This window comes from Nonomuraea bangladeshensis (assembly GCF_039529455.1).
GTDB classification, from domain to species: domain Bacteria; phylum Actinomycetota; class Actinomycetes; order Streptosporangiales; family Streptosporangiaceae; genus Nonomuraea; species Nonomuraea bangladeshensis.
In genome coordinates this window covers 1-113,788 of record NZ_BAAAMV010000007.1, presented here as the reverse complement: position 1 = coordinate 113,788, position 113,788 = coordinate 1, and the positions used below count along the sequence as shown (strand labels likewise).

Here is a 113,788-nt window from a genome sequence, read left to right as displayed (position 1 = left end):
AACGGCCGGTCCTGAGGAGGATGTCCTGGGCGCTCATACCCCCACTTCATCACAGAAAGTAATTCTCTGTTACACAGGGTGTATGTCTGAGCTTCGTAAAGGTTTGCGTGCGGGTCAGGCCCGCAACCTGGTCCTCGCCTCCTTCGCCTTCGCCGTCACCTTCTGGGCCTGGAACCTCATCGGCCCGCTCGCCGCCACCTACAACCGGCGGCTCGGGCTCACCCCCACGCAGACCTCGCTGCTCGTCGCGATCCCCGTCGTGGTCGGCGCCCTCGGCCGGATCCCGGTCGGGGTGCTGGCCGACCGGTTCGGCGGGCGGCGCATGTTCGCCGCCGTCTGCTTCGTCTCGATCGTCCCCGTCCTGTTCGTCGGCTGGTCCGGCTCGTACGGCTGGCTGCTCTTCTGGGGCTTCCTCCTCGGCATTCCCGGGACGTCGTTCGCCATCGGCATCCCCTTCGTCAACGCCTGGTACGAGCCCGCCCGCCGCGGCTTCGCCACCGGCGTCTTCGGGGCCGGCATGGGCGGGACCGCGCTGTCGGCCTTCTTCACGCCGCGCCTGGCGGAGGCGTTCGGGCGGCCGGGCACGCACGTGCTGATGGCGGCCGTGCTGGCGCTGACCGGGGTGCTCATGCTGGGCGCGAGCCGTGACTCGCCGCTCTGGTCCCCGGCGACCGCGCCCGCGCTGCCGCGCATCCGCGAGGCGCTGAAGGTGAAGGCCACCTGGCAGTGCTCCTTCCTGTACGCGGTGGCGTTCGGCGGGTTCGTGGCCTTCTCGACGTACCTGCCGGCCCTGCTGGAGAACGCCTACCGCTTCGCCCAGACCGAGGCGGGGATGCGCACCGCCGGCTTCTCGATCGCGGCCGTGCTGTCCCGGCCGCTGGGCGGCACGCTGTCCGACCGGCTGGGGGCCGTCCGGGTGCTGATCGTCGCGTTCGGCGGGGTGGTGGTCATGGCGGTCGTCCTCATGTTCCGTCCGCCCGCGGAGGTGCCCGCCGGGGTGAGCTTCGTCCTCATGGCCTTCTTCCTCGGGCTGGGGACGGGCGGCGTGTTCGCGCTGGTCGCCAAGCTGGTCGAGGCGTCGAAGGTGGGGACGGTCACCGGCCTGGTGGGCGCGGCCGGCGGTCTCGGCGGCTACTTCCCGCCTCTCGTCATGGGCGCGGTCTACTCGGCGACCGGCACGTACACGATCGGATATGTCCTGCTGGCCGTCACCGCGGCGGCCGCGCTGCTGTACACGTGGCGGGCGTTCCGCCAGGCGTGAACGCCGATGAAAATGGTTTGCCGTGCGGCCTGACCCTTGTCAAGGTGGTCAGGCTATGCGCTCCCTTCCTGACGCCGATCCCGGCGTGCCCGACCTCCGCAGTCCGCTCCGTTACCTGTGGTGGAACGCCCGGCGGCAGGCCACGGCCCTGCTCGCCGGCATCGGCTACGCCACCCTCTGGTGGCTGGTGCAGGCGCTCATGCCGGCCGTGCTCGGGAAGGGCATCGAAGCGGTCACCGCCAAGGACACCGGCGCGCTGCTCACCTGGTCGGCCATCCTGTTCGGGCTGGGGCTGGTGCAGGCGTTCAGCGGCATCATGCGCCACCGGATGGCCGTCTACAACTGGCTGGCCGCCGCCTACCGCACCGTGCAGCTGACCGCGCGCCACGCCGCCAAGCTGGGTGCGACGCTGCCGAAGCGGCTCTCCACCGGCGAGGTCGTCAGCGTCGGCAACTCCGACATCGCGCACATCGGCAGCTCCATGGACATCCTGCTGCGCGGCACCGGCTCCGTCGTGGCGATCGTCACCGTGACCGTGATCCTCATCTCGACCTCGCTGCCGCTCGGGCTGCTCGTGCTGTTCGGCGTCCCGCTCATGACCGTCGCCGTCGGGCCGCTGCTCAAACCCCTGCACCGGCGGCAGGCCAGGCAGCGCGAGCTGACCGGCGACCTGTCCACCAGGGCCGCCGACATCGTCGCGGGGCTGCGGGTGCTGCGCGGGATCGGCGGCGAGCAGGTGTTCGCCAGGCGCTACCGCGAGGAGTCGCAGCGGGTGCGGCACGCCGGCGTGGGGGTCGCGCGCGTCGAGTCGGTGCTGGAAGGCGCGCAGATCCTGCTGCCCGGCCTGCTCATCGCGATCGTCACCGGCGTCGGCGCCTCCTTCGCGGTCGCCGGCCAGATCCCGACCGGCCAGCTCGTCGCGTTCTACCTGTACGCGGTTTTCCTCATCGGCCCCATGCGCACGCTGACCGAGGCCGCCGACAAGCTCACCAAAGGGCACGTGGCGGCCGGCCGGGTGATCCGGATCCTGTCCATCGAGCCCGAGATCAAAGGCGGCAAGGGCGGCAGCGGGGGCGGGGTGCTGCGCGACTCCTACAGCGGGGTGACCGTCCAGCCCGGCGTCCTGACGGCCGTGGCCGCGAGCTCCCCCGAGGACGCCGTCGCCATCGCCGACCGCCTCGGCCGCTACGCCGACGGCGACGTCACGTTCGGCTCGGCCGATCTCCGCGTGCTGCCTCTGGACGAGGTCCGCCGCCGGATCCTGGTCGCCGACAACAGCGCCCGCCTCTTCACCGGCCGGCTGCGGGACGAGCTGGACGTACGCCCCCGCGACACGGACGCCGCCGGCGACGAGGGGCGGCTGAAGGAGGCGCTGCACGTCGCCTGCGCCGAGGACATCGTCGAGGCGTTGCCCGACGGGCTCGACACCTGGGTGGCCGAGGCCGGCCGGGAGTTCTCCGGCGGGCAGCAGCAGCGGCTGCGGCTCGCCCGCGCGCTGCTGGCCGACCCCGAGGTGCTGATCCTGGTGGAGCCGACCAGCGCGGTCGACGCCCACAGCGAGGCGCGCATCGCCCAGCGGCTGGCGGAGAGCCGGGTCGGGCGGACGACGCTGGTCTGCACGACCAGCCCCCTCGTGCTCGACCGCACCGATCACGTGGTCTACGTCGAGGACGGGCGGGTGCTGGCGGAGGGGACGCATCGGCAGCTGCTCGACACCTCGCCTGCTTACGCGACGACCGTCACCCGCGGGGAGGGCTGACCATGGCCAAGGAGATCCTGCCGATCGCCGACAGGAAGCAGGTGCGGGCCTACGCCCGGCGGCTGACGCTCAAATATCCGCGGCAGCTCCTCACGGCGCTGGCGCTGCACGCGCTGGCCGCCGTGTCGGGGCTCGTGGTGCCCTGGCAGCTCGGCGGGCTGGTGGACGACATCGAGCGGGGCGTCGCGGTGAACGTCGCCGTCGTGGCGGTCGCCATCGGCGCCTTCCTGCTGGTGCAGGGGCTGCTCATGCGCTACGCCGTGCTGGCCTCGGCGAGGCTGGGCGAGAAGGTGCTGGCCGAGCTGCGCGAGGAGTTCGTGGACCGGGTGCTCGCGCTGCCGCTGTCGACCGTCGAGCGGGCCGGGTCCGGCGACCTGATCACCCGCACGTCGAGGGACGTCGACTCGTTGTCGCGCACGGTGCGGCACGCGGTGCCGGAGACGCTGATCGCGGGGGTCACGTTCCTCATCACCATGGGCGCGCTGGTGCTGGTCAGCCCGCTGCTCATGCTGCCGATGCTGCTGGCGGGGCCGGTCATCTACGTGGCGACCCGCTGGTATCTCCGGCGGGCCAGGGACGGCTACCTGCGCGAGAACGCCGCCTACGCGGACATGACGGAAGGGCTCGCCGAGACCGTCGAGGGGGCCAGGGCCGTCGAGGCGCTGGGGCTGCAGGAGCGCCGCCGGGCGCGCACCGACGACGACATCGCCCGCTCCTATGCCGCCGAGCGCTACACCCTCGGGCTGCGGGTCGTCTGGTATCCCGCGGTCGAGCTCGGCTACGTCATCCCCGTGGTGAGCGCGCTGCTGGTCGGCGGGCTCTTCTACACCGAGGGCTGGGTGACGCTCGCCCAGGTCACCGCCGCCGCGCTCTACGCGCAGCAGCTCATCGACCCGCTCGACCGGTTCCTGATGTGGATCGACGAGCTGCAGGTGGGCGGCGCCGCCATGGCCCGGTTGCTCGGCGTGGCGAACGTCCCCGACGACCGGGAGCCCGCCGCCGAGCGCCCGGCGGGCGAGCTGCTGGAGGCCCGCGACGTCCGCTACGCCTACCGCGAGGGCCACGACGTGCTGCACGGCGTGTCCCTGACCGTGCGGCCCGGTGAGCGCCTGGCGATGGTGGGGCCGTCAGGGGCGGGCAAGTCCACGCTGGGACGGCTGCTCGCGGGCATCCACGGGCCGCGCGCCGGGTCGGTGGCGGTGGGCGGGGTGCCGCTCGTGGACCTGCCGCTGGACGAGCTGCGCGGGCACGTCGCCCTGGTCACCCAGGAGCACCACGTGTTCAAGGGCACCGTGCGCGACAACCTGCTCATCGCCCGGCCCGACGCGGGCGACGAGGCCGTGCGCGAGGCGCTGGCGGCCGTGGACGCGCTGGACTGGGTGCTCGACCTGCCGGACGGGCTGGAGACCCAGGTGGGGTCCGGCGGGCAGGCCGTCTCGGCGGCCCGGGCCCAGCAGCTCGCCCTGGCCCGGCTGGTGCTGGCCGACCCGCACACCCTGGTGCTGGACGAGGCCACCTCCCTCATCGACCCGCGGGCCGCCAGGCACCTGGAGCGCTCTCTGGCGGCCGTGCTGGACGGGCGCACGGTCATCGCGATCGCGCACCGGCTGCACACCGCGCACGACGCGGACCGGGTGGCCGTGGTGGAGGACGGGCGGATCACCGAGCTGGGGTCGCACGACGAGCTGGTGGCCGAGGGAGGGTCCTACGCCGCGCTCTGGGCGAGCTGGCACGGCACCCCCGTCCCCCGGCCCGAGGAGGTCAGGAGGTGATGCCCAGCGACTTCTTCAGGAAGTCGACCTGGAGCAGCAGCAGGTTCTCCGCCACCACCTCCTGCGGCGTCATGTGCGTGACCCCCGACAGCGGCAGCACCGTGTGCGGGCGACCGGCGGCCAGCAGCGCCGACGACAGGCGCAGCGTGTGGGCCGCCACCACGTTGTCGTCCGCGAGCCCATGAATGATCATGAGCGGGCGCTCCAGCTTGGCGGCGTCCGCGAGGAGTGAGGAGTTCTCGTACACCTCGGGCTGCTCGTCGGGGTGGCCCAGGTAGCGCTCGGTGTAGCACGTGTCGTACAGCCGCCAGTCGATCACCGGCGCCCCGGCCACGGCCGCGTGGAAGACGTCCGGCCGCCGCAGCACCGCCAGCGCGGCCAGGTAGCCGCCGAACGACCAGCCGCGGATGGCCACCCGTGACAGGTCGAGGTCGTCGCCGTACTGCTCGGCCACGCCCTGCAGGGCGTCGACCTGGTCCTCAAGCGCCGGGGTCGCGAGATCGCCCCGCACCGCCCGCTCGAACGCCGTGCCCCGCCCCGGCGTGCCGCGGCCGTCGGCCACGACCACGGCGAAGCCCTGCTCGGCGAACCACTGGCTCTCCAGGAACGCGCCCCGCCGGTTGAGCACCCGCTGCGCGTGCGGCCCGCCGTACGGGTCCATGAGCACGGGCAGCTTGCCCGAGCCCTGCTCGTACCACGAGGGCAGCACCACGGCGGTGGCCAGCTCGCGCCGCCCGGAACGCCCGATGGACACCCGCAGGTCGAGGCCGGGCCGCTCGGCGAACGACGGGATCGGCACCGCCATGCCGTCGCGCCGCACGACCGTCACCGACACGCCCTCGGTGTCGAGGCTCTGCTCGGCGAGCACGCCGACCCCGCCGGCCATCCGCCCCGAGAACACCCCGGACCTGGTCGAGACCGGCAGCAGCGAGTGACCGTCCCAGGTCCAGAGCTGGATCTCGGTCGGGTCGCCGCTCGCGCTGAACAGCACGCTGTCGTGGTCGACGTCGAGCACCGCCCTGACCTGGAGCGTCGGCGGCGTCACCACGCGGTCGCCGACGTGCAGGCGGTGGCCGCCCTCACCGCCCGCGACCCAGACGAGGGAGCCGTCGTCGAGGTGGGCGGGCACGCCGGAGACGATGTCGACCCAGGCCGGGTCGGTGTCCTCGCGAACGAGCGTGGCGGCCCCGGTGGCCGGGTCGACCGTGAACAGCCGCATGGTCCTCTGGTCGCGGGTCAGGGTCACGATGGACAGCGCGTGGGCGTCCCAGGCGGCCGTGGTGAGGTATTCCTCGTCGTACGGCACCGCGACCCGCGACCCGTCGAGCCCGAGCACGAAGAGCTCGGTGCGGGCGTTGGGCGTGCCGGCGGCCGGATAGCGGTGGGCCACCGGGGTGCGCTCGGGGTTGGCCGGGTCGGCGATGTGCCAGATCCGCACCGGCGCCTCGTCGGCCCGCTCGACCAGCAGCGCGTCACTCGACGGCGCCCACCAGTAGCCGCGCATCCGGTCCATCTCCTCGGCGGCGATGAACTCGGCCAGCCCGTACGTCACCGTCTCCGTCTCCGGCGTGGCGAGCGCGCGGTCCTCGCCCGTGACGAGGTCCTGGACGCGGAGGGCGCCGCCGGTGACGTAGGCGACGTGCCGCCCGTCGGGCGACAGCCGGGGGTCGATGACCGCGCCGGGCGTCTCCAGCCGGCGGGTCTCGCCGGAGGCCAGCTCGACGACGTAGAGGCCGCCGGACAGCGCGAAGGAGGCCCGTGCCACCATCGAGTCGGTGGCGTAGGCCACGATGCCGCCCGCCGCCTCCCGGCTGCGCTCGCGCCTCGCCCGCTCCTCCGGCGGGAGGTTCTCCTCCTCGTCGCCGTGGAGCAGCCGCGGATCGACGACCAGCCGCTCGACGTGGGTGGCGGTGTTGAGCTCCCACAGGCAGGTCACGGCGTCGGTGCCGGTGCGGGTGCGCAGGAAGACCACCCGGCCGCCGTCGGGGGAGATGGTGAAGCCCCTGGGCACCCCGAGGGTGAACCGGCGGGTCCTGGCAGACAGACGCGGGAAGCTCTCACTCATGGGGCCAATCCTGCCAGGAATGCGCCCTTGTTACGCTCGTGGCCATGACGGATCGACGCCTGCTGCTCGTGCACGCCCACCCGGACGACGAGTCGATCGGCACCGGCGCCACCATGGCCAAATACGCGGCAGAAGGCGCCCACGTCACGCTGGTCACCTGCACGCTGGGCGAGGAGGGCGAGGTCATCCCCGCCGAGCTCGCGCACCTGGCCGCCGACGGGGAGGACCGGCTGGGGCCTTACCGGGTCGGCGAGCTCGCCGCGGCCTGCGCGGCGCTCGGCGTCGAGGACCACCGCTTCCTCGGCGGGCCGGGGCGCTGGCGCGACTCGGGCATGATGGGCGCGGCCACCAACGACCACCCGAGGGCGTTCTGGCGCGCCGACCTCGACGAGGCGGCGGGCGAGCTGGTCGAGGTCATCCGCGAGGTACGCCCCCAGGTCCTGGTCACCTACGACGCCAACGGCTTCTACGGCCACCCCGACCACATCCAGGCCCACCGGGTGGCGCGCAGGGCGTTCGAGCTGGCGGCGAAGCCGGACTTCGGCGACGGCGAGCCCTGGCAGATCGCGAAGTTCTACCACACCGCCCTGCCCAGGTCGGTGATGCGGCGCACGGCGGAGGCGCTGCGCGAGGCCGGCACCGGTTTCCTGCTGGAGGACGTGGACGACATGCCCTTCGGCAACCGCGATGACGACATCACGACCGAGATCGACGCCCGGCCGTGGCTCGGCCACAAGGTCGCGGCGATGCGGGCGCACGTCACCCAGATCACCGTCCGCGAGCCGTGGTTCGCGCTGTCGAACAACATCGGCCAGGAGGTGCTGGGCGTCGAGCACTTCGTGCTGGCGTCCGGCGTGCCCGGCCGGCCGGTGCCGGGGCCGCCGGTCGAGGCGGGCGGGCTCGGCGAGCCGCACAACCGCGAGAACGATCTCTTCGCGGGCATCCACTAACCTCAGTCGGCATGGAACATCGCAGCCAGGCCGAGTCGGCCCTGGGTGGAGCGGCGTACGGCATGCTGTTCGTGCTGGGGGTCGTCATGGGGGTCGTGGGCGGCTTCACGCATCCCCTGTGGCCGGTCGGTCCGCTGCCGGGGGCGGCCGTGGTGTGGGTGCTGATGTTGTTCCTGGTGTGCCTGGGGGCGGGCAGGCTGCTGCGGGCGCGGCTGGGCGCGGCGGTGGCCGGGGCCGGGTGGCTGCTGGTGACGATGCCGTTCACGGTGCAGCTGGCGTCGGGCGATCTGGTCATCGCCAGCGGATTGCCGGGATATGTCTACCTGTACGGGGGTCTGGTGGCTCTTGTGGTGGCTTATCTGCTTTCGCCATCATCTAGCAGGGGATCGTGGCTTTTGAGAGGGTACCCACCGAAGAGCCCGAGTTGAGGGCATAAAGTATCTGGGTGCATTCGACAGAGCGGCACGTGGACCCGGATACCTACCGTAAGGTCGTCGGCCGCTTCGCCACCGGGGTCGCGATCGTGACGACCAGGGTGGGCGACCTCGATCACGCCATGACCGTCAACTCGTTCACGTCCGTCTCGCTCGATCCGCTCCTCGTGCTGTTCTGCGCCGAGAAGGTGGCCAGGTTCCACGACGCGGTGCTGGAGGCGGGGGTGTGGGGGGTATCGGTGCTCCCCTCTGTCATGGAGGACACCTCGCGCTTCTTCGCCCATCGCGGCCGGCCGCTGGACGGGCAGCTGGCGCGGTGGCCGCATCGCCGGGGGGACTCCGGGGTGGCGCTGTTCGACGGGGCCATCGCCACGCTGGAGGTCGCCACGAACGCGGTGCACGACGCCGGCGACCACTCGATCGTGGTGGGCGAGGTGACGTCCCTGGGGACGCCGTCGGACGGGCCGCCGCTGCTGTACCACGAGGGCCGCTACAAGAATCTCTAGCGCACCGATGACTTCCCGGCCGCGCCGGGGTCTCAAGCGCATGCGGAAACTCATCGCGACCGTGTTCAACTACTCCCTCGACGGCCTGCTCGCCGACGAGGGCACCGACTTCTGGAAGTTCTGCTTCGGCCTGCCGGAGAACGACCGGCCCGACGACCCGGCCTACCTCGACTTCCTCCGGGGCGCCCACGCGCACGTCATGGGCCGCGCCGCCTACGAGTCCATCTCCCGGGCCATGACGACCGCCACCGACCACCCGTTCGCCGCCATCCTGAACCCCGCGCGCAAGGTCGTCTTCTCCCGGACGCTGAAGACGGCCGACTGGGCCGGCACCACCATCGCCGCCGGCGACACGAGGGAAGAGGTCGACAGGCTCAGGCTGGGCGGTGACGGCCACGTCCTGGTCTGGGGCGGCGTCGGCCTCTGGCGCTCGCTCATGCGGCTCGACCTGCTCGACGAGCTCCGGGTGAGCATGTTCCCCTACATCGCGGGGGAGGGCACCCGGCTGTTCGACGGCGTCCCCAGCTCCTACCGCCTCGACCTGGTCTCCAGCGCCACCTCCGACAACGGGATCCTGGAGCTGAGGTACCGGCGGCACCGCTGAGCCAGCCTGTTCTTGACCACCGCCGGGAACGCGGCATCATCGGCGGTGGGAGGGGTCTCATGGAAAGGCGCTATCGGGTCCGGCGGGCGGCCAACTACGTCAACCTCGCCACGCCGTTCGGACTGCTGATCTCGGTCGTCGGCGGGGCCACCCGCCGGCCCGGCCCCGACGGGCTCATCCTCGCCTTCGGCTACCGCTACCGCTTCCCGATCGCGGGCGCGTTCACGGTCGGGAACGTGGTCCTGACCAGGCGCGACTCGCTCGACGAGCGGCTCATCCTGCACGAGGGGCGGCACGCCACGCAGTGGGCCTGGTGCGTCGGGCTGCCCATGCTGCCGCTCTACCTGCTCGCCATGCTGGCCTCGGTGGTGGTGTGCGGGCACCAGGCGACGTACAACGTGTTCGAGCGGCTGGCCGACCTGGAGGACGGCGGATATCCGCGGGTGCCGCCGCGCTGGCGGCGGCACCCGGGGTGACCCCCCTCGGGTCAGGGGCTCAGCTTCAGCGTGTGCGCGGCCGCCTTGCGCACGGCGTCGGGGCTGGAGCGCATCGGCAGCAGCCCGCCCCTGGCCCAGGTCTCGGCCTGGTCCCAGTAGTTCTCGTGGAAGGCGTGCCCCGAGGCGCCCGTCAGGTTGATCCACTGGGACTTGTCCAGGTCGGACAGGTCCACCACCATCCGCATCGACGGCACCGCGGTCACCGCGTAGCCCTTCTGGGCGTTCCATCCGGTCGCGTTCACCGCGTCCTTGCCGCCCGGCACCGCGATCGGCCCCCGGTTGAACAACGCCTCCACGGGCGCGATGCCGGACGTGCCGAGGGAGCCGTTGACCAGGTCGAGCTGGTGCAGGTCGCCCCACCGCCAGTCGGAGACCTTCTCGCCGAACCGGTCGGCCAGCTCCTGGTACGCCGACGCCATCGCCTGCCGCAGGACGTCGTCGCGCCGCTCGGTGACGTTCTTCGTGGTGACGTCGTCCCAGAAGGGGTCGTCGGGGGTGTCGAGCAGCCGCCTGACGACCTCGTACCAGCGGTCGCCGCCCGCGGGCCGGGCCTGCTCGGGCAGCTCGTCGTGGAAGGTCAGGGCGAGCACCTGCCGCCACACGGCGTTGAAGTACGCGGCCGGCGCCGAGTCGAGCCCCTGTGAGCCGTCCCACGACGTCAGCAGCTCCCTGGCCTGCTTCGCGGGGCCGGCCAGGTCCACCTTCTCCAGCGCGGGCACCAGGGTCACGGCGAAGTTGTTGCGGGTGTCGGCCTGGATGGCGGACATGGTGGCCGCGTCCACCTTGCCCTTGCCGACGGCCTCCTCGACGAGGGTGCGGATGCGTTCGGAGCGGTAGCCGTAGGCCCAGTCCTGGGTCAGCAGCGGCTTGTAGCGCGAGGGGTCGATAACCGCGTTGTTGGCGGTCACCACGAAGCCCTCGGCGGGGTCCTCGACGGACGGGAGCCGTTCGAAGGGGATCGGGCCTGGCTGCCAGTCGTACTCGCCGGTCCAGCCGGGCACCGGCCACCTGCCGTCGCCCTTCGCCCGTACGGGGATGCGGCCGGGCGCCTGGTAGCCGATCTTGCCGGAGGTGTCGGCGTACACGAGGTTCTGGGCGGGCACCTCGAACAGCGCGGCCGCCGAGCGGAACTGCGCCCAGTCGCCCGCCTTGTTCAGCGCGAAGATGGCGCTGGCGGTGTGGCCGGGCGTCAGCGCCGTCCACTGGAGCGCGACCGCGTTCGCCTCCCCGGAGGGCTGGGCGTCGGGCATGACCTCGTTGATCAGCGGGCCGTGCACGGTGCTGCGCACGGTGATCGTGACGGTGGAGCCGCCGGCGACCTTGATCTGCTCCTTACGGCTCTCCAGTTTGCGCCGCTCGCCCCGGTACAGGTACGTGTCGCCGTCCACCTTCTCCAGGAACAGGTCGGCGACGTCGGGCCCCAGGTTGGTGAAGCCCCACGCGATCTTGGCGTTGTGCCCGATGATCACGCCGGGCACGCCGGAGAAGGTGAAGCCGGTCACGTCGTACGGGCACTCCGGGCCCACCTGCCGGCAGTGCAGCCCCGCCTGGTACCACACGGACGGGAGCTGCGGCGACAGGTGCGGGTCGTTGGCGAGCAGCGGCTTGCCGCTCTTGGTGTGCGCGCCGGAGACCACCCACGAGTTGGAGCCGATGCCCTCGCGGTCGGCGGCGCCCATGGTGCTCGGCACGGCGTCGAGGGTCCGGGCCGCCGACTGGAAGACGGCGCCGGTGCCGAGGCGCAGGCGCGGCTCGGCCTCCTGGTCGAAGCGCTCGCGGTCGATGCCGCCCGTGGTGACGATGGGGGAGTGGCGCTCGAACGGGTAGCCGGGGTAGAGCTGCTCGACGCGGTCGCGGGGCAGCTTCGCGGCGATCAGCGCCCGGTCGATCTCGTCCTCCATGTTGGATCGCAGGTCCCAGGCCATGGCCTTGAGCCAGGCGAGGGAGTCGGCGGGGCCCCACGGCTCGGGGTGGTAGTCGCCGTTCTGGATCTTCAGGATGGAGTATTCGAGGCTGCGGTCGGAGGCGTTGGGGTTCGCGCTGAGCCAGGCGTTGACGCCCTTGGCGTACGCGTCCAGATACTCGCGGGTGTCCTCGGACAGCAGGGGCAGCTCCTGCTCGGCGACGCGGCGCCAGCCCATGGTCCGCAGGGCCTTGTCGGTGTCGAGCGTGGACTTGCCGTAGAGCTCCGAGAGGCGTCCGGCGGTCATGTGACGGCGGAAGTCCATCTCGTAGAAGCGGTCCTGGGCGTGGACGTAGCCCTGCGCCATGAAGAGGTCGCCCGGGCTGGAGGCGTAAATGTGTGGGATTCCTGATTTATCGCGATAAATCTCCACGCTCCCGGACAGTCCCGAGAGCCGCACCGACCCGTCCACCTGCGGGAACGACTGCCGCACGATGAGGACGAGCACACCGGCCAGCACCAGCGCCAGCACGAGAAGAACGGTCACCACCCGAGCGAACCACCGCAACGGCCGCGGCAACCACGCATAGGGCCTCACCGACCGACACCTCCAACTTCCCTGGAACTGGCACTAAGTCTGGCAGCCCTTGATCACTACTCCGGACGTGTTCGTCCGTCTTCGTTAACCTTCGCAGCGGATTGGCAGGGTATGCCGGTTCACATCCAGGTCTGACCCGAGGGCAGCGTCGGCGCCTTGCCGATGTCGATCGGCAGGTCGAGCCCGAGCACCTGGTCGACGTGCAGGAACGCCTCCAGCTTCGCCCCGGGGGCCACCGACTCGTCGCGTTCGAGCTCGCGCAGCACGCGCAGCGCCGCCGGGGTGTCGAGGTCGTCGCCGAGCGCCGACTCCACCCGCTCCACGTGCCCGGCCGCCATCGGCGCGCTGGGCGACTCGGCCCACTCGGCGACCCGCGAACGCCAGCGCCGCAGCGTGCCGTCGGCCGCCCGCAGGGTGTCCCAGGTGAGGTCGAGCGGGCGGCGGTAGTGGTGCTCCAGGAACGCCATCCGCACCGCCAGCGGGTCGAGCCCGGCCGCCGTCACGTCAGGAAGCAGCACGACGTTCCCGGCGGACTCGGCCATCTCGCGCCCGTCGAACAGCAGGCGCTCGCCGTGCACCCAGTGCCGCACGACCTCGTGCCCGGTCGCCGCGTCGGACTGCGCCCGCTCGTCCTCGTGGTGGGGGAAACGCCGGTCGATGCCGCCGAGGTGCAGGTCGACGGCCGGGCCGAGGAAACGCAGCGACATGGCCGAGCACGCGACGTGCGGGCCGGGGAACCCGCGCCCCCAGGGCGAGTCCCAGGCCGCCTCGCCGTCGCCGGGCTCCCACAGGGCCCAGCCAGCGGGCCGCGGCTCCTCCAGCTGGGAGAGCTCGCCGTAGGCCGGGAACGTGCTCACGTCGAAGAAGACCGAGCCGTCCGGCGCCGCGTAGGCGTGGCCGCGCTCGACCAGCTTGGCGATCAGCTCGACGATGGGCTCGACGTTCTCGCTGGCCCGCGGCGCGTGCTCGGGCGGCCGGATGTTGAGCGCGGTGGTGTCCGCGCGAAAGGCGTCCACGTAGTCGGTGAGGTGGCCGAGGTCGGTGATGTCCTGGCAGGCCAGCACACGCGCCCGCCGCCGCTCCAGGACCCGCCTCACCAGGTCGGACAGCACGTACGTGCGCAGATCGCCGACATGGGCCCGCCGGTGGACGGCGGGCCCGCAGGTGTAGATCCGCACCAGCCTGCCGAACTGGACCGGGACGACCTGACCGGCGCGCGTGTCGTGGATCCGCAGCATTCTCCCGAGCCTAGCCGGGCGTCATCCGCCCAGGAAAGCGAGGATGTCCCGGTCGCCGCGCTCGCGCAGCCGCCCGAGGATCTCCTCGCGCGTCGCGGTGTCGGGCAGCCCGATCCTGGCCCCGATGAGCCGCAGGCCCTCCATCTCCGAGCTGACCGGAGCGGTGTAGCCGAGCAGGTAGAGGGCCCGGTTGACGGGCGGCATCCCGACCGGAGCGGCCGGCAGGTAGCGGGTCAGCAGCTCGCCGCCGTCGGAGACGGTCAGGAAGACGTGGTCGCCCTCGCTCGCTTTGTACTCCGACAGCACGTTGCGGATCGACCCCATCGTGGGCTGGTTGTGCCAGCTGATCACCACGTCGCCGGACGTCGCCGAGGCCGTGAGCTGCCCGCCGGGCGCCATCCCCAGGTAGGCCGCGAACCCCGTCGGCAGCGGCGAGCCCGACCCGCGCAGGTGCTCGGCGTTGACGTCCACCCGGTGCCACCAGCGCCCGTCGCGGGAGCGGAAGCTGCGCCGGGTCAGCGAGACGTCCTTGCGCGGCTGGTACGGCTCGGCCTCCCCGCTCGGCGAGGTGCCCGCCACCCTGATCCAGCCCCGCTGCGTCCGCTCGAACCCGGGACCGCCGGAGTAGGCGCGCACCGAGCTCTCGCTGACGTCGTAGCGGGAGGTCAGGTTCGTCACGATCGTGGAGACCGACGCCTCGCCGCCGGCCCGCTCGATCTCGCGGGCGATCATCTCCCTGATGCCGAGGTACTCGTCGCCGCCCCAGCGGGTCAGGCCGTACTTGTTGCGGTCGACCCGCAGGAAGCGGTCGTCGGCGGTGAGCTGGTTGCGGATGCCGACCAGGCTGTAGTCCTCGCCGATGCGCTCCTGGATCTCCTCAGGCGACAGCGGCGCGCCGGACACGGCGAGCACCGCCTCGGCCTTCTCGTTGATGCTGCGCGGCCACGGCACCACGTGCTGCCCGAGCACGCGCAGGTGCGGCACGTCCAGGATCCACCGCTCGGCGACGTCCTCGCGCACGCCGAGCCCGGAGACCAGGCCCACGGCCTCGCCGATCGGGCGCGGGCCGTCGGCGAAGAGCTGGCGGGTCTTCTCGCGCAACTCGTCGGCGCCGCCCGCGACCAGCCAGCCGTCGGACTGCTCGTAGCCGGTCAGCAGCGTACGCACGAAACGCCAGGCGGGGATGCCCAGGGAGCGCAGCTCGGTGCGGTGCCAGGGCACGGTGGCCTGGAGGTCGTCGGCGGGGGCCGCGGAGCCGAGCCGGCCGCGCAGCCACGTCACGTGGGCCACGAGCGGCGCGGCGTCCTGGCCGCCCAGCCAGCTCTCGACGTGGTCGCGCAGGTCGCGCTCGATCTGCCTGATGCGCTCGCGCGTCACCGAGAACCGCTGCGCCAGCTCGTCCAGCGTGGCGCGCTGCGCGGCGTACAGGCGGTCGCGGGCGATGGCGCGCTGCCGGTCGTCCAGCGCGGCGAACAGCTCGTCGATCACCTCGGGCAGCGGCCGGTCCGGGCGGACGGGGGCCGGGGCCGGCTCGGGGACGGGTTCGAGCAGCCGCTCGAACACGCCGGCGAACAGCTTCTGCGCCACGTCCTTGCCCAGCGTCTCCGGCGTCCGCTCGGCCTCGGCGGGGTCGGAGAAGCGCAGCAGCGGCAGGATGTCGCCCAGCGGCAGGTGCCCCCAGAAGGCCACGGCGAGGTCGGCCAGGCGGCCGGCCACGGTCTGCGTGCCGACGACGGCGCAGGCACGGTCGAGGGGGAGCGCCTGCCACCAGGCCTCGGGCAGCTGTGGCTCCTCCAGGACAGGCGCGACCTGCCCAGGGGAGGTCCAGCGCACGGGTGGCGCGAGGTCGCTCAGGCTGAGGTTCATTGAGGTCCAACCGGCAATGGGAAGTATCCGCAGTTCAGACTATGTGATCAGAGTGGTAAAAAGGGGCTGCCTCTTCCGTAATGGGAGATATAGAGCATCGCACGGGCCCGGGTGCAGGCGACGAACAGTATGCTCCGTTCGCGCTGCAGAAACCTCGCCCGCGCGCCGGGATCCTCGGGCGGCGGCTCGGGCACCACGCCCTCCGCCACGCCGACGAGCGCCACCCGCTCGAACTCCAGCCCCTTCAGGTTCCTGAAGGTCGCGGCCCGCACGTCCAGGCCCTCCAGCGCCTTCCTGGCCTGCCGCACCAGCCTCGTCGTACGCGCCCCGACCGCGATCTCGCCCGGCGGCACCCCCTCGGCCAGCCACGACTCGACCGTGGCGCGCAGGCCGGCCAGCTCCGCCTCGGCCGACTCGTACGCCCGCACGCGCGGCCGTTCGCCGTTGTGGGTGGCGCGGTAGCCGTACATGTCGGTCGCGCCCCTCGCCAGCCCCGTCGCGAGGCCGCCGCCGCGCAGCCGCACCACGAACGACAACAGCTCCTGCGGCAGCCGGAAGCTGGTCCTCAGCGTGTGCTGCTCGGCCGGGATGCCCACCGCGCCGAGCGACACCCGCGTGTCGGTGACCCGCTGGTGCGGATCGCCCACGACGAACAGGTCGTCGGGCGCGTGCGGCGCGACGGCCCGCAGCAGCCGCCACTGCGCCGGGCTCACGTCCTGCGCCTCGTCCACCACCACGTGCCGGTACGGCTTGCGCCCCGGCTCCACGTCGTCCAGCAGGTCGCCGGTGGACAGCGACATCAGCCGCAGCGCCTCGTCGGTGAGCTGGGCGAGGGTCCGCGCCCCCGGCCCCACCAGCGCCGGGCGGCGGCCCTCCGCGTCGGCCACGATGCGCAGCGCCAGCCGCTCGGGGTTGTCCACCTCGATCCGTTTGCGTACCAGCTCGTCCTCGACGAGCGTGTCGAGGCGCGCGGACAGCTCCTCGGCCAGCCCCTGCGAGAACGTGACCAGCAGGACGGGACCGCTGCCGTGCGCGGCGAGATAGGCGGCGCGGTGCAGGGCCACCACGGTCTTGCCGGTGCCCGCGCCGCCGACGACCAGCACCGGATGGTCGTAGCGGGGCGCCTTGGCCAGCCGGTGCTGCGCCGGATGCAGGAACGTGCACCACTCCGGCGCGCCCAGCACCCGGTCCAGCGCCACCTTGTCCGCCGCGAACGCGGCCTGGTCGGGGGTGCGGAGCAGGGCCGCGTAGAGGTCGTCGGGATCGACCGGCCCCGCGTCGTCGGCGGCCCGCCAGGAGTCCAGCTCGCGCCACGCCTCCGCCAGCGAGCCGCCCCTGGCCAGCACCGCGAGCGGCAGGTGCTGGGTGGGCGGCAGCAGCGGTTCGAGCGCGGCCACGTCGGCCTCGGTCGTGATCAGGCGGAACAGCGGCAGGGCGTGCACGTCCAGGCCGAGCGAGAGCAGGTCGCCGTCGCACACCGGCGCGAACAGCCCGGACGAGCGCGCCGAGCGGCGTAAGGCGGGCTCGACGCGTTCCAGGGCCTCGGCGTCCCACTCCTCGACCACCCCGAGCACGGGGTTGACGCTGTAGCGGTGGCGGCGGGCGTACGACCAGGCCGCGGCGTCCGGCAGCACCGTACGCAGCCAGTAGACGTCCCGGCGGCGCACCACCACCCCCCGGTGCCCGTCGGCCAGCCGGAGCGTGGCGACCCGCGGGTCCCTGGCGCCCCGCACCCGTTCGGGGTGCGGAGCGCCGGCCACGTTGAGCAGAAAGCGGCGCAGCGCGACCACGGCGTCCCTGCGCACCGGCTGGGCCAGTGCGCTGAGCTCCCTGGGAAACTCAGGGCCGATCGCGAGCCGCGGCACGGCTCAGTCCAGCAGGGCGAGCAGGTCGCGGTCCCCGCGCTCGCGGAGCCTGGTGAGCAGGTCCGGCAGGCTGACCGGGCCCGTCAAGCCGATCCTCGTCGCGATCACCCGGGCCGCCTGGTCACGCGTGCCGCCGGGAGCGGTGTAGCCGACCAGGCGCAGCGCCTTGGTGATCTTCTCGGCGCCCTGCGCGGCCGCCGGCAGGTGCCTGGCCCGCAGCACGCCCTCGTCCGACAGCGTGAGGAACAGGTGCCCGCCCTCGCGCGCGCCCACGTCGCCGAGCAGGTGCTCGATGGACTCCAGCACCGGGCGGCCGTGCCAGGTCATGGTCAGCTCGCCCGCGGCGCTCCTGACCGTCCTCGACTCGCCCGGCGACAGCCCCAGGTAGGCCGCGAAGCCCGTCGGCAGCGCGCACTCGCCGCCCGCCATCTGCTCGGCGGTGACGTCCACGCGCAGCCACCACCGGCCGTCCGGCTGGCGGAAGCAGCGCCTGGTCTGCGAGACGTCCTTGAGCGGCTGGTACGGCTTCTGCTCGCCCGAGCCGCCGTTCTGCTCGTGGGCCGTCACCGGCTTGAACGCCTGGAACTGCGGTGGCCCCGGAGGCGGCGGCGGCAGCGGCACCGGCCCGAACGCCGACTGCGGCGGCATGTCCATCGGCGGCTGCCGCGGCGCGTCGAAGTGCAGCACCGGATCGAGCCTCGGGGACGGCGAGGGCGGGGGAGGCGGCAGCTCGACCGGGGGCGGCGGGGCCGCCACGGCGGCCGGCCCGGGTGCCTGCACGGTCAGCACCGCCTGCTTGCCGGGCAGGGTCGCCAGCACGAACTGCCAGGCGGGGACCTCCAGGGCGCGGATCTCGATCTTGTGCCAGTCGGCCGCGCCGATCACCCGCTCCTTGGGAGCCTCCGGGCCGAGCGTGCTGCGCAGCTCGTCCAGATAGGCCCGGTACGGGGCGGCCTCGTCGCTGTCCAGCCACTCGCCGAGCCGGACGCGGAACTGCTTCTCCGTGGCCGTGATCTCCGACGGGGGGACGGCGAACAGCTTGGCGAGCTGGTCCACCGCCGACGGCTCGTCGGTGAAGACCCGGTTCTGGGCCACGGCCCAGCTCTTGTCGTCCAGGCCGGCGAAAGCGGCCTCGATGAGCTCGGGCAGCTCCCGGTCCTCCTGGCCCTCGGGGCTCTCCACCTCGTCGTCCTCGGTGGGGGCGCCGGACGAGGGGCCGTCCGCGTCCAGGGCCTCGGCCTCCGCGGCGGCGGACTCAGGGGCGGGCTCCTCGACGGAGTCGGGCGTGGGCTCGGGACCGTTACCCGCGTCGGCCGCGGGCTCGGCGTCCGCGTCCAGCACCGGCCGCTCGTCCTCCTCCTTCAGGGGGACGACGGCGAAGGCGTGCGCCGGAGCGTCGTTCTCCTCGCCGGCACGCGGGGCGGCGAAGGCGGGGACCTCCTCCAGAGCGGCGAAGGCGTGCGGGGCGCGCTCGTTCGCCGCCGAGCCGGATGCGACGTCTGCGGAGGCTTCGTGCTCCTCGGCGCGGGAGGCTTCGCCCTCCTCGGCGAACCCGTGCGCGCGGGGCTCGGGGCCGGCGGCGCCGGCCACCTGCTTGCCCTCGGCGGCGGCGTCGGCCGCCTGCTTGCCCTCGGCGGGGGCGGCGTCCTCTGACGCCTCCCCGGCGGGGGCCTCGGCGGCGAACTCCCGGACGCGAGGTTCCGGCAGTGGAGCCTCCTCGGCGTGAGCCGCCACGTCCTGCGCGTCCTGGGCCTCCGGCGCGGCGTCCTCCGGCCGTGGGGCTTCCCCGGCGTGAGCCGCCAGGTCCTGCGCAGGCCCGGCCTCCGGCGCGGCGTCCTCGGGCCGTGGGGCTTCCTCGGCGTGAGCCGCCAGGTTTTGCGCGTCCTCGGCTTCCGGCGCGGCGTCCTCGGCCGGAGCCGCCGCGTCCCGCGTGGCCTCGGCGCCGGCCTCCGCCTCCGCCTTCGTGCCGGCCGGCTCCGGGGTCTCGGGAGTCTCGGGGACTGCCGGGGCCTCGGGGGCCGGAAGGCGCAGGTCGTCCTGGGCGGGCTCCGGGTCCGCCGGGGCGGGGACCGCGAGGAGTGGCAGCGCCTCGTCCGCCGTCGCCGGCGCGGCCTCGCTTCGGGGGGCGGGCACCGCGGGGGCGGACCCCGCGCCGGCCGCGCCCGCGTACGGCTGCGCCAGCCGCGTGAACACCGCCCCGAACAACGTGCTCAGCACCGGCCGCGCCCTGATGAACGGCTGGTCGGCCAGCTCCCGCCCGGTCAGCGCGAGCAGCCCCGTCCACGATCCGGCACGGTCCAGCGCGATGGCGACCGGCGGCTCGTCGGCCTCCTCGGGGTCGAGGACGTGCAGCGCGGGCAGCACGTCGCCCACCGCCGCCGCCGGCCAGTGCTCAAGGGCGATCTCCGTGAGCAGCTCGGCCAGCGCCTCGGGGCCGATCGCGGCGAGGACGTGCGGCACGGGCAGAGTGCGCCACCACGCATCCGGCAGATCCGGCTGCCCGGTCAACAGCGTGATCGTCGACGCGTCGCTCCACCTCAACGGTGGAACGAGGTCGCTCAGGCAGAAATTCATCCCGTTCCGTTCACCCCTCACGCCGCCGCGGCGGTGCAGCCGTCATCTCGCCGCCCACGGAACAGACCATAGTCCGGCAAATTAGCCCTACGCATCATGCACTACGCATCAGCGCCGTACGGCGGCGAAGCGTAGACGCACGTAGTCGGCCATCCAGCCAGTCTCCCTGCGAAGCGCGGGCGCCGCCAGTTCGTTGACGCGATGAAGCAGGGGCTCCACGATCTCCGGGGGCAGCCCGGCGAGGGCCGACGAGGCGAACATCCGCACCCAGTCGGCGGCTCCGCCAGGGCATTCGTCGAGCGGGGTCGGCCGGTCGAAGTATTCCAGCAACCGGACGACGAAACCCTCTTTCTCCAGACGGCGGGCGTATTCCGCGGGCGAGGGAAAGTACCACGGCATCTCGGGCTCGCGCAGGCCGTACTCGCGCCAGGCGGTCAGCATCGCGGCGGTCAGCTCGGCGCAGTTGCCGGCCCCGCCCATCTCGGCGACGAAGCGCCCGCCGGGCGTCAGCGACTCGCGCACGTTGGCGATCACGGTGTCGGGGTCGCGGCTCATCCAGTGCAGCGCCGCGTTGGAGAAGACCGCGTCGTACGGGTCCACCACGGAGAAGTCGTGCCCGTCGCCGACGATGAAGTTGATGCCCGGGTATTGTGCCAGCGCCTTCTCGATCATCGCGGACGAGCCGTCGATGCCGAGGACCTCGGCGCCGCGGAAGGCGATCTGCGCGGTGAGCACGCCGGTGCCGCAGCCGAGGTCGAGCACCCGCTCCCCGGGCCGCGGATCCAGCAGGTCGACCAGTGGCGCGCCCTGGGTGGAGACGTAGCCGAAGCTGCTGTCGTAGGCGCGACTGTTCCACCGCTCCAAACTCGGTGTGTCGTATCGCAAGACGATCAGCTCACTTTTCCTCAGACATCGGGCCCCCGTGGCCGTGCTGTCTGTTCACTTTAGAGCCTGATCGTCCCTACGACATATCAAGTCACTACTGACTCATCCCACACTCTTGGCCCATTCCTTACGCAGGTACGCCTTCCCGGCATCCTCCTGCGGGATCGTGAGCAGGATCGGCGGGCCGGGCGCCTTGGGCAGCCTGGCGGCCTGCTCGGCGTCCAGCGTGCCCTTCATGGCCATGGCCTCGCTCCGGGACGGACGGGCCCAGCCCTTCTGCAGCAGGTTCTGGCCCTCGTCGGAGAACAGGAACTCCTGCCACAGCCGGGCGGCGGCCGGATGCGGGGCGGCCTTGTTGATCGCCTGCACGTGGTAGTCGCCGAGCGCCGCGTCCCTCGGGATGACGACCTTCCAGCGGTCGGAGTGCGCGGCGCCGCGGGCGGCGTTGAGGTGGTCCCAGGCCACGATGGTGTTGGCCTTGGCGAGGTCGGTGAGCCGCCCGGCCTGCTTGAGCCTGGCGAACAGGCTCACGCCCTGGTCGGGCCGCGGCACGCCGCCGCGCATGGAGGCCGCCATCACGCCTCCGAAGGCGGAGGCCGAGCGGAGCGGGTCGCCGTCGAGCGCCACCTGGTAGCCGGGGTTGAGCAGGTCGGCGAAGGAGGCCGGGGCCTTGACGGCGCGGGGGTCGTAGCCGATGGACATGTAGCCGCCGTAGGCGGCGTACCAGGCGCCGGACGGGTCCTTGACGCGGTCGGGGACGTCCAGCCAGCCCTGCACCTTGTACGGCGCGAACCTGGCCGCCTCCTTGACCGCCACGTCCAGCGTGAGATCGAACACGTCGGGCTTGAGCGCGGCGGCGGCGTCGATCTGCCGCCTGCTGCTGGCGTTCGGCTCCAGTTCGTTGACCTTGATGCCGTACTTGTCGGCGAAGGCGTCGATCACCTCGCCGTAGTTGACCCATTCGCGCGGCAGCGCGATGACGTTGAGCTGCCCCTCGCGCTTGGCCGCCTCGACCAGGCGGTCCATGCTGGAGAAGCCCGCCTTGAGCGAGCCCGCCTGCACGTTCACCGGCGGCAGGTTCTTGGCCGGGGCGGGGTCGGTGGACGACGCGCCGCATCCGGCGCTGGCGAGGATTGCGGCTGCGGCGGCGCAGGTACGTACGGTCACATGACGAATACTGACCGCTACCGCGCCGCAGGTCGAGGAGGCGCGGCGGGAACGACCCTGGCCGCGACCAGCGTCTCCTCGGAGATCTCCACCAGCGTGCCGTCTTTTTTACGTACGCGCAGAACCCCGTGCTCCCAGGACTCCAGGACGCCCACCGCGTCGCGGAACCCGCCGGGAACCCTGCGCCGCGTGGTGATCCGGGCGCCTATGTCCTGAGTTGTGATCGCGATGACGAGGCGTGCGGCCACGAGTTTGCCACCCTCCGTTTCGGCCAGCTGGCAAGCACGGCAATACTAGGGCGTAGCAAACCGCGGTCAGAAGTCATGCCATGGTGCGGAGAAGAAGGAGCTCGAGGTGACCTACGTCATCGCGCAGCCTTGCGTGGACGTCCTGGACAAGGCGTGCATCGAGGAGTGCCCCGTCGATTGCATCTACGAGGGCGAGCGCATGCTTTACATCCACCCCGACGAGTGCGTGGACTGCGGCGCGTGTGAGCCTGTATGCCCCGTCGAGGCCATTTTCTATGAGGACGACCTTCCCGAGCAGTGGAAGGACTTCTACAAGGCCAACGTCGACTTCTTCGAGGAGCTCGGCTCGCCGGGCGGCGCCTCGAAGGTCGGCAAGATCGACAAGGACCACCCGGTGGTGGCGGCGCTGCCGCCGCAGGGCGAGGATCACTGAGCGGTCCCACGTCGGGCACGGGGGCATCCACGTCTGGATGCGCCCCGTCCGCGTGGCGTGCCCGCGCACGCGCCGTACGGCAGAGCGACACCCTGGAGCACCGTGAACAACCTGCCTGACTTTCCCTGGGACCGGCTGGAGCCGTACAAAGAGCGCGCGCTCGCTCATCCCGACGGCATCGTCGACCTCTCGGTCGGCACGCCGGTCGATCCCGTGCCCGAGATCGTCCGGCAGGCGCTGACCGGGGCCGCCGACAGCCCCGGCTATCCCTTGACGCACGGCACCAAGGCGCTGCGCGAGGCGGCGGCCGGCTGGCTGCGCCGCCGGCACGGCGTCGAGGTCGGCCAGCGTGACGTGCTCCCGCTGATCGGCTCCAAGGAGTTCGTCGCCTGGCTGCCCACCTATCTGGGCGCGCGCAGGGTGGTCTTCCCCGAGCTGGCCTATCCCACCTACGACGTGGGCGCGCGGCTCGCGGGGGCGGAGGGCACGGCCTCCGACAGCACGCTCGCGCTCGGCCCCGAGCGCGTCGACCTCGTCTGGGTCAACTCGCCCGGCAACCCGACGGGCCGGGTGCTGCCCGCCGAGCACCTGCGCAAGGTGGTGGCCTGGGCGCGCGAGCGCGGCGCGGTCGTCGCCTCCGACGAGTGCTACATCGAGCTCGGCTGGGAGGAGGAGCCGATCTCCATCCTCCACCCCGACATCTGCGGCGGCTCCCACGAGGGGCTGCTCGCCGTCCACTCGCTCTCCAAGCGCTCCAACCTGGCGGGCTACCGCGCCGGGTTCGTGACCGGCGACCCCGCCCTGGTCAAGCGGCTGCTGGAGATCCGCAAGCACGCCGGCATGCTCATGCCCGCCCCGGTCCAGGCCGCGATGACGGCCGCCTTCGAGGACGACGCCCACGCCGACGCCCAGCGCGAGCGCTACGCCGCCCGCCGCGCCCTGCTCCGCCCCGCCCTGGAGAAGGCCGGCTGGCACATCGACCATTCGACCGCAGGGCTGTACTTCTGGGCATCCAACGGGCAGAACGCATGGGACCAGGTACGAAAGCTTTCCGAAATAGGGATTTTGGTCGCGCCGGGCGAGTTCTACGGATCGGCAGGTGAGCGGCACATCCGCATCGCCGTCACCGCCACCGACGAACGCATCAGTGCGGCGGTGCGCCGCCTCCAGTAGGATCGCGCGTCAGAGCAAACCGTGAGGTTTGGCACGCATAAATCGATAAGGGCTTATGCCGAGGCAGACCGCGAGTGGAGCGAGCTGATCGATGAGCATGACCTCCATGGTCGTTCTCGGGCTGAGCATCGCCCTCGTCCTGCTCCTGCTCGGAGCCTTCCTGGCGACGTTGCGGCAAGACAGGAGAGGCCGCGCGGGCACGCCGCCGCCGGCGGCCGGGTCCGCGCGCGCGGAGAGCCCGATGCCGGCCCCGACGAGCGGGCCCGTGAGCGCGCCCGTCCCCGCGTCCGCCGCCATGCCCCCGAACGTGCCCTCCAGCGTCCCCCGTCAGGTCGGCGCCGACTACACCGACCCCCGCACCCTCCGGGTGGGCGACAAGATCGACGTCCAGGGCTCGGTCGCGCGAGTGCTCGGCGCCCTGCACATCTCCGGCCAGGGCCAGCAGTGGACGGAGTTCCTGCTGCGCGACAGCGCGCGACGACGGCAGTGGCTGTCGGTCGAGGTCCGCGCCGGCGACCCGCCGCACCTGGTGGTGCTGCTCTGGACCGAGGTGCCCACCCAGGGCATGGTCCCCGCCAAGCACATGCTCATCATGGAGGGCGTGGAGTTCTTCCCCGTCGAGCGGGGCACGGCCGCCTTCCGCAGCGAGGGCGACACGGGCAACCCCGACCGGGGCCTGCTCGACTTCGCCGACTACCGCGCGGGCGACGGCCGGCTGCTCTCCTTCGAGCGCATCCAGGGCCAGTCCTGGACCGCCAGCTACGCCCAGCCCCTCCCGCCCGGCTCCATCTCCGTCATCCGCCGTGCCTCCTGACGCGCCGCAATCTCGCGGGAATTGCGCGCAATCACCGTAGTGGGGCGCGGGTTCAGGACAGCTCGACCTTGCCGGTGCCCGACCCGTCGCCGGTGCGCCATCCCTTGGCCTCCAGGTCGTTCGACCAGGACGCACCCGCGTAGCGCACCCGGCTCAGGCCGTACTTCTCGGCGTGGGCCACCGACCAGGCGGCCACCAGCCACCCCCGCCTGCGCGAGGTGATCGTCGTGCTGCCGAGGGCGCGGGCGAGCTGCTTGCGCGCCTCCTCCGTGCGCGGCGCAGGGGCCGGGGTCCGGCCGCCCGACGGATACCAGCAGTGCACCGACTCGGGCACGCGCCCCGTGAACGCCGCCGCGAGGGCCTTCGCCTGCTCCTCGTGGGGCGCGTAGGCGTAGCCGCCCGCCGAGCGCTGCACCGCCTGCGCCGCCTCCGCCAGCGGGATCTTCCGGTAGTTCTTCACCTTGACCAGCGCGGCGAAGAACCGGTTGGTGGCGTAGACCGGGTCCATGATCTGCTTCTTCGTGCCCCAGCCCTGCGACTCGCGCTGCTGGAACACGCCCACCGAGTCGCGGTCGCCGTAGTCGAGGTTGTAGAGCTTCGACTCCTGGATCGCGGTGGCGTAGGCGATGACCACGGCCCGCTCGGGCAGCTTCCTGCGCGCCGCGACGGCGGCGATCGTGGCGGCGATCTGCGCCTGCTCGGGATCGAGGGCGAGGTCGAACCCCAGAGCGCGCACGCTGCAGTGGGCCGCCACGGGCTCGGCCAGGTGAGGGGTCCTCTTCAGCAGGTGGTAGAGCCCCACGGAGATGCCGACGGCGAGGACGACCACGATGATCACGATGGTGATGACCTCACGGGAGAACCGCATGCGCACCCTGAAGAACCTACCCGTACGGATAAGCTCCGTGCCCATGAGTGACGCGAGCACCTCCTCACCGATAGCCCCGGTCATCGACGAGCTCTGGGAGCGCCGCGCGGAGCTGTCACCGCAGGACGACGAGGCCCGCCACCTGGTGATCGGCGCGGTGGACCTGCTCGACGCCGGGGTGGCCCGCACCGCCCGGCTGGTGGACGGCGAGCTGGAGGTCGACGAGCGGGCCAGGAGGGCGATCCTGCTCGCCTTCAAGCTGCTCGGCATGGCCCGCTCCCAGGTGGGCGACTTCCACCATCAGGACCGCGTCCCGCTGAAGAACTCCTTCGAGGGCGTGCGCGTGGTGCCCGGCGCGATCGCCCGCTGGGGGTCCTACCTGGCGCCCGGGGTGGTGCTGATGCCGTCGTTCACCAACATCGGCGCGTACGTGGACGAGAACACGATGGTCGACACCTGGGCCACCGTCGGCTCCTGCGCCCAGATCGGCAAGAACGTGCACCTGTCCGGCGGGGTGGGCGTCGGCGGCGTGCTGGAGCCGCCCAACGCGGTGCCGGTCGTGGTCGAGGACGACGCGCTCGTGGGCAGCCGCGCGATGCTCGTCGAGGGCGCCAGGGTCGGCAGGGGCGCGGTGGTGGGCGCCGGGGTGATCCTGTCCGCCTCGATCCCCGTGATAGACGTGGAGACCGGCGAGGAGCTGACGCGGGGCCGGATCCCCGACTGGTGCGTGGCCGTGAGCGGCACGCGGCAGCGGGAGTTCCCCGGAGGCACGTTCGGGCTGCCGTGCGTGCTGGTGATCAAGCGGCTGGAGCCGGGGCAGCGGCACGACAAGGCGGCGCTCAACGAGGTGCTGCGGGAACACGGGGTGAACACCTGATGCTGGACCTGACCCAGGACGTACGCGCGCTCACCGCCGCGATCGTGGACATCGAGTCGGTGAGCGGCGCCGAGCGCGCCCTGGCCGACGCCGTCGAGCGGGCGCTGGCCGCGCTGCCGTACCTGAAGGTGGAGCGTTCCGGCGAGACCGTCGTCGCCCGCACCGAGCTCGGCCGCGGCGAGCGCGTGCTGATCGCCGGCCACCTCGACACCGTCCCGGTCGCGGGCAACCTGCCGAGCCGGGTCGAGGGCGACCTGCTGTACGGGTGCGGCACCTCCGACATGAAGGCCGGCGTGGCGGTCGCGCTCCGGCTGGCCGCCACCGTGCCCGCCCCCAACAGGGACGTCACCTACGTCTTCTACGACTGCGAGGAGATCGAGGCCGAGCGCAACGGCCTCACCCGCGTCGCGAGGGAGCACCCCGACTGGCTGCTCGCCGACTTCGCGGTGCTGATGGAGCCGACCGACGGCGTGATCGAGGGCGGCTGCCAGGGCACGCTGCGCGCCGAGGTCGCGGTGACCGGCAAGCGCGCCCACAGCGCGCGCTCGTGGTTCGGGGTCAACGCCATCCACGGGATCGAGCCGGTGCTCGCCCGGCTCAACGCCTACGAGGCCCGCCGGCCGGTGGTCGACGGGCTGGAGTACCACGAGGGGCTCAACGCGGTCGGCGTCACCGGCGGCGTCGCGGGCAACGTCATCCCCGACCGGTGCGTGGTCACCGTCAACTACCGTTTCGCCCCCGACCTGACCGTCGAGCAGGCCGAGCAGCACGTACGCGAGGTGTTCGACGGCTTCGAGGTGACCTTCACCGACGCGGCGCCTGCGGCCCGGCCGGGGCTGACGCATCCGGTGGCGGCGGCGTTCGCCGCGGCCGTGGGCGGCACGCCGCGGGCCAAGCTGGGCTGGACGGACGTCGCCCGCTTCTCCGCGCTCGGCGTCCCCGCCGTGAACTACGGCCCCGGCGATCCCAACCTGGCGCACCAGCAGGGGGAGTACGTGTCGCTGCCGAAGATCGTGGAGGGCGAGCGCGCGATGCGGGACTGGCTCACCAAATGAAAGTGGCCTTCCTCGCCGGCCATTTGGCGGGGAAGACCACTTTCAGTCCCGAGCAGCACCCTCGCCAGTTAGACGCGAGGGAGCCGAAATCCGGTTCCCCGCCTCCAAAGTTTTTTTCGATTCCCGTAACCACCCCGCCACCTGGGCTTTCGCCGTCAGGCCGCGAACCGCGCGGGAGAAGGGCTAGCGTGATCCGCATGGAACAGAACCGTCGGGAGCGCCGTCAGGGCCAGGCCGTCGTCCGCGGCAGCCTGGTGCCCAGCTCCACCCATGACCAGCGGCTGCTGGCCCGCCAGGGCTCCTCCGACTGGGTGCACATGGACCCGTGGCGGGTCATGCGCATCCAGGCCGAGTTCGTGGAGGGCTTCGGCCAGCTCGCCGAGCTGCCGCCCGCCGTCACCGTGTTCGGCTCGGCCCGCACGCCCGGCGACTCCGCCGACTACAGCACGGGCCGGGCGCTCGGCCGGGCGCTGGCCGAGGCCGGCTACGCCGTCATCACCGGCGGCGGACCCGGCGTGATGGAGGCGGCCAACCGCGGGGCGCGCGACGTGGAGGGCGCGATCTCGGTCGGGCTCGGCATCGAGCTGCCGTTCGAGCAGCGCATGAACGACTTCGTGGACCTCGGCATCGAGTTCCGCTACTTCTTCGTGCGCAAGACCATGTTCGTGAAGTACTCCTGCGGCTTCATCGCCCTGCCCGGCGGCTTCGGCACCCTGGACGAGCTGTTCGAGGCGCTGACGCTGGTGCAGACGCACAAGGTCACCTCGTTCCCCGTCGTGCTGGTGGGCAGCGAGTTCTGGGGCGGCCTGCTCGACTGGGTCAAGAGCAGCCTGCTCGGCACCGGCAAGATCGCCTCGAAGGACCTCGACCTCATCACCGTCACCGACGACGTCGACGAGGCCGTACGCATCATCGTGGAGTCCGACCGGGCCCGCAGCAGGCAGCGTCAGGAGGAGATCGAGGCCGCCGCCGGCCACCACGCCGAGCCGCAATAGGCTTCCGCGACGTGAACATCTGCGTCTTCTGCGCCTCCAGCCTGCACATCGACAGGAAATACCTCGACCTGGCCGCCCGCGTCGGCGCCGAGCTCGGCCGGCGCGGCCATACGCTCGTCAGCGGCGGCGGATCGATCTCCTGCATGGGCGCGGTCACCTCGGCGGCCCGCGCGGCCGGCGGGCGCACGGTCGGCGTGATCCCGCAGGTGCTGGTCGACATGGAGGTGGCCGACGAGGAGTCGCACGAGCTGATCGTCACCGGCGACATGCGCGAGCGCAAGGGCGTCATGGACGCCCGCTCCGACGCGTTCCTGGTGCTGCCGGGCGGCATCGGCACGCTGGAGGAGCTGTTCGAGATCTGGACCGCGCGGGTGCTGGGCATGCACGACAAGCCCCTCGTGGTGCTCGACCCCTGGGGCCTTTACGACCCGCTCAAGCGGCTCATGCACCACCTCTACGACGAGGGCTTCACCCGGCCCGAGGTGTTCGACGCGATCTCGTGGACGACGACCGTAGAGGAGGCGTTCGCCCGGCTGGAGGCCCGCCCCCAGCCGGTCCGGCCGAGCGTCGCCGAGCTGGGCGAGGCCACCCCCTGATCGGGCCCCTGATCGGGGCCCGCCCCGCTGACCAGGACGGTCGTGCCCGAAGCGGCACCTGCCGCGGCAAGTGCGGACCTCATGCCCCGATGGTATGAGTACGATGCCAATGTGCTGGTCATACTCGCCATCGCCGCCATCGCCATTCTGGCCTGCGTGGTCGTGGTCTCCCTCGGCCGGGGCGGTGAGCTGACCGAGTTCCCGCCGGACGTGCCTCCGCTCGGCCTGCCCGAGCCGGGACAGCTCACGGCGGTCGACTTCATGGCGCTCCAACTGCCGGTCAACCTGGTCGGCTACCACACGGCGAGCGTCGATGAGGCCCTGCGCCGCGCGGCCACCGCGCTCAGCGAGCGCGACACCAGGATCGCCGTGCTGGAGCAGCGCGTCTCCGAGCTGCTGTCCAGCCGGCTGTACGCGCGCCAGGAGGTCTACGCCTCGCCGGGCGCCGGGCTGCGGACCGAGCACGAGCCCGAGGCGCCGGCCGTGGACAGGGAGCTGCCGGAGTCCGGCGATCCCGTCACGTCGAGCGGCGCGTCGGTGTCGTGGGACGGCGGGGCCGAGCTCCAGCACCCGCCCGAGGACCCCGAGTGGCGGCTGCCCGCCGACGACGAGCCGGGGAACGACGAGCCGGAGAAGGACTTCGCCGAGAAGGACCAGGCGGAGAAGGGCGAGCTGGAGCCGGACGCGCCGGAGAAGGAAGGCGCGGAAGACGGGGAGCCGGCGCGGGCCGCGCGGGTCAAGGACGCCAAGGACGCCGACGGGGACGACCGGAAGTGACCGAGCTGATCCGCTGCACCTGGGCCGGCATGTCCGACCCGATGTACCTCGCCTACCACGACGAGGAGTGGGGCCGCCCGGTGAGGGGCGACGACGCGGTGTTCGAGCGTGTCGCGCTGGAGGCGTTCCAGTCCGGCCTGTCCTGGCTGACCATCCTGCGCAAGCGCGAGAACTTCCGCGCCGCCTTCGACGGCTTCTCCATCCCGAAGGTCGCCGCCTACACCGAGCAGGACGTCGAACGGCTGCTCGGCGACGCCGGCATCGTCCGCAACCGCGCCAAGATCGAGGCGGCCATCAGCAACGCGAGAGCCGCCCAGGACCTCCCCGTCGGCCTGTCGGAGCTGGTGTGGCGGCACGCCGACCCCGACTCGCCGGTGCCGAGGACGATGGCCGACGTCCCCGCCGTCACCCCCGGCTCCAAGGCGCTGGCCAAGGAGCTGAAGCGGCACGGCTTCAGGTTCGTCGGCCCCACCACGGCCTACGCGCTCATGCAGGCGATCGGCCTGGTCAACGACCATCTCGCGGACTGCGTGGCGCGCGTCACTCGCCCGTGAAGGCCGGGCGCTGCTTGGCGAGGAAGGCCCGGGTCGCCTCGCGATGGTCGCGGGTGGCCGCGCACTCGTCCTGAAGGTCGGCCTCCAGGGCGAGCGCGTCCGGCAGCGCGTGCGTGGCGGCGTGGGCGAGGGCCCGCTTGGTGGCCGCGTACGCCACCGTCGGCCCCTGCGCCAGCCGCGCCGCCAGCTCGTACGCGGTCTTCAGCACGTCGTCGGCGGGCACCACCCGCGTGACCAGCCCCAGCTCCAGGGCGCGGGCGGCGTCCAGCGGCTCGCCGAGCAGCAGCAGCTCGGCGGCCCGGCCGAGTCCGACGAGGCGCTGCAGCGTCCACGACGCGCCGGAGTCGGGGGCGAGGCCGATGCCCGTGAAGGCGAGCGCGAACTTCGCCTTCTCCGAGGCCACCCGCAGGTCGCAGGCGAAGGCGAGCGACGCCCCCGCGCCCGCCGCGACCCCGTTGACGGCGGCCACGACCGGCTTCGGCATGGTGGTCAGCAGCTCGACGACCGGGTTGTAGTGGAGGCGTACGGTGTCGTCGAGGCCGCGTCCCGCCTCCAGGTTGCCGGCGTGCTCGCGCAGGTCCTGGCCCGCGCAGAAGGCCCGGCCCGCGCCCGTCAGCAGCACGGCGCGGATCGCGCGGTCGTCCGCGGCGCGCCGCAGCGCGTCGAGCAGCGCCACTTTGAGCTCGGTGGTGAGCGAGTTCATCGCGTCGGGGCGGTCGAGGGTGATGGTGGCGACGGCGTCGGCCACGTCGTAGCGGATCAAGGCAACTCCCTGTCGACGAACGCGGTGGCTGCGGGCAGCAGCCTGGCGGCCTCCTGCTCGAAGTAGGCCCTGGCCTTCTCACCTGGCCAGCCGGCCGGCAGCAGCTCGCCCGGCAGGCCGGGGTCGCGGAACAGGAAGTTCCGCCAGCCGTGGACGAGCCTGCTGCGGGCGGCGAAGACCTGGTCGTCCGGGGCCGACCCGGGCAGCGTGCTGATCAGCGTGACAGCCTCGGCGAGCCATTGCTCGTACGCCTCGCCGATGGCGTCCAGATCCCAGGCCCGCGCCACCAGCTCGCGCGGGTCGCCGTCGAGCGCGGCCTCGAACCGGTCGGCCCGCACGCCCTCGCCCTCCAGCAGGGCGTCCAGCTCGCCGGCGTGGCGTGGACCGATCCAGGTCGTCTCCGACAGAGCGGCGTAGCCGAGGAAGGTGAGGTCGGCCCGCAGCCGCTCCCTGCGCGGGCGTTCCCTGACCGGCTCGAGGACGACGACATGCCAGCGGCCCGCCCAGGGAGGGGTCCCGGCTCGGTAAATTCTCACGGCCGCCTCATCGAGCCGGCGCACGCACTTGGGCGTCAGGCCGTAGCCGGGCCCCTGCGGCAGCCTGACCGGACGCAGCCAGCCCTGGCGCACCATCCGGGAGACCGCCGTGCGGACGGCGGGAGCCGCGATTTCCAGGGGTTTCATGAGCCTGACGAGCGCGGCGACGGACGCCTCTCCGCCTCGCCGGCGCAGGTGGTCCCCGTAGAGATCGAACAGAGCGGCGCGAGCGTGCACGCAGTCCAGTTTGGCCGTCTTCGCACGCCCCGACAACGCATTCTGGGAGGAGATCGTTACCCATGAGCGCTCTCGATGCGGGAGAATAGGACATCACAGAAGACGTGAATGCGCCGACCACCCCTCCTGGGAGGTCGGAAATCGCGGGCCGCGGGAGCCCAAGGCAGGAAGGGATGCACGCATGGCGGCGATGAAGCCGCGGACCGGCGATGGTCCGCTCGAGGTCACCAAGGAAGGGCGCGGCATAGTCATGCGGGTCCCTCTCGAAGGTGGCGGCCGGCTCGTCGTGGAGATCTCCGCCGACGAGGCCAAGGCCCTCGGTGAGGCGTTGAAGAACGTCGTCGGCTGAGCGCTCCCGAGAGACAACCTGTTTCACGACCCTGGCGCGTACCCGGCTGAACCGGCGCCAGGGTCGCTGACGTTTGAGGAGAATTTCCCGTGCCCATTGAGACCACTGCCGCGGTGGTCGCCGAGGTGCCCGCCGACGCCGAGCTGCTGGCGATCCCGTACGCCTCCGACCTCGCTCCCGCGCACGACGTGGAGCTGCACCTGCCCGTACGCGACCTGCTGGCCCACTACGAGGCGAAGGGGGAGGCCGGGGAGATCGTGGAGGTGCCCGTGGCCCGCGCGGGGGGCGTGGGCCGAGTGCTGTTCTACGGCGTCGGCGACGGCAAGCCGGCCGCGCTGCGCAGGGCGGGCGCCGCGCTCGCCCGCCGGGCCAAGGGCAAGGACACCCTGACCGTGGTGCCGCCGGACGGGGAGATCACCGCGTTCGCCGAGGCGGCGCTGCTGGCCGCCTACACCTTCCGCATCGGCGACGCCGGGCGCAGGGCCGTGGCGCGGCTGGTGTTCGCCGGGGCCGACCAGGCGGCACTGGAGCGGGCGGAGGTCACGGCGCGGGCGGTGGCGCTGGCGCGCGACCTCGCCAACACGCCCTCCTCGGTCAAGAACCCCGCCTGGCTCGCCGAGCGGGCCGCCGAGACCGGCCTGCCGGTGCGGGTGTGGGACGAGGAGCAGCTGCGGGCCGAGGGCTTCGGCGGCATCCTCGCCGTCGGGCAGGGCTCGGTCAGCCCGCCGCGCCTCATCCAGCTCTCCTACACCCCCGAGCAGCCCGCGGAGCGGCACGTGGTGCTGGTCGGCAAGGGCATCACGTTCGACTCGGGCGGCCTGTCGCTCAAGCCGACCGAGAACATGAAGACCCAGAAGACCGACATGGCGGGCGGGGCGGTCGTCATCGCGGTGCTGCGCGCCCTCGCCGAGCTGAAGGCCCCGGTGCGGGTCACCGGGTTGGTCGCCGCCGCCGAGAACATGCCCTCCGGCACCGCGCAGCGGCCCACCGACGTCATCACCCACTACGGCGGCCGCACGGTCGAGGTGCTCAACACCGACGCGGAGGGCCGGCTCGTGCTGGCCGACGCCCTCGCCTACGCCGACGCCGAGCTCGACCCCGACGCGGTGGTGGACATCGCCACCCTCACCGGGGCCATCAGCGTGGCGCTCGGCCGCAGCGTCGGCGCCGTCTACGCCTCCGACGACGACCTGGCCGGGCGGCTCGTCGCGGCCGGGCAGGCGAGCGACGACCGGCTGTGGCGGATGCCGCTCATCGACGAGTACGCCCCCGCGCTGGAGTCGTCCGTCGCCGACCTCGCCAACGTCGAGGCGGGCTCGCGCTTCGGGGCGGGCTCGATCACGGCGGCGCTGTTCCTGCGGGAGTTCGCGGGCAAGCGGCCGTGGGCGCACCTCGACATCGCCGGGGTCGGCCGCAGCACCGTGGACGAGGGCACGCTCAGCAAGGGCGCCACCGGGTTCGGCGTCCGCGTCCTGCTGGAGTGGCTCACCCGGGGGTGAGCCGCCGCCCTACGCCGACTCACCCGGGGGTGAGCCGCCGCCCTATGCCGACACCTTGACGGCGGCCAGCAGGCCGTCGCCGAGGGGCATGAGCACCGAGCGCAGCCGTTCGTCCGACTGCACCAGCTTGCCGAGCTCGCGCAGCGCGACCGTGTCGGGGTCGCGCTGCGACGGGTCGGCCACGCGGTTGTGCCACAGCATGTTGTCGAAGGCCACGATGCCGCCCACGCGCAGCAGGCGGACGGCCTCGGCCAGATAGTCGGCGTACTCCTGCTTCGCGCCGTCGGCGAAGACCATGTCGTAGCCGCCGTCGGACAGGCGGGGCAGCACGTCGAGCGCCCGACCGGAGATCAGCCGCACCCGCGCGCCGGAGAACCCGGCCTCCGCGTACGCCTGCCGGGCCAGGCGCTGGTGCTCGGGCTCGACGTCCACGCTGGTCAGCGTGCCGTCGGCGCGCATGCCGCGCAGCAGCCACAGCCCCGAGACGCCGCAGCCCGTGCCGATCTCCACCACCGCCTTGGCGTTGACCGCGGTGGCGAGGAAGCACAGCGCCGCGCCCGCGCCGGGAAGGACGGGCACGGCCCCCATCTCCAGCCCGCGCTGCCGCGCCGCGTGCAGGATCTCATCCTCCTGATGAAACTGCTCCGCATAGGCCAGAGTGGCCTCCACCTGATCGGTCATCGGCCGCCTCCCCCCACTTTCGTGCGATGTGTCCGCGTGATTGGCACCGATCGCAGCCTAGGGGAGACACGCCGGGACGGGAACTCAGGAGGGTCCCGAGGCGTTGCAGGTTTAAACGGGCTTTGCCGGTCCGGAAGGCAGGCAGTGCGCACGAAGGGACGAAACCAGGCACTATGGCGATAGCGGTGGTCCCAGAGAGAGGAGTTCTGGTGGACGAGAGCGACCACCAGACGGATGCTCCCGTGTCGTCTGACTGGACGCCTCCCACATGGGAGGAAGTCGTGCGGACGCACTCCGCGCGCGTGTACCGGCTCGCGTACCGGCTGACCGGCAACGTCCACGACGCCGAGGACCTCACGCAGGAGGTCTTCGTCCGGGTCTTCAGGTCGTTGTCCAGCTACACCCCCGGCACGTTCGAGGGGTGGCTGCACCGGATCACGACCAACCTGTTCCTCGACATGGCGCGGCGCAAGCAGCGCATCAGGTTCGAGGGGCTGGCCGACGACGCCGCCGAGCGGCTGCGCGGCCGGGAGCCGTCGCCGGCGCAGGCGTTCGACGACGCCCATCTGGAGCCCGACATCCAGGCCGCACTCGACGCGCTCGCGCCCGAGTTCCGTGCCGCGATCGTGCTCTGCGACATCGAGGGGCTCTCCTACGAGGAGATCGCCAAAACGCTCGGCGTCAAGCTGGGCACGGTCCGCAGCCGCATCCACCGTGGTCGGGCGCAGTTGCGGGAGGCCCTCGACCACCGGGCCCCCCGTGCCAACCAACTCCCCCCGTCCGTGATCCCTGGGGAGGAAGTCTGATATGGCTCATCTTGGAGAACGCGTTTCCGCGCTGGTCGACGGCGAACTCGGCCACCACGAGCGCGAGCGCGCGCTCGCGCACCTGACCTTCTGCGCCGACTGCAGGGCGGAGGTCGAGTCCGTACGCGCGCTGAAGGCGCGGCTGCGCTCGCTGGAGAGCCCGGCGATGCCGGCCGACCTCACGATGTCCCTGCTCCGCATGGCGGAGCCGGGCGGTCCGCTGCCGCCGAGGGAGCGCCCTTTTCCTACCCGTACCTTCGGGGGTGTGCCCATCCCGGGCCCGCACAGCATCGCCCCGCTGGACAACCGGCCCCGCAGGGACGCCACTGGAGGGGCTTCGGGCCCCGGCCGTGGCGGTAGGCGGCGCTCGGCGTACGTCGCGGTGAGCGTGGTCTCGGCCGCCGTGGCGCTCGGCACCTTCTTCGCCGTCTCCGGCGCGGGTCAGGAGACCCCGACGCCGCCGGTCGAGCTGTACAAGTTGCAGCACTCGCCGACGGGCGCTCCGTCGGTCCACACTCCCTGAGGTTCCGATATGCCGGAGATGGCCGAGGTTGGCGTAGCCGTGCATGGTACGGGCATACGATCTGGGTTCGGGTCCTTATAACCCTCGTATGTCGCAATGGCGACGATTGCGGCGGCCGAGCCAAGGAGTGGTGAGACTTAGATGACCGACGAGACGCCGCGCCCCACCGAAGGACGCACGCCGTCGGACTACCCCGAGTCACAGGGGCGGCCGGAGTTCCTGCCCGCCGACCACCCGGCCGAGTCGCCGGGCGGGCGCGCGGAACCCCCCGCCTCCTTCGGCGGCACCTCCTGGGGCGATCCGTCGGGCCGCGCCGCCGAGCCCGCGGGGGCGCCGCCGTACCAGCCGTCCTACGCGCCCTACGGCGGCTCGCCCGAGTCGTCGGGGGAGCAGCGGGGCGGGAGCGGGCCGTCGTACGCGCCCGGCTTCGGCGCGCCCGGCGGCGGCCAGGACAACGGCACCCGCCAGTACGAGAGCCCCGGCTTCGGGCGGCCCGACGGTGGCCCGCCGTCCGGCGACAACCCCTACGGCGACGGGGCGTCCGATGACCGGCCGCTCGCCGACACCATCAGCGGCCCGTCGTTCGCCGGCCCGTCCTCCTCGGCCCCGTCCTACGGCGGCGCTTCGTTCGAGAGCCCGTCGTCATCGGCGCCGTCGTTCGGCGGTGCGTCGTCCTCGACCCCGCCCTATGGTGGCGCGTCGTTCGAGAGCCCGTCCTCCTCGGCCCCGTCGTTCGGCGGCGCTTCGTTCGAGAGCCCGTCGTCCGGTGGCGCCTCGTTCGGGGGTCCGTCGTTCGAGGGCCCGTACTCCGCGGCCCCGCCGTTCGGCGGCCCGTCGTTCGGCGGTGCGCCGTACGGGCCCGGGACGCCGCCGCCTCCCCGGCAGGCGCTCGGGATGGGCGCGGGCTGGGCCCCGCCGCCCCTGGCCCACGGCGGGCCGGCGGGCGACCGGCGGCGCGGTCCCGGCACCGGCGGGCTGATCGCCATCGCCCTCGCCATCGCGCTGGTGGCCTCCGGCCTCGGCAGCGTCGGCACCTACCTGCTGACCAGGCCCAGCGGCTCGGCCGCCACGGACCCCTCCTACAGCCTCGGCCCCGTGCCCACCGGCGCGGCCAGCCGCGAGCCCGGCTCCATCGCGGGCGTCGCCGCGCGGGTGCTCCCCAGCGTGGTCTCCCTGGAGGTCGGCAACGGCTCCAACACCGAGGGCGCCACCGGCTCCGGCTTCCTGATCAAGAACGGCTACGTGGTGACCAACAACCACGTGGTCGCCCTGGCGGCCAACGGCGGCGAGATCAAGATCCAGTTCAACAACCGCAAGACCACCTCGGCCCGCATCGTCGGCCGCGACCCCGGCTCCGACCTGGCCGTGGTCAAGCCGGAGGAGACGTTCGGCACGCCGGAGATCACCCTCGGCAACTCCGACCAGGTGGTCGTGGGCGACCCGGTCATCGCGATCGGCTCGCCGCTCGGGCTCACGGGCACGGTCACGACGGGCATCGTCAGCTCGCTCAACCGCCCCGTCATCGCCGGCGACGAGACCGGCGGGGGCAGCGAGGAGACCGCGTACATCAGCGCCATCCAGACCGACGCCGCGATCAACCCCGGCAACTCGGGCGGCCCGCTGGTCAACAGCCGCGGCGAGGTCGTCGGCGTCAACTCGGCCATCGCCACGCTCAGCCGGTCGATCGGCGGCCAGAGCGGCAGCATCGGCCTGGGCTTCGCGATCCCGGTCAACCAGACGCGGCGGGTGGCCGAGGAGCTGATCAGCACCGGCCGGGCCAAGCGGCCGAAGATCGGCATCGTGCTGGAGAAGGACTACCGCGGCCAGGGCGTGAAGATCGCCACCGCGAGCGTGGGCGGCCAGCAGCCGGTGACCCCCGGCGGGCCCGCCGACAAGGCCGGGCTCCGGGCCGGTGACGTGATCCTGGAGATGGACGGCCTCGCCCTGCAGGACGGCAACGAGCTGATCGCGCTGATCCGCAGCAAGGCCCCCGGCTCGAAGATCAACATCAAGTACCAGCGCGCCGGGCAGGAACGCACGGCCACGCTGACGGTGGTGGCCGAGGACGGGCCGTCGCCGACGCCGTCCTGACGCCGATCCGAGGCCGTCCCGGGGCTGTCCTGAGCCCGGGCATCGTAGCGGTGCCCGGGAGCCCTTAGTCTGTGGATAGGCCGGGGTTGTCCTCGGAGGCGTTGACTGCGGTAGGAGCTCACGGTGTTCGGACTCGGGTGGGGGGAGATAGCGGCGCTGGTCGTCCTCGCGCTGCTGGTCTTCGGCCCCGACAAGCTGCCCCAGGCCGCCGCGCAGGCCGGCCGGACGCTGCGCAACCTGCGCCGCATGGCCAACAACGCGCGCGACGACCTGCGGGCCGGGCTGGGCCCGGAGTTCCAGAACTTCGACCCGGCCGACCTCAACCCGCGCACGTTCGTCCGCAAGCATCTCCTCGACGACATCGAGGACACCTGGAACGACAAGCCGAAGGAGCTGGACTCCGTCGCGGCCTCCTACTCGCCGGAGCCGGTCGTGGACGAGCTGGGCTACGGCGAGGTCCCGCCGTACGACTCCGAGGCCACCTGATGCCCGTGGAGCCCTCCCTGGCGCCCGGCGTCGAGGAGGGCGCGAAGAAGTCGGGCATCCTGTGGCTCGGCCTGGCCGACGGGCCCCGGCTGGCCTGGCACGTCTGGCACGACGGCGCGATCCATCTCGTGACGGGCGGCGAGGAGCAGAGCCTGCCCGGGCTCGACGCGCTCGACCGGGTCCACGTGACGCTGCGCAGCAAGGACAACGGCGCCAGGCTGGTGGAGTTCGACGCCGCGGTGTCGGCCGTCGACCAGGAGCGGGCCCCCGAGGCGGTGGCCGCGCTCGCCAAGGAGCGGCTCAACGCCCGCGACGCCGAGCACCTCGCCGAGCGGTGGGCCCGCGAGTGCGTCGTCGTCCGGCTCACCCCCGTGAGCTGACCCCGTCCAGGGACGCCAGCCCGGGCTCGCCGGGCTCCTCCGCCGGCCGCGCCGAGGCGGTCGCGGTCTGCGCGAGCAGCGCGCCGGCCAGCACGAGCAGCCCGCCGGTGATCTGGAACACGCCGAGGGTCTCGCCGACCAGCCCCCAGGCCACCAGGGCGCCGCCGATGACCTCAAGCGACGCGACCGTGGCCCCGACGGCGGCCGACAGCCGCCGCACCGCGTTGACGCCCAGGATGTACGCCACCACGGTCGCGACCAGCACCATCCACACGTACGCCCCCAGCACCGGCAGGCTCACCCCGCCCCCGGCCGGTGTGGTGGTGAGGGTGAAAGCGCTCCAGGGGATGTCCCAGGGCCGGGCGAAGGGCACCAGCACCACGGCCGCGCCCGCCATGCCCCAGGCGATGAGCCCGAGCGGGTCCACGTCGTCGCCGAAGCTGTCGCTCATGAGGAAGTAGCCCGCGCAGCAGGCCCCGGCCGCCAGCCCGAGCAGCAGGCCGAGCGCGTCGATCCGCATGCCCTGCCACGCCTCGACCACGATGGCGAGCCCGAGGACGGCCGCCACGGCGCCGACGTAGGCGGCGGGCGCCAGCCTGATCCTGCGCACCAGCCGCACCCAGGCCACGACCATCACCGGCGCCATGAACTCCAGCAGCAGGGCGATGCCCACCGGCAGCCGCGTGATGGCCACGAAGTAGAGCGACTGGACCCCGGCCACGGCCATGATCGCGTACAGGGCGAAGAACGGCATGCGGGAGCGGGGGATGCGCAGCGCCCGTGGCCGTACGATGGCCAGCACGGCGAGCAGCAGCAGCCCCGCGCCCGCCATCCGCGTCCACACCGCTTCGATCGGCGCCAGCCCTGCCGCGATCAGATATTTGGCCATGGGCCCCGAGAACGCGAAACAACACGAGGACACGAACGCGAGCGCCAGCCCCGCATATCTCATCGCAACACCATTCCCGCCTCGTAATTACCGTCAAGCAGGTTTGATCCTGACATGTCGCCCTCACCTGGCGCAATGGGACGGCGCTGTTAGCCTGGCCACGTGAGGATCTTCGTGGCGCGGCTCCCTGGGACCCCGGTCTTCGACCCGGCGGGCGACCAGATCGGCCGCGTCCGCGACCTGGTGGCGGGCCTGCGCCCCGGCCGCCGCCCCAACATCCACGGATTGGTCGTGGAGGTGCAGCCGCGCCGCCGCGTCTTCCTGCCCATCACCCGCGTCCGCCGCATCGAGGCCGGGGCCGTCGTCTTCAGCGGCCGGCTCAACATGCGCAGGTTCGAGCAGCGCGCGAGCGAGACGCTGGTCGTCGGCGAGCTGCTCGACCTGTCCGTACGCGTCGGCGGCGAGCAGGTCACCGTCTACGACGTGGCCATGGAGGAGGTCAAGCCGTCCACCTGGGAGATCACCAAGGTCGCCGTCTACCGGCGCAGGCGGCGCGACCCCCGCGTGGTCGACTGGAACGAGGTCACCGGCTTCGACACCCTCCAGCAGGACCAGGGCGCGGCCGGGCTGATCGCGGCGTTCTCGTCCATGCGGGCCGCCGACGTGGCGAGCGCCCTGCACCACCTGCCGCCCAAGCGGCGCACCGAGATCGCCCGCGCGCTCGACGACGACCGCCTCGCCGACGTGCTGGAGGAGATGCCGCCGGACGACCAGGTCGGCGTCCTCGGCATGCTGGGGCCCGAGCGGGCGGCCCGCGTCCTGGAGGAGATGGGCCCCGACGACGCCGCCGACCTGCTGCACGAGCTGCCCGACGAGCAGGCGTCCGAGCTGCTGGCGCTCATGGAGCCGGGGGAGGCCGCGCCGGTGCGGCGGCTGCTCACCTACCCGGAGAACAGCGCGGGCGGCGTCATGACCAGCGAGCCGGTCATCCTGCCGCCCTCGTCCACGGTGGCCGAGGCGCTGGCGCACATCCGCCAGCAGGACCTCTCGCCCGCCGTCGCGGCCCAGGTGTTCGTGTCCAGGCCGCCGACCGAGACCCCCACCGGCACCTACCTGGGGGTGGCGCACTTCCAGCGCCTGCTGCGCGAGCCGCCCTCCACGCTGCTCGGCGCGGCGCTGGACCCGTCGATCGACCCCATCAAGCCGGAGTTCACGCTGATCGAGGTCACCTCGTACCTCGCCAACTACAACCTCGTCGCGGCGCCCGTCGTGGACGAGCTGGGCCGGCTCGTCGGCGCGGTGACCGTCGACGACGTGCTGGACCACCTGCTGCCCGAGGACTGGCGCGAGAGGGACGACACGTGACCACCGAACGACTCGACCAGCCGCGCGAGCTGCGCCGCACGCTGCGGCCGCACTACGACCCGGAGACCTTCGGACGGCTGTCCGAGCGGATCGCGCGCTTCCTCGGCACCGCCAGGTTCATCGTCTACATGACGGTGTTCGTCGGGGTCTGGGTGATCTGGAACGTGGCCGCGCCGCCCTCGCTCAAGTTCGACCCGTACCCGTTCATCTTCCTGACGCTCATGCTGTCGCTGCAGGCCAGCTACGCCGCGCCGCTCATCCTGCTGGCCCAGAACCGCCAGGACGACCGCGACCGCATCCAGTACGAGCAGGACCGCGAGGCCGCCGAGCGCAACCAGGCCGAGATCGAGTATCTGACGCGGGAGATCGCGGGGCTGCGCCTGGCGATCAACGAGGTCGCCACCCGCGACTACCTGCGCGCCGAGCTGGGCCGGCTGCTGGAGGAGCTCCAGGAGCCCGAGGTCAAAGAGCGCCGCCGCCAGCCGCGCTAGCGGCTGTGCCTGCTCCGGCGCCTGCTCCGGCGCCTGCTCCGGCGCCTGCTTCGGCGCCTGCTTCGGCGCCGTCGAGCCTGCCGAGCATGGCCCTGATCTGGCCGATCTCGCCGCTGCCCAGCATGTCGAGGAACTGCGTCCTGATGCCGCGCAGATAGGTGGGCGTGGCCTCGGCCAGCCGGCCCGCTCCCGCGTCGGTCAGCACCGCGAACAGGCCGCGGGCGTCGTCGGGGCACGCCTCGCGGGTCACCAGGCCGTCGCGCTGCAGCCGGTCGATGAGGCGGGTCAGGCCGCTGCGCGACAGCAGCACGCGATCGGCCAGGTCATTCATGCGCAGCCGCCGCCCGTCCGCCTCGGCGAGCTGCATGAGCACCTCGTACGAGGCCAGGGGCAGATCGTGGGCGACGAGCAGCTCAGCCTCCAGGCGGCGGGTGATGCGGACCTGGGCGCGCTGCAACATTCGCCAGACCGCCAGCTCCTCGGCGGTGAGGCCCTCGTCGCGCAGAAGAGTCACGGAGTAACCTTAGGACGTTGTTGCACAGACATCTAACAGCACGGATTAACTCAGCGGGGCCGCCGGTTCATACCATGGAGGGGCATCCTCGCTGGCGTCCAGCGCCTGTCACACATATACCGACAAAGGAGGGACGGCACTCCCTCGTGCCGAGACTTCGATGGCACCTACCCAGGAACTGGTGACGGCGGCTCTTTCCACCGTCATCGACCCCGAGATCCGCCGTCCGATCACGGACCTCGGCATGGTCAAGAGCATCGATATCGCTCCCGGCGGTGCGGTGCGCGTCGGCGTCTACCTCACCGTGGCGGGTTGTCCCATGCGGGACACCATCACCCGCGACGTCACCACCGCCGTCTCCAAGGTCGAAGGCGTGACCGGCGTCCAGATCGAGCTGGACGTGATGAGCACCGAGCAGCGCAAGGAGCTCCAGACCAAGCTGCGCGGCAACCGCGGGCCGGAGAAGGAGATCCCCTTCAACCAGCCCGGCTCGCTGACCCGCGTGTTCGCCGTGGCGAGCGGCAAGGGCGGCGTCGGCAAGTCGTCGGTGACCGTCAACCTGGCCGCCTCCATGGCCGCGAGCGGCCTCAAGGTGGGCATCGTCGACGCCGACATCTACGGCCACAGCATCCCGCGCATGCTGGGAGCCGCCGAGCGGCCCACCAAGGTCGAAGACATGATCATGCCGCCGGTGGCCCACGACATCAAGGTCATCTCGGTCGGCATGTTCAAGCCCCCGGAGGGCAACACCCCGGTCGTCTGGCGCGGTCCGATGCTCGACCGGGCGCTCCACCAGTTCCTGGCCGACGTCTACTGGGGCGACCTCGACGTCCTGCTGCTCGACCTGCCGCCCGGCACCGGCGACATCGCCATCTCCGTGGCGCAGCGGCTCCCGGGGGCCGAGATCCTGGTCGTGACCACGCCGCAGATGGCCGCCGCCGAGGTGGCCGAGCGCGCCGGCTCCATCGCCGCGCAGACCCACCAGCAGATCGCCGGCGTCATCGAGAACATGTCCTGGCTGCCCTGCCCCCACTGTGACGAGCGCATCTCGGTGTTCGGCGAGGGCGGCGGCCAGACCGTCGCCGACGCGCTGACCCGCATCCTCGGCGCGCGGGTGCCGCTGCTCGGGCAGGTCCCGATCGACATGCGGCTGCGCGAGGGCGGCGACGAGGGCAAGCCGCTGGTCCTCACCGACCCCGACTCGCCCGCCGCGGCCGAGCTGCGCTCGATCGCGGGCGCCCTGAGCAAGCGCTCCTCCAGCCTGAAGGGCCTCCAGCTCGGCCTGGCCCCGCGCCGCTGAGCGAAGACGTACGGGTGGGTGCCGCCACCGGGAGGGGGCGGCGCCACCAGTAGCGTGTGCGCATGCGCTCACGTCGTTCGGTTCTCGCGGTTCCGGGGAGCAACCCGCGCTTCCTGGAGAAGGCCCAGACCCTGCCCGTCGACGAGGTCTTCCTCGACCTGGAGGACTCCGTCGCGCCGGCCGCCAAGGAGGACGCGCGGCGCAACGTCGTCGCCGCGCTGCGCGAGGGCGACTGGTCGGGCAAGACGCGTGTGGTGCGGGTCAACGACCTCGCCACGCAGTGGACCTACCGCGACGTCATCGAGGTCGTCGAGGGCGCCGGGCAGTTCCTCGACTGCGTGATGCTGCCCAAGGTGCAGGACCCGACCGAGGTGGTCTGGCTCGACACGCTGCTCACGCAGATCGAGAAGGCCATGGGCTACGAGCCCGGCAGGATCGGGATCGAGGCGCAGATCGAGAACGCCCGCGGCCTGGTCAACGTCGACATGATCGCCGGCTCGTCGCGGCGGCTGGAGACGCTGGTGTTCGGGCCCGCCGACTTCATGGCCTCGATCAACATGCGCACGCTCGTCGTCGGCGAGCAGCCCCCCGGCTACACCGAGGGCGACGCCTACCACTACATCCTCATGCGCCTGCTCATGGCGGCCCGCAGCCACGACCTGCAGGTCATCGACGGCCCCTACCTCCAGATCAAGGACGTCGACGGCTTCCGCCGGGTCGCCAGGCGGTCGGCGGCGCTGGGCTTCGACGGCAAGTGGGTGCTGCACCCCTCCCAGGTGGACGCGGCCAACGAGGTGTTCTCGCCGGCGCAGGAGGACTACGACCACGCCGAGCTGATCCTGGAGGCGTACGAGTACTACACCACCGTGGAGAAGCGCGGCGCGGTCATGCTGGGCGACGAGATGATCGACGAGGCCTCGCGCAAGATGGCGCTCGTCGTGGCCGCCAAGGGGCGGGCGGCCGGGCTGAGCAGGACCGTCACCTTCACACCTTGATGCCCACGGCCGTGAAGAACCAGAACGCCGAGGTCAGCCAGAGCCCCACCAGCGCGGTGAACGCCAGCCCGCCGAACACCGGCAGCGCCCAGCCCGGCGTGTCCCGCTTGGGCAGGGCCAGCATCTTCGCGGTGAACACGCCGTAGAAGAAGCAGCCGAGCAGGGAGTGCGCGAGCACCCTGGGCACGTCGTACTGGAGGCCGAGCGCGTACAGGCAGTGGAAGGCGACCGGGATCGTCACCAGGAACGCCAGCCGCCCCGACCAGCGGTGCACCCCGGCCGGTATGGCGATCCCGAGCTTGCCCCACATCGACAGGGCCGAGACGACCTGGACGAACGCCAGCACGAGCGCGGCCGTGGTCAGCCACGCCTTCATCGGCAGGGCGGCGGAGAAGCCCGCCACGCCGACGGCGTAGCCGGTGGGGGTGTGCGCGCGGCCGTACACGCCGAGCGCGAGCACCACGAGCCCGCCGATCAGCAGCGGCACCAGCAACGAGGCCAGGCCGCGCGAGGGCGTCCGGTGGATGGCGGTCATGACATCTCCTCGATGAAGCCGTCGACGTCCTTCGGGGTGACCGTGGTGCCGTCCACCGTCAGCGGCGCGGTCGGCTGGTCGGGGTTCAGCGTGGGGACGGGCACCAGGCGGTCGTTCGAGGTGGCGGCGCCGACCGAGGTGTAGCTGCCGTCCGGGTTCTTGATCCGGATCCAGCCGGCGCGGTACTGGGCGCCGCGCACGAGGGCGGTGGCGCGGTACAGGCCCGACGGCTTGCGCACGGACTGGGCGACGAAGCTCCACTTCTTCCCGCCGAGCGACAACTGGCCGGTGGCCTTGCCGGCGCCGAGGTCGGCGGTCACCTTGCCGGTCTTGACCCCCGTCAGGCTGACCGAGTCGCCCGACTGGGTGCCCTTGAACCAGGCTTCCGCGCGGCCGTCGCAGAAGTAGCCGACGGCCTTGCCGTTCCTGATCGAGATGGCGATGAGGCCGCCGTTGCCGGTGACGCGGCCGCCGTAGTCGGCCTTGTCGATCTTCTTGGCCTCCGTGCGCTCGGGGGTGGGCGTCGGCTGCGCCTCCTGCGCCGGCTCCTCAGCCGGCTGTTCAGCCGTCTGTTCCTCGTCGGGAACGGTGTTCTCCACGTTGGGGGCGGCGGTGTTCGCCGCAGGTGTCGCGTTGACGCTGGCGACACCGAGCCCCGCGGCGAGCACGGCTCCCGCCACGAGGGTGATGACAGGTCCCAGCCTTGACATGGACTGCTCCCAGGGTTGAAGTGCCTACCTCTGAGAGCATCCGCCCAAAAGCGCGATCCGTCTGTGAACTATTGCGCATCAGATGGACAGAATGGAGGAATGCAGGAGAACCCTGGTCCGCCGCGCCACCCGTACGGGGCCGCGTACCCGCAGCCGCAATATCCCTATCCGCCCGTGCCGCCGCAGCGGTCCTGGTTCCTGCCGATGCCCTCGGGCGCCCGCTTCGACCATCTGGCGCGGAACGAGGCCACCCGGCCGTGGCGCTCGATCGTCGGCACGCTGGTGATCGCGATCGGGTTCTTCGTCATCGGGTTCGTGGTGATCACCGCGGCCATGCTGTTCGCCGCCGTGTTCGGCCTGCCCTCGCCGGTGGACGTGAACACCGGGCTGCCCGAGGGCACCCCGTTCGGGCTGGGCACGACGCTGATGTCGATCGCGCCCGTGCTGCTCCTCGTGGTGGGCGTGACGGCGCTGGTGCAGCGGCGCAGGCCCGGGACGTTGTCGTCGGTGGCCGGCCGGCTGCGCTGGGGCTGGATGGTCCGGTGCGCGGGGCTGGCGGTGCTGGCGATGGTGCTCGGGCAGGCCGCGCAGTGGCTGATGCTGACCCTGACGGGCGCGGAGGCCGGCATGTTCGGCTGGGTGGGCTGGGAGAGGTTCCTGCCCGTGTTCGTGGTGATCCTGGTGCTGGTGCCGTTCCAGGCCGCCGCCGAGGAGTACGTCTTCCGCGGCTGGTTCCTCCAGGCCGTCGGGGCGCACGTGCGCAACCCCGTGTGGGGCATCGTCGTCGGGGCGGCGCTGTTCGCCTCGCTGCACGGCTACTCGTGGACGGGGCTCGCCGACGTGTTCGCCTTCGGCGTGGTGATGGGCTGGTTGTCGGTGCGTACCGGGGGGCTGGAGGCGGCGATCGCGCTGCACGTGCTCAACAACGTGGTGGCGTTCGGGCTGAGCGCGGCGGCGGGGGAGTTGCAGGAGTCGCTGAACCAGGCGGAGGTGGCGGTGCCGTGGCAGGCGCTGACGGGGACGGCGGTGCAGTTCCTGGTGTTCTCGCTCGGGGTTTTGTACCTGGCCAAAAAGCGGTCAATCGCCACAATTTCGAGATAAATCGGGCTAGTGGTTGGGGGAATCTCACTAGAGAGGTCTCGCCATTCGCGCTCATTCGTGCTGCTCTGGAACCTGTGGGGAGGGCGAGGTCTTCCGGAGGTGATCGTTTCGGTCCGGCGGGGTAGGGGTGGGCGCGTGTGATACTTCGTCGAGTGAGACAGAAAAACTCGAAATAAGCGCATAAGGATGGACATCCTTCCTGGAACGGTCCCGGATGGTGACCGTTCCCGTACGACTAGTTCGACTAGGAGGTACGGCGCGTGGCCTCCGGCCCCAGCGAACCGCCACGGCGACCGCCAGGTGACGACGACCCCCGCTCCGAGGGCGCGTCAGAGCCGCAATCTTCTCCAGAGCCGAGGATCAGCCACTCCCCGCCCGGGCCCACCGACGACCGGGCCCGGGGCTTACCCCTGACGTCCCCGTGGGGCATGCCGCCCTTCGCGGCGCCCGTACCGGACGAGACGCCGCAGGAGCCGCCCAAGGGACGTAGGCCCTACAGCTCGCCGACGGCCGAGCCCGAGGCCGAGCCGCGCCGCCGGCCGCGCCGCGTGGTCAACCGCCCGGACAAACTCGTCGCCTCCGGCCCCCCCAGAAAGCCCCCGACCCCCCAGGGCCCACCGGCCCCCCAGGACACAGCCCCGCAGGATGCGGCGGCCCCCGAGAGCCCGTCGGCTCCCCCTGGTCCATCGGCCTCTCAGGGCGCGGCGGCCTCTTCGCACACGACCCCCGAAGGCGCAGCGGCCCCGCAGGATGCGGCGCCCTCTGGGGCAACGGCCGCTGATGGCACAGCAGCCCCGCATGATCCCGGGGTCCCCCAGGGCGCAGCGCATCGCCCGGCGGGTCCCCATGACACTCCGTCCGCCCAACCCCCCTCTGCCGGCCACGCGCCGCCCGAGCCGCAGGAGGACGCTCAGGAGGCCGTACAGGGGGCTCAGGAGGAGTCGCGGCGCGGGGAGGGCCGGGAGGGCCAGGAGGCCGTCTCCGGGGTGCGGGAGGGCGTGGAGGAGGGGACGCCGCGCAGGGACCCGCGTACGGCCCCGTACCGGCTGGTGGTCCCGGCCGACGGAGCCGCGCCGGCGGAGCCCGGCGGGGAGGACGAGCCCGAGGTGCGGCGCGTCGGCCGCCCGCCGGCCGGCCGGCCGACCAGGCCCGACCTGCTCGTGGCGAGCGGCCCGCCCCGCCCCCAGGGCGCGAGCGGGCGCCACCACAGAGGCCCGGCCCCCGCCGCCGTCCGCAGGTCCAGCCCCGTACGCCGGGGCAGCCGCGCCACCCCCGTCGTCCTCACCGTCGCCGCCGCCCTCCTGGTGGCGACCGGCGTGCTCGTCTGGCAGTGGGCCGGCGACGAGCCCCAGGGCCTCAGCCTGGCCGCCGGGACGGGCCGCTCGGGCGACGAGCTGTTCACCGTCCCCGCCGCCGGCGACGGCGTCAACCAGAAGCTCAACGACATGGCCTCGGTCGGCCGCGCGGTCGTCGCCGTGGGCAGCGACATCACCGATCCCACCCCGCGCCCGCTGTTCCTGTTCTCGCCCGACAGTGGCAAGACGTGGCAGCTCGGCCAGGTCAACGGCGCCTCCGCCCCCACCGTCCAGCGCGTCGTCGGCGGCGGCGGGCGCTGGCTGGCCAGCGGCGAGGACTACGGCACCGGCGAGCGCGGCCTGTGGACCAGCGCCGACGGCTTCAGCTGGGACGCCGTGCCCGCCTCCGCACTGACCGCGTTCCGGGCCGGCGACCGGATCGCCGACATCGCCCGTACGTCGTCGGGGTTCGTCGCGGTCGGCACCACCACGGGCGACGACGGCGCGCCCGGCCCGGCGGCCTGGCGGTCGGCCGACGGCCGCGCCTGGGAGCGGGCCGAGGCGACGGGCCTGCAGATACGCGAGATCAACGCGGTGGTCGCCAAGGGCGACACCGTCGTGGCCATCGGGCGACCCGCGGAAGGCGAGGGTTCGCGGGTCGTCCGGTCGGCCGACGGCGGGCGTACGTGGCAGGTCACGGCGTTCCTGCTCCCCGAGGCGATGCCGCGCGCGGGGACGCTGGCGGTGCTGCCCAAGCGGTTCGTGCTGGTGCCGACGCGGCAGCGGACGATCACGGGCGACGTACGCGTCTACTGCTCGCCGGGCGGCGACGAATGGGCGCAGTGCGGCTCGATCGCGGGGCTCGGCGGCGAGAGCGTCGGCGTGGAGTCGCTGATCTCGTACGAGTCGGGGGCGGCCGCGATCACGCAGGCCGGCCTCGGCCGGTACGCCGTGCTGACCACGTCCGACGGCCGCGGCTGGACCAAGCGGGCCGAGCTCGGCAACCTGCGCAACGCCACGTTGCGCGGCTTCACCATCGCCGAGGGCGGCACCCTGTTCGCGGGCGGCGACCAGGCCGCCTCCGACGTGGACAACCAGCTCGTGCTGATGTCCGCGCCGCCGCGCGGGCAGGCCGCCCGCGTGCCGCTCGGCGACGTCGCGGGGCTGACCCGCATGGCCCGCGAGACGAGCGCCCTGACCAGCTTCGGCGGCCGGTACGTCGCCGTCGGCTCGGCCTCCGGCGACGCCGGCCTGTGGACGATCAGGAACTGGCAGAGCTGGAAGTCCATGAGCCTCGGCGGCTCCGGCCGCCAGCGGCTGGAGGACGTGGCCCACGGCTCCCGTGGCTGGCTCGCGGTCGGCGGCACCGAGACCAACGTCGGCGTCACCGACCCCCTGCTGGTGACCTCGGCCGACGGCGAGAGCTGGAGGCGGGTGAACGTCTCGGGCGACCTGGCCAGGCGCTCCGGCCACGTGGGCCTGGAGCCGCGGGTCGTCGCCGCGGGCAAGAAGGGCTACGTGCTCGCCGGCCAGGACACCGACCAGGCGAACAACGCGGGCGCGGCCATGTGGTTCACCTCCGACCTGCGCAGGTTCACCAGGGCGGCCAAGCTGCCGAACGGCGGCGCCGGCGCGCGCGTGCACGACGTGGCCGCGACGGCGGACGGGTTCGTGGCGGTGGGCGGCGCGGGCCCGGCCGACCGGGAGAGCAGCCTCGTCTGGTACTCCGAGGACGGGCTCAACTGGAGCGCCCGCCCCCGCGTGGCCCCGCCGGACGCCACGTCCGCCGGGCTGCGCAGGATCGTCGAGCACCAGGGCAGGCTGGTGGCGATGGGCACCGCGATCAGCGGCGGCTCCCGCCGCGCCTTCGCGGCGGTCTCCGCCGACGACGGCGAGAGCTGGGAGACCGCGTGGCTGCCCGCCGAGCAGGCGGCCGCGGTCTACGACCTCGCGGCGGCGGCCGAGGGCCTGGTGGCGGTCGGCTGGCACGGCGCGCCCGGCGAGGGCGACAGCGCCGCCTGGACCTCCCAGGACGGCCTGAACTGGAACCGCATGGCGCTCACCAAGGACCGGCTGGCCGGCCCGGGGATGCAGTGGCTCACCGCCGTGGCGGTGTCGGGGTCGGAGGTGGTGGCGCTCGGGCGGTCCACCACGTACGACGCCGACCACCTCATCCTGTGGACCTCCAGCCTGACCTCAAGCCGGTAGGGCTCCCCAGTCGGTGAGCGTCTCCAGCAGGCCCTCGGTGAGCGGCAGCCGGGCGAGGTCGGCCGGCGTGCACCAGCGCAGGTCGGCGGCGTCGTCACCGGCCGCCGCCGCCCCGCCGGTCACGGTGGCGTGGTAGTCGCGGATCACGTACGTGACGCCGCCGGGGCCGGGGCGCTCCACCACGCCGGCCAGCGGGCCCACCTCGACCCGCAGGCCGGTCTCCTCCAGGACCTCGCGCCGCACGCCCGTCTCGTCGTCCTCGCCGGGCTCCAGCCGGCCGCCGGGCACGGACCACAGGCCCACGCCAGGAGGACGCCCCCGCTGGACGAGCAGGATCCGCTGCCCGGCGGCGTCGAGAATGACGGCGCCGACACAATTTACGCGCACATGACCAAGATTACGACGGGATAACGGGGAGCGGCCTTGACGGGGCCGTACCCGAGAAAGCACCGTGGGTAGGTGTGAGAGCGGCTCCAACCTGCCCACGGTGTTTCGGCCCTCTTCACGGGCCGGGCGCCTGGTCAAGCGCGTACCGATGTGACACGCACGGCGACGTCCTGCCGTATCAGCCTCCGTGGCCGCCGACCGGCGAGGCCCTGGACGCGATGCGCAAGAGCTCCGTCGTGCCCGTATGGCTGCCGTGGCCGCTGCCCTCCCGATGGGTGGTGACCGGTTTCGCCGAGGTGGGCGACCAGCGCACCGGCGCCCGCGCCAGCGTCGTCGCGCTCACCGGGCCGTCCCTGGTCGAAGGGCCGGCCGACATGCTGATCATCGCCGAGGAGCCGGGCATCGGGCTCGGCGCGGCGTTCGCCGGGCTGGACGGCCCCGACCCCGGCACGGGGTTCGACGAGGGCCCGCCCAACGCCAAGATCGAGGTGCTCGGGCATCCCGCCCCGCTCTGGTGCGTCGACGGCGAGGACGACCGCGCGGTCTACGCGGGCGAGGCCCTGGGCAACTGGCTGTGGACGATCTGCTGGCCGGCCGACGCCGGATGCATGATCGCGCTCGCCGAGCTGTCCCTGGTCGACGCCCGTGACCACGATCTGGACGTGCCCTTCGGGGCCTTCTCGCCACGGCTCGAGGACTAGGACGCGCTTTCGCGATTCGCGCTGTCAGGCAGACGGGCTAGAGTTCGGAGGCGTGACAGCGCGTATCGAGAGAGTGGTGACCGAGGGCGTGGTCGACCTCGACGGCACCGAGCACAAGGTCGAGAACAACACCTGGGTCATAGGCGACGACGACGAGGTGATCGTCATCGACCCGTCCCGTGACGCCGAGAAGATCATGGAGCAGGTGGGTGAGCGCGAGGTGCTGGCCGTCATCTGCACGGCCGGGCTGCCCGACCACGTCTCCGCGGCCATCGAGGTGGCCAGCAGGGACGAGGCCGTCGTGGCGCTCCACCCCAAGGACAAGCCCCTGTGGCGGGAGACCTGGTCCGAGACCTGGCCCGACATCGACATGGAGGACGACGGCATCTTCGAGGTCGCCGACGTCCAGCTCGACGTCATGGAGACGCCGGGCGTGACCCCCGGCGGCGTGTCGCTCTACTGCGAGGCGCTCGGGGCCGTGTTCACCGGCAAGGCGCTCCAGGCCGACGGCCCCGGCAAGCTGGGCGGCGAATACCCGGCGCTGGCCGACCAGCTCACCTCGATCGGCGGGCGGCTGTTCACGCTGCCGCCGGAGACGCGGGTGCTGCCGATCCACGGCGACGAGGTCACGGTCGGCGACCTGGAGCCGCACTTCGACGACTGGGTGTCCGGCTCGCTGACCAGGGTCGCCACCGAGGGCGAGGAGTCCGAGGGCCCGCTCGCCGACGGCACCAGGATCTCCGGGATCAAGCTCGGTCCGGGCGACGAGTAGGCGGCCGGGTGAGCTCGGTGCAGGGCCAGCTCCCGCTGGAGGACATGCCGCGGCGGCTCTACTCATGCACGCCGTCGCGGTTGAACGCCTGGCTCGACTGCCGGCGCCGCTACCGGTTCAGCTACCTCGACCGGCCCCAGCCGTCCAAGGGGCCCGCCTGGGCGCACAACAGCGTCGGCGCGAGCGTCCACAACGCGCTGGCGGGGTGGTGGCGGGAGCCGTACGAGCGGCGCACGCCGCTGACGGCGGCCGTCCTGCTCACCAACGGGTGGATCGCCGAGGGGTTCAGGGACGCCGAGCAGTCGGGGCGGTGGCTGGCGCGGGCCCGCGACCTCGTGTCCGGATATGTCGCGACTTTAGATCCGGCGGATGAGCCGGTCGGCGTCGAACGCACGGTCGCCACGCGCACCAAGGTCATCGCCCTGTCGGGCCGCATCGACCGGCTCGACCGGCGCGGCGACGAGCTGGTCGTGGTCGACTACAAGACCGGCCGCCGCCCGCTCACCCAGGACGACGCCCGCGGCTCGCTCGCCCTCGCCGCCTACGCCGTGGCCGCCTCCAGCATGCTGCGCACCCCGTGCCACGAGGTCGAGCTGCACCACCTGCCCACCGGCGAGATCGTCCAGTGGCGGCACACCGACGAGTCGCTGGCCCGCCATCTGAGGCGGGCCGAAGAGCTGGCGAGCGAGGCGGCGGAGGCCGACGAGCGCTACCGTGCTGCCGTCGCCGCCCCCGCCAAGGGCCGCACCGCCCCACGCGGCCAGGCGTCCCGCACCTCCGTCCCGTCTCCCGCGGGGGCGTCCGGGCGGCCGTTCGTGGGGCCCGCGGCGGTGCCACCCGAGATCGACGAGCTGTTCGCGCCCAGTCCGGGCCCGATCTGCTCCTGGTGCGACTTCCGCCGCCACTGTCCCGAGGGCCAGGCCGTGGCCCCCGACCGCGACCCCTGGGACGGCCTCGCCGAGTGAGCGTCCCTGGGACGACCGCGCTATATGAGCGCCGCCGCCTCGGCCCTTCCGGGGGTCAGGCGGCGGACGCCGGGTCCGCTGCCCCCTTGGGCCAGCGGCGGGGGTCCGTGAGGCCCTTGAGCCCCTCGCTGACGTCGTAGCCGGCCGCGCCCAGCCGTTCCCTGGTCGCCCGGAGCATCTCGCGGGTGGCCGGCATGAAGGCCCGGTCGTGGACGGGCTCGGGGACGGAGTTCATCGCCAGCCTGAACGCCCGCAGCGCCGCCGTGACCGCCGCGCGGGGCACCTCGGGCAGCACGCCGTACATCCGCCTGGCCCAGTCGGGGAGCGTGTAGTAGCAGAGCGCCCCGAACGGGAAGTAGACCGGCTTGCCCGGCGACAGCATGCGCAGCTCCTCCGGCAGCCGCGGCCACATGAGGAACCGCACGGTCGCGGCGGCCTCCTCGGTGACGCGGAGTGCGGGCCGCACCTGCTTGACGTACGCGTCCAGCTCGGCGCACGTGCCCGGCACGTCCTCGGGGTGCAGCCCGACGTAGGCCGCGGCGGCGCGCTGCTCGGCCAGGTAGCGGTCGGCCTGGCGCTCGCTCAGCCGCAGCCCGCCGCGCCTGGCCGCCTCCAGGTAGGACGACACCTCGGCGCAGTGCACCCACAGCAGCAGCTCGGGGTCGTCCACCCGGTGCCTGCGCCCGGTGTCGGGGTCCTGCACGCGCAGCGTCTTGTGGATCGCCCGCACCCGCCGCCCGGCCTCGGCCGCCTCCTCCGGGCTGCCGAACGTGACCCGCCCCACGAAGTCGGCGGTGCGCCGCAGCCGGCCGAACGGGTCCTGCTGGAAGGTGGAGTTCTGCCAGACGCCGCGCATGGCCAGGGGGTGGAGCGCCTGCAGCATGAGCCCGCGGACGCCGCCCACCCACATCGTGCGGTCGATGTGCACGCGGTAGGTGACGGTGTGCGGCGGCTGGACGACGAGGTCTTCGATGCCGTTCATGGTAAGTACATGATTACAGGCTATTGGAATGGATGTCCAAATAGTGCTTCTCGGCCGCGTTCCAGAACCTGACCAGCGCGGCCGCCGTCGTCTCCGGCGCCTCGACGGCGGGGGAGTGGACGGCGCCCGGCACGACCACGCACTCCGCGCCCAGCCTGGCGGCCATCTCCGACTGCGTCTCAGGAGACCAGCCGTCGTCGTCCTCGCCGTAGAGGACGAGGGTGGGCACCTCGATCTGACGCAGCTCGTCGGTGCGGTCGCGCATGGTGAGCACCTGCTCGGCCATGGACGAAAGGCCGGTCGGCGAGTTGGCCAGCAGCCGCCGGTGCAGGAACGCCACGATGTCGTCGGGGACGTCGGCCGCCAGCGCGTCCGGCTCGAACCTGTGGTGCCACACGTGCTCCAGGCCGTGCTCGGGCACCTCCTCCATGATCTTCCTGCCGTTGCGCGCCCGCCGGCCCTCGATCGCCCCCGGGCCCGAGCCCATGAGCGTGAACGAGGCGAACTTCGTACGCCCGTCGATGACGGCCTCGCGGGCCACCAGGCCGCCGAAGGAGTGGCCCACCAGGTGCATGGGGCCGCCGCCGCCGATCACCTGGGCGAGCGTGTCGAGGTCGGCGCCGAGGGCCGCGCAGGTGTAGGCGGCGGGGTCGTCGGGGCCCGGGGTCTCGTACTGGCCGCGCAGGTCGACCGCCACCACGCGGCGGCCGGACTGCGCGAGCGTCATCAGGACCGCGATGAAGTCCTCCTTGCTGCCGGTCAGGCCGGGGACGAGGAGCGCGGGCCAGCGCTCAACCACACCACTGACCGGAAGGGCCTCCAGGGCCGCGAACGTGCCCTGTGGCGTCTCGATCTTCTGTGGGGTGACGCCAGGAGGCAGGTCGAGGAATCGCGGCGTACTCACGTGGGGCAACAATACCCAGAGGTCAGCGCCTCGACACCGGCATGCCCGTTACGCTGGTGCGACTTTGGGGGAGATGTCGCGAATGCCGGATCTCGCCGTGCGGCCGGCGGGACGCGACGCCGTACGCCCGGCGTACGCGGCTTCAGAGGCACGTGGGCGGGTGTTGGAGCGGGTCGGGCCCACGTGGAGGCGTCGCGGCCGGGTGACGCGCCGTGGGGCCGTACAGCGATCCTGCCGCACATGCCGAAAGGCGCGCACCCCGTAGTGCGGGATGCGCGCCTTTCGCGGTGGTGCCGGGACGTCAGCCGGCGCGGCGGCGGTTGCCGCCGCCGCCTCGGGACTGGCGTCGCTGCTGCTTGCGCTCGCTGGCGGCGGACGGCGCGATGTCATCGTCGTCCGTGGCCAGGTCGGGTGATTGGAAGATCACCGCGAACGGGCTCGGCGGGATGATCCGCTCCGGCTGGCGAACGGGGGCGGGGGGCGGCGGGGCGAGGAAGCTCGGCTCCGGCTCCGCCTGAACCCGCGCCTCCCGACGCTCCGCGACGACCGGCGCCTGCTCGGCCACCGACGCCCGCTTGGCGACGGGCGCCTGCTCGGCCACCGACGCCCGCTTGGCGACGGGCGCCTGCTCGGCGACCGGCGCCTGCTTGGCGGCGGGGGCCTGCTTGGCAACCGGGGCCTGCTCGGCGACCGACGGCCGCTTGGCGGTCGGGGCCTGGTCGGCGATCGGCGGGGCCGGCTCGATGCCCGCGGCGGCCGGTTCGGTCGTCTTGGCGGCGGCGGTGCGGCGGGACCGGGTGGTCCGCGCCGGTGCCTCCACCGGTGCCTCCACCGGCGTCTCCACCGGCGTCTCCACCGGGGACGACTCCGGCAGCGTGTCCGACAACGGCGCCGTGGCGGCAGGGGCGTCGGCGACGACCCGGCGGGAGCGGGCGCTCCGCGTGCTCCGCGCCGGCGCCTCCGCGACCGTACCGTCCGCCGGAGCCCCGGAAGGGGCGCCGGAAGAGGCGAGCGCGGACTCGGGCGCGACGGCGAGCGCCTGCTCGATCGCCGTCGAGGCCGCCCCCCTCCGCGTACGGGCCCGCTTCGGCTGCGCGTTGGCGGCGCCGACCTCGTCGGGGGTGAGGATCGCGGGAGTCTCCTCCGCCTTGGCATCCACGAGCTCGACCTCCGAGGTCTCGACGGGTGCGGTCTCCGCCAGCTCCTTGCCGCCACGGGTGCGGCGGCGCTGGCGCTGCGTACGGGCAGCAGGACGCTCACGGTCACGGTCGCGCTCACGCTCGTCGCGGCGGCGACCGCCACGCCCGCGTGCCCTGCCGGTCTCGCCGAGGTCCTCGAGATGCTCCGCGGAGAGCCCGGCGCGCGAGCGGTTCGCGTGCGGCAGGACGCCCTTGGTGCCCTTGGGGATGTTGAGCTCGGCGTAGACGTGCGGCGAGGTGGAGTAGGTCTCCTCAGGCTCGGCGAAGGCCAGCCCGAGCATGTTGTTGATCATCTTCCACCGGGTCAGCTCCTCCCACTCCACGAAGGTGACCGCGATGCCCGTGCGCCCGGCCCGGCCGGTGCGGCCGATGCGGTGCACGTACGTCTTGTCCTCGGTGGGGCAGTCGTAGTTGACCACGTGCGTGACGTCGTCGATGTCGATGCCGCGCGCGGCCACGTCGGTGGCCACGAGCACGTCGATCTTGCCGTTGCGGAACGCCCGCAGCGCCTGCTCGCGCTGGCCCTGACCGAGGTCGCCGTGCACGGCCGCGACGGCGAAGCCGCGCGTGTCGAGCTGCTCGGCGACCATGTCGCAGGCCCGCTTGGTCTCGCAGAAGACCATGGTGAGCCCTCGGCCCTCGGCCTGGAGCAGCCGCGACAGGATCTCGATCTTGTCCATGCGGTGGGTGCGCCACACGAGCTGGCGCACCTGCGGCGTCGCCTCGCCCTCGCCGCTCTCGTGCTCGGCGCGGATGTGCGTCGGGCGGTTGAGGTATTTGCGCGACAGCGCGACGACCTCGCCCGGCATCGTCGCGGAGAACAGCATCGTCTGCCGCTCCGCCGGGACCAGCTTGAAGATGCGCTCGACGTCGGGCAGGAAGCCCAGGTCGAGCATGCGGTCGGCCTCGTCGAGGACGAGGGAGGTGACCTGGCTCAGGTCGAGGTGCTTCTGCTTGACCAGGTCGAGCAGCCGGCCGGGGGTGCCGACGACGACGTCGACCCCCGCCTTGAGCGCTTCGACCTGGGGCTCGTACGCCCGACCGCCGTAGACGGTCAGCACCCGGGAGCCGAGCTTGCCCGCGGCGGTCACGAGGTCCTCGCTGACCTGGGTGGCCAGCTCTCGGGTCGGTACGACGACCAGCCCGCGGGGCTTCTTGCGGTTCTTGCGCGGCTTGCCGATGCCTTGCAGCATGGCGATGCCGAACGCGTAGGTCTTGCCCGTGCCGGTGCGTGCCTGACCGATGAGGTCCTGGCCGCTCAGCGCGAGCGGGAGCGCCATTTCCTGAATGGGGAACGGCGACACGATGCCCTCGGTCTCGAGGGCGTCGGCGATTTCTGGTGTGACTCCGAGGTCTCGGAAAGTCGTCAGCGTGGCCTGCCTCAGTCTCAAATGAAGGCGGGCCTGCCGGGACCGACGGGTGGATGGACACCCCGTGTCTTGGGTCCTCGCGGTAGAGCCAGCCCTCTCGCGTCATCAGCGACCGCGGCCTCCTGGGAGCGGAGGTATCCGGGAGAAACCCCCGAATTTACACAGTGCGGTCGCACTTTCACAGAGCAGTGTACTCGATAGCACAACGCTGGCCGAGCTCACGTATGTTCCCGAAGATTTCCCGAAGTACGCTGCCACCATGAAGCAGTCTCCAGGAGTCGTCGACCTGCTCGGCGTGCTGGCGTACGCGGAACTCAGCGCCTACGCCCGGATGACCGAGGACGCGGCCACGCTGGCGCCCTCGCTGGCCGACCGCGCGGCGCTGAGTGAGCTGGCGGTCGCCGAGTACGCCCACTTCCGTCTGCTGCGCGACCGCCTCACCGAGCTGGGCGCCGATCCTGACGGGGCGATGGCGCCGTTCGCCGGGGCACTCGACGCCTGGCACGCCCAGACCCGCCCGGCCGACTGGCTGCAGGCGCTGGTCAAGACGTACGTGGGGGACGGCATCGCCAACGACTTCTACCGGGAGGTGGCCAGGCATCTCGACCCGGCGGTCGCCAAGCTGGTGGACGAGGTGCTGGTGGACGAGGGGCGCTCGCAGTTCGCGGTGGAGCGGGTGCGCGCCGGGATCGAGGCGGACCCGACGGCGGGGGCGCGCCTGGCGCTGTGGGCGCGGCGGCTCGTGGGCGAGGCGCTCAGCCAGGCACAGCAGGTGGCGGCGGCGCGGCCGGAGCTGGCGCTGTCGCTGATGGAGGCGAGCGGCGGGCAGGCCGACATCTCCCGGCTCTTCGCCACGCTGACCGAGGAGCACAACAAGCGCATGGCCGCCCTCGGCATCTGAAAGCCCGGGCAGCCGAAAGTCGGCCGGATGGGCGGCGCGGAGCGGCGCAACGGCGGTACCGTTCGAGCATGAGGGCCTTGCGACGCGACGGCGGTTCTTTGACCAGATGCGGGCCTAACCGCTGGACCTCACGGGCCGTGCTGCGGCGGGAGAGCTCGCGCTGCCCGGCCATCGCCCAGCCCCGGCATCCCGTCCCGAGGGCGCACCGCCCGCCACCGGGCTGCCGCCTCGCCGCCCGCCACCTCCCACGCTGACCACGCGGAAAGAAACGCCTCCCACGCGGGCAGGCCGTCCGTGCGGACGCGCCTCCCGCGCCGGACGCGGAAGGACGCCGGGGCACGGCGGTGGTGTGAGCCGTCCCCCGACGCCGGGCGCCGTCAGAAGTTACAGCGTGCCGCCGAAGCCCACCGGCCTGGCCTCGTCCTCGCCGATCTCGATGAACCCGAGCGCGGCCACCGGCACGACCACCCGCCGTCCCTTGACGTCGGTGATGGCGAAGACGCCACGCTCGACGGAGAGCGCGTTCCTGATCTCCTCCTCGACCTGCTCGGCGGACAGGTCGGTCTCGACAACGAGCTCGCGGTGCACGGAACGTACGCCGATCTTGACTTCCATCGTGGCTCCCTCATGGACGGGCTGGCTCTACTCCATCGTGGCCTCTGCCGCACGACGGACACGCGGATGATCGCGCCCAGCGAACGGGTTATGCCGTACGCGGAAAACCGCTGATGCCGCGCCAGGCGAGGCGGGCCATCATCTGCTCGGCCGCGTCCTTGGGGATGGAGCCGTGCGTCGTCACCCAGTAGCGGGCGCTCACCTCGGCCATGCCGACCAGGCCGACGCCCAGCAGATGGGCCTCGTCGCTGGTGCAGCCGGTGTCCTCCTGGATGAGCGCGCTGACCATCTCCGCGCACTCGCGCAGGGACCGCTCCACCCGCTGCCGCACCGGGGCGACGTTGCGCAGGTCGGACTCGAAGACGAGGCGGAAGGCCTCGCCCTGGGTGGAGACGAAGTCGAAGAACGCCTGGAAGGTGGCCTGCACGCGCAGTTTGTTCTCGTTGGTGGAGGCCAGGGCCTCCCTGCAGCGGTTGACCATGTCGTCGACGTGCAGGTCGAGCAGCGCGAGGTAGAGCTCCAGCTTGCCCGGGAAGTGCTGGTAGAGCACGGGCTTGCTGACCCCGGCCCGGTCGGCGATCTCGTCCATGGCGGCCGCGTGGTAGCCGTTCTCGACGAACACTTCCTGCGCCGCGCTCAGGAGCTGCCGGCGGCGGGCGAGTCGGGGCAGCCGGGTGCCCCGGGGCTTGGCGTCCGGGGTTGCGGTCACGCGGGTCTCCATTGGTCTCTCAGCGCTCTCAACGGGTCGTGCGGACATCCTACGGGCGAGTAGTCACGTCGTCCTACGCACGAGTAGGCAGGTCGCCCCGCGCGCGAGCAGGAAGAAGATCGTCCCGCGCGCGGGCAGGCGTCACACCCGGCGGCGGTCGTCACCGGTATTCGTCGTCGTCGAGCTCGACCTCGCGGTCCTGCTCGGCCGCGTCGGCGGGGTTGACGTCCAGCGGCAGCTCGCGGCGCAGCCCGCCGGCCGCCCGATCCGCCTCGCGCTGCTGCTCGGCCACGTCGGCCTCGGGCGCCTCGATCGACAACTCCTCGACCTCCTCGTCGTAGGGCCCCTCGTCCCCGCGAACGTCCATCTCCGACATCTCGTGGTCCCCCTCCAGGTGTGGACGGCTCCAGACTACGCCCGCGCGAAAAGGTCGCCGCGGTTCTCCGCTCTCGCCAGTACGTCCGGCGCGGTGAACACCAGGTCCTCCGGACGTTCACAGCTTTCCACCTCTTTCCACGTAAGAGGCGTCGACACGGTCGGCCGTTCGCGGGCCCGCAGGGAGTAGGGCGCGACGGTGGTCTTCGCGGGGTTGTTCTGGCTCCAGTCGATGAAGACCTTGCCGGGCCGCGCGGCCTTGGCCATGACGCTCACGACCTGCTTCGGGTGCTCCTTCTCCAGGAGCTGGGCCAGCCTCTTGGCGTACGCGGAGGGCTCCTCCCTGCAGTCCCAGTCCGCGTAGAGCTGCATGCCCTTGCTGCCGCTCGTCTTCGGCCGGGCGGTCAGCCCCTCGGCCTTCAGCACCTCGCGCAGCATCAGCGCGACCTCGGCGCACTGGACGATCGTCGCCGGCGCCCCGGGGTCGAGGTCGAAGACGATCATGTCGGGGGGCAGCGCGTTACCGTCGTCGTCCACGCGCCACTGCGGCACGTGCAGCTCCAGCGCGGCGAGGTTGGCGTAGTAGACGATCGTCGGCAGGTCCTCGATCACGGCGAAGTCGATGCTCTCGCGGTTCTTGGTGCTGCCGGGGACGGGCAGGTTGACCCGGCGTACCCAGTCGGGGGTGTGGTCGGGGGCGTTCTTCTCGAAGAAGGACTGGCCGGTCACGCCGTCGGGGTAGCGCTTGACGGTCAGCGGGCGGCCCGCGAGGTGCGGCAGCAGGACGGGGGCGATCCGGCTGTAGTAGTCGATGACCTCGGCCTTGGTGAAGCCGCAGTCCGGATAGAGCACCTTGTCCAGGTTGCTGAGGGTCAGCTCGCGTCCGTCCACCTTGACGGGGACCTTCTTGGCCACGGGGGCACCTCCGTCCGCATGGTGTACGCCACCTCCCCGGATGGATCGCGCCTAACCCACCGATTTCGCCACGGCCACGTATGGCAAGCATTGGTCGTGTCATGCCGGGTATGTGCCTTCTGCCGACGACGACGGAGAGCCTGAGGAGTGAGCCATGCGCAGCATCTGGAAGGGTGCGATCTCCTTCGGGTTGGTCACGATCCCCGTCAAGCTCTACTCCGCGACCGAGCAGAAGGACGTGTCGTTCCATCAGGTGCACCGCGAGGACGGCGGACGCATCCGCTACAAGCGCGTGTGCCAGCTCGACGGCGAGGAGATCCCCTACGCCGACATCGCCAAGGGCTACGAGCTGGCCACGGGCGAGATGGTCGTGCTCACCGACGAGGACTTCGAGGATCTGCCCCTGACCACGTCACGCAGGATCGACGTGCTGCAGTTCACCCCGGCCGAGCAGATCGACCCCATCTACTTCGCGAAGTCGTACTATCTGGAGCCCGACGCGCAGGGGGCCAAGCCGTACGTGCTGCTGCGGGACGCCCTGGAGAGCTCGGGTCAGGTCGCGGTGGTCAAGGTGGCGCTGCGGCAGCGGGAGTCGCTGGCCACGCTGCGCGTCCGCGACGGCGTCTTCGTCCTGGAGACCATGCTCTGGCCGGACGAGATCCGCGCGCCCGACTTCGAGTTCCTGGAGGAGGACATCGAGGTACGCGCCCAGGAGCTCAAGATGGCCGAGTCGCTCATCAGCACGATGGAGTCCGACTTCGACCCGGGCGAGTACCACGACACCTACCGCGAGGCGCTCCAGCACGTCATCGAGGCCAAGGTGGAGGGCAAGGAGGTCGTCCCGGCCGCCGAGGAGGAGGAGGCCGGGCCGGCCGTGGACCTGATGGCGGCGCTGCGGGCCAGCGTCGAGGCGGCCAAACGGGAGCGGGAGGGCGCCCCCGCCAAGCGCGGGAAGGCCGCCTCGGGGAAGGCGAAGGACGCGAAGACGGGCTCCAAGGCCGAGACCGCCAAGGAGGAGAAGGCCTCCGCCAGGCGCAAGACCCGCAAGTCCGCCTGACCTCCTCCTCCCGGCCCGGTCAGTACCCCGTCCCCCGGCCCAACGGGCCGAACGCCTCGTCCGTGACCTGCTCCAGGAGCTGGTTCCGCGGGCCGTAGGCGGTGACCGTCACCGGTGGGGAGTCCAGGACGGTGACGGGGTCGCCGGCCGCGTCCTTCTCGCCGTCGGGGTGGGGGACCGACTTTCCGAGCACCCGGGCGATGAAGAAGCCGCCGGCGATGCGCGCGTCGGTACGCCGCCCGTCCGCCCAGTCGACCTCGACCCGGCGTACGTCCGCCGTGACGCGGCCGACCACGACCCGGAAGGTCTGGTCTCTCGTCTCCTTGTCCCGCCCCTCCTCGTAGCGCGATTGCGAGGTGTAGGCGTCCACCTGGAGCGCGCCGGGGAAGCCCCTCATGTTCCCCGGAGCCTGGAAGCCCCAGTAGGTGAAGACCGCGCGCTCCGAGAGATCCCTCGGCGTGCTCGGGGTGCACAGGACGAAGCCGGACAGGCTGCCGACCAGAGCGGTCGATCCGTCCTCGTCCCGGTACTCCACCAGCATCCGGAAGTCCTCCGCCGAGCCGTGCTCGGGGATGCGCCGGCGACCGTCCATGTTGTGCACCGGGCCTCCCTGGGGCATGCAGGCGCGTACGGCCCGTACCTGCTCGGGGGTGTTGTCCGGCAGGCGGTCCACCTCCGCCGCGGTGATCTGGCCGGGGCCCCCGCCGGTCACGACGGTCACCGCGCTGATGACCGACGCGGCCGCGGCGAGCCCGGCGACCGACCAGGAGAGGCGGCGGCGCCGCGTGGAGCCGGCCCGCGCCCGTGCCGCGTAGGCGAGCGGGTCGACGGGCCTCGCCTCGTCCGCCATCCGCCGCAGCTCGGCGGAGATCCGCTGTTCGTCGAGGGTCATCTCAGGCCTCCAGGGTGATGGTCTCGCCGATCAGCTCGCGCAACCGGGCGACGGCTTGGTGCGTCTGGCTGCGTACGGTCCCCACCGAGCAGCCCATGATCCTGGCGACCTCCGACTCCGGGAGGTCCTCGTAGTAACGGAGCACCAGGACCGCTCTCTTGCGCGGCGGCAGGGTCCGGAGCGCCCGGGCCAGGGTGACGCGGGTCTCGACCTCGTCGGTCCGGTCGCCGGCGGCCCGGTCGGGTGGTGACGTGACCGGCCGTTCGCGTCCCCAGCGCGGGCTTCGCCAGCGGCCGGCCTGTTCGTGGTACATGACCCGGCGCACGTACGCCTCCGGACTGTCGCGGATCCGCCGCCAGTGCCCGGCGGTCTTGGCCAGCGCGGTCTGGAGCAGGTCTTCCGCGGCGTGCTGATCGCCGGTCAGGAGGTACGCGAGCCTGATCAACCGGTCGGAACGGCTGATGACGAACTCGGTGAAGTCACGCTGCTGGTCGGGGTGCAAGGGCTCTCCTCGGGTCTCACCCACCTAGATGCGGGCGGGCCCGCGGATCTATGGTGCGGCGTCCGGGAGAGAGGAATGACCGCCCAAATAGGACATTTCGGATAATTTATGTGGAATCAATGCATAAACGTGTAATACAAGCAATGCCCCTCCTAATGTGTGGCAAAAAGGGACGATTTCTGTTTGTGTGCCACTGGTGTCGGAAATGACTTTTACCGGATGGCTCAACGGCGGTCATCCACAACGTTTTTTCCGGCAATGCCGGAAAGATCGAGTACGGGGCAATCGATCCTTTAGGGGGAAAACGCAATGCCCAAGCTCAGGAGTGTTCTCGCGGGCCTCGCCATCGGCACGGCCATGACCGGTGGCGCGGTCGCCGCGAGCGCCGCCACCTCTGCCGCCAGCGCCGCCACCCAGATCGGCACGGGCACCACCGTCACGACCGGATGGGGCTGTGGCTACCGGAGCCGCTGCGGCTGGGGTGGCTGGGGCGGGTGGGGGCGCCGCCACCACAACCAGAGGACGCATGTGAACGTGCACAACAACAACTTCAACTTCAACCGCACCTTCACGAACCGCCGGGAGCACGACCGCCGGTTCCACCACCACCACCACAACCCGATGTACAACTCGGAGTACGGCGTGACCGGTGGGCTCGCCACCACCAGCGACGCCGACACCGACACCGACTGATCCAGTCGCGTGACGGTGGAAGAAGGAAAGGCCCGCTGAGGGCGAATTCCTTTTCCTCGTCTCCCTGGTGATCCTGTTGAGGGTCTCCCGGCATCCGCCGGGGGACCCTCATTGCATTCCCGGAAGAACGGCCTTCTCGTGTCAGGTTTCCTCGGGCGGGTGATGCGAGGGGCTGTGCGCGAATCTGGGGGCGCCGCCGGCGTCCGGTAGGCCAGGGGATCGGGGGGATCGGTCGGCCTCGGAGACGCCGCTCAGGGCTGTCCGGCCACCAGGGGGCCTTGACGCGGCCGGGGTCTCGATCGGCGTGTTCCCTTGGCGACCCCGGCATAAGGAAGTGCCCGTGTTCACCATGTGAACACGGGCACTCGCGGCTTCATCGGCCGGAGGTTCACCACCTGGAAAGGCTCCCCAGGAGACCTCAGGCTCCGGCCTGGCCGCTAATCCCAGTCGCCGTCGCCGTTGAAGTGGCGGAAGCGGCGGTGCTGGTTGCTGTTGACGTTGGTGTTGTTGTTGACGACGACGACCCTGATGCGGCCGTGGCCCCGGTGGCCCCAGCCGGCCCGGCGCCAGCCCCAGCCGCCCCAACCGCAGCGGCGGCGGGCACCGCAGCCCCATCCGGTCTGGATGCCGGTCTGCGTGCCGATCTGGGTGGCGGCGCTGGCGGCAGAGGTGGCCGCGCTCGCGGCGACCGCGCCTCCGGTCATCGCCGTGCTGAGGGCGAGGCCCGCGACAATACTCTTGAGCTTGGGCATTTTGTCTTCCCCCTAAAGGATCGATTGCCCCGTACCGCCCTTTCCTGAACGGCCTGATTGCTGCCGTCCTGTGTATGGGCGGGGGATGTTCGGAACGAGTCCGTTCATCCGCACTCTTCATATAACCGGCCACCAACCCACACAAACCGGAATTGTCCACTTTTGCCGGTTTGTGACATAGGGAAAAGTCTGCAAAAGCACGACGAGAGCCCCGCCGGCTGTCAGCCGGCGGGGCCCTCGAAGATAATGTGCCGTGGCAGGCGAGGAGAAAAGAGATCTCAGGCCGGTCCGCACGCGCTCGTGCGGACCGACCTGAGACAAGCCATTCATCACGGCGCCGTCATCCGTTTCATGGACGGATTTCCGGCGGTCGTGCGAAACGGCCCCTTACTCCTTGCGCCGTTGCTTCACGGACGCGCCATTACGACACGTTGTTGTCGTCGAAGTTGTGGTTGTGGCGGCGGCGGCGGTCGAACTCGAACTGGTCGTTGATGTTGCGGTTGTGGTTGCGGACCACGACGCAGATCCTGCCTCCGCCGCGACGGCCCCAGCCGCCCCAGCCGCCCCCGCCCCGGCGGTGGCAGCGCTCCCGGCGGTGGCCCCAGCCGCCGCCCCAGTTGTTCCAGTTGCCGCCCCAGTTGTTGCCCAGGTTGGTGCCCAGGCCGTCGACCAGGCCATCGCCCAGGGTGTCGTCGTCGTCCCAGTCGCCGGTGGTGACGGAGACGAGAGAGGTGACCGGGGTGGCGTTGGCGACCGGGGTCCCCATGGCGACCGCGGCGCCGGTCATCGCCGTGCTGAAGGCGAGACCGGTGATAAGGCTCTTGAGCTTGGGCATTGCGTTTTCCCCCTAAAGGATCGAGTGCCCCGTTTCAGACGTTTCCGGGTACCTGAAAAAGGTCTTGGACGGCTGCTTAAGAGTCATCCGCTGCATGTCATTTCCGCAGGGCCGGGCAGGCAAACTGGGATCACCCTATTTTGCTGTGTATTAAGAATCCTATTGCTTGCCTTACATGTCTATCCCATGAAATGAGATGAAATGTCCGATTTGCCGGAGTCGTGAAAAGCGGCAGCACAAAGCGGCGCGACTTCGCGCGGTGAGAATGGCCGCGAACACTCCGGCCGGCCGCCGGACCGGAATGGCCCCCGTGGGCACCCGCCGACGGGCAGCTCATTCGCGGTCATACAATGACGGCGGTCGTCATTTCACACTCAAAGAAATAGACGTACGCCCGGACAATGCTTCCGTGCCGGCCTGTCCCCGCTGAATACGGTCAGTGCCGGACGAGTCACCGTCCGTGGCGCTGCCTGACATGTTTCCGCCGGCGACCCTCACAAACGGCGTCCGTCGGCTTTTTACCGGTCTCTTGGACATGTCGGGACGACTCGCCCCTGCCGAGGCCGGTGGACGATGTGCCGGTAAAGACCGTTCTGACCCTTTTTGGGCCGCTTCTGGACTCGATGGTTATCGTTGGGGGAACGCACCCCCGCGTTCCATGAACGACGAGGAGGACGCATGGTCGCGGAGCCGATCCCGCACTGGCCGGGACGCACGATCGGCTCGTTGCACGTCCGGTCCACCCCCGAGGGCCCGTCAGAACAGGCGGTCTTCGTCCACGGCCTGGCCGGGTCCGCCACCAACTGGACCGACCTCATGGACGAGCTCAAGGACACCGTCAGGGGCCACGCACTCGACCTGCCGGGCGCGGGCTTCTCCCCGGCGCCGCCGGACGGCGACTACACGGTGGCCGGGCACGCCAGGGCCGTGATCGCCCTGCTGGAGCAGACGGGGCCGGCCCACCTGTTCGGCAACTCGCTGGGCGGCGCGGTCTCCGTGCGGGTCGCCGCGAGCCGTCCCGAGCTGGTCCGCTCGCTCACGCTGGTCTCCCCGGCGCTGCCCGACCTGGTCCCGCGCTACGGGCCCGCCCGGGTGGCCGCCGCCGCGATCCCCGTGCTGGGGGAGTGGGTGGCGGGCAAGCTGCAGCTCATCCCCGCCGAGCAGCGCGTCACGGCCTCCATGGCGATGGTCTGGGCCGACATGGGCGCGGTCCACCCCGTCCGGCTGCGCGACGCCATCGACGAGCTGCGCCGCCGCGACGACCTCCCGTACGCGGGCGAGGCCATGATCGCCTCGGCCCGCGGCATCGTGGCCGAGTACTTCCGCCGGGGCGAGGACAACCTCTGGCGCCAGGCCGCCAAGGTCGAGGCGCCCACGCTGATCCTGCACGGCCGGCACGACCGGCTGGTCCGCCCCGCGATGGCGCGCAGGGCGTGGCGGGCCTTCCGCGACGTCAGGATCGTGCTGCTGCCGACCGCCGGCCACGTCGCGATGATGGAGATGCCGCAGGTCGTGGCGGCCGAAGCAGGCCGTCTGATCCGTGAGACTCGATTGGGGAATGCCCCACTGCCCAGCTAGGTTTCACAGTGAGATGAGACCCCGAAAACGGGAGCGTATTGAAGTGTCGTTGCCACCGCTGGTCGAGCCGGCAGACGAGCTGACCGTCGACGAAGTGCGCCGCTACTCGCGCCACCTGATCATCCCCGATGTGGGCATGGCCGGGCAGAAGCGGCTGAAGAACGCCAAGGTGCTGTGCGTCGGCGCCGGGGGCCTGGGCTCGCCCGCGCTGCTGTATCTCGCGGCGGCGGGTGTCGGCACCCTCGGCATCATCGACTTCGACGTGGTCGATGAGTCCAACCTGCAGCGTCAGGTCATCCACGGCCAGTCCGACGTGGGCCGGCCGAAGGCCGAGAGCGCCGCCGCCTCGATCCGCGAGATCAACCCCCTCGTCGAGGTCGTGGTCCACAACGAGGTGCTGACCACCGAGAACGTGATGGAGATCTTCTCCGGCTACGACCTCATCGTCGACGGCACGGACAACTTCGCCACGCGCTACATGGTGAACGACGCCGCGGTGCTGCTCGGCAAGCCGTACGTCTGGGGCTCCATCTACCGTTTCGACGGCCAGGCGAGCGTCTTCTGGGCCGAGCACGGGCCGTGCTACCGCTGCCTCTACCCCGAGCCCCCGCCTCCCGGCATGGTGCCGTCGTGCGCCGAGGGCGGCGTGCTCGGCGTGCTGTGCGCGTCGGTGGGCTCCATCCAGGTCAACGAGGCCATCAAGCTGCTGACCGGCATCGGCGAGCCGCTGGTCGGGCGACTGATGATCTACGACGCCCTGGAGATGAAGTACCGCGACGTCAAGGTCCGCAAGGACCCCGAGTGCGTCCTGTGCGGCAAGAACCCGACGCTCACCCAGCTCCTCGACGACTACGAGGCGTTCTGCGGCGCGATCTCGGACGAGGCCGCCGAGGCCGCGACGGGCTCCACCATCACCGCACTGGAGCTCAAGGGCATGCAGGACCGCGGCGAGGACATCTTCCTCGTGGACGTCCGCGAGCCCAACGAGTACGAGATCGTCTCCATCCCCGGCGCCACGCTGATCCCGAAGGGCGAGTTCCTCAACGGCTCGGCCCTGGAGAAGCTGCCGCAGGACAAGCGCATCGTGCTCCACTGCAAGTCGGGCGCGCGCTCGGCCGAGGCGCTGGCGGTCGTCAAGAACGCCGGTTTCTCCGACGCCGTGCACGTCGGCGGCGGCGTGCTGAGCTGGGTCAAGACGGTGGACCCGAGCCTGCCCAGCTATTAGGCATATCGCGGCATTTTTGCGGGGTGTTCCGGTGACGCCCTGGTTAAGGTCGATGACGTGAACACGTCCCGGCCCTGGCCGACCCTGGTGGCGGCCTCCGCGCTGACCCTGGTCTGCGCGGTGGCCGCCGGGGTCGCCGGCGGTTCGGCGGGCACCGAGCTCACGCGCGGTCCCACGGCCGCCGAGCTGCGCGCCGCCGCCACGCGGGAGGTCGCCGAGCGCTGGCGCACCTGGCCCGCCGGGCGGGTGTTCCCCGCGACGCTGGCCTACTCCGCCGAGCAGGGCGGCGAGGAGCACGCCCGCCGCGTCGGCATCTCGCCCGACACCTCCTGCGCGCACGCCGACCCCGAGGCGGCCGAGGGGCTGCGCCTGGCCGGCTGCCGGGGGCTGTTGCGGGCCACGTACCTCGACGCTCTGCAGGGCGTGCTCGTCACCGTCGGCGTGGCGGCCCTGCCGGACGAGCGGCGCGCCGCCCGCGCGCGTGCCGCCTTCCCCGAGGGCGGCGAGCCCGTGCCCGGCCTGCTCCCGCTGGCCTTTCCCGGCACGGTCGCCGAGCGGTTCACGCCCGCCGTCCGTCAGGCCGGATCGGTCGGGCAGGCGGGGCCGTACCTCGTGCTCACCACGGCGGGCGAGGTGGACGGGCGGCCGGGGAGCGCCGTCGGCGAGCCGCGGCCCGCGGTGTTCGCGTTCGCCGTCGAGATCTCCGAGCGGATCCTCGCCGCGCTCAGCACCCCCGCCATGCCGGACTGCGGCGGCGAGGAATGGCAGTGCTGAGGCGGGGCAGTCACCGAGGCGTGCTGAGAGGCGTGCCGCGGCCGTTGCTCGCCGCAGGGGCGGCGGTGGGGGCGCTGCTGCTGGGCGCGCCGCCCGCCTACCCCGACGACGTACGCAGCGGGCAGCGCCAGGTCATCGAGACGCTGGAGCTCCAGAAGGCGTGGCAGGTGACCAAGGGCGCGGGCGCGACCGTGGCCGTGCTCGACTCCGGCGTGGACCCGGGGCACCGCGACCTGACCGGCTCGGTGCGCACGGGCAAGGACTTCACGGCGGGCGCGAACCCGCCGGGCGTGCCGCCGCGCAGGCTGCACGGCACGTACATGGCCTCGCTGATCGCCGGCCACGGGCACGGGCCGGCTGGAAAACGGGGGATCATCGGCGTCGCGCCCGAAGCGGACGTACTGTCGGTGAGGGTCATCCTCGAGGACGAGGAGCCCGGTTTCCGGGAGTTCAACACCGCCGAGCGTTTCGAGGACGTCGTGGCGCGCGGCATCAGGTACGCGGTCGACGAGGGGGTGGACGTGATCAACCTGTCGATCTCCAAGGAGCTCGCCACCGCGAAGGAGCGCGCCGCCGTCCGCTACGCGATCTCCAAGGGCGTCGTGCTGGTGGCCGCCGCGGGCAACGAGGGCGACAGGAAGCTCATGCGCGACTACGCGCCCTACTCCTACCCGGCGGCCTTCCCCGGCGTGGTCGCGGTGGGGGCGACCGACCGGCGGCTGCGCCGGGCCGCGTTCTCGAACTGGAACCCCTCCGTGCAGGTGGCCGCGCCCGGCGTGGACATCATGGGCGCGGGCCCCGGCGACGAGTACTGGGTGGGGCGGGGCACCTCGCAGGCGACCGCGCTGGTGTCCGGCGTCGTCGCCCTCATCAAGGCGCGGCACCCGCGGATGTCGCCGCCGCTCGTCGCGCAGGCGCTCACCGCCGGCGCGCTCGACCGGCCTCCGGGCGGCTACGACACCTCCACGGGCTTCGGCGTCGTGAGCGCCGCCAGAGCACTCTCGGCGGCCGACCGCCTGGCCGGCCACACGGCGGTCGCCACCGGCGCCGCGGTCCAGGACCCCGGCCGCCCCCTCGCCGGGGGCCGGACGGGCCCGGTCAAGGTCGTCGTACGGGACGACCGGCGGGTGGCCGTCTCCGCGGCCATCGCCACGGCGGCGGGCGCGGGCGCGCTCGCCTCGCTGGGGGTCATATTCACCCTGGTCAGACGGGTACGCCGGGCGCACAGCCCCCATGACGCATGATCTGTCCCCGTAGGGGGACGAACTAGACACAAGACCGAACCGGGAACGAGGCGGTGGTGAAGGCACGTAGGACGACGTCAGGGTTGCCGCGCGCCGGAGAGGAAGCCACGCCGGGTCGGAGGAATCCGCTCGGCGCCGCCACCGGCCGCGGGTCTCGGGTGCGCGCCTGGCCGGCCGGCGACGGCCGCAGGCGGGCGAGCGCCGCGCGGCAGCGCGCGGAGCTGCTGGAGCTCCAGCAGGGCATCCAGTACCGGCGCATCTTCGTGACGCTGCTCGGCGTCATCGTCGCCGTGTCCGCGGCCGTGGTGCTGCTCGGCACGATCGGGCTGCTCAGCGAGACCCGTTCGCGGCCGCTCACCCCCGCCGAGCAGAACCAGTACAAGCAGGAGGAGATCGCCCGGCGCTGGCAGGCGTGGCCGACGACCGGCGTCTTCCCCGACGAGGTCAAGTACCTCGGGCTGGACCGGGCCCAGCAGTACGCCCGCCGGGTCGGCATCGCCCCCGAGACCGAGTGCGCCAAGGGCGTCGACGCCCCCGTGGCCGACGTGCTGCGCAGCCACGGCTGCGTCACGATGCTGCGGGCCACGTACATGGACCAGACGGCGTCGTTCGTCTTCACCGTCGGCGTGGCCGTGCTCAAGGACGAGGAGTCCAGGATGTCGGCCGGCGAGGAGCTCACCCAGGACGACCGCGTGGGCGTGCTGCCCGTGGCCTTCCCCGGCACGGTGAGCGAGCGCTTCGGGCCGGAGCAGCGGCAGCGTACGAGCTGGGTCGGCGCGGGCCCCTACCTCGTCTTCTCCACCGGCGGCTACGCCGACGGGCGCACCAGGGCCGCGATCCCGCCCGAGGAGATCCTGCACCCGGAGCTGTGGCCGGCGGGCAAGTCCATCGGCAACCAGATCGCCTACTTCCTCGCGGACCCGCCCAAGGTCCCGCCCTGCACGCAGGGGAACGTGTGCTGACCGCCGCGCGCGCCGTCGCCGCGGTGCTGCTCGCCCTCACCGGCCAGACCGCCGCCACCCCCGTCAGGGACCAGCAGCAGTGGGTGCTGGACGCGCTCAACGTCGAGCAGGCGTGGAGCGTCACCAAGGGCGCCGGGGTCACCGTCGCCGTCGTGGACAGCGGCGTGGACGACACCGTCAAGGAGCTGAAGGGCCGCGTCACCAAGGGCCCCGACATGACCTCGGGCACCGCCGTGCACGACGTGCCGCCCGGCCGGCACGGCACCGCCATGGCGGCCCTGATCGCCGGCTCCGGGACCGGCGGCGGGCTCATCGGCATCGCGCCCGAGTCGCGCATCCTGTCGCTGCCGATGGCGACCGACGACGAGCCGGTGATCGGCATCCCGCCCGCGCCCGACGCCGAGACCGCCGCGGAGAGCCCGCTCGCGCGCGCCCTGCGGTACGCGGCCAACCACGGGGCGCAGGTCGTCAGCATGTCGATCGGCTCGTACGGGCCGGTCAGGTCCGAGCGGGAGGCGGTGTCGTACGCGCTGGACAAGGGCGTCGTGCTGGTCGCCGCCGTGGGCAACGACGGCCTGACCCAGTACGCCCAGGACAAGGGCACCTCCTACTGGAGCTTCCCCGCGGGCTATCCGGGCGTGATCGGCGTGGCCGCCACCGACAAGCAGGGCAGGCGGGCCTCGTTCAGCAGCGACAACCTGTCGGTGCTGGTGTCCGCGCCGGGCGTCGGCGTGCCGGTGGTCAGGCGCGGGAGCGGCTACGACCTGTCGGAGGGCACCAGCTCGGCCGCCGCGCTGATCTCCGGCGTGGCCGCGCTGATCAAGTCCCGGCATCCCGGCCTGCGGCCCGAGCAGGTGGCGCAGGCCCTCGCGACCGGCGCCCGCGGCCGGCCCGCCGCCGGCTACGACGACCAGATCGGCTTCGGCGTGGTCGACGCCGCCGCCGCGCTCAACGCCGCCGACGCGCTGGCCGGCCGGCCGAGCGGCGTCGTCGACCCGAGCGGCAAGGAGCACTTCGGCAGCGGCGAGGCGCCGGTGCCCCAGAGGCCGGGGCCCGACCCGCTGCGGCTCTGGTTGTACGGAGGGGGCACGCTTGTGGCGCTCATCACGTTCTGTGGTGCGATCGTCGTCCTGAATCAGCGTAGAGAGTCATGAAAGATCCGCTATGGTCCCCCGTCATGGGATACGAGCTGCGAGTGGTACGCGAGTCGCCACTCGCCTTCGCGGACTTGGCGAAGGCCATCGCGCCGGCCGGATTCGAGCTGCGCGGATCTGACGAGATCGTCATCGGTCACGACGGGCGTACGCACCAGGTCGCCCGCTGGACCGGCCTGGTGGTGGGCGAGCCCGGCTCCGACTGGCAGGTGGCCCAGCTCCTGAGGTTGTCGGCCGCGCTCGGCGCCCGGCTCGTGGGCGAGGACGGCGAGGTCTACCGGCTGCGCGACGGCGTCATGGAGGTCGAGAGCGGCGGCAGCGTGGCCGAGCTCGGCAAGTTCGAGGAGATCGTCGACGCCGGACCGGCGGCGTGGACCCCCTGAACCCCTTCGCCGAGCGGGTGCTCGATCTGGTCGAGCGCATCCCTCCCGGCAAGGTGATGGCCTACGGCGACATCGCCGAATATCTCGGCGAGGGCGGCCCCCGCCAGGTCGGCAAGGTGATGTCCACCTGGGGAGGCGGCGTGCCCTGGTGGCGCGTCGTGCACGCGGACGGCAGCGGCGCCGCACCCGACCACCTGCGCGAATGCCTGGCCCACTGGCGCGAGGAGGGCACCCCGCTGCGCGGGGAGCGGGTCGACATGCGCCGCGCCCGCTGGGACGGCCACCCGGCCGACCCTTCAGCGGATTTTCAGTAAGGGTCCTGACCAGCGGATTCCTTGATCGGGCGATTTCGTGACATGTGACGCCCATTACCATGGGCAGAACACTGATGGCGGCCCGAAAGGCGGTGCCTCCCCTATGGCCACCGGCGTCACAGCCCAGAGCCAGGGCGGCGAACCCCTCGCCGACCGCCTCAAGGCTGTCCAGGATCTCTGCGATCGTGGCGAGCCTCTCGAAGCGGTCATGCGAGCGGTCGGCCCCGGCGGACGCGACGCGGCGTTCGACACCGAGGTGCTCAGCGGTCCCCTCGGGGGCCGGATCGAGCTCGCGGTCAAACGCGGTCCCGCGCGGCGGCGCGAGATGCTGGCGCTCGTGCGCCCCTACCTCGCGGCCGTGGACGCGGGCGTCAAACGCGACCTGCCGGTCGCCCGGCGGGTGATCGTCCACCTGATCGAGACCCGTCCCGACGACGAGCTGATCGACGGCGAGACGCTGGTCAAGGTCGTCGAGGCCGCGGCCGAGCCGTCCAGGCGCATCCGCAAGGGCCTGCGCTGGTACGCCGACCTGCCGCTGCAGGACGAGCTGGCGCCCGACCTCTACCGGCTGCGCCGCGCCGACATGGTGCCCGTCACGCACATCGACGACATCGCCTGGGTCGACGGCAAGCTGCGCGTCACCGGCTTCGCCTACCTGGCGGGCCTGTCGGTGCGCAGCAGGCGCGCCAACTGGGCGACCGTGGTGCTGCGCGGGCCGCGCTGGCTGCCGCCGATCCGGATGCGGACGCGGCGGACGTACGAGCCGGAGGCCACCCACGGGGCGCGCGAGCCCGGCTGCAACTACGACTGGTCCGGTTTCTCCGCCGAGCTGAGCCCGTGGCCGCTGCGCTGGCGCGGCGCGGTGCGCAACGTCGTGTCGGCGGTGCGCCGCCGCATGCGGCACCGCCCGTCGGTCCCCGACACCACGACGTGGCGGGCCGAGATCGTGTTCTGGAGCCGCGGCGCCCGCGCCACCGGCCTGCTGCGCGGCTCCTCGCTGGGCCGCCCCGAGCGGCCGGCGGGGCTCAAGCTCAAGCCCGGCTGGTGGGTGCGCCCAGTCTGGACCTCCGACCGCGCGCTCCAGGTCGTGCTCCAGCCCAACCGGGCCGAGCTGACCGGCGTCACCCTCGACGGCGAGCGCCTGGAGCTCAGGATCTCCCTGCCCGGCCGCACCGTCACCAAGGGCCACGCCCGGCTGGGCGGCCACCGCATCGCGGCCGAGTTCACGCCGGTCACCGGCGGCACCGAGGTCGTCGTCGGGCTGGCCGTGCCCGCCCTGCTCCAGGAGAAGGACGGGCGGCGGCTCTGGGTCGAGCCCAAGGGCGACCCGGCGGCCTCCGTCATGCTGGCCGACCTGCCCGAGGCCCGCGAGGTCGTGGGCGACCGCGAGATCACCGTGCTCGGCGACCGGCGCGACCGCGTCGTGGTCTCCGCCCACCGCATCAGGCCGGTCATCACCTCGGCCGTGTGGGAGGGCTCGGCGCTGGTGCTGAGCGGCCGCTACCCCGACGCGCCCGGCCCGCGCACGCTCACGCTGCGGCACCGGTCGGGGTTGTCCTACCAGCTGCCGATGGAGCGGTCCGGCGAGGGCTTCTCCGTCCGGGTCGCGCCCTCGGCGATGGACCGCTTCGGCGAGCCCGTGCCACTGGCCGCCGGCACCTGGAACCTGTCGCTGCGCCACCCGTCGGGCGAGATCGTGCCGCTGCGCATGGACCACGCCGCGCTGGCGGGCCTGGACGAGGAGCCGCGCACGGTCGACGGCCGCGTCTACCGCATGCTCTCCACCCGTTTCGACGTGCCGGTCGTCACGGTCGAGGAGGCCCGGCCCGCCGACGAGCGCGGCGTGGCGGGCACCCACGTGCTGCGCCGCGTCTTCTACCCGGCGCAGCGCACCGAGCCGCTCAACGACGCCACCGTCTACGTCGTCAACGACGGCCGCCTCTACGCCGACAGCGTCCGCGCCATCTACGAGGAGCGGCTGCGGCGCGGCGACGACCGCGAGCACATCTGGATCGTCAAGGACGGCGCCTTCGTGCCGCCCGGCCCGGCCACGGTCGTGCGCGCGGGCAGCCGCGAGCACCACGCCGCACTGGCGCGCTCCCGGCACATCATCACCAACGCGTTCCTGCCCACCTGGTTCCGCGCCCGCGAGGACCAGGTGGTGGTGCAGACCTGGAACGGCACCCCGGCCAAGCACGTCGGCAACGACCTGCCGCACATGCAGCGCGACCCGAGGCCGCCGATCTGGCACCGCCAGGCCGCCGAGGTGCGCGGCTGGGACCTGCTGCTGTCGCAGTCGCCGTGGGCCACGCCGGTGCTGCGCAAGGCGTTCGGCTACAAGGGCGAGGTGCTGGAGAGCGGGCTGCCGCGCAACGACGTGCTCAACTCGCCCGACCGCGAGGAGCTCGCCGCGGCCGTGCGCGAGCGGCTGGGCCTGGCGGAGGGCAAGCGGGTCGTCCTGTACGCGCCGACCTACCGCGACTACGACCGCAAGAACGCGATGGTCAAGCTCGACCTCGCCAAGGCGCGCGAGGCGCTGGGCGCCGACCACGAGATCCTGGTCCGGGCGCACCCGATGCAGGCCGTCCCCGCGGTCCCCGAGATCGCGCGTGACGTCACCACATATCCGGACATCGCCGAGCTGCTGCTGATCGCGGACGTCCTGGTCACCGACTACTCCTCGGTGATGTTCGACTTCGCCGCCACCGGCCGCCCGATCGTCCTCTACGCCTACGACCAGGTCAAATACGCCAACAAGCGCGGCCTCTACCTCGACCTCGCCGAGCAGGCCCCCGGCCCGGTGCTGTCCACCTCGGCGCAGGTCGTCGAGGCGCTGCGCTCGATCGACGAGGTCGCGGCCGCACACGCCGACCGCTACGACGCCTTCCGCGCCACCTTCGCCCCCCGGGACGACGGCAAGGCGACGGTCCGCGTCGTGGACCACCTCTTCTCCTAAGGGCGTCCGCCGAGGTCCCAGGCCCGGGACCTCGGCGTGTCGTCGCGATTTCCGCGATTTCCGCCGCTAACGTAGGCGGTTCGCGCGAGAAGACCGGGCAACTCGGCACGATCTACCCCTGTGGTCTGGTGGAATCTAGTGCTGTGAGTGGTCAGACCTGGCGCCTGGTACGACGTGGCAACACCGCCCCTGATGTGCCCCCTGTGCTGGACGAGCATCAGCGTGCCGTGGTCGGGCATCCCGGCGGCCCGCTGCTCGTGCTCGCCGGTCCTGGCACCGGCAAGACCACCACGATCGTCGAGAGCGTCGTCGACCGCATCGAGCGGCGCGGCCTCGACCCCGAGCGGGCGCTCATCCTCACCTTCAGCCGCAAGGCCGCCGAGGAGCTGCGCAGGCGCGTCACCGCCCGGCTGCGCCGCACCACCCGCACCCCGCTCGCGATGACCTTCCACTCCTACGCCTACGCCCTGCTGCGCCGCGAGGCGGTCCTCGCCGGCAAGGCCCCGCCGCGCCTGCTGACCGGCCCCGAGCAACTGCTGGAGATCCGCCGCCTGCTCCACGGCGAGCTGGAGAACGGCGCGCCCGACTGGCCGGCGTCGCTGCGCGAGCCGCTGCGCACCCGCGGCTTCGCCGAGGAGCTGCGCGACTTCCTGTCCCGGGCCAACGAGCGCGGGCTGGACGGCCCCCGCCTGGTCGAGCTGGGCCGCCGCCACGGCCGCCGCGACTGGGTGGCGGCCGGCCGCTTCGCCGAGCGCTACGAGGACCGCTTCGACCTCGACCCCGAGGAGACCTTCGACTACGCCGAGCTGGTCGGCGCCGCCTCGGCGCTGCTGGCCAGGCCGGAGGTGCGGGCGCGCGAGCGGGCCGCGCACGAGGCGGTCTTCGTGGACGAGTACCAAGACTCCGACCCGGCCCAGGAGCTGCTGCTCCACCACCTCGCCGGCGACGGCCGCGACCTGGTCGCGGTGGGCGACCCCGACCAGTCGATCTACGGCTTCCGCGGCGCCGACGTCCACGGCATCATGGGCTTCCCTCAGCGTTTCCGCACCCTCGACGGCCGCGACGCGCCCGTGCTGGCCCTGCGCGTGTGCCGCAGGAGCGGCGCCGGCCTGCTGCGGGCCAGCCGCCGCCTGGCCGCCAAGCTGCCCGTCGCCCCCGGCTTGGACCACCGGCACGACCACCGCGACCTGGTGCCGGTGCCCGGTCTGCCCGAGGGCGAAGTCCGCGTGCTGCTGGCCGACAGCACCAGCCAGGAGGCCGCGATCGTGGCCGACACGCTGCGCCGCGCCCACCTGATCGAGGGCGTGCCGTGGCACCGGATGGCGATCCTGGTGCGTTCGGCCAAGCGCCAGGTGCCGCTGCTGCGCCGCGCGCTGACCAACGCCGGCGTGCCCACGATGATCGCCGGCGACGAGGTGCCGATCGCGCAGGAGCCCGGCGTGCGCCCGCTGCTCACCGTGCTCAAGGTCGCCCTCGACCCGGCCCTGCTGGACGAGAACGTGGCCGAGGAGCTGCTGACCGGCCCGCTCGGCGGCACCGACATGATCGGCGTACGCCGCCTGCGCCGGGCGCTCAAGATCGCCGAGAACGAGGCGTCCGAGCAGGGCGAGGCCCGCTCGTCCGGCGAGCTGCTGGTCGCGGCCGTGCGCGACGCCCGCGAGCTGACCAGGATCGAGCCGCACGTCGCCCTGCCCGCCGAGCGCGTGGCGCGGCTCCTCGGCGTGGCGAGGGAGTCGGTCGCCTCCGGCGGCACCGCCGAGGACCTGCTGTGGGCCGTCTGGGACGCCGCCGGGCTCGCCTCCCGCTGGAGCGACCTCGCCATGTCGGGCGGGCCGCGCGGCGCGCAGGCCGACCGCGACCTCGACGCCGTGGTGGCCCTGTTCGACCAGGCGGCCAAGTTCGTGGACCGCATGCCCAAGGCCGGCCCCGAGGTCTTCATCGACGACCTGGCCGCCCAGGAGATCCCCGGCGACACCCTGGCCGAGCGCGCCCCCGACGGCGACGCCGTACGCGTCCTCACCGCCCACCGCGCCAAGGGCCTGGAGTGGGACGTCGTCGTGGTCGCGGGCGTGCAGGAGGGCGTCTGGCCGGACCTGCGGCTGCGCGGCTCCCTGCTGGGCGTGGAGGACCTCGTCGAGACCGTCGAGGGCGGCGAGCCCAACGCCGCGTCCCTGGTCTCCAAGCTGCTGGCCGAGGAGCGCCGGCTGTTCTACGTGGCCGCCACCCGGGCCAGGCGCAGGCTGGTCGTCACCGCCGTCGGCGGCGAGGACACCGACGAGCGTCCCTCGCGGTTCCTGTCCGAGCTGGCCCCCGGCGAGGTCGAGACCGCCACCGTGGACGACCGCGCCCGCTGGCTCAACATGTCCGCGCTGGTGGCCGACCTGCGCAGCGCCGTGACGGACCCGACGAAACCGGCCAAGGTCCGCAGGAAGGCCGCCAGGCAGCTCGCCCGCCTGGCCGCCGCCGGCGTCCAGGGCGCCCACCCCAACGACTGGTACGCCCTCACGCCCATGACCGACGACCGGCCCCTGAGCTGGCCCGAGGGCGTCGTCAGCATCTCGCCGTCGGCGGTGGAGAGCTTCACCAAGTGCGGCCTGCGCTGGCTGCTGGAGACCGCCGTCGGCGCGGCCGGCACCAGCACCGCCCAGGGCCTCGGCAACGTCATCCACGCCCTGGCCGTGCTGGCCGCCACCGACCTGCCGAGCGAGGACCTGCTGGGCGAGCGCCTCGACCAGGTCTGGCACGAGCTGGACTTCGGCGGCACCTGGTACAACCGCAAGCAGCGCCAGGTCGCCGAGCAGATGATCGGCAAGTTCCTGCGCTGGCACAAGGAGAACCCGCGCGAGCTGGTCGCGCTGGAGGAGTCGTTCACCGCGACGATCTCCGAGGGCGTGCAGATCAAGGGCCGGGTCGACCGCGTCGAGCGCGACTCCGACAACCGAGCGGTGATCATCGACCTCAAGACCGGCGGCTCCAAGCCGAAGGCCGGCGAGCTGGACCGGCATCCGCAGCTCGGTGTCTACCAGCTCGCCGCGCTGCTCGGCGCCTTCGCCAGGCACGGCATGACCGAGCCCGGCGGGGCCGCCCTGGTGCAGCTCGGCAAGGCGGGCGGCAAGAACGACGCTTTGGAGCAGCGCCAGGGCGCGCTGGCCGACGACGCCAACCCCGGCTGGGCCGCCGACCTCGTCGACACCGTGGCCACCGGCATGTCGGGCCCGTTCTTCCAGGCCAAGGTCAACGACGGCTGCCGCACCTGCGCGGCCCGGTCGAGCTGCCCGGTCAACGACAGCGGGGGCCAGGTGTGCTGACCCCCGCCGAACTCGCCGAGAAGCTCGGCGTCCTTCCCCCCACGAGCGAGCAGGCGGCGGTCATCGAGGCGCCGCTGGAGCCGATGGTCGTCATGGCCGGAGCCGGCTCGGGCAAGAGCGAGACCATGGCGGGACGGGTGGTCTGGCTGGTCGCCAACGGCCTGGTCAAACCCGCGAACGTGCTGGGCCTGACGTTCACCCGCAAGGCCGCCGCCGAGCTCGCCACCCGCGTGCGCGAGCGCCTGACCGGGCTGGCCGAGGCGGGCCTGGTCGACCCCGGCGCGCTCGACGACGAGCCCACGGTCTCCACCTACCACGCCTACGCCGCCCGCCTGGTCACCGACCACGCGCTGCGCGAGGGACTGGAGCCGACGATGCGCCTGGTCACCCCGGCCGTGTCGTGGCAGCTCGCCTCGCGCGTCGTGGCCGCCTACGACGGGCCGATGGACCGCGTCGAGCTGGGCCCGCCCTCGGTCACCGCGGCTCTGCTGGAGCTGGCGGGCGAGCTGTCGGAGCACCTGCGCGGCCCCGACGACGTACGCGAGACGGGGGAGCGGCTGCGCGAGTGGCTGGCCCGCGTGCCCGGCCGCGCCACGCTCGCGCAGCGCCGGCCGCTCGCCGTGCAGGCGGCCAGGGAGCAGCTGCTGCCGCTGGTGGAGGCGTACGAACGGCTCAAGCGCCGCAGGGAGGTCATCGACTACGGCGACCAGATGGCCCTCGCCGCCAGGATCGCGGCCCGCCACAAGGAGGTCGGCGAGATCGAGCGCGAGCGCTACGCGGTCGTGCTGCTCGACGAGTACCAGGACACCAGCCACGCCCAGCTCGTCCTGCTGCGCTCGCTGTTCGGCGGCGGCCACCCGGTGACCGCCGTCGGCGACCCCTGCCAGTCCATCTACGGCTGGCGCGGCGCGTCCGCGGGCAACCTGCGCCGCTTCGCCCGCGACTTCCGCACCGCCGCGGGCGATCCGGCCCCCGTACGTCAGCTCAGCGTCAGCTTCCGCAACGGCGACCGGGTGCTCGACGTGGCCGCCCGCGTCCAGCTCCCGCTGCGCATGGAGGCGCGCGAGGTGCCGGTCCTGGTGCCGGGGCCCAACCGGGTCGAGCGCGGCCGGGTGACCTGCGCCTTCCACGAGACCGCCGAGGACGAGGCCACGTGGGTCGCCGACGGCATCGCGAAGATCCTCGGCCAGGAGGTCGCCCCCGACGGCCTGCCCTGGGGCGACAAGGAGCGCAAGAAGACCCTCGCGCTCCAGCCCCAGGACGTCGCCATCCTGGCCCGCCGCCGCTCCCAGTTCCCTGCGCTGCGCCGGGCGCTGGAGGAGCGCGACATCCCGGTCGAGGTGGTCGGCCTCGGCGGCCTGCTGACCGTGCCCGAGGTCAGCGACATCGTCGCCACCCTCCGCGTGCTCTACGACGCCACCGCGGGCGACGCCCTCGCCCGGCTGCTGGCCGGGCCGCGCTGGCGGATCGGCCCGGCCGACCTGCGGGTGCTCGGCGAGTGCGCGCGCGAGCTGGCTCGCGAGCTGAGCGAGAGCGCGCGCGCCACCGACCCGCTCGACCAGGTGGTGGCCGACCTCGCCGAGGAGCGCGGCAGCCTGGTGGACGCGCTCGACGAGCTGCCCGACCGCGAGGAGTGGCTGGCGGCGTTCTCCCCGCTGGCCCGCACCCGGCTGGTCGCGCTCGCGCACGAGCTGCGCCAGCTCCGCGCGCACGCCGCGCAGCCGCTGCCCGACCTGATCACCGAGGTGGAGCGCAGGCTCGGCCTCGACATCGAGGTGGCGGCCCGCAGCGGCACGGCGGGCGCGTTCGCGGCGCGGGCCGATCTCGACGCCTTCATCGACGCGGCCTCCCGCTTCGCGGGCGACGCCGAGGACCCGACGCTCGGGGCGTTCCTCGCCTACCTCCAGGCGGCCGAGAGCGAGGAGTTCGGGCTGGAGGCCGGGCGGGTCGGCGAGAGCAACAGCGTCAAGCTCATGACCGTGCACGCCTCCAAGGGCCTGGAGTGGCCGGTCGTGGTGGTGCCGGGGCTGTCGCAGCTCGTCAGCTCCAAGGGGCACGTCTCGACCGGCAGCGTCTTCCCCGCCTCGCCGGTCATGAACAGCCGGTGGACGGAGAACCCGCGCAAGCTGCCGTACCCGCTGCGCGGCGACGCCGCCGACCTGCCGCGGCTCGGCGGGCTCGGCAAGGAGGACCTCGCGGTCTTCGACGAGCTGTGCCGGGAGCGGGACCTGACGGAGGAGCGCAGGCTCGCCTACGTCGCCGTCACCCGCGCCCACTACCACCTCATCGCCTCCGGCTACCGCTGGGGCAGCGCCACCAAGCCGCTGGAGCCCTCGGAGTTCCTGCTGGAGATCCGCGACACCGCCGACCGGGTCGCCGTCTGGGCCGACGGCCTCGCCGAGGGCGCGGCCAACCCGCTGCTCGCCGAGCCCGCCGAGGCCGTCTGGCCGGTCACGCCCGAGGGCCTGCGCTACGAGTCCGTGCTCGACGGCGCCCGGCTGGTCGAGGACGTCCTGTCCGGAGCGCTCGGCGAGGACGACGACGAGGACGACGAGCCCGTACGCGCCTACGAGCAGGAGCGCATGCGCGCCTGGGAGCGCGACACCGACCTGCTGCTGCGCGAGCGCGAACGGCACCTGCGCCGCCCGCCCACGATCGTCGAGCTGCCCGCCAAGCTGACCGTCTCGTCGCTGGTCACCCTGGCCGCCGACCCGCGCGAGCTGGCCCGCAGGATCCGCCGCCCGGTGCCGGTCAAGCCCGCGCCGCTGGCCAGGCGCGGCACCTCGTTCCACCGGTGGCTGGAGACGCGCTGGGACCAGCAGCGGCTCATCGACGACTTCGAGCTCTACGACGAGCTGGAGCCGGAGGAGGCCGACGTGCGCCTCGCCGAGCTGCAGGAGCGCTTCGAACGCAGCGAGTGGGCCGACCGGCGGCCGGTGGACCTGGAGGTCCCGTTCGAGACGATGATCGGCGACCGGCTGGTGCGCGGGCGCATGGACGCGGTCTTCGCCACGCCGGACGGCGGCTACGAGGTCGTCGACTGGAAAACCGGGCAGCCGCCGCGCGGCAAGGCGGCGAAGGCGGCGTCGGTGCAGCTCGCGGCCTACCGGATTGCCTGGTCGCACCTGGCCGGGGTGCCGCTGGAGCGGGTGGGCGCGGCCTTCCACTACGTACGCGCGGGCCGCACCGTCCGCCCGGTCGACCTGCTGGACGAGGCCGGGCTGGTCGCGCTCGTGGAGAGCGTCAGGAGCGAAGATGACGGAAAGCCGGCTTCGGGTGCATGAGGAAGTCGTGGTGTGAGATGTTCCAGGCGTAGGCGCCGGCCATCGCGAACACCACCGTGTCGCCGATCCTGAGCGAGGCCGGCACGGCGCGCGCGAAGACGTCCTTCGGCGTGCAGAGCTGACCGGCGAGCGTCACGGGCTCGTCCGTCACGCCCGGTCCCGCGCCCGTGGGCAGCACCTCGAACGGCTGGTCGTGGCCCTTGGTCACCGGCGTACGCAGGTGGTGGGTGCCGCCCAGCAGGATCGCGTACGCCTGGCCGCGCACCCGCTTCACGTCCACCACCCGGGTCACGTAGTAGCCGCAGTACGCGGTCAGCGCCCGGCCCGGCTCGATCCGCAGCCGCCGCCCGCCCGCGAGGGCCCGCAGGCCCGCGCCGTACGCGGCCCAGTCGAAGCGGCGCTCCGGCTCGGCGTACGACACGGCCATGCCGCCGCCGAGGTTGACCTCCTCGTGCTCGGTGTCGAGCAGCCGCGCGGCCAGGCGGAGGAGCTGGGAGGCGTCCAGGCCGCTGGCCAGGTGGGCGTGCAGGCCGCGCAGCCGCAGCCGCCCGCCGAACAGCGGCAGGCACTCCGCCACGCCCGCCTCGTCCATCCCGAACGGCCCGCTCATCGTCAGCGCCGCCCCCTCGACCGGCAGGTCCGGGTTGATCCGCAGCAGCACGTCGGCGGGCAGGCCGGTGGCGCGCAGGCGGCGCAGCTCGTTCGGGGACTCGACGTGCAGGCGGTGGTGCGGCAGCCGCAGCTCGGCGTCGGTCTTGCCGGGCCCGCCCAGCGCCACCGGCATCGCGGGGAACAGGCCGGTGACGTGCGCGTGCTCGCCGCCCGACGACACCTCGAACCCGTCCACGTGCCCGGCCAGCACCCGCAGCAGCTCGGCGTCGGGGTTGGCCTTGACGGCGTAGTACAGCTCGACGCCCGCGAGCGCCCGCCGCACGGCGGCCGCGTGCGCGTCGAGGCCCGGCAGGTCGTAGACGTAGGCCGGGGCCGGGAGCGCGGCGGCGGCCTCTCTGACGCGGCCGGGGATCAAATGATCGGGGATCACGCGAGCGGGTTCGCGATCGGCACGTACCCGGCGGCGCGATCGGCGGCTCTCGCCCAGCGCACGCCCAGGTTGGCCTTGGCCGGCAGCGGCGCGCCCGCCAGCAGGTCGGACAGCGGCAGCGGCCGGCCGAGCGCGTCGGCCTGCCCGGCGACCAGCTCGCGGGCGGCCTCCCACAGCGTGCGCAGCAGCGCGTCGTCGCGCCCGGCGACGGCCGCCGCGATCTCGGTCAGGTGGTTGACCAGCAGGCAGTAGACGACCCGGGCCCAGCCGCGCCCGGCGTCGTACGTCAGCGCCGCCGCCACCTCGGGCCGCACCCCGGACAGGTCGTGCCGGCCCGCGACGAGCTTGGTCCCCTCCAGGTCGCGGAAGACGGCCTGGGCGGGCATCCCGTCGCCGTCCAGCCCGACGAGGACGTTCTGCAGGTGGGGCTCCAGGACCACGCCGTGCGCGAAGAACAGCTCCAGCACCGGCAGCGCGACCTTCACCACGTACGCCCGCCACCAGCCGAGCGGCCCAGCAGGTGGCTCGGCGGGCCGCGCGTCCAGGGCGAGCGCGGCGGCCAGCACCGGCGTCACCCCGGGGTCGCACACCTCCCACGGACTCCGCCTGACGATCACGCCCAGCTCCTCGGGATGCCGGGCGGCCGTGCGGTAGCCGGGCTCGGGCAGCCACCGGGTGGCCGGGTGCGCCGCCGCGACCCGCTCGAAGACCGGGCCCAGGCGTGTGGTCAGCTCCACCGCGCCGGCCAGCTCGTACCAGGCGTTCTTGCGCACGCAGTTGGTGATCCGCACGTCGAGGGAGAACTTCAGGCAGACCCCCGCGTCGGGGACGTAGAGCGTACGCACCGACGACGTCGGCACCGCCTCGGGACCGGGGCCGAGGTCGATCAGCTCGTCCCCGTCGAGCGCGGGCCGCAGCAGGTCGAGCTGCCACGGATGCGCGGGGAGCAGCCGGTAGCCGTCCGGCGCGCGGCCCAGCCCGTCCAGCGCCCCGACCTCGCCCTCCTCCACCGTGGCCGGCGCCCGCACGCCCAGCAGCCGGAGCGGGAACGCGGCGTGCGCCTCCGGCGCGTAGCGCAGCCAGCCGTCGCCGCCGCGCGCCTTCGGGCTCGGATGGAACGGGTGCCCGTACACCAGGGACTGCTCCGAGGCCAGCCACGGGTCGGCGGGCGGCTCGGCCGCCGCCCTGGCGCGCAGGATGGCCGTGACCGCGTCCCTGCTGGCGGCGACCTGGCCTGCGAACTCCCCGTTGTGCCCGCCGAGCTCGGCCTGGACCAGCTCCACCAGCTCGGCCATGGTCAGCGGACGCCAGGCCCCGGCGTCCAGGCGCTCGGCGGGGCCGTCGAAGCGCAGGGCGGCGCCCCCGTACGTACGCACCCGCAGCAGCGTCCCCGCGACCCGCAGCAGCAGGTTCGGCGGCGCCGGCCACACCAGGCCGCGCGGCCCGGCCACCTCCCGGACGCAGCAGCGCAGCAGCGCCGCCAGCGTCGCCTCCTCGGCCGGCGCGCAGGGCGCGTCGATGGCCGGTCCGGGCATTCAGGCTCTCCTCAGGTAGTTGGGGCCGCTGGTCCCGTAGTGCTTGTTGACGTCGCGCGCGCCGGTGCGCCACTTGGGCGCGAGCGTTCCCGCGGTGACCATGGACTTGCCGGTCAGGCGGACCGCGTCGAGGGTCCTCGCGCGTAACAGCCGGGCCATGGGGTGGTCGCCGTGCTCGTCCAGCGCCTCGGCGAGGCTGTCGCGCAGCAGCGCGGCGGCGCGGGCCGGCGGCAGCGTCCCGAACGCGACGGCGGCGGCCGACAGGTGCAGGGTGATGGTGACGAACACGTCGGCGAGGGCGTGCGGGTCGTCGGTCAGCATCCGCTCGTCGGCGAACGCCGGCGCCTCGATCCCGGCCGCGCGCAGCCGCGACGGCGACGCCAGCAGACCGTCGTTGTCCTTGACCAGCAGCTTCAGCTCCTCGCCCCGCAGCACCAGGGCCAGGTTCTGCTGGTGCGCCTCCAGGGCGACGCCGTAGCGGACGAACAGCTCGACGTTCCAGCGCAGCAGCAGCCGCAGGTAGGCGGGGACGAGGTGGCCGAGGTCCACGCCGGGCGCGGTGAGCGCGGCCACCGGCACGATCGTGCCCTCGGGCAGCCGCCGCACCATCCAGGCCAGGTGCTCGTCCCCGGTGGCCGCGTAGGTCTGCTCGTCGGCCAGCAGGACGTCCGGGCCGGCCAGCCGCCGCAGCAACGTCTCCGCCCGCGCGCCGTCGGCCAGCGTGCCCGGCTTGATCGAGCGCCGGTTGCGCAGGCCGAGCGTGCTGATCGGCAGGGGCAGCTTGAGATGCGTACGCGGATCGACCTCCACCGTCCGCATGGACAGCGTCGGCCGCACCTCCAGCGCTTCCTCCTCCAGCACCCGTACGCCGTCGATCTTGCGTACATGCTCGACGGCCAGCGGATGCACGGGGAACAGCACCCCCTCGGCACGGACGTCCGGGGGCGTGAGATCGGCGGGCAGCGACGCCGCCGAGCCCGGCGCGAGCAGGTCACGCGGCGCCACGGCCCACCGCAGGAGGAACCGGGGCCCGAACTCCGGCGCGTACGCCAGCAGCTCCCCCTCCGACAACCCCACCCGCGCCCGCGACGTCGGGTAGACCGGATGGTCCGCCAGCGCCGCCAGCGTCTCGTACGACGGCCCGCCCCGCAGCACCTCCGCCGCGTGCGCGTCCATCAGCTCCAGCCCCGCGAGCGCCGCCAGGCACTCCTCGAAGAAGGCCGCGACGCCTTCGGAGTCGGCCGGGTCGGCCACCTCCACCAGCGTCTCCAGCACCTGCTCCAGCCCCAGCCGCTCGTCCGAGGCCACCACGAAGTCCTGGAACAGCAGGCCGGGCTCCAGCCGCGCCCACCGCCCGTCGGCCAGCAGCAGGCCCACGCCGTCCTTGGTGCGGGTCACCCGCCCGGCCAGGCCGCCGTAGTCCTCACGCAGCAGCGCGTTCAGCACCCGGGCGGCCAGGTAAGCCTCCCGCTCGCTCATCCGACCACCCACGGCCGGGCCGCCTGGTACGCGGTCACCGCGGCGTCCACCCGCGCCCGCGAGGGCCCGACCGCCCGGATGACGCCCAGGTAGTCGCGGTTGGTGCCGGTGACGGAGACCTGGTCGCCTTCGGCGCGCAGCGGGCGGTGCCAGAGGCGGACGCCGTCGCGGTCGACGTACTCGTCGGCGGGCGCCTCCTTGACCGTTCCCGGCCGGTCGGCGACCACGCTGACCGCGCAGCCGTGCCCGGCCGGGGCCGGTCCGGCCTGGGGCAGGCGCTCGCCGAGGTGCGTCCGCAGGATCCACTCGAACAGCGGGATGCCGAGCACGTCGGCCAGCAGGAAGTCGCAGGTGTCGCCGATGACCCGGTAGTTGATCTCGATGATCCGCGGGCCCGCGGCGGTCAGCGCGTACTCGGTGTGGCAGGCCCCGAACCCGGCGCCGAGCGCCCGCAGCGCCGCCAGCACGTGCTCGGCGGCCCCGTCCTGCGGCGGGGCCCAGTCCAGGCGCTCCTCGACGAAGTGCGGCAGCGGCCCCAGCCGGGTCTCGAACCCGCCGAGCACCCGCACCTCCGCGCCGTCCCCGAGGGTCTCCAGCGTGCGCAGCGGGCCCTCCAGGTACTCCTCCACCACGAGGGCCTGGCCGGGCCGCCGCCGCCGTGCCTCGGCGACGGCCCCGGGGAGGTCCTTCTCGACGAGGACGACGTCCTCGCTGGCCACGCCCTCCCTGGGCTTCAGCACCACGGGGTAGTGCCACCCCTCCGGTACGGGATCGCCGGGCGCGAGCCGGGCGGACCTGACCCGCTCGATCCCGGCCTCGCGCAGCGCGCGGCGCATGAGGAACTTGTTCTTGGCGGCCAGGCAGGCCCGCCAGTCCTTGCCGGGCAGCCCGAAGTAGTCGGCCGCGAGCGCGGTCTCCGCCTGCAGATGGTCGGAGTTGGAGAAGATCGCGTCCGGCCGGCCGAGCCGCTCGACCGTGTCGATCAGGGCGCGGGGATCGCGGACGTCGCAGGCCACCGCGCCGGGATGCTGCTCGGGCCGGTCCGTCAGCACGGTCACCTCGCAGCCCAGGGCACGCGCGGCGGGCAGGAAGCCGGCGGTCACCGAGTCGGTCGGTTTGAGCGCGGTGAGGTAGAGCCGCAACGTCGAGGCACCCCCGGAATCAGGTAAGGCTAACCTAACCCGATGATCTTAGCCGGAGCGCGGACGGCGACGGGCCCGAATCGGCGATCAGGCGCTGACCCGCGAGGTCATAGGATGACATGGAAATTCTGGAGGGGGCGGGCCTGTGGAGATCACGGCGGAAGAACAACTGATCGGACCCCTGCTTCTCGCGCGCGGGACCATCGACCGCTCCGCGGCGTTGCGCGCCGACGAGCGGTGGCTGGAACGTGCCTGGGCCGACCCGGCGACCAGGGTGCTGGTCATCGACGACGGCCACACGCTGGTGCGCAGGGAGGGCGACCAGGTGCGGGCGGTGCTGTTCAGCACCGACGAGGCGCCGGAAGGGCCGCGCTACCTGCTCGGCGTCGAGGGCGAGGTCGCCTACTTCGCGGTCGCCGCGCCGCTGCCCGGCGTGCCCAGGCAGGAGGCCAACGGGCGGGTCACGTTCGCGATGAAGCTGGCCGACACCCCCGACGGCGACCCGGTCGCGGCCGGGCTGCGCCAGGTCGGCGGGCTGCTCGGCGACCGCGACGCGGGCCTGCTGGTCTACGCCGTCGCGCTGGAGGCCTGGCACGCCACCCACGAGTTCTGCCCGCGCTGCGGCAACCGCACCGAGATCCGGACGGGCGGCCACATCCGCGTCTGCCCCGAGGACGGCAGCCAGCACTTCCCGCGCGTCGACCCCGCCGTGATCATGCTGATCCGCGACGAGAACGACCGCTGCCTGCTGGCCCGCGGTCCGCAGTGGCCGCAGGGGCGCATGTCGATCCTGGCCGGGTTCGTCGAGCCGGGCGAGTCGCTGGAGCACGCCGTGGTGCGCGAGGTCGCCGAGGAGGTCGGCGTCAGCGTGATCAGGCCGCGCTACCTCGGCAGCCAGCCCTGGCCGTTCCCGCGCAGCCTCATGCTCGGCTTCTTCGCCGAGGCCGTCACCACCGAGCTGCGGCCCGACGCCGAGGAGATCGCCGAGGCGCGCTGGTTCTCCCGCGAGGAGCTGACCGCTGCACTCGACTCCGGCGAGCTGCGCCTGCCGCCCGCGGTGTCGATCGCCCGCCGCCTCATCGAGACGTGGTACGGCGGGCAGCTCGACTACGAGTGACCGGCCCGATCAGGCGGCCCGATCAGGCGGCGCCGAGGATGGCCTTGACCTCCAGGGCCGACGGGTTCGTCCGCACCACGCGGCCGCCAGGCGTGTCGATCACCACGGTCGGCACCGTCTGGTTGCCGTTGTTGACGCTCATCACAAACTCCGCCGCCGACGGGTCACGCTCGATGTCCACCTCGTCGAAGCTGATGCCCTCACGGGTCAGCTGGGCCTTGAGCCGCTTGCAGGGGCCGCACCAGCTCGTGCTGTAGACGGTGAGCGCCATGTCGGGTGATCCCTCCCAGGTCAGAAGTCAGGCGTCCGGTGCAACAACCCGGCATGCCCGCTTAATCCCTTGGCCAAGAGGGCCGTGTTCAGCCGCTGTGCTCAGCCGCTGTGCTCAGGCTCAGCCGATGCGCTCGGCGATCCAGGTCTGCACCCGCTCGGCCACGCCCGGCTCCCGGTAGAGCGGCGCGCTGTGGTTGATGCCCGGCTGCGTCAGCACGGTCACCGGCACGCCCACCTTGGCCAGCATCTCCCGCAGCAGGATGCCCTGCGACGGCGGCACGAACTCGTCCTGCGAGTGAATGGTCAGCACCGGGGCGTCGCGCCTGCTCGCGTGCCAGGCGACCTCCATGCTGGCCCACACGCGCGCGCACTTGCCCTTGGGCGCGCAGCCGCCGGCCAGCTTGATCGCGGCCTTTCGCAGCCTGCGCTTGTTGAGGTCGGTGGTCTTCCTCGCGTCGCCGTCGGCGTACGCCTGCAGCGGGGAGGTGATCGGCGACAGGCCGACCACGCCCTTCAGCCCGCTCACGCCGTCGCCGTACGTGCCGACCGCCGCCGCGATGTGCCCGCCCGCCGAGAAGCCGACCACCACGTAGTTGCCCGGGTCGAACGACCACCGGTCGGCGAACTTGCGTGCCGTCGCGATCGCCGTGAGCGCGTCGGTGCGCTGCGCCGGCCAGGCCGCGTCGCCGGACAGGCGGTAGTTGAGGTTGAAGACCGTGTAGCCGAGCTCGGCGTAGCTGCGGGTGATCTCCTTCATGTAGCGCTTGTCGCCGCTGGACCACCAGCCGCCGTGGATCAGGAAGACGCCGGGCCGCTGCTGACCGTCGGGGGTCCACCACACGTCCATCTGCTGCCGCCTGTGCGCGCCGTACGCGATGGTCTCCGTGCTCAGTCCGTAGACGTCGTCCGTGGTCGCCGAGGTGGCGACGCTGGGTGAGGGAGTGGGCTGCGCCGCGGTCGCGCCCACGCTGACCGCATCGGCGCTGACGGGCGTGAGCACGACGGCAGCGAGCGCCAGAGCGCCCACATGAACCGCTATCCGCACGGCCTTCCTTTCCCCCAGGGTCAATGGTCGGCCCCATTGTGGGGGAAGAGACCAGTTCTTTGCATCTCGCCGCCTAGGAACATACGACGGCCCGCATGTTGCCAGAATAAAGCCCCTGGCCGCCAGTGCTGGGAAGATGAAGGGGTGACACACGTGGATGACGTCCTGATCGGCCTCGACCCCGAGCAGCGCGCCGTCGCCGAGGCGGTGCGCGGCCCCGTCTGCGTGCTGGCCGGGGCCGGGACGGGCAAGACCAGGGCGATCACCCACCGGATCGCGCACGCGGTGCGGAGCGGGGTCGTCGACGCGCAGAGCGTTCTCGCTGTGACTTTCACCACGCGCGCGGCGGGGGAGTTGCGCCAGCGGCTGCGCGCGCTCGGCGCGCCCGGCGTGCAGGCCCGCACGTTCCACGCCGCCGCGCTGCGCCAGCTCACCTACTTCTGGCCGCGGGTGATCGGAGGCGAGGCGCCCTCGGTCATCGAGTCGAAGCTGCCGGTGCTGGTCGAGGCGTGCCGGCTCATCCGCAAGAGCCCCGACCGGTCCGAGCTGCGCGACATCGCCTCCGAGATCGAGTGGGCCAAGGTCACCCAGATCGGCCCCGAGGACTACGCCGCCGCCGCGGCCAAGCACCACCGCACGCCCCCCGTGGCCGCCGAGGAGATCTCCCGCCTGTACGAGGCGTACGAGCAGCTCCGGCGCGAGCGCCACCTGGTCGACTTCGAGACCATCCTGGAGCTGACCGCGGCCGTGATGACCGAGCACCAGGAGGTCGCCACGCAGATCCGCCAGCAGTACCGCTACTTCGTCGTCGACGAGTATCAGGACGTCAACCCGCTGCAGAAGCTCCTGCTCGACACCTGGCTCGGCGGCCGCGACGACATCTGCGTGGTCGGCGACCCCAACCAGACCATCTACTCCTTCACCGGGGCCAGCCCGCGCTACCTCACCAACTTCGCGGTCGAGCACCCGCAGGCCGCCGTCATCAGGCTCGTCCGCGACTACCGCTCCACCCCCCAGGTCGTCGACCTGGCCAACCGGGTCATCGCCCGCGGCCGCTCGCCCCACCGGCTGGAGCTGGTCGCCCAGCGGCCCGACGGCCCGCGGCCCGCCTTCGCCGACTACGACGACGAGCCGGCCGAGGCCGCCGGGGTCGCGAGGGCCATCAGGAAGCTGCTCGACAAGGGCGTGCCGGCCCGCGAGATCGCGGTGCTGTTCCGGGTCAACTCGCAGTCGGAGGCGTACGAAGAGGCGCTGGCCAAGGCCGAGATCCCCTACCTGCTGCGGGGCGCGGAGCGCTTCTTCGAACGCCCCGAGGTCCGCCAGGCGGTCGTGCTGCTGCGCGGCGCGGCCCGTTCGGCGGCCGGCGAGCCGCTGGCCGCCGAGGTGCACCACATCCTCGCCGGCGTCGGCCTCACCCCCGCGCCGCCCGGCGGCGGCAAGGCGAGGGAGCGGTGGGAGTCGCTGAAGGCGCTGGCCGACCTGGCCGAGGACCTGGCGGCCGAGGGCGCCGACCTGCCGGCGTTCGTCGCCGAGCTGGAGCGCCGCGCGGCCGAGCAGCACGCGCCGCCCGTCGAGGGCGTCACGCTGGCCTCCCTGCACGCCGCCAAGGGTCTGGAGTGGGACGCCGTGTTCCTCGTCGGCCTCACCGACGGCATGCTGCCCATCGTCTACGCCGAGACCCCCGAGCAGATCGAGGAGGAGCGCCGCCTGCTCTACGTCGGCATCACCCGCGCCCGTGAGCACCTGACGCTCTCCTGGGCGCTGGCCCGCGCGCCGGGCGGGCGCAAGGGCCGCCGGCCCTCACGCTTCCTCGACGGCCTCACCGGCCGCGCCGCCGCCCCGCCGCGCCCGATCCAGGGCGCCGCCCGCGAGCGGCGCACCGTGGCCGCGCCGGTGCACTGCCGGATCTGCGCCAAGACGCTCACGGCCGCGGCCGAGCAGAAGCTGGGCCGCTGCGCGACCTGCCCCGCCGACTACGACGAGGAGCTGCTGGAGCGGCTGAAGGCGTGGCGCACCGCCACGGCCAAGGACAACAAGATCCCGCCGTACGTCGTCTTCACCGACGTCACCCTCCAGGCCATCGCCGAACGCGCGCCCGGGACCGAGCAGGAGCTGCTGTCGATCCCGGGCGTCGGCCGCGTCAAGATCGACCGCTACGGCGAGGCCGTCCTCGCCCTCTGCCGCGGCGCGGCGTGACAAGCGCGGTGTAACAAGCGCCCGTTCCGACACGGTGTAACAACCGCGAAACGCCGGCCGGTCATCATCGGACCGCCGGGCCGGATGCGGACCGGCTCCGGCGGCACGTCAAACTTGTGTCAGGACCGGATACCTGTCCGAGAAGAAACCTGCCCCGCCGCCCTCACGCACCGGACGGCGCCGGGGCCCGCGAGGGGGACCGACACGTGAACGAGGCGCTCAAGGAGCTGCTCGACCTGCTCGACCTGGAGCAGATCGAGCTGGACATCTTCCGGGGGAGGAGCCCCGAGGAGCGCATCCAACGCGTCTTCGGCGGCCAGGTGGCGGCCCAGGCCCTCGTGGCGGCCGGGCGCACGGTCACCAAGGACCGCTTCGTCCACTCGCTGCACGCCTACTTCATCCGGCCGGGCGACCCGTCGATCCCGATCGTCTACAACGTGGAGCGGGTGCGCGACGGGCGTTCGTTCAGCACCCGCCGGGTCCAGGCGGTCCAGCACGGCAAGGCGATCTTCACGATGTCGGTGTCGTTCCACATCGCGGAGGAGGGGGTGGAGCACCAGGCGTCGGTGATGCCGGCCGTGCCGGCGCCCGAGACGCTGCCCACGTTCCAGGAGCGCATGTACGCCCTGGTCGGCGACCACCCCGAGTTCCGCGACTGGGTGTCGCGCCCCAGGCCGGTCGACTCCCGCTACGCCTCCCCGCTGACGTGGGAGGCCTACAACGACCCGTCGCTGCGCAGCGCCGAGACCAACGTCTGGTTCCGCTACGACGCCGAGCTGCCCGACGACCCGCTGCTGCACGTCGTGCTGGCCGCGTACGCCTCCGACTTCACGCTCGTGGACACCATCCTGCTGGCGCACGGCATGGCGTGGGGCATGTCCAACGTCATGGGCGCCTCCCTCGACCACGCCATGTGGTTCCACCGCCCTTTCAGGGCCGACGACTGGTTGCTCTATGCTCAGGAGTCACCGTGGTCTGCGGGGGCGCGGGGGTTGGCGCGCGGTGAGATGTTCACCGCGTCCGGTGACCTCGTGGTCTCCGTCGTCCAGGAGGCGATGATCCGGCCGCTGCGATAGCGAAATCGCAGGTAGAAAATATGTTGCCGGGTCCCGGCCTTCCGGTTTAGGGTCATGGGCAAGCGAGTCGGACACGACTGTTTCCGACGATCAGCAGAGTGGAGGTGAGCCCAGTGATGAGCATTCTGAAGACTGCAGCCACGCCGTGGCTCGCTTCCGCATGCCGTGATTCGGTGCTGCTCGCCCACGAGCCCGCCAAGCCACGGCAGGAGAAGTCTGCCCGTAGCCAGTCCGCCGCCTTCTACGCGCGTGCCCACTTCGGCGCCGCCGCTCCGCAGGTGGCTCCTGTCTACGCAGGACGTATCGAACTGCCGGCCAGCCAGCTCACCAACGGTGGACTGTGCGGTCCGCAGCCCTGGAGGGATACACCGGTCATAACCTGACCGGCGACAGTAGCCCCCAGGCCGCGGATCCACAGACGGATCCGCGGCCATTTTGTTGCCCGCGATCCGACCACCTACGAGGTGTCCAACAAGAACAAAAGGATCGATCGAAGGAGAAAGAAGATGGGGGCGAAGACGATCATGGACCTGATCGACGAAGCCAAGATCCCCTGTCGTACCGACCCTGACCTGTGGTTCGCCGAGTCGCCGGATGACGTGGAGTTCGCCAAGGCGCTCTGCGGCGGCTGCCCGATCCAGAAGGCCTGCCTCGACCGCGCGCTCGAGCGCGAGGAGCCGTGGGGCGTCTGGGGCGGCGAGCTGATCCTCAGGGGGACCGTCGTTCCCCGCAAGCGTCCGCGCGGGCGTCCCCGCAAGCACCCGGTCGCTGCCTGACCCACCTGTACGAACGCACCACACCGAGAGGAAACCGAGACTGATGAACGCTCGACCGACGAGGAGCACCGGAATGTCCCATCTCATCCATGACCTCGTGAACGACCGAATACAAACCCTCCACCGCGAGGCGGAGGAGGAGCGTCTCGCGCTGCGCGTACAGCGTGTGCGACGGGCGCAGCGCGAGGTACAGAAGGCCAACGACCGCCTCCGGCGCGCCCTGCTCCTGCAGTGGTGATCGGGGAGATCCTGCCGCCGGCGCAGGATCTCCTCACTGAAGACGGATGATTCAGCCTCATTCATGAACGCGAGAGCCGGGCGCCGACGGGCGCCCGGCTCTCGCGCTGTTCCGGGAACCCGCCCGCGCCCGGCGGACAGTACTGCTTGTGGATGTGAACCTGCGGACCCGCATACGCGACGGCGACCAGCGCGCCTTCGAGCAGCTTTTCGACCAGTACGCCAAAACCGTCTACAACCACGCCTGGCGGCTGACCGGCGACTGGTCGGCGGCCGAGGACGTGGTGTCACTGACGTTCCTGGAGGCGTGGCGGCTGCGGGAGCGACTCGCCCCGGACGGCGGCTCACTGCGGCCCTGGCTGCTCGGCGTCGCCACGAACGTGGCCCGCAACCTACGACGGGCCAGGCGGCGGCACGAGAACGCGATGGCCAGGATGCCCCGCGACGACGCCGCACCTGATTTCGCCGACGACCTGGCCGGCCAACTCGCCGACCAGGAACGGTTAGCCGAGGTGCGCGAGGCCCTCGGCCGGCTGCGCAAGCCCGAGCAGGACGTGCTGCTGCTGTGCGCCGGGGCCGGCCTCGACTACGCCGAGGCGGCCGAAGCCCTCGGCATCCCGATCGGCACCGTCAGGTCACGGTTGTCGCGGGCCAGGAAAAAACTGGAACTGGCCGTGGCCCGGCGACAGAGGAATGGTGACCGCGGCACCGCGGTCCGGTCCGTCAAGGAGTCCACCTCATGAACATCTTCCCGCCGGAACGGGATCTTCCTGAGGGCCGTCACCAACTGCTCAAGGAGTTCGTGATGACCGCCCTCCAGAACAACCCCACCCCTCCCCAGCCGACTTCGTCGCCCGCCTCCCCCACTCCGCCGGCCTCACCCACTCCGCCGGCTTCATCCCGGCCGCTCCGACCGCGCCGCAAGCTGCTACGCCCGGGCGTCCTGGCTCCCGCACTGGGCCTGGCCGCCGCGGCCGCGGTGGCCCTGCCGCTGATGTTCGGCGGCACCCCCGCCTACGCCGTCGCCAAGAACCCGGACGGCACCATCTCCATCACCGTCAACGAGGCCAAGAACCCGAAGGCCCTTGAGTCCGACCTGAGGCGGATGGGCTACAACATCGTCGTCGACTACCTGCCTGAGGGCAAGAAGTGCGCCACCCGCCCGCGCGGCACGAACTGGGTGCCGAAGGAGGAGGCCCCGCTCGCCGTCTTCCCGCCCACCGTGGACACGGGCGGCTTCCAGATCGACCCCCAGCAGATCAAGCCCGGCCAGACCGGCGTGCTGGAGTTCGCCGTGAACGAGAACGCTGAGGCGGGCACCGTCGTCGCCGGCATCTGGGCCCGAATCTCCAACGGCCCGGTGGCCCCCTGCGACCTCATAGACGGCTCCGCCCCTCTCGGCGACTAGAGCGCGTCTCCGCGGCCGCCGCCACAGCTGCCCCGCATCGCCGCCATATGGCGACCCCACGTGGTGACGCCGCCATGTGACGCCGCCATGTGACGCCGCCATGTGACGCCGCCATGTGGTGACGCCACGGGTAACGCCGGCATGTGGTGACGCCTTGTAGTAACGCCGTCATGTGGTGACGGCGGGTCGCCGGTTGCACTGGAGCCGGCGCCCCGCCGTCACCCGTGACCTCACCGATCCGCGACCCGCCCGCCCGCCGCTACCTGACGGCCCCGCCACGCGGAAGAGCAGAAGCCTGGACGAAGCCCTCGCAGACGAACGACCCGCCCGAATCGTTGAGGCACGCGGGGAAACTGCCCTGGCATCATTACACAGAGTAATGAAGGCCGACGACCGGTTCCCAAAAATCAGCCCGCAGCGACCACCAGGGCAACGACCCATCCCCACTGAAGAACCCACCGTCGGCCCCTTCACGTCCAGTGAGACCAGGCACCCTTAGAAGCCGGACCTGTAAGCGCCCGGAACACACACCAAGCCGACCCCTGACAGGCCCATTCCCGCACCCCGGGCCTGCACCCGCACCTCCGCATCCCGCGCCTCCGCATCCCGCGCCTCCGCATCCCGCGCCTCCGCATCCCGCGCCGGCGTCTCCGCGCTTTTGCGCCCGCACTCGCGTCGGCACCCCGAACCCTGCACCTCCGTCCGCGCTTGGCGCCCGTACCCCGCGCCGGCGCTTCTGCGCCCCTCACCTCCGCACCTTGCGCCTGCACCGGCACCGGCACCGGCACCCCGAATCCTGCACCCCGCGCCCGCGCTTCACCCCCGCGCCCGCACCTCCACGCTTGCGCGTCCCTGCACCTCCGCGTTTTGCGCCCGCACTCGCGTCGGCGCCCCGAACCCTGAGCCTCCCGCCCTTGCCGCACGCCCGCACCTGTGCTTCCGATTCCGCTTGCGCGCCCGCACCTCGGCGCTTGCGCGCCCGCGACTTCGCACCTCCGCACCTCCGCACCTCCGCGTGAAACGCCGCCCGCCGACGAGCTCAGCGCCAGGACCGGGCCGGGCCGTCATCGCCGAGTCGCTCACGCTGCTGACGTGGTGCGGCCCGTACCCAGCACTCAGATCAGGCTCTGGATCTGAGGGCCGGGGTCCGGGGGGTCAGCTGATGGCCAGGGCCTTGTCGTCGGGCTGGTCGTCCGGGTCGTCGGAGAAGCCGGGCACCCAGCGAATTACCTCGTCCCGGAACCGGGCCGTGGTGTTGAGCTGGCAGAGCACGCCCACGCCCGCCGCGTGCACCCGGTGGATGAGCACGTACGACGTCGGCAGGTTGAGCTGGCGCACCACGTTGCCAGGGCGCAGGTCGGCGACGCTGGCGGCCTGGGTCTGGAGCCATTCGCGACTGAAGGTGAACTCCTCGACCGCCGTCGGCTCTACGTACGGCGCCAGGAAGGCCCGCAGCGCGTCGGGATCGATCTCGATCTCGGGCCGGATGAACCCCTCCTGACGCAGCCCCGTCACGACGCTCTCCATGTCGCCATGGTTGAAGATCCGCATCAGCTGCCCGAACACCCTGGGATAGCCGTCCGGCAGCCGGTTGACCGCGCCGAAGTCGAGCACCCCGAGCCTGCCGTCGGGCAGCATGCGGAAGTTGCCCGGATGCGGATCGGCGTGCAGCAGCCCCACCCGCGCCGGCGAGCAGAACAAAAACCGCACGAAGAGCAGCCCCGCCCGGTCGCGCTCCTCCTTGGTGCCCTGGGCAATGATGCGCGACAGCGGGACGCCGTCCATCCACTCGGTGACCAGCACCATCTCGTTGGCCGCGATCACGTCGGGGATCAGGAAGTCGGGGTCGCCGTTGAACTCGCCGGCGAAGGCGTGCTGGGCGTGGGCCTCGCGAAGGTAGTCGAGCTCCTCTTCGATGCGTTCGCGCAGCTCGGACAGTACGGCCTTCATGTCCAGGCCGGGCAGCAGCACCCCGAACAGCTTGCCCAGCCGCGCGAGCTGGGTGAAGTCGCCGAGCAGGGCCTTGCCCGCCCCCGGGTACTGGATCTTGACGGCCACCTCGCGCCCGTCGTGCCAGACGGCTTTGTGCACCTGGCCGATGGAGGCGGCGGCGGTCGGCTGGTCGTCGAAGGAGCGGAAGTTCTCCCGCCAGTCGTCGCCGAGCTGTTCGGCCAGCACCTTGTGGACGGTGGCGACCGGCAGCGGGGGAGCGGCGTCCTGGAGCTTGGTCAGCGTGGCGCGGTAGGGACCGACGATCTCCGGCGGGAGCGCCGCCTCGAAGATCGACAGGGCCTGCCCGAGCTTCATGGCGCCGCCCTTGAGCTCGCCGAGCACCTTGAAGACCTGGTCGGCGGTGCGCTGCTGAACCTCCTGCGCCACGATCTCGGCGGACTTGCCGCCCAGCCGCTTGCCCAGCCCGATGGCGGTACGCCCGGCGAATCCGAGGGGAAGCGTGGCCAGCTTGGCGGAGCGCGTGACAGCACGGCGTGGAAGATCGCTCACACTGATGCGCGGAACCTCGGCAGAGGTCCGCTTCCCCCCTTCGTGGTCGTCCTCTGAGCACGTCAGTCGCGGTGAGGCGACATGACCATTGTTAGCGGAGATGGATTGTTTCGCATACAACGACAATGCGGATGTTGCTGCCAGGAGCGTCTTTTCCAGCGCCAATCAGGCGTTACGTCCATTGTGCCGTTGGTCACAGCGGATTCCTTGCCGTCAAGATGAGCAAGCGCATGTCCGGTAGCCTCCGCCGCGACCAGCGTCGCCAGGGTCGCGTCACAGGCGATCTCGCCCGGCGGGTAGCCGCCCACCGTCGCGGTCACGATCGGCCAGGCGGGGTCGCTGTCGCGACGCGCGAGGTCGAGGCAGTGCAGGCACGCGGTCCTTCCCGGCAGGACCAGTGGCCCGACCATCCCATGCCCCTCGAAGGCGGCCGCCAGGAGGTGGGGGATGCCCAGGGCGGTCAGTTCGTTGGCCAGCACCCCGTCCAGGGGCGTGACCGGCGCGATGACCACCAGATCCGGCCTATCCGACTGATCCCCAAGATATGTCCCTCCGGCAAGTACCTCGACCGTCGGTCTGACCAGGTCATGACCGTCGATGTACCGGCTGTCGCGCGGTTTCCTGGGCCGTGCGAGGGCCTCCTGCCGCGCGGCCAACTCGGCGGCCCGCTGACTCGTCGGCCTGCCGAGGTAGCGCATGTCATTGCCCACGTACGCGCCTGCGCCCCTGTTCACGCCCGCGCCGCTCATGCCAGTGCCGCTTCTGGCACCTGCGCCTGCACCCGTGCCGGTTCTGGGCCCCGTGACCTGCGAGGCGGGTGGCGTGCCACGCCCCGGCGACCGCTCGCCGGTCGCAGGCGCCGCGCCAGGACGCCGGCCCACGGAGGAGCCGCCAGAGGAAACAGCTTGCGGGACGGCGGGGGAGGACGTCCGGCCGCCGGCACCAGAGCGCGACGCCCCAGCCGCCCCGCCACCGCCACCCGTACGCGTACCCGCGCCGCCACCGGCGTCGGGACGCGCACCCGTCCCGCCACCGCCACCCGTACGTGCCCCCGTCGTCGGCGCCTGGCCGGCAACAGCGGCCCGCGGGGACCGGGCCGTCGCCGCGGATGCGCCGGCCGGGCCCGGGACAGAGCGGGAACCAGGAGAACCAGGTGCGGCGGAGCCGGACGCGGGGACATCGTCCGGGACATCGGGGGCAGGCGGGCGACCACCGGAGGTGAGCCGCCGCGCCACGGCCGCCGCGCCCTCCTCCCGCGTCATCCCCACCTCCGCCCACGACAGCCCGCCCGGCGTGATGTGAGCAGGCCGTACGGTGCCGGGATCGATCACCCGGATGTGCCCCACCCCGGCCGCCGCGAGCAGGGCGACGATCTGCGCTCCCACCCGCCCGGCCCCGTAGACCCGCATCCGGGAGGCGCGGCGCCGGGCGACCAGCCCCATGCCGCCGTCCGGTGACGCGGAGGCGAGGTCGAGGGCGTCGAGGTCGGGTCTCAGCCGGTCGCGCTCGGCCAGGCTGAGGTCACTCAGCACGCCGGAGCAGACCGACGCGTCGTGCAGTGCGCCCTGGGCGGTGAGCTGGTCGAGAAGGGAACGGGCGCGGCACTCGTCGAGACCGGCGGCGCCCGCGGCACGCAGGACGTGATCCAGATCGCGGGTGCCGTCGAGACATTCCAGCCATTGCCGGATCGGCCGGGCCAGGCCGGACATCACGACGGCGCGCAGGGGGTGCACGCCGTACTGAAGGGTCTGCTCATCGCGGAGTACGCGCCGGAGGGCGGGCTTCACTCGGGGCCTCATGGCGGGAAGGTTGGCACGCCGGACCATGATCCCGAGAGCGTTCCGCGCCGCCTGTGGATAACCCCGCCCACCCACCGGCGATCAAGGCCCCGAAGGCCCCCCGAGTACGCTCTCCGCATGAACGAGCTCTTGGTTGATCGCGACGACGACGGCGTGGTGCTCCTCACCCTCAACGTCCCCGAACGCCGCAACGCCATGACCGACGCCATGACCGACCGCTGGCGCGAGACGATGACCGCGCTCGCCACCGACCCCGACGCCCGCTGCGTCGTCGTGACCGGCGCGGGCACCGCCTTCTCGGCCGGCGGCGACCTGTCCTGGCTCGGCGAGCGCGGCGCCGAGGCCGTCCCCGAGCTGCGCGAGCGCATGCTCGCCTTCTACCGGACCTGGCTGCTGGTCAACCAGCTGGAGATTCCCACGATCGCCGCCGTCAACGGCCCGGCGGTCGGCGCGGGCCTGTGCGTGGCGCTGGCCTGCGACCTCGTCTACGCCGCCGACGACGCGAAGCTCCTGGTCCCGTTCACCTCGCTGGGGCTGCACCCGGGGATGGCGGCGACGTACCTGCTGCCCCGCAGAGCGGGCGTCGGACTGGCCCGCGAGATGCTGCTGACCGGCCGCACGCTGACCGGAAGGGAAGCGGCGGATAAAGGTTTGGTAAATCGATCTTTCCCTAACAATGACCTGATCCCCGAAGTCAGAGCCCTCGCCCAGAAGATCGCTCAGAACGCTCCCATTGCCACACGACTCACCAAACTGGCCCTCAACCAAGACCATCAAGACCTGGAAGCCGCGCTGAGGTGGGAATCCCTGGCCCAGCCGATCACCATGGCCACGTCGGACCTGCTCGAGGGCCTGGCCGCGCATCGGGAAAGGCGCGTGCCCAAATTCACCGGCTCTTAATCATCTGACCAGCAGAAACAGCGCCTCCCCTCTGTGGAATTTCCGTCAACTCGGCTACCGTGCATATGTGCCCCCCGAGACAGTCGAGGTTCGTCGAAGTTCTCGTCGCCGGCGTACGGTCTCCGCATACCGCGACGGCGACAAGACCATCGTGCTCCTGCCCGCCTGGCTGAGCGGCGAAGACGCGGATGAATGGGTGAGCCGCATGCTGGATCGGCTGGCCGCCAAGGAAAGCCGCCGCAGACCGACGGACGAGGCCCTGCTGGAGAGAGCCAGGGAGCTGTCGGCGAAATATCTGGGCGGCGACGCCGAGCCCGTGAGCGTCCGCTGGGTCGACAACCAGCAGCACCGCTGGGGCTCGTGCACCCCGGAGAACGGCACGATCCGCATCTCGACGCGGCTCAAGGGCCTGCCGGAGTGGGTCATCAACTACGTGATCATCCACGAGCTGGTGCACCTGCTGGTGCCGAGCCACGGCGCCGCGTTCTGGGCTCTGGTCGAACAGTACCCCAAGGCGGAGCGGGCCCGCGGCTTCCTTGAAGGATTCTCCGCCGCGGCCCACTCGGCCCCGGAGGAATGTTGATCCGCGTCGTCGCCGTCCTCGTACGTCACCGCATGGCGAACGCGGCCCCCGCGGGCATCGACCCCAAGGCGTTCCTGGAGGCGATGGCCGAGGACACCTACGAGATGGCAGCCGGCCTCGACCTCGTCACCCCGGTCCTCGTCACCAGTGTCCCCGGCCTCGACGAGATCGTCTGGCCCGGCACCGAGATCATCGACATCGGCGAGGACGAGCCGCTGGCGTCCGTGCTGTCCCGGCTCCCCGGCGACCAGGCCGCGGTGATCGGCGCCGACGCGCCCGACCTGCCGCCGCTGCTGGTGGGCAAGCTGTTCCGCGAGCTCGGCCGCGCGGAGATCACGGTCTGCCCGGCGGAAGGAGGCGGCGCCGTGGCCCTGGCCTGCGCGTTGCCCGCTCCGGCCTGGGCCGACCCCGATCTCGACGATCCCGCCGTCGTGGCCACGCTCCGCGCGCAGGCCCCCGGCCCCCGGAGGGTCGCCACCACTCCGGGCTGGCACCGCCTGCGCGCCCCCGAGGACGTCCACCGCCTGGACCCCGGTCTCGAAGGCTGGGACAACACCCGGACCCTGCTCAAGGAAGCGTGAGCTCGGCCAGCACGGCCCGGTGATCGGTGCCCGGCACCGTCCGTACGTCCACCGCGCGCACCGCCACCCGCCGGTCCACCAGCACGTGGTCGATGGTGATGATCGGCGGCACCTTCTTGTTGGCCGGCCACGTCGGGATCAGCCCGGCCCCCACCTGGTCGGCCGCGTCCTTGTAGCCCCGCGACAGCAGCTCGCGCAGCGCCGCGTGGTCGAGCGAGGCGTTGAAGTCGCCGGCCAGGATCCGCACCCGGTCGCGGGAGGCGGACGGCAGCGTCCGCAGCGCCCGGTTCCAGTTGACGACGTTCGGCCCGAGCGGCGGATAGGGATGGACGTCCACGAACTCGATCGGCTCCCCGCCCGGCACCGACACGACCGCGGCCGGCATCTTGTGCCCGACGTCCGGCACCACGTCCGGCAACTCACGCAGCTCGTGCCTGGAGTAGATCCCGCTGCCGCCGGCGCTCCACTCGGCCTCCAGCACGCGGTGGGGCAGCAGCTCCTTGAGCCCGGCCGCGTCCAGGTCGGACACCGCGCCGGGCGTCAGCTCCTGCGTGCTCAGCACGTCGGGCTCGAACTCACGCACCATCCGCACGATCGTCCCGGCGTCGGCCCGCCCGAACAGCATGTTGATCGTCATGACCTTGAACGGCCGCCCGGCGGCCGCCTCGGCCCTGCCGAGCGCCCGGGGCAGCACGGCGAGCCCGAGCGCCGTGGTCGCCACCAGCGCCACGGCGGTGGCCGCGCGCCGCCGCCCGGCCGCCGCGATCAGCAGCGGGAGCAGCGATCCCGCCGCCACGTACGGCGTCGCCGTCATGATCTGCGTCGGCAGCGAGCCGCGCTCCAGCCCCGCCACCCTGGCGGCGGCCCAGGCCGCGAAAGGGGTCACCGCCATCCAGGTCAGGACGGAACCGGGAATTGTCCGGCGTCTGCGTACGGGCGTGACGATCGTGCCCCCCACGGGCGACTCAGCCGGAGCGCTCACCAGACCCCCTTTGGAACGACACAAAGGACTCTAGCCAACCCGGCCGGAACGCAGGCCGAGCACCGCCTGTCCACGTCTGGCCAACCGGCGCGTCGCCTCGTCGGAAAGCTCGGGGATCTCCTCGACGGGGAACCAGCGCAGGTCGAGCGACTCCTCGCTGATCACCGCCTCCGCGCCGGGCGGGGCCACGGCGGCGTACTCGACGTCGAGGTGCCAGCTCCTCGGCGGATGGCACCACACCTCGTGCTTGTCCACGGCCAGCGGCCCGGGCAGCAGCTCAAGACCGGAGATGCCGGACTCCTCCCGCGCCTCACGCAGGGCCACCTCGGTCAGCGAGGCGTCGGAGGGCTCGCAGTGCCCGCCCATGGGCAGCCACATGCCGGCCTTGGGATGCAGCGTGAGCAGCACCCGCGCGCCGTCGTGCGAGAGCACCGCGGTGGTCGCCGTCAGGTGCCCGGGCACGCAGGCGCGCAGCATCGCGTCGTCGTGGTCCCGCAGGTGGCCGAGGAACTCGACGCGCAGCGCCTCCTCCTCGGGCGTGGGCGCGGTCCAGGCCGACAGCACCGAGACCGCGTCGCCGTGCAGGCTCAACTGGCGCCGCCCTCGCCCTCGCCGTCGCCCTTGCCGTCGTCCGGCTTGCGCTCCAGCTCGGAGATGTCCCACGCCTGCTCGCCCCGGACGAACGCCTCGGGGTCGTCGAGGTCGTCGGCCGTCGGCATCAGGTCGGGGTGGCCCCACAGCGCGTCGCGGCCGTCGACGCCGCGCGCCTCCTCGAGGGCCCGCCACAGCGCCGCCGCCTCGCGCAGCCGCCGGGGCCGCAGCTCCAGCCCCACCAGCGTGCCGAAGGTCAGCTCGGCGGGCCCGCCGGTGGCCCTGCGCCGGCGTACGGTCTCGGCGAGCGCGACCGCCGAAGGCAGCTTGCCCGAGGCGCTGCTGTCCACCACGGTGGCGACCCAGCCCTCGACCAGCGCGAGCGTCGTCTCCAGCCGGGCCAGGGCGGCCTTCTGCCGCTCGGTCTCCTCGGGCTTGAGCAGGTCGCCCCCGCTCAGCGCCTCCTGAAGGGCCTCGGGGTTGTTGATGTCGAGCCCACGGATCTGCTCCTCCAGTTTGGAGGTGTCGACCGTGATGCCCCTGGCGTATTCCTCGACCGCGCCCAGCAGGTGCGAACGCAGCCACGGCACGTGCTGGAACAACCGGTGGTGCGCGGCCTCGCGCAGCGCCAGGTAGATCCTGATCTCCTCGGAGGGGATCTCCAGGCCGTCGCTGAAGTGGGCGATGCCGCCCGGCAGCAGCGCCGCCCTGTCGGACAGCGGCAGGCCGATGTCGGTCGTGCCGACGACCTCGCGGGCGAGCGAGGCGATGGCCTGGCCGATCTGCTGGCCGACCATCATGCCGCCCATCTGCTTCAGCATGCCCATGAGCGGGCCGGCCATCTGCTGCGCCTCGGGCGGCAGACCGGCGCCGCCGAGCGCGCCGCCCATGGTGTCGACCATGCGCTGGGCTATGGGTTCGCAAAGCTTTCGCCACACCGGGACGGTGTTCTCGATCCATTCGGACCGGCTCCAGGCCTGCGGATTCACCACGCCGCTGGGCAGCGTGGTCGCCTCGTTCAGCCAGAGGTCGGCCAGGCTCAGCGCCTCCACGATCTGGCGGCGCTCGCCTTCCATGACGCTCGGGTCGCCCTCGGCGACCACGGCGTGCCGGGCGATGTTCTTCGCCATGTCCCAGTTGACAGGGCCGGAGCCCTGAGGCGCCGACAGCATGTCGGCGAACTGGCGCATCGCCTGAGCCATCTGCTCAGGGTTGCCGAACATCGCGAACGGGTTTTCGTTGGGGTCGTTTTCACGACCTGGCAGGTCAGTCACCGCTCTACCTCGTGCAGGATGGAGGAGTCCACATCCGCCACGTTAGTCGTCCTGCGGCGGATCAGTGCAAAGTGAGGACCTGGTGCCTACCTCGAAACGCCCGCGCCAACCCGTCGTCGCCGTTACGGGCGCCGCCTCCGGCATAGGCCGGGAGCTGCTCGCGAAGCTCGTGTCCTCCGCGGATTTCCGCAGGGTGGTGGCCATCGACGAAGAACGCGGCGACATCCGGGAGGCCACCTGGAGAGTCATCGACGTACGAGATCCGCTCTTGGCGAACCGCATCTCCGACATCGACGTCCTGGTCCACCTGGCCGGCGACTACGCCCTCGACTCCGACCCGGTCGAGCGGCGCGCCTACAACCTGAGAGCGGCCCAGACCGTGCTCACCGCCTGCGCCGCGGCGCGCGTACGGCGCGTGGTGCTGGTCACGAGCGCCATGGTGTACGGCGCCGCGCCCGACAACGAGGTGCCCCTGGCCGAGGACGCCCCGGTGGCGGCCGAGCCCGACACCGGCCTCGTGGGCGACCACCTGGAGATCGAGTCCCTCGTACGCCGCTCGCTGCGCAGCCACCCCGGCCTGGAGGTGACCGTGGTCCGCCCGGCCGCGATCGTCGGCCCCGGCATCGACACGGTGATCACCCGCCACTTCGAGTCGCCCCGGCTGCTGACCGTCAAGGGCTGCATGCCGCGCTGGCAGTTCTGCCACCTCGACGACCTGATCTCGGTGCTGGAGCTGGCCGCGCGCGGCGTCGTCACCGGCGTGGTGGCCGTCGGCAGCGAGGGCTGGCTGGAGCAGGAGCAGGTCGAGGAGCTGTCCGGCATCCGCAGGTTCGAACTGCCCGCGGGGCTGACGTTCGGCACCGCGCAGCGCCTGCACCGCCTCGGCATCACCCCGGCCCCGGCCACCGACCTGCACTACGTCGTCTACCCGTGGGTCGTCGACTGCGCGACGCTGCGCGAGGCCGGCTGGAAGCCCGCCTGGACCAACGAGGCGGCCTTCCGTCAGCTCCTGGAGCTGCGCGAGGACGCCACTACCGTGGTCGGCAGGCGGCTGCCGGTCAAGGAGGCGACCCTCACCGCGGCCGGCGCGACCGTCGCGGTCATCGGCACCGCCGCGATCGTCCGCCAGGTACGCAAGAAGCGCCGCCAATAGCGGGGGGCGCGGGGCCGGGCGAGCGGCGGGAAGCGGCGACGGCGGAAAGGTAGTCTTGCGGCGTGGACGTCATCCGGCTGCTCGCCATTCGCGACACCCCGCTGTCCGTCGACGAGGTGCTGGCCGCCGTGGGCGACCACGCCGCGGGCGGCACCACCCTGTTCGTGGGCACCGTGCGTGAGCAGGACCACGGCAAGCCCGTGACCAAGCTCTCCTACTCGGCCCACCCCACGGCGGAGGCCGAGCTGCGCGCGGTCGCCGAGAAGATCGCCGCCGACTTCCCCCTGACGGCCGTGGCCGCCGTCCACCGGGTGGGCGACCTGGAGCTGGGCGACATCGCCGTGATCGTGGCGGTCGCCGCGCCCCACCGCGACGAGGCGTTCCGCGCCTCGCGCAGGCTGATCGACGATCTCAAGGCGCAGGTCCCCATCTGGAAGCACCAGGAGTTCGCCGACGGCGCGACCGAGTGGGTCGGCGCCGGCGAATAAGCTCTTGACCATGTCTCGACGCGCCCTGACGCTGTTGCTCGCGGGATTCCTCGTGCTCGCGTTCGGGGTGGCGGGCGCCTTCAGGCCGGTGCCCTACGTCGTGCTGAGCCCCGGCCCGACCGAGAACACCCTCGGCGAGCTCGAGAAGAAGCCGGTCATCTCGATCTCCGGCCGGCAGACCTATCCCACCAGCGGCGCGCTCAGCCTGGTCACCGTCGCCTACCAGGGCGGCCCCGCCGCCCAGATCGACCTGCTGACGGCGCTGCGCGGCTGGATCGATCCCGACGTGGCCGTGGTCCCGCAGGAGACCATCTTCGCTCCCAACCGCGACCCGAAGGAGGTCGAGGAGGAGAACACGGTGGAGATGACCAACTCCCAGGACTCCGCGACCGCCGCCGCGCTCAACGAGCTCAAGATCCCCTACAGCATGATCGTGTCCGTCGTCTCCACGGAGAAGGGCAAGCCCGCCGACGGCAAGCTGCTTAAGGGCGACGAGATCACCTCGATCGACGGCAAGGACGCCAAGGACGTCGACATCGTCAGCAGCACCGTCAAGGCGCACAAACCCGGCGAAGAGGTGGTCTTCGGCGTCCTACGGGGCGGGCAGAAGGTCGAGGTCCCGCTGCGGCCGATCGCGGGGCCGAAGGGGCAGCCGCAGGTCGGCGTGCTCATGCAGACCAAGTACAAATTCCCGTTCGACGTCGACATCAACGTCGGCGACGTGGGCGGGCCGAGCGCCGGGCTGATGTTCTCGCTGGGCATTCTCGACAAGCTCACCCCCGGCGAGCTCACCGGCGGCAAGAAGATCGCCGGCACCGGCACCATCGAGCCCACGGGCGAGGTGGGCCCGATCGGCGGCATCCAGCAGAAGATGATCGGCGCGAAGAAGGCCGGCGCGACGGTGTTCCTGACGCCGGCCGACAACTGCGGCGAGGCGGTGCAGGCGGCGCCCGACGGGCTGCGGCTGGTCCGCGCCGACACGCTGCACGCCGCGGTGCAGGCGCTCGACGCGCTGCGCACCGGCACGGGCAACGTCCCGGCCTGCCCTTCCTGAACCTGCGTAGTCGCAGACAAACCCTCGGACGAGGAAACTTTCGCCGGCCGCCGTGCGTTAGCCGTACGGCTGGCCTAGCGGTGTAGGTTGCCAGACACGGACCGTTTCTTCATTACGACGAGGGGTTGGCCTTGAGCTTCCGGACCCCAGGAGCCGGCAGGGCGATGCGCTTGCCCCGCCGACCGCGACTGCTTCTACCTGTGGCGATCGCCCTTGTGGCGATCGTCGCGTTGTTCTTCCTCTTCAGCGGCATCTATACCGACTACCTGTGGTTCGACGCCGTGGACTACACGTCGGTCTTCACCGGCGTGGTGCTGACCCAGATCGTGCTGTTCCTGGTCGGCGCGCTGCTGATGGTCGTGATCGCGGGCGGCAACATGCTGCTGGCGTTCCGCACGCGGCCCATGTTCGGCCCCGCGATGTTCGGCGGGGCGAGCGGAGCCGACCGCTACCGCATGGCGCTCGACCCGCACCGCAAGCTGATCTTCATCATCGGCATGGGGCTGCTCGCGCTCTTCTCCGGCTCGTCCTTCGCCGGTCAGTGGCAGACGTGGCTGCAGTTCGTCAACGGCGCGTCGTTCGGCAAGAAGGACGAGCTGTTCGGCTTCGACATCTCGTTCTACATGTTCGACTATCCGTTCATCCGGATGGTCCTGAACTTCCTGTTCACCGCGATCATCATCTCGATCCTGCTGGCCGCGATCACGCACTACCTGTACGGCGGCTTCCGCCTGCAGTCGCCCGGTCTGCACGCCTCCCGGGCCGCCCGCGTCCACCTGTCGGTGCTGCTCGGCATCTTCGTGCTGCTCAAGGCCATCGCCTACTGGGTCGACCGCTACGGACTGGTCTTCTCCGACCGGGGCTTCGTGCACGGCGCGTCCTACACCGACGTCAACGCGGTCCTGCCGGCCAAGACCATCCTCGCGATCATCGCGCTGATCTGCGCCGCGCTCTTCTTCGCCGGCGTGGTGCGGCCCGGCGGCATGCTGCCCGGCGTGTCCTTCGGCCTGCTCGTGCTCTCGGCCATCCTGATCGGCGGCGTCTACCCGGCGCTCGTCGAGCAGTTCCAGGTCAAGCCCAACCAGCAGGGCAAGGAGGCGCTGTACATCCAGCGCAACATCGACGCCACCCGGGAGGCGTACAACGTCGACAAGACCGAGGTCGAGACGTACAACGCCCAGGCCGACCCGGCCAAGGTCCAGCCGGGCGGCGACACCTCGGTCTCCGGCGTGCGACTGCTCGACCCTGCGCTGGTCTCCTCGACGTACGAGCAGACCCAGCGCATCCGCGGCTTCTACAACTTCGCCGAGCCGCTCGACGTCGACCGCTACCCCGACGCCAACGGCAAGATGATCGACCACGTCGTCGGCGTCCGCGAGCTGACCGGCCCGCCCGAGGGCCAGAACAACTGGATCAACCGCCACCTCGTCTACACCCACGGCTACGGCTTCGTCGCCGCGCCCGGCAACAAGGTCGACAGCAGCGGCCTGCCCGACTACGACGCCAAGGACATGCCGGTCACCGGCCCGCTCGCGACCAGCACGGGCCTGAAGGAGCCGCGCGTCTACTTCGGCGAGGAGCCGGCCTCGGCCGAATACGTCATCGCCGGCGGCAACCCCAACCGGCCGCAGGAGCTCGACTACCCGCAGACCGGCGGCACCGGCCAGAAGAACACCACCTACACCGGCGGCGGCGTCGCCCTCGGCTCGTTCTTCAACCGCATGCTCTACGCCGCCAAGTACAGCGAGGCGAACATCCTGCTGTCCGGCGACGTCAACGCCGACTCGAAGATCCTCTACGAGCGCCACCCGCGTGACCGCGTCCAGAAGGTCGCGCCGTTCCTGACGCTCGACGGCAACCCTTACCCCGCGATCGTGGACGGCCGCATCGTGTGGATCGTGGACGGCTACACCACGTCCAACGACTACCCGTACTCGCAGAGCGAGAGCCTCGGCGACATGACGCGCGACACCTCCAGTGACCGCCGCGTCATCGCCCAGCAGCCGACCGACCGCATCAACTACATCCGCAACTCGGTCAAGGCCACCGTCGACGCCTACGACGGCACGGTCAAGCTGTTCGCCTGGGACACCAACGACCCGGTGCTGCGCACCTGGAGCTCCGCCTTCCCCGGCGTCATCCGCCCGGCCTCCGAGATGAGCGCCGACCTGAAGGCGCACGTCCGTTACCCCGAGGACCTGTTCAAGGTGCAGCGCTACACCCTGTCGCGCTACCACATCACCGACCCGTCCGCCTTCTACAGCGGCCAGGACTTCTGGAACGTCCCGGGCGACCCGACGCAGGGCGACAAGAACACCAAGCAGCCGCCCTACTACCTGACCACCACGATGCCGGGTGAGCAGCCGACGTTCTCGCTGACCACCACGTTCGTGCCGCGCCAGGGCCCCAACCTGGCGGCGTTCATGGCGGTCAACTCCTCGGCAGAGTCGGGCTACGGACGCATCCGCATCCTGCGGATGCCGTCCAGCACCCCGATCCCCGGCCCCGGTCAGGCACAGAACGCCTTCCAGAGCCGCTTCGCCGGCGAGCTCAACCTCCTCGGCGTCGGCGCCTCGTCGGTCCGCTACGGCAACCTGCTCACGCTCCCGTACGCGGGCGGCCTGGTCTACATCGAACCGGTGTACATCCAGGTGACCGCGGGCGGCGGACAGGAGCCCTACCCGATCCTGCAGCGCGTCCTGGTGTCGTTCGGCAGCAAGATCGGTGTGGGACGCACCCTGACCGAGGCCCTCCAAGAGGTCTTCGGCGCGGAGGAGCAACAGCAACAGCAGCAGGAACAGAACAACCAGCAGCAGGAGCAGGGCCAGGCCCAGGCCAACACCGCACTCTCCTCCGCGATCACCAACGCGCAGAAGGCCTACGACGACGCCCAGAAGGCGCTGCAGGCCAGCCCGCCCGACTGGGACGCGTACGGCGAGGCGCAGAAGCGGCTGCAGGAGGCGCTGAAGGCGCTGGAGGGCGCGAACCGGCAGCAGCCGGACGCCTCCGCCAGCCCGTCACCGTCCGCGTCGCCGTCGGCTTCACCCTCGGCCTCACCGACGGCCTCCCCGCCTGCCACGCCGTCCCCATCGGCGTCGCCGACGGGAGGCACCTAGCCATCCGGTTTGCATCCACCCCGCGTTGCCGTCTAGTCTTAAGGCGCAACGCAGCGACGCGGGGTGGAGCAGTTCGGTAGCTCGCTGGGCTCATAACCCAGAGGTCGCAGGTTCAAATCCTGCCCCCGCTACCAAGAAGTCGAAGGCCCGGGAAACCGGGCCTTCGCTCGTTTCCGGGCCAGATTCGTCCCGGTACGAAGCACTCTCGCCAGCCTGTATAGTTGATGAAGTCACACCGACGCGGGGTGGAGCAGTTCGGTAGCTCGCTGGGCTCATAACCCAGAGGTCGCAGGTTCAAATCCTGTCCCCGCTACCAAGAAGGCCCTGGTCACCGAGAAATCGGAGACCAGGGCCTTGTTCTTTTCCCTCGGCTTGACCGCACTCTGGCAGGGCTTTTCCGCGAGGATGGGCCCATGGGACTTTCGACGCCGAGGCGGTGGGCCTTCCTGACGGTCGCCGTGCTGGTCGCCTCCACACCGGTTCCGGCCCAGGCCGCCACGGATCCGGCAGGTGCCCTCGAACGGCACCTCCGCGCCGGCCACGGCGTACGGATCTCCGAGACCACCCGCATCACGCTCGGCAAGCGGCCCTCGGAGACCCGGATCACCGGCCGGCTCCGGCTCGCGCCGGCAGGCCCCGCCGCGGCCCAGTTCACCTGGTGGAGCGTCCCCCGCAAGGAGACCTACCGCGTGATCCGCGTCGGCTCGACCGTGTACGACGGCAGCAACGCCCACCCCGGGCCGATTCCCGACGGCAAGAAGTGGATCCGGTTCCCCAACAAGCACCGGGGAGTCATGGCCCGCGACATGGCGGCCGACGCCAGCCAGCAGCCGATCAACGTGTACGACCCGACGACGCTGAAGGCCGTGCTGAAGCGCTCGACCCGCAAGCCCGGCTTCCTCTACCAGGGCACCATGAGCTACCGCGACCTGGACAAGATCACCAAGACTCCGCTGTTCCATTGGACCAGCGGCCGCCCCATCGGGCCGAAGAGCCGGGGGAAGATCACCTGGAAGCTCTGGACCGGTCGTGACGGGACGCTCAAGCGCCTGCTCACCACGGACACCGAGGCGGCCCTGGTCAAACGGACCGACACCCGCTACTCCGCCTGGGGCTCCCGCGTCGTCATCACCGCACCGCCCGCCGACGAGGTGATCGACGAAGCCGACCTGCTGGAGTACATCCGCAACGAGAACGAGCCCATCCCCGAGGACGAAGGCAACACCTGACCGGTCCGGCTCAGAGGCGCTTGCCCATCAAGGCGGCCGCCTTGTGCACGGCCCAGCCGATCAGCAGGAAGCCGAAGACGACCTGCGCGATGTGCATCCATGGCGAGGAGTCGTCCGCGTAGAGCACGACACCGGCCCACAACAGGCCGAAGATCCCGACCAGGAGGATCGCCACCCAGTTCAGCCTCCGTTGCCACATATCGGCAGTCTGGCAGTCCAGGGTGAAAGGACAGGTATGTCCGCAGTCGCCAACGAGTCAGGTCTGGCCCGACCGGCGCCGGCCGCTCCGCCGTCTCGGCGCCTCAGTGCCGCAGAGTGCGGCGGGTGCCGGCGCAACGGCGCAGTCGCGGGCCGCGCGGGCTCGGCGGGACAGGGTCGACGCCGCTCTCCATGTGGGCGAGCAGAGCGGCCGCCGTTCTGGCATCGGCCAGAATGCGCCGTACCTCTTCGTCGTCCTGGGGGAGCTCACCGCGCCGGGCCAGCTCGTCCCGTACGAACGACAGGGGGTCCGGCTCGCCCGCCATCTCGGCCGCGGCACTGGCTCGCGCGGCCGTCAGCAACTGCAGATACCGGGAACGCTGGACGGCCTCGCGCGTGTGAACGTGCTCGAGATCGTCGATGAGCGTCATGGCCACCCGCAGCAGGTCTCCGGCGCTGGTCCCCTTGTCGGTGAGGAAGGCGCGGATGTCGTCGAACTCCGAGCGGGTCATGGCGGACACCTCCGAGAGAGCGCTCTGCTCGTGGAGTACTTCCTACCGGGGGGCGATTGCGGATGACTTGCTGTGCGCTTGACCGGGCGTGTCGGGCGGGCGAAGCATGGGAGAGGTTTGGGGGACTGCAGGGGAGGGAAGGACCATGTGATTACCCGAGTTGCGCGAAGCACCGGCGATCGGCTGCTAGAGTTGCTTCGCGCGGGACGCCCGGGGCTCACGGAGCTCCAGGAGTCGGCCCGCAAATCCCACTGACGGACCTGGACCGACCACTTCGGATGGGCTGGTAAGTTAGAGGGGTTGCCCCGGAAACGGGGCGCGGATTAATTCCAGCAGGTCGAGCAAGTCCGGTCAATTTGACAGAGACTTGAACGGCTGAAAGAATTAAGACACAACGAAGACGAAATGAACGCCTCCGAGGCGGGGCCCGCAAGGGAATCCGGCAAGGAAGTACGCGTCCGTTTCTTGAGAACTCAACAGTGTGTTAAAAGCCAGTGCATGTGCATCACACATGTATGACCCCGTCATTTTTGACGGATTCTTGCTTGGATGATTCATCCGAACAAGCCTTGAAAAGCATTGTTTGGAGAGTTTGATCCTGGCTCAGGACGAACGCTGGCGGCGTGCTTAACACATGCAAGTCGAGCGGAAAGGCCCTTCGGGGTACTCGAGCGGCGAACGGGTGAGTAACACGTGAGCAACCT

The 113,788-nt window shown here is 72.0% G+C and carries 106 protein-coding genes, 2 tRNA genes and 1 rRNA gene (1 of these 109 cut by a window edge); 66 read left to right on the top strand and 43 right to left on the bottom strand.

All coding sequences use genetic code 11. The features are described from left to right. On the bottom strand, positions 1 to 37 hold the beginning of the coding sequence (locus tag ABD292_RS23525; protein WP_344210688.1) for a nitrate reductase subunit alpha. It extends 3,464 nt beyond the left edge of the window; only the first 37 of its 3,501 coding nucleotides appear in the window; it begins with the start codon at positions 35 to 37; its stop codon lies beyond the left edge, outside the window. Between the two features lie 45 nt (positions 38 to 82). Between ABD292_RS23525 and ABD292_RS23520 the strand changes: the two genes are divergently transcribed. The 3 genes from ABD292_RS23520 to ABD292_RS23510 are packed head-to-tail and all read left to right on the top strand — an operon-like array spanning position 83 to position 4,792. Next, the gene (locus ABD292_RS23520) at positions 83 to 1,261 is read left to right on the top strand and encodes an MFS transporter (protein ID WP_344210686.1); all 1,179 of its coding nucleotides are present in this window, start codon (positions 83 to 85) and stop codon (positions 1,259 to 1,261) included. A gap of 55 nt (positions 1,262 to 1,316) precedes the next feature. After that, entirely contained in the window at positions 1,317 to 3,020 is a 1,704-nt protein-coding gene (locus tag ABD292_RS23515; RefSeq protein WP_344210684.1) for an ABC transporter transmembrane domain-containing protein, read from the top strand. A gap of 2 nt (positions 3,021 to 3,022) precedes the next feature. Continuing rightward, positions 3,023 to 4,792 carry an ABC transporter ATP-binding protein gene (locus ABD292_RS23510; RefSeq protein WP_344210682.1) on the top strand — a complete coding sequence of 590 codons (1,770 nt, stop codon included), beginning with the start codon at positions 3,023 to 3,025 and terminating at the stop codon, positions 4,790 to 4,792. Here ABD292_RS23510 and ABD292_RS23505 read toward each other — a convergent pair. Beyond that, entirely contained in the window at positions 4,782 to 6,857 is a 2,076-nt protein-coding gene (locus ABD292_RS23505; RefSeq protein WP_344210680.1) for a S9 family peptidase, read from the bottom strand. The two genes, ABD292_RS23510 and ABD292_RS23505, sit on opposite strands and share 11 nt — an antisense overlap. A 44-nt stretch (positions 6,858 to 6,901) precedes the next feature. On the opposite strand from ABD292_RS23505, the gene mshB reads away from it, so the two are divergent. The 5 genes from mshB to ABD292_RS23480 are packed head-to-tail and all read left to right on the top strand — an operon-like array spanning position 6,902 to position 9,827. Then, positions 6,902 to 7,807 carry an N-acetyl-1-D-myo-inositol-2-amino-2-deoxy-alpha-D-glucopyranoside deacetylase gene (gene mshB, locus ABD292_RS23500; RefSeq protein WP_344210678.1) on the top strand — a complete coding sequence of 302 codons (906 nt, stop codon included), beginning with the start codon at positions 6,902 to 6,904 and terminating at the stop codon, positions 7,805 to 7,807. Between the two features lie 11 nt (positions 7,808 to 7,818). After that, positions 7,819 to 8,235 (top strand): DUF6113 family protein, encoded by a 417-nt coding sequence (locus ABD292_RS23495; RefSeq protein ID WP_344210676.1) that lies wholly within the window; start codon positions 7,819 to 7,821, stop codon positions 8,233 to 8,235. Between the two features lie 17 nt (positions 8,236 to 8,252). After that, a complete protein-coding gene (locus tag ABD292_RS23490; protein ID WP_344210674.1) occupies positions 8,253 to 8,747 on the top strand; it encodes a flavin reductase family protein in 495 nt (164 codons plus the stop codon). Positions 8,748 to 8,787: 40 nt separating this feature from the next. Continuing rightward, on the top strand, positions 8,788 to 9,351 hold the full coding sequence (locus ABD292_RS23485) for a dihydrofolate reductase family protein (protein ID WP_344210672.1): 564 nt from the start codon (positions 8,788 to 8,790) through the stop codon (positions 9,349 to 9,351). A 59-nt stretch (positions 9,352 to 9,410) separates the two neighbouring features. Next, a complete protein-coding gene (locus ABD292_RS23480; protein WP_344210670.1) occupies positions 9,411 to 9,827 on the top strand; it encodes a hypothetical protein in 417 nt (138 codons plus the stop codon). A gap of 11 nt (positions 9,828 to 9,838) precedes the next feature. On the opposite strand, the gene ABD292_RS23475 is transcribed toward ABD292_RS23480, so the two are convergent. From ABD292_RS23475 to ABD292_RS23440, 8 genes are all read right to left on the bottom strand, one after another. Further along, the gene (locus ABD292_RS23475; RefSeq protein ID WP_344210668.1) at positions 9,839 to 12,298 is read right to left on the bottom strand and encodes a penicillin acylase family protein; all 2,460 of its coding nucleotides are present in this window, start codon (positions 12,296 to 12,298) and stop codon (positions 9,839 to 9,841) included. Between the two features lie 170 nt (positions 12,299 to 12,468). Continuing rightward, the gene (locus tag ABD292_RS23470; RefSeq protein ID WP_344210666.1) at positions 12,469 to 13,587 is read right to left on the bottom strand and encodes a cysteine--tRNA ligase; all 1,119 of its coding nucleotides are present in this window, start codon (positions 13,585 to 13,587) and stop codon (positions 12,469 to 12,471) included. 21 nt (positions 13,588 to 13,608) lie between these two features. Next, positions 13,609 to 15,453 carry a sigma factor-like helix-turn-helix DNA-binding protein gene (locus tag ABD292_RS23465; protein WP_344210664.1) on the bottom strand — a complete coding sequence of 615 codons (1,845 nt, stop codon included), beginning with the start codon at positions 15,451 to 15,453 and terminating at the stop codon, positions 13,609 to 13,611. A gap of 47 nt (positions 15,454 to 15,500) precedes the next feature. Beyond that, on the bottom strand, positions 15,501 to 17,318 hold the full coding sequence (locus tag ABD292_RS23460; RefSeq protein WP_344210662.1) for a UvrD-helicase domain-containing protein: 1,818 nt from the start codon (positions 17,316 to 17,318) through the stop codon (positions 15,501 to 15,503). A 3-nt stretch (positions 17,319 to 17,321) separates the two neighbouring features. Continuing rightward, on the bottom strand, positions 17,322 to 19,826 hold the full coding sequence (locus ABD292_RS23455) for a hypothetical protein (protein WP_344210660.1): 2,505 nt from the start codon (positions 19,824 to 19,826) through the stop codon (positions 17,322 to 17,324). Between the two features lie 174 nt (positions 19,827 to 20,000). Then, complete coding sequence (locus tag ABD292_RS23450; RefSeq protein WP_344210658.1) at positions 20,001 to 20,777, bottom strand: class I SAM-dependent methyltransferase; 777 nt, start codon at positions 20,775 to 20,777, stop codon at positions 20,001 to 20,003. A gap of 102 nt (positions 20,778 to 20,879) precedes the next feature. Further along, positions 20,880 to 21,944 carry an ABC transporter substrate-binding protein gene (locus ABD292_RS23445; protein WP_344210656.1) on the bottom strand — a complete coding sequence of 355 codons (1,065 nt, stop codon included), beginning with the start codon at positions 21,942 to 21,944 and terminating at the stop codon, positions 20,880 to 20,882. 17 nt (positions 21,945 to 21,961) lie between these two features. Beyond that, a complete protein-coding gene (locus tag ABD292_RS23440; RefSeq protein ID WP_344210654.1) occupies positions 21,962 to 22,192 on the bottom strand; it encodes a putative acetyltransferase in 231 nt (76 codons plus the stop codon). Between the two features lie 106 nt (positions 22,193 to 22,298). On the opposite strand from ABD292_RS23440, the gene fdxA reads away from it, so the two are divergent. The 3 genes from fdxA (at position 22,299) to ABD292_RS23425 (ending at position 24,612) form a co-directional block, all read left to right on the top strand. Then, positions 22,299 to 22,625, top strand: coding sequence for a ferredoxin (gene fdxA, locus ABD292_RS23435; RefSeq protein WP_242372683.1), 327 nt, complete (start codon positions 22,299 to 22,301; stop codon positions 22,623 to 22,625). A gap of 102 nt (positions 22,626 to 22,727) precedes the next feature. After that, positions 22,728 to 23,798: a succinyldiaminopimelate transaminase gene (gene dapC / locus ABD292_RS23430; RefSeq protein ID WP_344210651.1), complete on the top strand. Its 1,071-nt coding sequence runs from the start codon at positions 22,728 to 22,730 to the stop codon at positions 23,796 to 23,798. A 91-nt stretch (positions 23,799 to 23,889) separates the two neighbouring features. Next, positions 23,890 to 24,612, top strand: a complete 723-nt coding sequence (locus ABD292_RS23425; protein ID WP_344210649.1) for a DUF4178 domain-containing protein — start codon at positions 23,890 to 23,892, stop codon at positions 24,610 to 24,612. A gap of 52 nt (positions 24,613 to 24,664) precedes the next feature. On the opposite strand, the gene ABD292_RS23420 is transcribed toward ABD292_RS23425, so the two are convergent. Next, positions 24,665 to 25,480 (bottom strand): hypothetical protein, encoded by an 816-nt coding sequence (locus ABD292_RS23420; RefSeq protein ID WP_344210647.1) that lies wholly within the window; start codon positions 25,478 to 25,480, stop codon positions 24,665 to 24,667. 43 nt (positions 25,481 to 25,523) lie between these two features. Between ABD292_RS23420 and ABD292_RS23415 the strand changes: the two genes are divergently transcribed. From ABD292_RS23415 to ABD292_RS23390, 6 genes are all read left to right on the top strand, one after another. Then, positions 25,524 to 26,357 (top strand): 2,3,4,5-tetrahydropyridine-2,6-dicarboxylate N-succinyltransferase, encoded by an 834-nt coding sequence (locus tag ABD292_RS23415; protein WP_344210645.1) that lies wholly within the window; start codon positions 25,524 to 25,526, stop codon positions 26,355 to 26,357. After that, entirely contained in the window at positions 26,357 to 27,412 is a 1,056-nt protein-coding gene (gene dapE, locus ABD292_RS23410; protein ID WP_344210643.1) for a succinyl-diaminopimelate desuccinylase, read from the top strand. Before ABD292_RS23415 ends, dapE begins: the two co-directional genes overlap by 1 nt. A 197-nt stretch (positions 27,413 to 27,609) precedes the next feature. Continuing rightward, on the top strand, positions 27,610 to 28,407 hold the full coding sequence (locus ABD292_RS23405; protein ID WP_344210641.1) for an LOG family protein: 798 nt from the start codon (positions 27,610 to 27,612) through the stop codon (positions 28,405 to 28,407). Positions 28,408 to 28,418: 11 nt separating this feature from the next. Next, positions 28,419 to 29,003, top strand: coding sequence for an LOG family protein (locus ABD292_RS23400; RefSeq protein ID WP_344210639.1), 585 nt, complete (start codon positions 28,419 to 28,421; stop codon positions 29,001 to 29,003). Between the two features lie 111 nt (positions 29,004 to 29,114). Beyond that, positions 29,115 to 29,780 carry a hypothetical protein gene (locus tag ABD292_RS23395; RefSeq protein WP_344210637.1) on the top strand — a complete coding sequence of 222 codons (666 nt, stop codon included), beginning with the start codon at positions 29,115 to 29,117 and terminating at the stop codon, positions 29,778 to 29,780. Continuing rightward, positions 29,777 to 30,334 carry a DNA-3-methyladenine glycosylase I gene (locus tag ABD292_RS23390; protein ID WP_344210635.1) on the top strand — a complete coding sequence of 186 codons (558 nt, stop codon included), beginning with the start codon at positions 29,777 to 29,779 and terminating at the stop codon, positions 30,332 to 30,334. Before ABD292_RS23395 ends, ABD292_RS23390 begins: the two co-directional genes overlap by 4 nt. On the opposite strand, the gene ABD292_RS23385 is transcribed toward ABD292_RS23390, so the two are convergent. Next, positions 30,321 to 31,097, bottom strand: coding sequence for an enoyl-CoA hydratase-related protein (locus ABD292_RS23385; protein ID WP_344210633.1), 777 nt, complete (start codon positions 31,095 to 31,097; stop codon positions 30,321 to 30,323). The genes ABD292_RS23390 and ABD292_RS23385 overlap by 14 nt on opposite strands. Further along, positions 31,094 to 31,870 carry a PaaX family transcriptional regulator gene (locus tag ABD292_RS23380; protein ID WP_344210631.1) on the bottom strand — a complete coding sequence of 259 codons (777 nt, stop codon included), beginning with the start codon at positions 31,868 to 31,870 and terminating at the stop codon, positions 31,094 to 31,096. The genes ABD292_RS23385 and ABD292_RS23380 overlap by 4 nt, the downstream gene beginning before the upstream one ends. A 181-nt stretch (positions 31,871 to 32,051) precedes the next feature. Between ABD292_RS23380 and ABD292_RS23375 the strand changes: the two genes are divergently transcribed. Both ABD292_RS23375 and ABD292_RS23370 read left to right on the top strand, forming a co-directional pair. Then, the gene (locus ABD292_RS23375; protein WP_020545024.1) at positions 32,052 to 32,219 is read left to right on the top strand and encodes a DUF3117 domain-containing protein; all 168 of its coding nucleotides are present in this window, start codon (positions 32,052 to 32,054) and stop codon (positions 32,217 to 32,219) included. A gap of 89 nt (positions 32,220 to 32,308) precedes the next feature. Then, entirely contained in the window at positions 32,309 to 33,718 is a 1,410-nt protein-coding gene (locus ABD292_RS23370; RefSeq protein WP_344210629.1) for a leucyl aminopeptidase, read from the top strand. Between the two features lie 42 nt (positions 33,719 to 33,760). On the opposite strand, the gene ABD292_RS23365 is transcribed toward ABD292_RS23370, so the two are convergent. Further along, on the bottom strand, positions 33,761 to 34,399 hold the full coding sequence (locus ABD292_RS23365) for an O-methyltransferase (protein ID WP_344210627.1): 639 nt from the start codon (positions 34,397 to 34,399) through the stop codon (positions 33,761 to 33,763). Positions 34,400 to 34,572: 173 nt separating this feature from the next. Between ABD292_RS23365 and sigE the strand changes: the two genes are divergently transcribed. The 5 genes from sigE (at position 34,573) to ABD292_RS23340 (ending at position 38,685) form a co-directional block, all read left to right on the top strand. Then, positions 34,573 to 35,205, top strand: coding sequence for an RNA polymerase sigma factor SigE (gene sigE / locus ABD292_RS23360; protein ID WP_329590055.1), 633 nt, complete (start codon positions 34,573 to 34,575; stop codon positions 35,203 to 35,205). 1 nt (position 35,206) lies between these two features. After that, positions 35,207 to 35,728 (top strand): anti-sigma factor family protein, encoded by a 522-nt coding sequence (locus ABD292_RS23355; RefSeq protein ID WP_344210625.1) that lies wholly within the window; start codon positions 35,207 to 35,209, stop codon positions 35,726 to 35,728. A gap of 141 nt (positions 35,729 to 35,869) precedes the next feature. After that, on the top strand, positions 35,870 to 37,819 hold the full coding sequence (locus ABD292_RS23350; RefSeq protein WP_344210623.1) for a trypsin-like peptidase domain-containing protein: 1,950 nt from the start codon (positions 35,870 to 35,872) through the stop codon (positions 37,817 to 37,819). A 123-nt stretch (positions 37,820 to 37,942) separates the two neighbouring features. Beyond that, positions 37,943 to 38,305, top strand: coding sequence for a sec-independent translocase (locus ABD292_RS23345; protein WP_329590060.1), 363 nt, complete (start codon positions 37,943 to 37,945; stop codon positions 38,303 to 38,305). Beyond that, positions 38,305 to 38,685: a hypothetical protein gene (locus ABD292_RS23340; RefSeq protein WP_344210618.1), complete on the top strand. Its 381-nt coding sequence runs from the start codon at positions 38,305 to 38,307 to the stop codon at positions 38,683 to 38,685. The genes ABD292_RS23345 and ABD292_RS23340 overlap by 1 nt, the downstream gene beginning before the upstream one ends. On the opposite strand, the gene ABD292_RS23335 is transcribed toward ABD292_RS23340, so the two are convergent. Beyond that, positions 38,669 to 39,637 carry an EamA family transporter gene (locus ABD292_RS23335; RefSeq protein ID WP_344210616.1) on the bottom strand — a complete coding sequence of 323 codons (969 nt, stop codon included), beginning with the start codon at positions 39,635 to 39,637 and terminating at the stop codon, positions 38,669 to 38,671. The genes ABD292_RS23340 and ABD292_RS23335 overlap by 17 nt on opposite strands. Positions 39,638 to 39,736: 99 nt before the next feature. On the opposite strand from ABD292_RS23335, the gene ABD292_RS23330 reads away from it, so the two are divergent. Both ABD292_RS23330 and ABD292_RS23325 read left to right on the top strand, forming a co-directional pair. After that, positions 39,737 to 40,939 carry a magnesium transporter MgtE N-terminal domain-containing protein gene (locus ABD292_RS23330; protein WP_344210614.1) on the top strand — a complete coding sequence of 401 codons (1,203 nt, stop codon included), beginning with the start codon at positions 39,737 to 39,739 and terminating at the stop codon, positions 40,937 to 40,939. Continuing rightward, positions 40,936 to 41,430, top strand: coding sequence for a DUF1003 domain-containing protein (locus ABD292_RS23325; protein ID WP_344210612.1), 495 nt, complete (start codon positions 40,936 to 40,938; stop codon positions 41,428 to 41,430). The genes ABD292_RS23330 and ABD292_RS23325 overlap by 4 nt, the downstream gene beginning before the upstream one ends. Here ABD292_RS23325 and ABD292_RS23320 read toward each other — a convergent pair. After that, a complete protein-coding gene (locus ABD292_RS23320) occupies positions 41,402 to 41,944 on the bottom strand; it encodes a MarR family winged helix-turn-helix transcriptional regulator (protein ID WP_344210610.1) in 543 nt (180 codons plus the stop codon). The two genes, ABD292_RS23325 and ABD292_RS23320, sit on opposite strands and share 29 nt — an antisense overlap. Before the next feature lie 160 nt (positions 41,945 to 42,104). On the opposite strand from ABD292_RS23320, the gene ABD292_RS23315 reads away from it, so the two are divergent. After that, entirely contained in the window at positions 42,105 to 43,244 is a 1,140-nt protein-coding gene (locus ABD292_RS23315) for an Mrp/NBP35 family ATP-binding protein (protein ID WP_344210608.1), read from the top strand. A gap of 62 nt (positions 43,245 to 43,306) precedes the next feature. Continuing rightward, positions 43,307 to 44,239 (top strand): HpcH/HpaI aldolase/citrate lyase family protein, encoded by a 933-nt coding sequence (locus tag ABD292_RS23310; protein ID WP_344210606.1) that lies wholly within the window; start codon positions 43,307 to 43,309, stop codon positions 44,237 to 44,239. Here the strand turns inward: ABD292_RS23310 and ABD292_RS23305 are convergent. Together ABD292_RS23305 and ABD292_RS23300 are read right to left on the bottom strand one after the other, a co-directional pair. After that, positions 44,229 to 44,774 carry a DUF6529 family protein gene (locus tag ABD292_RS23305; protein WP_344210604.1) on the bottom strand — a complete coding sequence of 182 codons (546 nt, stop codon included), beginning with the start codon at positions 44,772 to 44,774 and terminating at the stop codon, positions 44,229 to 44,231. The genes ABD292_RS23310 and ABD292_RS23305 overlap by 11 nt on opposite strands. Continuing rightward, positions 44,771 to 45,484 carry a hypothetical protein gene (locus tag ABD292_RS23300; protein ID WP_344210602.1) on the bottom strand — a complete coding sequence of 238 codons (714 nt, stop codon included), beginning with the start codon at positions 45,482 to 45,484 and terminating at the stop codon, positions 44,771 to 44,773. The genes ABD292_RS23305 and ABD292_RS23300 overlap by 4 nt, the downstream gene beginning before the upstream one ends. Before the next feature lie 99 nt (positions 45,485 to 45,583). On the opposite strand from ABD292_RS23300, the gene ABD292_RS23295 reads away from it, so the two are divergent. Together ABD292_RS23295 and ABD292_RS23290 are read left to right on the top strand one after the other, a co-directional pair. Further along, a complete protein-coding gene (locus tag ABD292_RS23295; RefSeq protein ID WP_344210600.1) occupies positions 45,584 to 46,585 on the top strand; it encodes a CPBP family intramembrane glutamic endopeptidase in 1,002 nt (333 codons plus the stop codon). A gap of 986 nt (positions 46,586 to 47,571) precedes the next feature. After that, positions 47,572 to 50,088 carry a hypothetical protein gene (locus ABD292_RS23290; RefSeq protein WP_344210598.1) on the top strand — a complete coding sequence of 839 codons (2,517 nt, stop codon included), beginning with the start codon at positions 47,572 to 47,574 and terminating at the stop codon, positions 50,086 to 50,088. Here the strand turns inward: ABD292_RS23290 and ABD292_RS23285 are convergent. Further along, entirely contained in the window at positions 50,077 to 50,475 is a 399-nt protein-coding gene (locus tag ABD292_RS23285) for an NUDIX hydrolase (RefSeq protein ID WP_344210596.1), read from the bottom strand. The genes ABD292_RS23290 and ABD292_RS23285 overlap by 12 nt on opposite strands. A gap of 74 nt (positions 50,476 to 50,549) precedes the next feature. Here ABD292_RS23285 and ABD292_RS23280 point away from each other — a divergent pair, with 74 nt between their 5' ends. The 3 genes from ABD292_RS23280 to ABD292_RS23270 are packed head-to-tail and all read left to right on the top strand — an operon-like array spanning position 50,550 to position 52,913. Continuing rightward, positions 50,550 to 51,176 carry a DUF6758 family protein gene (locus ABD292_RS23280; protein ID WP_344210594.1) on the top strand — a complete coding sequence of 209 codons (627 nt, stop codon included), beginning with the start codon at positions 50,550 to 50,552 and terminating at the stop codon, positions 51,174 to 51,176. Between the two features lie 52 nt (positions 51,177 to 51,228). Next, positions 51,229 to 51,948, top strand: coding sequence for an MBL fold metallo-hydrolase (locus ABD292_RS23275; RefSeq protein ID WP_344210592.1), 720 nt, complete (start codon positions 51,229 to 51,231; stop codon positions 51,946 to 51,948). A gap of 8 nt (positions 51,949 to 51,956) precedes the next feature. Continuing rightward, the gene (locus ABD292_RS23270; protein WP_344210590.1) at positions 51,957 to 52,913 is read left to right on the top strand and encodes a RecB family exonuclease; all 957 of its coding nucleotides are present in this window, start codon (positions 51,957 to 51,959) and stop codon (positions 52,911 to 52,913) included. 55 nt (positions 52,914 to 52,968) lie between these two features. Here the strand turns inward: ABD292_RS23270 and ABD292_RS23265 are convergent, their stop codons facing one another. The 3 genes from ABD292_RS23265 to ABD292_RS23255 form a co-directional block, all read right to left on the bottom strand. Continuing rightward, positions 52,969 to 53,895 (bottom strand): oxygenase MpaB family protein, encoded by a 927-nt coding sequence (locus ABD292_RS23265; protein ID WP_344210588.1) that lies wholly within the window; start codon positions 53,893 to 53,895, stop codon positions 52,969 to 52,971. Positions 53,896 to 53,908: 13 nt separating this feature from the next. Then, entirely contained in the window at positions 53,909 to 54,799 is an 891-nt protein-coding gene (locus ABD292_RS23260; RefSeq protein ID WP_344210586.1) for an alpha/beta fold hydrolase, read from the bottom strand. A 301-nt stretch (positions 54,800 to 55,100) separates the two neighbouring features. Beyond that, complete coding sequence (locus tag ABD292_RS23255) at positions 55,101 to 57,278, bottom strand: DEAD/DEAH box helicase (protein ID WP_344210584.1); 2,178 nt, start codon at positions 57,276 to 57,278, stop codon at positions 55,101 to 55,103. 349 nt (positions 57,279 to 57,627) lie between these two features. Here ABD292_RS23255 and ABD292_RS23250 point away from each other — a divergent pair, with 349 nt between their 5' ends. Then, positions 57,628 to 58,269 carry a ferritin-like fold-containing protein gene (locus ABD292_RS23250; protein WP_371252171.1) on the top strand — a complete coding sequence of 214 codons (642 nt, stop codon included), beginning with the start codon at positions 57,628 to 57,630 and terminating at the stop codon, positions 58,267 to 58,269. Positions 58,270 to 58,653: 384 nt separating this feature from the next. Here the strand turns inward: ABD292_RS23250 and ABD292_RS23245 are convergent, their stop codons facing one another. The 4 genes from ABD292_RS23245 to ligD all read right to left on the bottom strand — a co-directional run bounded on the left by ABD292_RS23245 (position 58,654) and on the right by ligD (position 60,883). After that, positions 58,654 to 58,884: a DUF3107 domain-containing protein gene (locus tag ABD292_RS23245; protein ID WP_344210582.1), complete on the bottom strand. Its 231-nt coding sequence runs from the start codon at positions 58,882 to 58,884 to the stop codon at positions 58,654 to 58,656. Between the two features lie 88 nt (positions 58,885 to 58,972). Then, entirely contained in the window at positions 58,973 to 59,593 is a 621-nt protein-coding gene (locus tag ABD292_RS23240) for a TetR/AcrR family transcriptional regulator (protein ID WP_218155950.1), read from the bottom strand. A 160-nt stretch (positions 59,594 to 59,753) separates the two neighbouring features. Next, positions 59,754 to 59,960, bottom strand: a complete 207-nt coding sequence (locus tag ABD292_RS23235; protein WP_344210579.1) for a hypothetical protein — start codon at positions 59,958 to 59,960, stop codon at positions 59,754 to 59,756. Between the two features lie 44 nt (positions 59,961 to 60,004). Then, entirely contained in the window at positions 60,005 to 60,883 is an 879-nt protein-coding gene (ligD, locus tag ABD292_RS23230; RefSeq protein WP_344210577.1) for a non-homologous end-joining DNA ligase, read from the bottom strand. Positions 60,884 to 61,037: 154 nt separating this feature from the next. Here ligD and ku point away from each other — a divergent pair, with 154 nt between their 5' ends. Then, complete coding sequence (ku, locus tag ABD292_RS23225; protein WP_344210575.1) at positions 61,038 to 61,940, top strand: non-homologous end joining protein Ku; 903 nt, start codon at positions 61,038 to 61,040, stop codon at positions 61,938 to 61,940. Between the two features lie 19 nt (positions 61,941 to 61,959). Here ku and ABD292_RS23220 read toward each other — a convergent pair whose 3' ends face one another. Both ABD292_RS23220 and ABD292_RS23215 read right to left on the bottom strand, forming a co-directional pair. Next, positions 61,960 to 62,832, bottom strand: a complete 873-nt coding sequence (locus tag ABD292_RS23220) for a hypothetical protein (RefSeq protein ID WP_344210573.1) — start codon at positions 62,830 to 62,832, stop codon at positions 61,960 to 61,962. Position 62,833: 1 nt separating this feature from the next. Beyond that, on the bottom strand, positions 62,834 to 63,334 hold the full coding sequence (locus ABD292_RS23215) for a SigE family RNA polymerase sigma factor (RefSeq protein ID WP_344210571.1): 501 nt from the start codon (positions 63,332 to 63,334) through the stop codon (positions 62,834 to 62,836). A gap of 309 nt (positions 63,335 to 63,643) precedes the next feature. On the opposite strand from ABD292_RS23215, the gene ABD292_RS23210 reads away from it, so the two are divergent. Further along, on the top strand, positions 63,644 to 64,027 hold the full coding sequence (locus tag ABD292_RS23210; protein WP_344210569.1) for a hypothetical protein: 384 nt from the start codon (positions 63,644 to 63,646) through the stop codon (positions 64,025 to 64,027). 437 nt (positions 64,028 to 64,464) lie between these two features. On the opposite strand, the gene ABD292_RS23205 is transcribed toward ABD292_RS23210, so the two are convergent. Then, entirely contained in the window at positions 64,465 to 64,779 is a 315-nt protein-coding gene (locus ABD292_RS23205; RefSeq protein ID WP_344210567.1) for a hypothetical protein, read from the bottom strand. 421 nt (positions 64,780 to 65,200) lie between these two features. After that, positions 65,201 to 65,614, bottom strand: a complete 414-nt coding sequence (locus tag ABD292_RS23200) for a hypothetical protein (RefSeq protein WP_344210565.1) — start codon at positions 65,612 to 65,614, stop codon at positions 65,201 to 65,203. Between the two features lie 678 nt (positions 65,615 to 66,292). On the opposite strand from ABD292_RS23200, the gene ABD292_RS23195 reads away from it, so the two are divergent. The 11 genes from ABD292_RS23195 (at position 66,293) to ABD292_RS23145 (ending at position 82,796) form a co-directional block, all read left to right on the top strand. Further along, a complete protein-coding gene (locus tag ABD292_RS23195) occupies positions 66,293 to 67,192 on the top strand; it encodes an alpha/beta fold hydrolase (protein ID WP_344210563.1) in 900 nt (299 codons plus the stop codon). A gap of 43 nt (positions 67,193 to 67,235) precedes the next feature. After that, entirely contained in the window at positions 67,236 to 68,417 is a 1,182-nt protein-coding gene (gene moeZ / locus ABD292_RS23190) for an adenylyltransferase/sulfurtransferase MoeZ (protein ID WP_344210561.1), read from the top strand. A 57-nt stretch (positions 68,418 to 68,474) separates the two neighbouring features. Next, on the top strand, positions 68,475 to 69,191 hold the full coding sequence (locus tag ABD292_RS23185; protein WP_344210559.1) for a hypothetical protein: 717 nt from the start codon (positions 68,475 to 68,477) through the stop codon (positions 69,189 to 69,191). A gap of 32 nt (positions 69,192 to 69,223) precedes the next feature. Further along, on the top strand, positions 69,224 to 70,435 hold the full coding sequence (locus ABD292_RS23180; RefSeq protein ID WP_344210557.1) for a S8 family serine peptidase: 1,212 nt from the start codon (positions 69,224 to 69,226) through the stop codon (positions 70,433 to 70,435). Positions 70,436 to 70,593: 158 nt separating this feature from the next. Then, positions 70,594 to 71,397, top strand: coding sequence for a hypothetical protein (locus tag ABD292_RS23175; protein ID WP_344210555.1), 804 nt, complete (start codon positions 70,594 to 70,596; stop codon positions 71,395 to 71,397). Next, on the top strand, positions 71,391 to 72,551 hold the full coding sequence (locus ABD292_RS23170; RefSeq protein WP_344210553.1) for a S8 family peptidase: 1,161 nt from the start codon (positions 71,391 to 71,393) through the stop codon (positions 72,549 to 72,551). Before ABD292_RS23175 ends, ABD292_RS23170 begins: the two co-directional genes overlap by 7 nt. A 23-nt stretch (positions 72,552 to 72,574) precedes the next feature. Beyond that, entirely contained in the window at positions 72,575 to 72,934 is a 360-nt protein-coding gene (locus ABD292_RS23165; protein WP_344210551.1) for a Maf family protein, read from the top strand. Beyond that, positions 72,922 to 73,248, top strand: coding sequence for an MGMT family protein (locus ABD292_RS23160; RefSeq protein ID WP_344210550.1), 327 nt, complete (start codon positions 72,922 to 72,924; stop codon positions 73,246 to 73,248). Before ABD292_RS23165 ends, ABD292_RS23160 begins: the two co-directional genes overlap by 13 nt. 208 nt (positions 73,249 to 73,456) lie before the next feature. Next, positions 73,457 to 76,204 (top strand): CDP-glycerol glycerophosphotransferase family protein, encoded by a 2,748-nt coding sequence (locus ABD292_RS23155; protein ID WP_344210549.1) that lies wholly within the window; start codon positions 73,457 to 73,459, stop codon positions 76,202 to 76,204. Positions 76,205 to 76,407: 203 nt separating this feature from the next. After that, entirely contained in the window at positions 76,408 to 79,512 is a 3,105-nt protein-coding gene (locus ABD292_RS23150) for an ATP-dependent helicase (RefSeq protein WP_344210548.1), read from the top strand. Then, positions 79,506 to 82,796 (top strand): ATP-dependent helicase, encoded by a 3,291-nt coding sequence (locus tag ABD292_RS23145; protein WP_344210547.1) that lies wholly within the window; start codon positions 79,506 to 79,508, stop codon positions 82,794 to 82,796. The genes ABD292_RS23150 and ABD292_RS23145 overlap by 7 nt, the downstream gene beginning before the upstream one ends. Here the strand turns inward: ABD292_RS23145 and ABD292_RS23140 are convergent. Genes ABD292_RS23140 through ABD292_RS23125 form a run of 4 tightly spaced genes read right to left on the bottom strand, consistent with a single transcriptional unit; the run spans position 82,756 to position 87,994 of the window. Beyond that, entirely contained in the window at positions 82,756 to 83,838 is a 1,083-nt protein-coding gene (locus ABD292_RS23140; RefSeq protein WP_344210545.1) for a type III PLP-dependent enzyme domain-containing protein, read from the bottom strand. The genes ABD292_RS23145 and ABD292_RS23140 overlap by 41 nt on opposite strands. Then, entirely contained in the window at positions 83,835 to 85,373 is a 1,539-nt protein-coding gene (locus ABD292_RS23135; RefSeq protein ID WP_344210543.1) for an IucA/IucC family protein, read from the bottom strand. The genes ABD292_RS23140 and ABD292_RS23135 overlap by 4 nt, the downstream gene beginning before the upstream one ends. After that, positions 85,374 to 86,852: an IucA/IucC family protein gene (locus ABD292_RS23130; RefSeq protein ID WP_344210541.1), complete on the bottom strand. Its 1,479-nt coding sequence runs from the start codon at positions 86,850 to 86,852 to the stop codon at positions 85,374 to 85,376. Continuing rightward, positions 86,849 to 87,994: an ATP-grasp domain-containing protein gene (locus ABD292_RS23125; protein ID WP_344210539.1), complete on the bottom strand. Its 1,146-nt coding sequence runs from the start codon at positions 87,992 to 87,994 to the stop codon at positions 86,849 to 86,851. Before ABD292_RS23125 ends, ABD292_RS23130 begins: the two co-directional genes overlap by 4 nt. Positions 87,995 to 88,139: 145 nt before the next feature. On the opposite strand from ABD292_RS23125, the gene nudC reads away from it, so the two are divergent. Continuing rightward, positions 88,140 to 89,111 (top strand): NAD(+) diphosphatase, encoded by a 972-nt coding sequence (gene nudC, locus ABD292_RS23120; protein ID WP_344210537.1) that lies wholly within the window; start codon positions 88,140 to 88,142, stop codon positions 89,109 to 89,111. A 22-nt stretch (positions 89,112 to 89,133) separates the two neighbouring features. On the opposite strand, the gene ABD292_RS23115 is transcribed toward nudC, so the two are convergent. Both ABD292_RS23115 and ABD292_RS23110 read right to left on the bottom strand, forming a co-directional pair. Further along, a complete protein-coding gene (locus ABD292_RS23115; protein ID WP_344210535.1) occupies positions 89,134 to 89,382 on the bottom strand; it encodes a mycoredoxin in 249 nt (82 codons plus the stop codon). 120 nt (positions 89,383 to 89,502) lie between these two features. Beyond that, entirely contained in the window at positions 89,503 to 90,429 is a 927-nt protein-coding gene (locus tag ABD292_RS23110) for an alpha/beta hydrolase (RefSeq protein ID WP_344210533.1), read from the bottom strand. Positions 90,430 to 90,582: 153 nt separating this feature from the next. Here ABD292_RS23110 and ABD292_RS23105 point away from each other — a divergent pair, with 153 nt between their 5' ends. The 7 genes from ABD292_RS23105 (at position 90,583) to ABD292_RS23075 (ending at position 96,122) form a co-directional block, all read left to right on the top strand. After that, positions 90,583 to 92,625 carry an ATP-dependent DNA helicase UvrD2 gene (locus ABD292_RS23105; protein WP_344210531.1) on the top strand — a complete coding sequence of 681 codons (2,043 nt, stop codon included), beginning with the start codon at positions 90,583 to 90,585 and terminating at the stop codon, positions 92,623 to 92,625. 206 nt (positions 92,626 to 92,831) lie between these two features. Further along, positions 92,832 to 93,701: an acyl-CoA thioesterase II gene (gene tesB, locus ABD292_RS23100; protein WP_344210529.1), complete on the top strand. Its 870-nt coding sequence runs from the start codon at positions 92,832 to 92,834 to the stop codon at positions 93,699 to 93,701. 116 nt (positions 93,702 to 93,817) lie between these two features. After that, positions 93,818 to 94,084 (top strand): hypothetical protein, encoded by a 267-nt coding sequence (locus ABD292_RS23095; RefSeq protein ID WP_344210526.1) that lies wholly within the window; start codon positions 93,818 to 93,820, stop codon positions 94,082 to 94,084. Between the two features lie 123 nt (positions 94,085 to 94,207). Beyond that, entirely contained in the window at positions 94,208 to 94,477 is a 270-nt protein-coding gene (locus ABD292_RS23090; protein ID WP_020544973.1) for a WhiB family transcriptional regulator, read from the top strand. Positions 94,478 to 94,550: 73 nt separating this feature from the next. Then, entirely contained in the window at positions 94,551 to 94,715 is a 165-nt protein-coding gene (locus ABD292_RS23085; RefSeq protein ID WP_177240918.1) for a hypothetical protein, read from the top strand. A gap of 148 nt (positions 94,716 to 94,863) precedes the next feature. Then, positions 94,864 to 95,457 carry an RNA polymerase sigma factor gene (locus ABD292_RS23080; protein WP_344210523.1) on the top strand — a complete coding sequence of 198 codons (594 nt, stop codon included), beginning with the start codon at positions 94,864 to 94,866 and terminating at the stop codon, positions 95,455 to 95,457. Continuing rightward, on the top strand, positions 95,454 to 96,122 hold the full coding sequence (locus tag ABD292_RS23075; RefSeq protein ID WP_344210520.1) for a hypothetical protein: 669 nt from the start codon (positions 95,454 to 95,456) through the stop codon (positions 96,120 to 96,122). The genes ABD292_RS23080 and ABD292_RS23075 overlap by 4 nt, the downstream gene beginning before the upstream one ends. Positions 96,123 to 97,277: 1,155 nt before the next feature. Here ABD292_RS23075 and ABD292_RS23070 read toward each other — a convergent pair. Together ABD292_RS23070 and ABD292_RS23065 are read right to left on the bottom strand one after the other, a co-directional pair. Next, positions 97,278 to 98,624 (bottom strand): ABC1 kinase family protein, encoded by a 1,347-nt coding sequence (locus ABD292_RS23070; protein ID WP_344210518.1) that lies wholly within the window; start codon positions 98,622 to 98,624, stop codon positions 97,278 to 97,280. Positions 98,625 to 98,686: 62 nt separating this feature from the next. Continuing rightward, positions 98,687 to 100,411 (bottom strand): ThiF family adenylyltransferase, encoded by a 1,725-nt coding sequence (locus ABD292_RS23065; protein WP_344210516.1) that lies wholly within the window; start codon positions 100,409 to 100,411, stop codon positions 98,687 to 98,689. Positions 100,412 to 100,540: 129 nt separating this feature from the next. On the opposite strand from ABD292_RS23065, the gene ABD292_RS23060 reads away from it, so the two are divergent. The 3 genes from ABD292_RS23060 (at position 100,541) to ABD292_RS23050 (ending at position 102,487) form a co-directional block, all read left to right on the top strand. Further along, entirely contained in the window at positions 100,541 to 101,323 is a 783-nt protein-coding gene (locus ABD292_RS23060; RefSeq protein WP_344210514.1) for an enoyl-CoA hydratase/isomerase family protein, read from the top strand. A 67-nt stretch (positions 101,324 to 101,390) separates the two neighbouring features. Further along, positions 101,391 to 101,906 (top strand): M48 metallopeptidase family protein, encoded by a 516-nt coding sequence (locus ABD292_RS23055; RefSeq protein ID WP_177241275.1) that lies wholly within the window; start codon positions 101,391 to 101,393, stop codon positions 101,904 to 101,906. Continuing rightward, positions 101,900 to 102,487, top strand: a complete 588-nt coding sequence (locus ABD292_RS23050) for a DUF2064 domain-containing protein (RefSeq protein ID WP_344210511.1) — start codon at positions 101,900 to 101,902, stop codon at positions 102,485 to 102,487. The genes ABD292_RS23055 and ABD292_RS23050 overlap by 7 nt, the downstream gene beginning before the upstream one ends. Here ABD292_RS23050 and ABD292_RS23045 read toward each other — a convergent pair. Genes ABD292_RS23045 through ABD292_RS23035 form a run of 3 tightly spaced genes read right to left on the bottom strand, consistent with a single transcriptional unit; the run spans position 102,474 to position 105,283 of the window. Continuing rightward, entirely contained in the window at positions 102,474 to 103,469 is a 996-nt protein-coding gene (locus ABD292_RS23045) for an endonuclease/exonuclease/phosphatase family protein (protein ID WP_344210509.1), read from the bottom strand. The genes ABD292_RS23050 and ABD292_RS23045 overlap by 14 nt on opposite strands. A 30-nt stretch (positions 103,470 to 103,499) precedes the next feature. Then, complete coding sequence (locus ABD292_RS23040; protein WP_344210507.1) at positions 103,500 to 104,060, bottom strand: NUDIX hydrolase; 561 nt, start codon at positions 104,058 to 104,060, stop codon at positions 103,500 to 103,502. Further along, complete coding sequence (locus tag ABD292_RS23035) at positions 104,057 to 105,283, bottom strand: zinc-dependent metalloprotease (RefSeq protein ID WP_344211632.1); 1,227 nt, start codon at positions 105,281 to 105,283, stop codon at positions 104,057 to 104,059. Before ABD292_RS23035 ends, ABD292_RS23040 begins: the two co-directional genes overlap by 4 nt. Before the next feature lie 130 nt (positions 105,284 to 105,413). Here ABD292_RS23035 and ABD292_RS23030 point away from each other — a divergent pair, with 130 nt between their 5' ends. The 7 genes from ABD292_RS23030 to ABD292_RS23000 all read left to right on the top strand — a co-directional run bounded on the left by ABD292_RS23030 (position 105,414) and on the right by ABD292_RS23000 (position 112,374). Beyond that, a complete protein-coding gene (locus tag ABD292_RS23030; RefSeq protein WP_344211630.1) occupies positions 105,414 to 106,487 on the top strand; it encodes an NAD-dependent epimerase/dehydratase family protein in 1,074 nt (357 codons plus the stop codon). A gap of 62 nt (positions 106,488 to 106,549) precedes the next feature. Continuing rightward, the gene (locus ABD292_RS23025; RefSeq protein WP_344210504.1) at positions 106,550 to 106,975 is read left to right on the top strand and encodes a molybdenum cofactor biosynthesis protein MoaE; all 426 of its coding nucleotides are present in this window, start codon (positions 106,550 to 106,552) and stop codon (positions 106,973 to 106,975) included. 10 nt (positions 106,976 to 106,985) lie between these two features. Then, complete coding sequence (locus tag ABD292_RS23020) at positions 106,986 to 108,029, top strand: YlbL family protein (protein ID WP_344210501.1); 1,044 nt, start codon at positions 106,986 to 106,988, stop codon at positions 108,027 to 108,029. 164 nt (positions 108,030 to 108,193) lie between these two features. Further along, the gene (locus ABD292_RS23015) at positions 108,194 to 111,145 is read left to right on the top strand and encodes a UPF0182 family membrane protein (RefSeq protein WP_344210498.1); all 2,952 of its coding nucleotides are present in this window, start codon (positions 108,194 to 108,196) and stop codon (positions 111,143 to 111,145) included. A 57-nt stretch (positions 111,146 to 111,202) separates the two neighbouring features. Next, positions 111,203 to 111,279, top strand: a tRNA-Met gene (locus tag ABD292_RS23010). A gap of 105 nt (positions 111,280 to 111,384) precedes the next feature. After that, positions 111,385 to 111,461 (top strand) — tRNA-Met (locus tag ABD292_RS23005). Between the two features lie 97 nt (positions 111,462 to 111,558). After that, the gene (locus tag ABD292_RS23000) at positions 111,559 to 112,374 is read left to right on the top strand and encodes a hypothetical protein (protein WP_344210496.1); all 816 of its coding nucleotides are present in this window, start codon (positions 111,559 to 111,561) and stop codon (positions 112,372 to 112,374) included. Positions 112,375 to 112,384: 10 nt separating this feature from the next. Here ABD292_RS23000 and ABD292_RS22995 read toward each other — a convergent pair whose 3' ends face one another. After that, complete coding sequence (locus ABD292_RS22995) at positions 112,385 to 112,573, bottom strand: hypothetical protein (RefSeq protein WP_344210493.1); 189 nt, start codon at positions 112,571 to 112,573, stop codon at positions 112,385 to 112,387. Between the two features lie 103 nt (positions 112,574 to 112,676). Next, positions 112,677 to 113,084: a hypothetical protein gene (locus tag ABD292_RS22990; protein ID WP_344210490.1), complete on the bottom strand. Its 408-nt coding sequence runs from the start codon at positions 113,082 to 113,084 to the stop codon at positions 112,677 to 112,679. A 580-nt stretch (positions 113,085 to 113,664) separates the two neighbouring features. Here ABD292_RS22990 and ABD292_RS22985 point away from each other — a divergent pair. Beyond that, a 16S ribosomal RNA gene (locus tag ABD292_RS22985) occupies positions 113,665 to 113,788 on the top strand; the annotation flags it as partial.

Excerpts from the sequence above, each read along its gene's own strand:
- ABD292_RS23520 (WP_344210686.1), top strand. The coding sequence starts at position 83 with ATGTCTGAGCTTCGTAAAGGTTTGCGTGCGGGTCAGGCCCGCAACCTG.
- ABD292_RS23515 (WP_344210684.1), top strand. The coding sequence starts at position 1,317 with ATGCGCTCCCTTCCTGACGCCGATCCCGGCGTGCCCGACCTCCGCAGT.
- ABD292_RS23510 (WP_344210682.1), top strand. The coding sequence starts at position 3,023 with ATGGCCAAGGAGATCCTGCCGATCGCCGACAGGAAGCAGGTGCGGGCC.
- ABD292_RS23505 (WP_344210680.1), bottom strand. The coding sequence starts at position 6,857 with ATGAGTGAGAGCTTCCCGCGTCTGTCTGCCAGGACCCGCCGGTTCACC.
- mshB (WP_344210678.1), top strand. The coding sequence starts at position 6,902 with ATGACGGATCGACGCCTGCTGCTCGTGCACGCCCACCCGGACGACGAG.
- ABD292_RS23495 (WP_344210676.1), top strand. The coding sequence starts at position 7,819 with ATGGAACATCGCAGCCAGGCCGAGTCGGCCCTGGGTGGAGCGGCGTAC.
- ABD292_RS23485 (WP_344210672.1), top strand. The coding sequence starts at position 8,788 with ATGCGGAAACTCATCGCGACCGTGTTCAACTACTCCCTCGACGGCCTG.
- ABD292_RS23480 (WP_344210670.1), top strand. The coding sequence starts at position 9,411 with ATGGAAAGGCGCTATCGGGTCCGGCGGGCGGCCAACTACGTCAACCTC.
- ABD292_RS23470 (WP_344210666.1), bottom strand. The coding sequence starts at position 13,587 with ATGCTGCGGATCCACGACACGCGCGCCGGTCAGGTCGTCCCGGTCCAG.
- ABD292_RS23465 (WP_344210664.1), bottom strand. The coding sequence starts at position 15,453 with ATGAACCTCAGCCTGAGCGACCTCGCGCCACCCGTGCGCTGGACCTCC.
- ABD292_RS23425 (WP_344210649.1), top strand. The coding sequence starts at position 23,890 with ATGAGCATGACCTCCATGGTCGTTCTCGGGCTGAGCATCGCCCTCGTC.
- ABD292_RS23420 (WP_344210647.1), bottom strand. The coding sequence starts at position 25,480 with ATGCGGTTCTCCCGTGAGGTCATCACCATCGTGATCATCGTGGTCGTC.
- ABD292_RS23415 (WP_344210645.1), top strand. The coding sequence starts at position 25,524 with ATGAGTGACGCGAGCACCTCCTCACCGATAGCCCCGGTCATCGACGAG.
- dapE (WP_344210643.1), top strand. The coding sequence starts at position 26,357 with ATGCTGGACCTGACCCAGGACGTACGCGCGCTCACCGCCGCGATCGTG.
- ABD292_RS23405 (WP_344210641.1), top strand. The coding sequence starts at position 27,610 with ATGGAACAGAACCGTCGGGAGCGCCGTCAGGGCCAGGCCGTCGTCCGC.
- ABD292_RS23375 (WP_020545024.1), top strand. The coding sequence starts at position 32,052 with ATGGCGGCGATGAAGCCGCGGACCGGCGATGGTCCGCTCGAGGTCACC.
- ABD292_RS23365 (WP_344210627.1), bottom strand. The coding sequence starts at position 34,399 with ATGACCGATCAGGTGGAGGCCACTCTGGCCTATGCGGAGCAGTTTCAT.
- sigE (WP_329590055.1), top strand. The coding sequence starts at position 34,573 with ATGGCGATAGCGGTGGTCCCAGAGAGAGGAGTTCTGGTGGACGAGAGC.
- ABD292_RS23355 (WP_344210625.1), top strand. The coding sequence starts at position 35,207 with ATGGCTCATCTTGGAGAACGCGTTTCCGCGCTGGTCGACGGCGAACTC.
- ABD292_RS23350 (WP_344210623.1), top strand. The coding sequence starts at position 35,870 with ATGACCGACGAGACGCCGCGCCCCACCGAAGGACGCACGCCGTCGGAC.
- ABD292_RS23340 (WP_344210618.1), top strand. The coding sequence starts at position 38,305 with ATGCCCGTGGAGCCCTCCCTGGCGCCCGGCGTCGAGGAGGGCGCGAAG.
- ABD292_RS23335 (WP_344210616.1), bottom strand. The coding sequence starts at position 39,637 with ATGAGATATGCGGGGCTGGCGCTCGCGTTCGTGTCCTCGTGTTGTTTC.
- ABD292_RS23315 (WP_344210608.1), top strand. The coding sequence starts at position 42,105 with ATGGCACCTACCCAGGAACTGGTGACGGCGGCTCTTTCCACCGTCATC.
- ABD292_RS23310 (WP_344210606.1), top strand. The coding sequence starts at position 43,307 with ATGCGCTCACGTCGTTCGGTTCTCGCGGTTCCGGGGAGCAACCCGCGC.
- ABD292_RS23305 (WP_344210604.1), bottom strand. The coding sequence starts at position 44,774 with ATGACCGCCATCCACCGGACGCCCTCGCGCGGCCTGGCCTCGTTGCTG.
- ABD292_RS23300 (WP_344210602.1), bottom strand. The coding sequence starts at position 45,484 with ATGTCAAGGCTGGGACCTGTCATCACCCTCGTGGCGGGAGCCGTGCTC.
- ABD292_RS23295 (WP_344210600.1), top strand. The coding sequence starts at position 45,584 with ATGCAGGAGAACCCTGGTCCGCCGCGCCACCCGTACGGGGCCGCGTAC.
- ABD292_RS23265 (WP_344210588.1), bottom strand. The coding sequence starts at position 53,895 with ATGAACGGCATCGAAGACCTCGTCGTCCAGCCGCCGCACACCGTCACC.
- ABD292_RS23255 (WP_344210584.1), bottom strand. The coding sequence starts at position 57,278 with ATGGCGCTCCCGCTCGCGCTGAGCGGCCAGGACCTCATCGGTCAGGCA.
- ABD292_RS23250 (WP_371252171.1), top strand. The coding sequence starts at position 57,628 with ATGAAGCAGTCTCCAGGAGTCGTCGACCTGCTCGGCGTGCTGGCGTAC.
- ABD292_RS23245 (WP_344210582.1), bottom strand. The coding sequence starts at position 58,884 with ATGGAAGTCAAGATCGGCGTACGTTCCGTGCACCGCGAGCTCGTTGTC.
- ABD292_RS23235 (WP_344210579.1), bottom strand. The coding sequence starts at position 59,960 with ATGGACGTTCGCGGGGACGAGGGGCCCTACGACGAGGAGGTCGAGGAG.
- ku (WP_344210575.1), top strand. The coding sequence starts at position 61,038 with ATGCGCAGCATCTGGAAGGGTGCGATCTCCTTCGGGTTGGTCACGATC.
- ABD292_RS23220 (WP_344210573.1), bottom strand. The coding sequence starts at position 62,832 with ATGACCCTCGACGAACAGCGGATCTCCGCCGAGCTGCGGCGGATGGCG.
- ABD292_RS23210 (WP_344210569.1), top strand. The coding sequence starts at position 63,644 with ATGCCCAAGCTCAGGAGTGTTCTCGCGGGCCTCGCCATCGGCACGGCC.
- ABD292_RS23205 (WP_344210567.1), bottom strand. The coding sequence starts at position 64,779 with ATGCCCAAGCTCAAGAGTATTGTCGCGGGCCTCGCCCTCAGCACGGCG.
- ABD292_RS23200 (WP_344210565.1), bottom strand. The coding sequence starts at position 65,614 with ATGCCCAAGCTCAAGAGCCTTATCACCGGTCTCGCCTTCAGCACGGCG.
- ABD292_RS23195 (WP_344210563.1), top strand. The coding sequence starts at position 66,293 with ATGGTCGCGGAGCCGATCCCGCACTGGCCGGGACGCACGATCGGCTCG.
- ABD292_RS23165 (WP_344210551.1), top strand. The coding sequence starts at position 72,575 with ATGGGATACGAGCTGCGAGTGGTACGCGAGTCGCCACTCGCCTTCGCG.
- ABD292_RS23155 (WP_344210549.1), top strand. The coding sequence starts at position 73,457 with ATGCGAGCGGTCGGCCCCGGCGGACGCGACGCGGCGTTCGACACCGAG.
- ABD292_RS23135 (WP_344210543.1), bottom strand. The coding sequence starts at position 85,373 with ATGCCCGGACCGGCCATCGACGCGCCCTGCGCGCCGGCCGAGGAGGCG.
- ABD292_RS23130 (WP_344210541.1), bottom strand. The coding sequence starts at position 86,852 with ATGAGCGAGCGGGAGGCTTACCTGGCCGCCCGGGTGCTGAACGCGCTG.
- ABD292_RS23115 (WP_344210535.1), bottom strand. The coding sequence starts at position 89,382 with ATGGCGCTCACCGTCTACAGCACGAGCTGGTGCGGCCCCTGCAAGCGG.
- ABD292_RS23095 (WP_344210526.1), top strand. The coding sequence starts at position 93,818 with ATGAGCATTCTGAAGACTGCAGCCACGCCGTGGCTCGCTTCCGCATGC.
- ABD292_RS23090 (WP_020544973.1), top strand. The coding sequence starts at position 94,208 with ATGGGGGCGAAGACGATCATGGACCTGATCGACGAAGCCAAGATCCCC.
- ABD292_RS23085 (WP_177240918.1), top strand. The coding sequence starts at position 94,551 with ATGTCCCATCTCATCCATGACCTCGTGAACGACCGAATACAAACCCTC.
- ABD292_RS23075 (WP_344210520.1), top strand. The coding sequence starts at position 95,454 with ATGAACATCTTCCCGCCGGAACGGGATCTTCCTGAGGGCCGTCACCAA.
- ABD292_RS23060 (WP_344210514.1), top strand. The coding sequence starts at position 100,541 with ATGAACGAGCTCTTGGTTGATCGCGACGACGACGGCGTGGTGCTCCTC.
- ABD292_RS23050 (WP_344210511.1), top strand. The coding sequence starts at position 101,900 with ATGTTGATCCGCGTCGTCGCCGTCCTCGTACGTCACCGCATGGCGAAC.
- ABD292_RS23035 (WP_344211632.1), bottom strand. The coding sequence starts at position 105,283 with ATGTTCGGCAACCCTGAGCAGATGGCTCAGGCGATGCGCCAGTTCGCC.
- ABD292_RS23020 (WP_344210501.1), top strand. The coding sequence starts at position 106,986 with ATGTCTCGACGCGCCCTGACGCTGTTGCTCGCGGGATTCCTCGTGCTC.
- ABD292_RS23015 (WP_344210498.1), top strand. The coding sequence starts at position 108,194 with ATGCGCTTGCCCCGCCGACCGCGACTGCTTCTACCTGTGGCGATCGCC.
- ABD292_RS23000 (WP_344210496.1), top strand. The coding sequence starts at position 111,559 with ATGGGACTTTCGACGCCGAGGCGGTGGGCCTTCCTGACGGTCGCCGTG.
- ABD292_RS22995 (WP_344210493.1), bottom strand. The coding sequence starts at position 112,573 with ATGTGGCAACGGAGGCTGAACTGGGTGGCGATCCTCCTGGTCGGGATC.
- ABD292_RS22990 (WP_344210490.1), bottom strand. The coding sequence starts at position 113,084 with ATGACCCGCTCGGAGTTCGACGACATCCGCGCCTTCCTCACCGACAAG.